Origin of the sequence: Nocardioides sp. Root122 (assembly GCF_001425025.1) — a bacterium.
In the GTDB taxonomy this organism is placed as follows: Bacteria; Actinomycetota; Actinomycetes; order Propionibacteriales; family Nocardioidaceae; genus Nocardioides.
Map to the genome: position 1 here is coordinate 566522 of NZ_LMDE01000001.1, position 107875 is coordinate 674396.

At 70.2% G+C, this 107875-nt stretch carries 98 protein-coding genes, 2 tRNA genes and 2 pseudogenes (1 of these 102 only partly in view); 48 read left to right on the forward strand and 54 right to left on the reverse strand.

Annotated features, from left to right (window positions below; genetic code table 11):
* Positions 1–325, forward strand: partial view of a hypothetical protein gene (locus ASC64_RS02645; RefSeq protein WP_056905941.1) — the final stretch only. 548 nt of this gene lie to the left of the window's left edge; the window shows 325 of its 873 coding nt (coding positions 549–873); its start codon lies off the left edge, out of view; it ends in the stop codon at positions 323–325.
* A gap of 47 nt (positions 326–372) precedes the next feature.
* Here ASC64_RS02645 and ASC64_RS02650 read toward each other — a convergent pair whose 3' ends face one another.
* Positions 373–1275, reverse strand: a complete 903-nt coding sequence (locus tag ASC64_RS02650) for a dihydropteroate synthase (RefSeq protein WP_056905942.1) — start codon at positions 1273–1275, stop codon at positions 373–375.
* Between the two features lie 17 nt (positions 1276–1292).
* On the opposite strand from ASC64_RS02650, the gene ASC64_RS02655 reads away from it, so the two are divergent.
* The gene (locus ASC64_RS02655; protein ID WP_056905943.1) at positions 1293–2000 is read left to right on the forward strand and encodes a dihydrofolate reductase family protein; all 708 of its coding nucleotides are present in this window, start codon (positions 1293–1295) and stop codon (positions 1998–2000) included.
* Here the strand turns inward: ASC64_RS02655 and ASC64_RS02660 are convergent.
* Positions 1985–3919 carry a hypothetical protein gene (locus ASC64_RS02660; protein ID WP_056905944.1) on the reverse strand — a complete coding sequence of 645 codons (1935 nt, stop codon included), beginning with the start codon at positions 3917–3919 and terminating at the stop codon, positions 1985–1987. The two genes, ASC64_RS02655 and ASC64_RS02660, sit on opposite strands and share 16 nt — an antisense overlap.
* A 229-nt stretch (positions 3920–4148) precedes the next feature.
* Entirely contained in the window at positions 4149–4679 is a 531-nt protein-coding gene (locus ASC64_RS02665; RefSeq protein ID WP_056905945.1) for a type 1 glutamine amidotransferase domain-containing protein, read from the reverse strand.
* Between the two features lie 94 nt (positions 4680–4773).
* Between ASC64_RS02665 and npdG the strand changes: the two genes are divergently transcribed.
* Positions 4774–5439, forward strand: coding sequence for an NADPH-dependent F420 reductase (npdG, locus tag ASC64_RS02670; RefSeq protein ID WP_056905946.1), 666 nt, complete (start codon positions 4774–4776; stop codon positions 5437–5439).
* A 2-nt stretch (positions 5440–5441) separates the two neighbouring features.
* Here npdG and ASC64_RS02675 read toward each other — a convergent pair whose 3' ends face one another.
* Positions 5442–6602: an acyl-CoA dehydrogenase family protein gene (locus ASC64_RS02675; protein ID WP_056905947.1), complete on the reverse strand. Its 1161-nt coding sequence runs from the start codon at positions 6600–6602 to the stop codon at positions 5442–5444.
* A gap of 111 nt (positions 6603–6713) precedes the next feature.
* Between ASC64_RS02675 and ASC64_RS02680 the strand changes: the two genes are divergently transcribed.
* Positions 6714–7352, forward strand: coding sequence for a hypothetical protein (locus tag ASC64_RS02680; RefSeq protein WP_156384975.1), 639 nt, complete (start codon positions 6714–6716; stop codon positions 7350–7352).
* A gap of 18 nt (positions 7353–7370) precedes the next feature.
* On the opposite strand, the gene ASC64_RS22275 is transcribed toward ASC64_RS02680, so the two are convergent.
* On the reverse strand, positions 7371–8453 hold the full coding sequence (locus tag ASC64_RS22275) for an ATP-binding protein (RefSeq protein WP_056905949.1): 1083 nt from the start codon (positions 8451–8453) through the stop codon (positions 7371–7373).
* Positions 8454–8477: 24 nt separating this feature from the next.
* Here ASC64_RS22275 and ASC64_RS22280 point away from each other — a divergent pair, with 24 nt between their 5' ends.
* Positions 8478–8900: a VanZ family protein gene (locus ASC64_RS22280; RefSeq protein ID WP_162245761.1), complete on the forward strand. Its 423-nt coding sequence runs from the start codon at positions 8478–8480 to the stop codon at positions 8898–8900.
* On the opposite strand, the gene ASC64_RS02695 is transcribed toward ASC64_RS22280, so the two are convergent.
* Positions 8875–9162, reverse strand: coding sequence for a PqqD family peptide modification chaperone (locus tag ASC64_RS02695; RefSeq protein ID WP_056905951.1), 288 nt, complete (start codon positions 9160–9162; stop codon positions 8875–8877). The genes ASC64_RS22280 and ASC64_RS02695 overlap by 26 nt on opposite strands.
* Positions 9159–10016 (reverse strand): nucleotidyltransferase family protein, encoded by an 858-nt coding sequence (locus ASC64_RS02700; RefSeq protein WP_056905952.1) that lies wholly within the window; start codon positions 10014–10016, stop codon positions 9159–9161. The genes ASC64_RS02695 and ASC64_RS02700 overlap by 4 nt, the downstream gene beginning before the upstream one ends.
* Before the next feature lie 81 nt (positions 10017–10097).
* On the opposite strand from ASC64_RS02700, the gene ASC64_RS02705 reads away from it, so the two are divergent.
* Positions 10098–11555, forward strand: a complete 1458-nt coding sequence (locus ASC64_RS02705) for a polysaccharide biosynthesis tyrosine autokinase (RefSeq protein WP_056905953.1) — start codon at positions 10098–10100, stop codon at positions 11553–11555.
* A 17-nt stretch (positions 11556–11572) separates the two neighbouring features.
* Here ASC64_RS02705 and ASC64_RS02710 read toward each other — a convergent pair whose 3' ends face one another.
* The 11 genes from ASC64_RS02710 to ASC64_RS02760 all read right to left on the reverse strand — a co-directional run bounded on the left by ASC64_RS02710 (position 11573) and on the right by ASC64_RS02760 (position 25142).
* Positions 11573–12988 (reverse strand): sugar transferase, encoded by a 1416-nt coding sequence (locus ASC64_RS02710; RefSeq protein ID WP_056905954.1) that lies wholly within the window; start codon positions 12986–12988, stop codon positions 11573–11575.
* 1 nt (position 12989) lies between these two features.
* A complete protein-coding gene (locus ASC64_RS02715; protein WP_056905955.1) occupies positions 12990–14099 on the reverse strand; it encodes a glycosyltransferase in 1110 nt (369 codons plus the stop codon).
* Positions 14096–15115, reverse strand: coding sequence for a glycosyltransferase family 4 protein (locus tag ASC64_RS02720; protein WP_056905956.1), 1020 nt, complete (start codon positions 15113–15115; stop codon positions 14096–14098). The genes ASC64_RS02715 and ASC64_RS02720 overlap by 4 nt, the downstream gene beginning before the upstream one ends.
* Positions 15108–16262 carry an O-antigen ligase family protein gene (locus ASC64_RS22285; protein WP_056905957.1) on the reverse strand — a complete coding sequence of 385 codons (1155 nt, stop codon included), beginning with the start codon at positions 16260–16262 and terminating at the stop codon, positions 15108–15110. The genes ASC64_RS02720 and ASC64_RS22285 overlap by 8 nt, the downstream gene beginning before the upstream one ends.
* Positions 16259–17431, reverse strand: coding sequence for a glycosyltransferase family 4 protein (locus ASC64_RS02730; protein ID WP_082550134.1), 1173 nt, complete (start codon positions 17429–17431; stop codon positions 16259–16261). Before ASC64_RS02730 ends, ASC64_RS22285 begins: the two co-directional genes overlap by 4 nt.
* Positions 17422–19695, reverse strand: coding sequence for an N-acetylneuraminate synthase family protein (locus ASC64_RS02735; RefSeq protein WP_056905959.1), 2274 nt, complete (start codon positions 19693–19695; stop codon positions 17422–17424). Before ASC64_RS02735 ends, ASC64_RS02730 begins: the two co-directional genes overlap by 10 nt.
* A gap of 72 nt (positions 19696–19767) precedes the next feature.
* The gene (locus tag ASC64_RS02740; RefSeq protein ID WP_235563486.1) at positions 19768–20427 is read right to left on the reverse strand and encodes an acylneuraminate cytidylyltransferase family protein; all 660 of its coding nucleotides are present in this window, start codon (positions 20425–20427) and stop codon (positions 19768–19770) included.
* Positions 20428–20435: 8 nt separating this feature from the next.
* Entirely contained in the window at positions 20436–21482 is a 1047-nt protein-coding gene (locus ASC64_RS22465; protein WP_056905961.1) for a hypothetical protein, read from the reverse strand.
* Positions 21467–22483, reverse strand: a complete 1017-nt coding sequence (locus ASC64_RS02750; RefSeq protein ID WP_056905962.1) for a CgeB family protein — start codon at positions 22481–22483, stop codon at positions 21467–21469. The genes ASC64_RS22465 and ASC64_RS02750 overlap by 16 nt, the downstream gene beginning before the upstream one ends.
* Positions 22480–23670 (reverse strand): glycosyltransferase, encoded by a 1191-nt coding sequence (locus ASC64_RS02755; RefSeq protein ID WP_056905963.1) that lies wholly within the window; start codon positions 23668–23670, stop codon positions 22480–22482. The genes ASC64_RS02750 and ASC64_RS02755 overlap by 4 nt, the downstream gene beginning before the upstream one ends.
* On the reverse strand, positions 23667–25142 hold the full coding sequence (locus ASC64_RS02760) for a lipopolysaccharide biosynthesis protein (RefSeq protein WP_056905964.1): 1476 nt from the start codon (positions 25140–25142) through the stop codon (positions 23667–23669). Before ASC64_RS02760 ends, ASC64_RS02755 begins: the two co-directional genes overlap by 4 nt.
* Before the next feature lie 89 nt (positions 25143–25231).
* Here ASC64_RS02760 and ASC64_RS22625 point away from each other — a divergent pair, with 89 nt between their 5' ends.
* Positions 25232–26095: a glycosyltransferase family A protein gene (locus ASC64_RS22625; RefSeq protein ID WP_082550195.1), complete on the forward strand. Its 864-nt coding sequence runs from the start codon at positions 25232–25234 to the stop codon at positions 26093–26095.
* Positions 26096–26129: 34 nt separating this feature from the next.
* Here the strand turns inward: ASC64_RS22625 and ASC64_RS21485 are convergent.
* Positions 26130–27086 (reverse strand): annotated as a pseudogene (locus ASC64_RS21485) (acyltransferase family protein); the annotation flags it as partial.
* Between the two features lie 354 nt (positions 27087–27440).
* Here ASC64_RS21485 and ASC64_RS02770 point away from each other — a divergent pair.
* Positions 27441–27707 carry a class I SAM-dependent methyltransferase gene (locus ASC64_RS02770; RefSeq protein WP_056905966.1) on the forward strand — a complete coding sequence of 89 codons (267 nt, stop codon included), beginning with the start codon at positions 27441–27443 and terminating at the stop codon, positions 27705–27707.
* Between the two features lie 197 nt (positions 27708–27904).
* Here the strand turns inward: ASC64_RS02770 and ASC64_RS02775 are convergent, their stop codons facing one another.
* From ASC64_RS02775 to ASC64_RS02785, 3 genes are all read right to left on the reverse strand, one after another.
* A complete protein-coding gene (locus ASC64_RS02775) occupies positions 27905–28864 on the reverse strand; it encodes a glycosyltransferase family protein (RefSeq protein ID WP_162245763.1) in 960 nt (319 codons plus the stop codon).
* A gap of 143 nt (positions 28865–29007) precedes the next feature.
* Positions 29008–30774 (reverse strand): polysaccharide deacetylase family protein, encoded by a 1767-nt coding sequence (locus ASC64_RS21490; RefSeq protein ID WP_082550140.1) that lies wholly within the window; start codon positions 30772–30774, stop codon positions 29008–29010.
* A gap of 57 nt (positions 30775–30831) precedes the next feature.
* Positions 30832–31821, reverse strand: coding sequence for a TlpA family protein disulfide reductase (locus ASC64_RS02785; RefSeq protein ID WP_056905968.1), 990 nt, complete (start codon positions 31819–31821; stop codon positions 30832–30834).
* 175 nt (positions 31822–31996) lie between these two features.
* Between ASC64_RS02785 and ASC64_RS02790 the strand changes: the two genes are divergently transcribed.
* Complete coding sequence (locus tag ASC64_RS02790) at positions 31997–32791, forward strand: hypothetical protein (protein ID WP_156384977.1); 795 nt, start codon at positions 31997–31999, stop codon at positions 32789–32791.
* Between the two features lie 189 nt (positions 32792–32980).
* Here the strand turns inward: ASC64_RS02790 and ASC64_RS02795 are convergent, their stop codons facing one another.
* On the reverse strand, positions 32981–33625 hold the full coding sequence (locus ASC64_RS02795; RefSeq protein WP_056905970.1) for a hypothetical protein: 645 nt from the start codon (positions 33623–33625) through the stop codon (positions 32981–32983).
* Between the two features lie 8 nt (positions 33626–33633).
* Positions 33634–35526, reverse strand: a complete 1893-nt coding sequence (gene typA, locus ASC64_RS02800) for a translational GTPase TypA (RefSeq protein WP_056905971.1) — start codon at positions 35524–35526, stop codon at positions 33634–33636.
* 321 nt (positions 35527–35847) lie between these two features.
* On the opposite strand from typA, the gene ASC64_RS02805 reads away from it, so the two are divergent.
* The 4 genes from ASC64_RS02805 to ASC64_RS02820 are packed head-to-tail and all read left to right on the forward strand — an operon-like array spanning position 35848 to position 39530.
* A complete protein-coding gene (locus ASC64_RS02805; RefSeq protein ID WP_056905972.1) occupies positions 35848–36615 on the forward strand; it encodes a hypothetical protein in 768 nt (255 codons plus the stop codon).
* Positions 36616–36661: 46 nt separating this feature from the next.
* Positions 36662–37975 (forward strand): protealysin inhibitor emfourin, encoded by a 1314-nt coding sequence (locus ASC64_RS02810; RefSeq protein WP_082550141.1) that lies wholly within the window; start codon positions 36662–36664, stop codon positions 37973–37975.
* Between the two features lie 10 nt (positions 37976–37985).
* Positions 37986–38483: an O-acetyl-ADP-ribose deacetylase gene (locus ASC64_RS02815; RefSeq protein ID WP_056905973.1), complete on the forward strand. Its 498-nt coding sequence runs from the start codon at positions 37986–37988 to the stop codon at positions 38481–38483.
* Positions 38484–38534: 51 nt separating this feature from the next.
* Positions 38535–39530 (forward strand): DNA topoisomerase IB, encoded by a 996-nt coding sequence (locus tag ASC64_RS02820; RefSeq protein ID WP_056905974.1) that lies wholly within the window; start codon positions 38535–38537, stop codon positions 39528–39530.
* A gap of 93 nt (positions 39531–39623) precedes the next feature.
* On the opposite strand, the gene serC is transcribed toward ASC64_RS02820, so the two are convergent.
* Positions 39624–40745 (reverse strand): phosphoserine transaminase, encoded by a 1122-nt coding sequence (gene serC / locus ASC64_RS02825; RefSeq protein WP_056905975.1) that lies wholly within the window; start codon positions 40743–40745, stop codon positions 39624–39626.
* Between the two features lie 105 nt (positions 40746–40850).
* Between serC and ASC64_RS02830 the strand changes: the two genes are divergently transcribed.
* The 4 genes from ASC64_RS02830 (at position 40851) to ASC64_RS02845 (ending at position 42930) form a co-directional block, all read left to right on the forward strand.
* Complete coding sequence (locus tag ASC64_RS02830; protein ID WP_056905976.1) at positions 40851–41285, forward strand: zinc ribbon domain-containing protein; 435 nt, start codon at positions 40851–40853, stop codon at positions 41283–41285.
* The gene (locus ASC64_RS02835) at positions 41278–41766 is read left to right on the forward strand and encodes a GNAT family N-acetyltransferase (RefSeq protein WP_235563487.1); all 489 of its coding nucleotides are present in this window, start codon (positions 41278–41280) and stop codon (positions 41764–41766) included. The genes ASC64_RS02830 and ASC64_RS02835 overlap by 8 nt, the downstream gene beginning before the upstream one ends.
* Before the next feature lie 78 nt (positions 41767–41844).
* The gene (locus tag ASC64_RS02840) at positions 41845–42210 is read left to right on the forward strand and encodes a thiol-disulfide oxidoreductase DCC family protein (RefSeq protein ID WP_156384979.1); all 366 of its coding nucleotides are present in this window, start codon (positions 41845–41847) and stop codon (positions 42208–42210) included.
* Positions 42211–42297: 87 nt separating this feature from the next.
* Complete coding sequence (locus ASC64_RS02845; RefSeq protein WP_056905978.1) at positions 42298–42930, forward strand: hypothetical protein; 633 nt, start codon at positions 42298–42300, stop codon at positions 42928–42930.
* A 12-nt stretch (positions 42931–42942) separates the two neighbouring features.
* On the opposite strand, the gene ASC64_RS02850 is transcribed toward ASC64_RS02845, so the two are convergent.
* On the reverse strand, positions 42943–44049 hold the full coding sequence (locus tag ASC64_RS02850) for a citrate synthase 2 (protein ID WP_056905979.1): 1107 nt from the start codon (positions 44047–44049) through the stop codon (positions 42943–42945).
* A gap of 89 nt (positions 44050–44138) precedes the next feature.
* Between ASC64_RS02850 and pdxH the strand changes: the two genes are divergently transcribed.
* Positions 44139–44786: a pyridoxamine 5'-phosphate oxidase gene (gene pdxH, locus ASC64_RS02855; RefSeq protein WP_056905980.1), complete on the forward strand. Its 648-nt coding sequence runs from the start codon at positions 44139–44141 to the stop codon at positions 44784–44786.
* Here the strand turns inward: pdxH and ASC64_RS02860 are convergent.
* Positions 44783–45193, reverse strand: a complete 411-nt coding sequence (locus ASC64_RS02860) for an ANTAR domain-containing protein (protein ID WP_056905981.1) — start codon at positions 45191–45193, stop codon at positions 44783–44785. The two genes, pdxH and ASC64_RS02860, sit on opposite strands and share 4 nt — an antisense overlap.
* A 106-nt stretch (positions 45194–45299) precedes the next feature.
* On the opposite strand from ASC64_RS02860, the gene ASC64_RS02865 reads away from it, so the two are divergent.
* From ASC64_RS02865 to ASC64_RS02885, 5 genes are all read left to right on the forward strand, one after another.
* The gene (locus ASC64_RS02865; RefSeq protein ID WP_056905982.1) at positions 45300–45884 is read left to right on the forward strand and encodes a TetR/AcrR family transcriptional regulator; all 585 of its coding nucleotides are present in this window, start codon (positions 45300–45302) and stop codon (positions 45882–45884) included.
* A complete protein-coding gene (locus ASC64_RS02870; protein ID WP_056905983.1) occupies positions 45885–47621 on the forward strand; it encodes an ABC transporter ATP-binding protein in 1737 nt (578 codons plus the stop codon).
* The gene (locus ASC64_RS02875; protein WP_056905984.1) at positions 47618–49606 is read left to right on the forward strand and encodes an ABC transporter ATP-binding protein; all 1989 of its coding nucleotides are present in this window, start codon (positions 47618–47620) and stop codon (positions 49604–49606) included. The genes ASC64_RS02870 and ASC64_RS02875 overlap by 4 nt, the downstream gene beginning before the upstream one ends.
* A 334-nt stretch (positions 49607–49940) precedes the next feature.
* Positions 49941–51536, forward strand: a complete 1596-nt coding sequence (locus tag ASC64_RS02880) for an MDR family MFS transporter (RefSeq protein WP_308195184.1) — start codon at positions 49941–49943, stop codon at positions 51534–51536.
* Positions 51533–52030, forward strand: a complete 498-nt coding sequence (locus ASC64_RS02885) for a MarR family winged helix-turn-helix transcriptional regulator (RefSeq protein ID WP_056905985.1) — start codon at positions 51533–51535, stop codon at positions 52028–52030. The genes ASC64_RS02880 and ASC64_RS02885 overlap by 4 nt, the downstream gene beginning before the upstream one ends.
* A 111-nt stretch (positions 52031–52141) precedes the next feature.
* On the opposite strand, the gene ASC64_RS02890 is transcribed toward ASC64_RS02885, so the two are convergent.
* Together ASC64_RS02890 and ASC64_RS02895 are read right to left on the reverse strand one after the other, a co-directional pair.
* A complete protein-coding gene (locus ASC64_RS02890; protein ID WP_056906270.1) occupies positions 52142–53731 on the reverse strand; it encodes a glycoside hydrolase family 13 protein in 1590 nt (529 codons plus the stop codon).
* Positions 53732–53765: 34 nt separating this feature from the next.
* Complete coding sequence (locus ASC64_RS02895; RefSeq protein WP_056905986.1) at positions 53766–54551, reverse strand: hypothetical protein; 786 nt, start codon at positions 54549–54551, stop codon at positions 53766–53768.
* A 63-nt stretch (positions 54552–54614) separates the two neighbouring features.
* Between ASC64_RS02895 and ASC64_RS02900 the strand changes: the two genes are divergently transcribed.
* A complete protein-coding gene (locus tag ASC64_RS02900; protein WP_056906271.1) occupies positions 54615–55295 on the forward strand; it encodes a metal-dependent transcriptional regulator in 681 nt (226 codons plus the stop codon).
* Positions 55296–55302: 7 nt separating this feature from the next.
* Here ASC64_RS02900 and ASC64_RS02905 read toward each other — a convergent pair whose 3' ends face one another.
* The 3 genes from ASC64_RS02905 to ASC64_RS02915 form a co-directional block, all read right to left on the reverse strand.
* The gene (locus ASC64_RS02905; protein WP_056905987.1) at positions 55303–56178 is read right to left on the reverse strand and encodes a Sir2 family NAD-dependent protein deacetylase; all 876 of its coding nucleotides are present in this window, start codon (positions 56176–56178) and stop codon (positions 55303–55305) included.
* The gene (locus ASC64_RS02910; RefSeq protein ID WP_056906272.1) at positions 56175–56444 is read right to left on the reverse strand and encodes a DUF2277 domain-containing protein; all 270 of its coding nucleotides are present in this window, start codon (positions 56442–56444) and stop codon (positions 56175–56177) included. The genes ASC64_RS02905 and ASC64_RS02910 overlap by 4 nt, the downstream gene beginning before the upstream one ends.
* Before the next feature lie 195 nt (positions 56445–56639).
* Positions 56640–58505: a beta-propeller domain-containing protein gene (locus ASC64_RS02915; RefSeq protein ID WP_056905988.1), complete on the reverse strand. Its 1866-nt coding sequence runs from the start codon at positions 58503–58505 to the stop codon at positions 56640–56642.
* A 104-nt stretch (positions 58506–58609) separates the two neighbouring features.
* Here ASC64_RS02915 and ASC64_RS02920 point away from each other — a divergent pair, with 104 nt between their 5' ends.
* The 3 genes from ASC64_RS02920 to ASC64_RS22295 all read left to right on the forward strand — a co-directional run bounded on the left by ASC64_RS02920 (position 58610) and on the right by ASC64_RS22295 (position 61644).
* Positions 58610–59791, forward strand: a complete 1182-nt coding sequence (locus ASC64_RS02920) for a saccharopine dehydrogenase family protein (protein WP_056905989.1) — start codon at positions 58610–58612, stop codon at positions 59789–59791.
* A gap of 309 nt (positions 59792–60100) precedes the next feature.
* The gene (locus tag ASC64_RS22290) at positions 60101–60913 is read left to right on the forward strand and encodes a helix-turn-helix domain-containing protein (RefSeq protein WP_162245750.1); all 813 of its coding nucleotides are present in this window, start codon (positions 60101–60103) and stop codon (positions 60911–60913) included.
* A 23-nt stretch (positions 60914–60936) separates the two neighbouring features.
* The gene (locus ASC64_RS22295) at positions 60937–61644 is read left to right on the forward strand and encodes a hypothetical protein (protein WP_056905991.1); all 708 of its coding nucleotides are present in this window, start codon (positions 60937–60939) and stop codon (positions 61642–61644) included.
* 20 nt (positions 61645–61664) lie between these two features.
* Here the strand turns inward: ASC64_RS22295 and ASC64_RS21495 are convergent.
* A pseudogene (locus ASC64_RS21495) lies at positions 61665–61823 on the reverse strand (helix-turn-helix domain-containing protein); the annotation flags it as partial.
* A 111-nt stretch (positions 61824–61934) separates the two neighbouring features.
* Positions 61935–62010 (reverse strand) — tRNA-Arg (locus tag ASC64_RS02935).
* Positions 62011–62178: 168 nt separating this feature from the next.
* Here ASC64_RS02935 and ASC64_RS02940 point away from each other — a divergent pair.
* Complete coding sequence (locus tag ASC64_RS02940) at positions 62179–63456, forward strand: LCP family protein (protein WP_056905992.1); 1278 nt, start codon at positions 62179–62181, stop codon at positions 63454–63456.
* A gap of 61 nt (positions 63457–63517) precedes the next feature.
* Positions 63518–63700, forward strand: coding sequence for a hypothetical protein (locus ASC64_RS02945; protein WP_056905993.1), 183 nt, complete (start codon positions 63518–63520; stop codon positions 63698–63700).
* Positions 63701–63769: 69 nt separating this feature from the next.
* Here ASC64_RS02945 and ASC64_RS02950 read toward each other — a convergent pair whose 3' ends face one another.
* From ASC64_RS02950 to ASC64_RS02960, 3 genes are all read right to left on the reverse strand, one after another.
* Positions 63770–64123: a large conductance mechanosensitive channel protein MscL gene (locus ASC64_RS02950; RefSeq protein ID WP_056905994.1), complete on the reverse strand. Its 354-nt coding sequence runs from the start codon at positions 64121–64123 to the stop codon at positions 63770–63772.
* Positions 64124–64176: 53 nt separating this feature from the next.
* Positions 64177–64809 carry an SAF domain-containing protein gene (locus ASC64_RS02955; RefSeq protein WP_082550143.1) on the reverse strand — a complete coding sequence of 211 codons (633 nt, stop codon included), beginning with the start codon at positions 64807–64809 and terminating at the stop codon, positions 64177–64179.
* A 115-nt stretch (positions 64810–64924) separates the two neighbouring features.
* The gene (locus ASC64_RS02960) at positions 64925–65224 is read right to left on the reverse strand and encodes an FmdB family zinc ribbon protein (RefSeq protein WP_056905996.1); all 300 of its coding nucleotides are present in this window, start codon (positions 65222–65224) and stop codon (positions 64925–64927) included.
* A 127-nt stretch (positions 65225–65351) separates the two neighbouring features.
* Between ASC64_RS02960 and ASC64_RS02965 the strand changes: the two genes are divergently transcribed.
* Positions 65352–68006, forward strand: a complete 2655-nt coding sequence (locus ASC64_RS02965; RefSeq protein WP_082550196.1) for a penicillin acylase family protein — start codon at positions 65352–65354, stop codon at positions 68004–68006.
* 82 nt (positions 68007–68088) lie between these two features.
* Here ASC64_RS02965 and ASC64_RS02970 read toward each other — a convergent pair whose 3' ends face one another.
* Complete coding sequence (locus ASC64_RS02970; RefSeq protein WP_235563488.1) at positions 68089–68709, reverse strand: 5-formyltetrahydrofolate cyclo-ligase; 621 nt, start codon at positions 68707–68709, stop codon at positions 68089–68091.
* A 22-nt stretch (positions 68710–68731) separates the two neighbouring features.
* Between ASC64_RS02970 and ASC64_RS02975 the strand changes: the two genes are divergently transcribed.
* From ASC64_RS02975 to ASC64_RS03005, 7 genes are all read left to right on the forward strand, one after another.
* Positions 68732–70135, forward strand: a complete 1404-nt coding sequence (locus ASC64_RS02975; RefSeq protein ID WP_056905997.1) for a UTP--glucose-1-phosphate uridylyltransferase — start codon at positions 68732–68734, stop codon at positions 70133–70135.
* Positions 70128–71369, forward strand: a complete 1242-nt coding sequence (gene glp, locus ASC64_RS02980) for a molybdotransferase-like divisome protein Glp (protein WP_306666122.1) — start codon at positions 70128–70130, stop codon at positions 71367–71369. The genes ASC64_RS02975 and glp overlap by 8 nt, the downstream gene beginning before the upstream one ends.
* Positions 71369–71839, forward strand: coding sequence for a cyclic pyranopterin monophosphate synthase MoaC (gene moaC, locus ASC64_RS02985; RefSeq protein WP_056905999.1), 471 nt, complete (start codon positions 71369–71371; stop codon positions 71837–71839). Before glp ends, moaC begins: the two co-directional genes overlap by 1 nt.
* 36 nt (positions 71840–71875) lie before the next feature.
* Entirely contained in the window at positions 71876–72352 is a 477-nt protein-coding gene (locus ASC64_RS02990; protein ID WP_056906275.1) for a MogA/MoaB family molybdenum cofactor biosynthesis protein, read from the forward strand.
* The gene (locus tag ASC64_RS02995) at positions 72294–72956 is read left to right on the forward strand and encodes a GNAT family N-acetyltransferase (protein WP_439956783.1); all 663 of its coding nucleotides are present in this window, start codon (positions 72294–72296) and stop codon (positions 72954–72956) included. Before ASC64_RS02990 ends, ASC64_RS02995 begins: the two co-directional genes overlap by 59 nt.
* Before the next feature lie 60 nt (positions 72957–73016).
* Complete coding sequence (gene sepX, locus ASC64_RS03000; protein ID WP_056906000.1) at positions 73017–73916, forward strand: divisome protein SepX/GlpR; 900 nt, start codon at positions 73017–73019, stop codon at positions 73914–73916.
* A gap of 60 nt (positions 73917–73976) precedes the next feature.
* Positions 73977–74052, forward strand: a tRNA-Ala gene (locus tag ASC64_RS03005).
* Between the two features lie 108 nt (positions 74053–74160).
* Here the strand turns inward: ASC64_RS03005 and ASC64_RS03010 are convergent.
* Together ASC64_RS03010 and ASC64_RS03020 are read right to left on the reverse strand one after the other, a co-directional pair.
* On the reverse strand, positions 74161–75258 hold the full coding sequence (locus ASC64_RS03010; RefSeq protein WP_056906001.1) for a tyrosine-type recombinase/integrase: 1098 nt from the start codon (positions 75256–75258) through the stop codon (positions 74161–74163).
* A gap of 998 nt (positions 75259–76256) precedes the next feature.
* Entirely contained in the window at positions 76257–76532 is a 276-nt protein-coding gene (locus ASC64_RS03020) for a helix-turn-helix transcriptional regulator (protein ID WP_235563492.1), read from the reverse strand.
* A 544-nt stretch (positions 76533–77076) separates the two neighbouring features.
* On the opposite strand from ASC64_RS03020, the gene ASC64_RS03025 reads away from it, so the two are divergent.
* Both ASC64_RS03025 and ASC64_RS23120 read left to right on the forward strand, forming a co-directional pair.
* Entirely contained in the window at positions 77077–77427 is a 351-nt protein-coding gene (locus ASC64_RS03025) for a hypothetical protein (protein WP_056906004.1), read from the forward strand.
* Positions 77428–77869: 442 nt separating this feature from the next.
* Positions 77870–78406: a zinc-binding dehydrogenase gene (locus ASC64_RS23120; protein WP_082550145.1), complete on the forward strand. Its 537-nt coding sequence runs from the start codon at positions 77870–77872 to the stop codon at positions 78404–78406.
* Here the strand turns inward: ASC64_RS23120 and ASC64_RS03030 are convergent.
* A complete protein-coding gene (locus ASC64_RS03030) occupies positions 78345–79130 on the reverse strand; it encodes an SDR family NAD(P)-dependent oxidoreductase (RefSeq protein WP_056906005.1) in 786 nt (261 codons plus the stop codon). The genes ASC64_RS23120 and ASC64_RS03030 overlap by 62 nt on opposite strands.
* Before the next feature lie 135 nt (positions 79131–79265).
* On the opposite strand from ASC64_RS03030, the gene ASC64_RS03035 reads away from it, so the two are divergent.
* The 3 genes from ASC64_RS03035 to ASC64_RS03045 all read left to right on the forward strand — a co-directional run bounded on the left by ASC64_RS03035 (position 79266) and on the right by ASC64_RS03045 (position 84301).
* Positions 79266–81368, forward strand: coding sequence for a hydantoinase/oxoprolinase family protein (locus ASC64_RS03035; protein ID WP_056906006.1), 2103 nt, complete (start codon positions 79266–79268; stop codon positions 81366–81368).
* Complete coding sequence (locus ASC64_RS03040) at positions 81368–83554, forward strand: hydantoinase B/oxoprolinase family protein (protein ID WP_056906007.1); 2187 nt, start codon at positions 81368–81370, stop codon at positions 83552–83554. The genes ASC64_RS03035 and ASC64_RS03040 overlap by 1 nt, the downstream gene beginning before the upstream one ends.
* A gap of 63 nt (positions 83555–83617) precedes the next feature.
* The gene (locus ASC64_RS03045) at positions 83618–84301 is read left to right on the forward strand and encodes a GntR family transcriptional regulator (RefSeq protein WP_082550147.1); all 684 of its coding nucleotides are present in this window, start codon (positions 83618–83620) and stop codon (positions 84299–84301) included.
* A 23-nt stretch (positions 84302–84324) separates the two neighbouring features.
* Here ASC64_RS03045 and lipA read toward each other — a convergent pair whose 3' ends face one another.
* The 7 genes from lipA to ASC64_RS03080 are packed head-to-tail and all read right to left on the reverse strand — an operon-like array spanning position 84325 to position 90578.
* Positions 84325–85269, reverse strand: coding sequence for a lipoyl synthase (lipA, locus tag ASC64_RS03050; protein ID WP_439956784.1), 945 nt, complete (start codon positions 85267–85269; stop codon positions 84325–84327).
* Positions 85270–85280: 11 nt separating this feature from the next.
* Positions 85281–86186 (reverse strand): HpcH/HpaI aldolase/citrate lyase family protein, encoded by a 906-nt coding sequence (locus tag ASC64_RS03055; RefSeq protein WP_056906010.1) that lies wholly within the window; start codon positions 86184–86186, stop codon positions 85281–85283.
* Positions 86183–86878, reverse strand: coding sequence for a 2-oxo acid dehydrogenase subunit E2 (locus ASC64_RS03060; RefSeq protein WP_056906011.1), 696 nt, complete (start codon positions 86876–86878; stop codon positions 86183–86185). Before ASC64_RS03060 ends, ASC64_RS03055 begins: the two co-directional genes overlap by 4 nt.
* Positions 86875–88326, reverse strand: coding sequence for an aldehyde dehydrogenase family protein (locus tag ASC64_RS03065; protein ID WP_056906012.1), 1452 nt, complete (start codon positions 88324–88326; stop codon positions 86875–86877). The genes ASC64_RS03060 and ASC64_RS03065 overlap by 4 nt, the downstream gene beginning before the upstream one ends.
* Positions 88313–89329 carry an alpha-ketoacid dehydrogenase subunit beta gene (locus tag ASC64_RS03070; protein ID WP_056906013.1) on the reverse strand — a complete coding sequence of 339 codons (1017 nt, stop codon included), beginning with the start codon at positions 89327–89329 and terminating at the stop codon, positions 88313–88315. Before ASC64_RS03070 ends, ASC64_RS03065 begins: the two co-directional genes overlap by 14 nt.
* Positions 89326–90276 carry a thiamine pyrophosphate-dependent dehydrogenase E1 component subunit alpha gene (locus ASC64_RS03075; protein ID WP_156384980.1) on the reverse strand — a complete coding sequence of 317 codons (951 nt, stop codon included), beginning with the start codon at positions 90274–90276 and terminating at the stop codon, positions 89326–89328. Before ASC64_RS03075 ends, ASC64_RS03070 begins: the two co-directional genes overlap by 4 nt.
* A gap of 56 nt (positions 90277–90332) precedes the next feature.
* Positions 90333–90578 (reverse strand): lipoyl domain-containing protein, encoded by a 246-nt coding sequence (locus ASC64_RS03080; protein WP_056906015.1) that lies wholly within the window; start codon positions 90576–90578, stop codon positions 90333–90335.
* A gap of 71 nt (positions 90579–90649) precedes the next feature.
* On the opposite strand from ASC64_RS03080, the gene ASC64_RS03085 reads away from it, so the two are divergent.
* The 6 genes from ASC64_RS03085 to istB all read left to right on the forward strand — a co-directional run bounded on the left by ASC64_RS03085 (position 90650) and on the right by istB (position 98710).
* Complete coding sequence (locus ASC64_RS03085; RefSeq protein ID WP_162245765.1) at positions 90650–91924, forward strand: CaiB/BaiF CoA transferase family protein; 1275 nt, start codon at positions 90650–90652, stop codon at positions 91922–91924.
* 8 nt (positions 91925–91932) lie between these two features.
* A complete protein-coding gene (locus tag ASC64_RS03090; RefSeq protein WP_156384981.1) occupies positions 91933–93111 on the forward strand; it encodes a sugar ABC transporter substrate-binding protein in 1179 nt (392 codons plus the stop codon).
* Positions 93108–94163 carry an ABC transporter permease gene (locus ASC64_RS03095; protein ID WP_056906018.1) on the forward strand — a complete coding sequence of 352 codons (1056 nt, stop codon included), beginning with the start codon at positions 93108–93110 and terminating at the stop codon, positions 94161–94163. The genes ASC64_RS03090 and ASC64_RS03095 overlap by 4 nt, the downstream gene beginning before the upstream one ends.
* Positions 94160–95662 carry a sugar ABC transporter ATP-binding protein gene (locus ASC64_RS03100; protein WP_056906019.1) on the forward strand — a complete coding sequence of 501 codons (1503 nt, stop codon included), beginning with the start codon at positions 94160–94162 and terminating at the stop codon, positions 95660–95662. Before ASC64_RS03095 ends, ASC64_RS03100 begins: the two co-directional genes overlap by 4 nt.
* A 964-nt stretch (positions 95663–96626) precedes the next feature.
* Positions 96627–97904, forward strand: a complete 1278-nt coding sequence (istA, locus tag ASC64_RS03105) for an IS21 family transposase (RefSeq protein ID WP_056906020.1) — start codon at positions 96627–96629, stop codon at positions 97902–97904.
* Complete coding sequence (gene istB / locus ASC64_RS03110) at positions 97904–98710, forward strand: IS21-like element helper ATPase IstB (protein WP_056906021.1); 807 nt, start codon at positions 97904–97906, stop codon at positions 98708–98710. Before istA ends, istB begins: the two co-directional genes overlap by 1 nt.
* A 361-nt stretch (positions 98711–99071) precedes the next feature.
* Here the strand turns inward: istB and ASC64_RS22470 are convergent, their stop codons facing one another.
* The 6 genes from ASC64_RS22470 to ASC64_RS21905 form a co-directional block, all read right to left on the reverse strand.
* Complete coding sequence (locus tag ASC64_RS22470; RefSeq protein WP_200937440.1) at positions 99072–99692, reverse strand: hypothetical protein; 621 nt, start codon at positions 99690–99692, stop codon at positions 99072–99074.
* Positions 99693–100027: 335 nt separating this feature from the next.
* Positions 100028–100738: an FAD-binding oxidoreductase gene (locus ASC64_RS03120; protein ID WP_235563495.1), complete on the reverse strand. Its 711-nt coding sequence runs from the start codon at positions 100736–100738 to the stop codon at positions 100028–100030.
* Positions 100728–101339, reverse strand: coding sequence for a sulfite oxidase-like oxidoreductase (locus ASC64_RS03125; RefSeq protein ID WP_056906023.1), 612 nt, complete (start codon positions 101337–101339; stop codon positions 100728–100730). The genes ASC64_RS03120 and ASC64_RS03125 overlap by 11 nt, the downstream gene beginning before the upstream one ends.
* A 66-nt stretch (positions 101340–101405) precedes the next feature.
* Positions 101406–101558, reverse strand: a complete 153-nt coding sequence (locus ASC64_RS21900; RefSeq protein ID WP_156384982.1) for a hypothetical protein — start codon at positions 101556–101558, stop codon at positions 101406–101408.
* Between the two features lie 93 nt (positions 101559–101651).
* Positions 101652–102308 carry a Type 1 glutamine amidotransferase-like domain-containing protein gene (locus tag ASC64_RS03130; RefSeq protein WP_056906024.1) on the reverse strand — a complete coding sequence of 219 codons (657 nt, stop codon included), beginning with the start codon at positions 102306–102308 and terminating at the stop codon, positions 101652–101654.
* A gap of 49 nt (positions 102309–102357) precedes the next feature.
* A complete protein-coding gene (locus tag ASC64_RS21905) occupies positions 102358–107859 on the reverse strand; it encodes a PKD domain-containing protein (RefSeq protein WP_056906025.1) in 5502 nt (1833 codons plus the stop codon).
* Between the last annotated feature and the right edge of the window lie 16 nt (positions 107860–107875).

Consider the following 107875-nt stretch of genomic DNA (forward strand, 5'->3'; position numbering starts at 1 on the left):
GTCCTGCCTGTACGCGATCGCGATCACCGTTCGCGGGCTGAGTGTCGTCCCTCAGGGAGAGGTGCCTGGGGTCGGGAGGGTCGACCTCCTCGATCGTGTCCTCGGCATCGTCATCGAGGCGGAGTCACTGGAGCACCACTGGAGCAAGGCAGGGCTGCAGCGCGACGTCGACCGCTACACCAAGGCGGCCAGGCTCGGGCTGGTCGTGCTGAGGTTCACCTGGGCGGACGTCATGTTCACCCCGGAGCTGGTGGCGGCGACGATCAAGGACGTCGTTCGCTGGCGCGCCAGGCAGGCAGTTGGCCGCCACGCACTCGTCGCCTGAGCGTGGGCCGACCCATGGAGCAGGCGAACTGCCTGCATGGTGTCGCTTCAGCGGACCTCGAGCTCGGTGAGCCCGCGCAGCACCGCGCGCAGGTGGGCGACCTCGTGGGTGCGCACGAGGTGGGTGCCGCCGAGGGCGGCGAAGACGGCGTAGAAGCCCTCGGCCTTGCGGAACTCGTCGCCGAAGAGGTCGTAGGAGTGCGGCACCGCGTTGCAGACAGGCACGCCGAGCGGGCGCAGCCGGAAGCCCTGCGCCAGCACGCGGGCCTGGTGGCGGGCGCGGGTGGGCGGGTCGACGAGGTTGCCGTAGTAGAAGCCCATCCCCGGGTCGACGACCACTTGGCGCACGCCGAGCGAGCGGGCGTGGGCGATCCGCGGCGCGAAGTGGTCGAGCAGCACCGGGACCGGGTCGGCATCGGGCGGCACGTCGGCGATCTCACGGACGTTGGCGGTCTCGCCGAAGCACATCACCACCGCGGCGTCGTACTCGGCGGCGAGGGCGAGCATCTGGTCCTCGTGCTCGCGGCCGGTCATGTTGAGTATCCGGGCGCCGGCCTCGAGGCAGGCCCGGACCACGGAGGGCTCGTAGGTCTCGACGGAGACGATCGCCTCCTGTGCCAGCCCGCGGACCGCCGGCACCAGGGTCAGCACCTGGTCCTCGGCGGAGACGCGTGCCGCCCCGGCGTTGCTCGACTCGGCCCCGAGGTCGATGACCGCTGCGCCCTGCGCGACCTGGATCCGCCCCATCCGGACGGCGTCCTCGGGGCTCGTCGCGACGCTCTCGCGGTAGGTCGAGTCGCGCGAGAGGTTCACGCAGCCCATCAGCGTGACCGGGCCGTCGCCGATCCGCACCTGTCCGCGGGGTCCGTCGAGGACGACCGGCGCGACCGGGCTGTCCCACGCGTCGCCGTGGTCGGTCTGCAGGGCGGCCAGGTCGGCGAGGGTGATCACGGTGCAACAGTAGGGGCGTGACCCCACCCGCCGACGGACAGCGCCTCGAGCTCCAGCACCTCGCCGACCTCTCCGACGACGAGCTCGCCGCGGCCTACACGCCCGAGCGCGAGCCCTGGTTGCGGGTGAACTTCGTGAGCACCGTCGACGGCGCCGCGACGGGCTCCGACGGCCTGAGCGGGACCATCAACAACGCCGCCGACAAGCGGGTCTTCGACGCCCTGCGGCGGCGCGCCCACTGCCTCGTCGTCGGCGCCGGCACGCTGCGCGCCGAGGAGTACGACGTCCCGCGGGTGCCGCTGGTCGTCGTGAGCCGTTCGGCCGACCTGCCGCCGACGCTGCGCGACGCCCCGCGTGGCCGCATCCTGATGGCGACCGTGGCGTCGTCGGACGGGCTCGCGGCCGCGCGCGAGGCACTCGGCGACGACAACGTGCTGGTGCTCGGTGAGGACGAGATCGACCTCGTCGCGTTGAAGGAGGAGCTGGCGCGCCGGGGCTGGACGGAGCAGCTGTGCGAGGGCGGGCCGTCGTTGTTCGCGGACCTGCTCGCCGCCGGCGTGGTCGACGAGCTGTGCTGGACCGTGGTGCCGCGGCTCACAGGTGGCGACGCGGTCCGCATCGCCACCGGTGCCGAGGTCGACGTCGCGCTGCGTCCCGCCCTGCTGCTGGAGCAGGACGGGACGCTGCTGGGGCGCTGGCTGGTGGAGGCTCAGGGAGCCGGGTAGTCCACCACGAAGCTCGGCTGGCCGGGCGCCGAGCTGTCCACCCGAGCGCCGGTGTCGTTGACGACGTGCTCGATGCTGCCCGCGTCGAGGTTGACCGTCATCACGTGGTGCAGCCGCACGCCGATGCGGTCCGGGACCTCGAAGCCGCTCTCGGTGGTGATGGTGGGGTCGTTGCGGTTGAAGACGTAGACCCCGCCGCCGTAGAGCTGGTGCCGGAGCACCCGGTCGCCGACCTTGTAGCCCGGCCAGCCGAGCGTCCCGTCGGGCTGCGTCCAGTCCGCCTGGCTCGGCGGGTCGTAGGGCAGCTCGTTCTGGTAGAGCACGACGTGGCCGTCCTCGCCGTTCCAGACGGTGTTGTAGGTCTGGAAGTGCTCGACGAACAGGCCGGTGGCCCGCACCCGGTCGCCGTTGACGACCACGCCGACGCGGCCGGTGTTGGTGCGCCAGCGGTCGGTGTCACCGCTCGCCCCGGCCGTGAAGCCCTCGACGCCGTGGTCGGCGCGCCACACCCAGATGTGGTCGATCAGCACGTCGTCGGCGTCGATGACGAGCGCGGTCTGCGTACGACCGATGTGCGGGCCGCCGACGCGGAAGTAGACGTCGTTCAGCGTCGTGGTCGGCGTGGAGGAACCGTGGCCGCGGTGGTGGCCGTGCCCGCGCTGGGCCTCGAGGTGCATCAGCGACCGGGACAGGCCGGTGCCGGCGTCGATGGTGACGCCGGCGATGACCACGCCGCTCGCCTTGCCGTCGACGACGATCGGCGTGGAGCCGCCGACCGCGGTGAGCGTCGCCTGGCCCATGCCGAGGACCACCGTGTCGCTGCGCCTGATCACCAGGCTGCGGTCGACGTCGTACACGCCGGGGGTGAGCAGCAGGTGCTTGCCGCGGGCGAGGGCTGCCGCCAGCACGCGCGCCGGCTCGTCGGGACGCGCGACGTGGAACGCCGAGAGCGGCAGGTCGCGGCCGGTGTCGGCGCCGACGGTCCAGTCCGGGCCGCGGGAGGCCGTGCGGGCGTCGGGGACGTGGACGCGCCACGCGCCGGAGCCGTCGATGAAGAGGAAGGGCTTCTCCCGGCTGACCTCGGTGGTGTCGAGGGTGGTGTAGGTCTCCGTCGGGAAGTTCGCCTCGGACGGGGCGCCGATGGTGCCGGCGAAGACCTGGTTCCAGACGCCGTTGGACCACGACGCGACCTCGCTGTTGCGGGTCAGCCACTGCTGCTGCGATCCGTTGATGATCGTGCCGGCGCGCGAGTTCGCGAGGAAGCCGCCGCTGGCGTACTGCGGACCGTCGGTGCAGTAGTCCATCAGCGACAGGTTGCCGTTGCGGATGTCGACGCGGCGCAGTGCGGACGCCTGCGACGCGGCCCAGAAGTTCGCCGAGCCGCGGCAGCCGTCCTGGCCGGTGCCGTTGACGTTGATCGTCAGGTTGGACATCGAGCGCCAGAAGTTGTTGAGCGCCACGCAGTAGGGCTGCGTCGGGCCGTCGGTCAGGCAGCGGTTGTAGACCTCGACCTTGCCGTTGATGACCACGTCGGACGGCGAGGCGCCGAGGCCGGCGACCTCCGTGTAGTAGCCGACCTTGATCTGCAGCGGGTCGGCGTCGGTGCCGTAGGTGCCCGGCTTGAACAGCAGGCTCCAGCGCTCCGACGACATCTCGGCGTCGACCTGCTGGGTCCAGATGGACTCGGCCCGCGCCTCGATGTCGGCCACCGGCATCGACGGGTCGAAGACGACGACGCGCGACCCGAGGTCGGGAGCGGGAGCGGGTGCGGGCGGGTGCTTCTTCGCGAAGGTTGTGGAGGTGGGGGCTTCGGCGACGGCTGCGCCGCCGAGCTGGAGAGGGACGAGGGCGACGACGACCAGGGCCAGGACGGAGACGACCGTACGAAGTGGCGTACGGCCGCGCGGGGGACGAGGCATGGGGGCAACCTTCCGAGTGTGAGAGCGCTTCCACTCGGAGTGTGCCGTACAAGTGTGACCTGCGCCACACCCACTTTCGGGGACCCGGGCGCGGGCTGGCGACACGCCCGGGATGCGCGTTGAGTCGCTGAGCGACTCAGGTGCCAGCGGCAGGGCAGTCCAGTGAGAAGTGGCTGTCTCGGGCCCTCCCGAGCAGCCAGTTCTCACTGGACTACCCCGAGCGGGACGGTCAGCTGTCGCCGAGGGCCTCGAGGAGGGCCTGGGAGAAGGCGGGGATGTCGTCCGGGTTGCGGCTGGTGATGAGGTTGCCGTCGACGACGACCTCCTCGTCGACCCACTCGCCGCCGCCGTTGCGGATGTCGGTCTGCAGGCTCGGCCAGCTGGTCATCCGCTTGCCCCGCACGGCGTCGGCCTCGACGAGGGTCCACGGCGCGTGGCAGATGGCGGCGACGGGCTTGCCGGACTCGGCGAAGGCGCGCACGAAGGCCACGGCAGTGTCGTCCATGCGGAGCGCGTCGGGGTTGGCGACACCGCCGGGCAGGACCAGCGCGTCGTAGTCGTCGGGGGAGGCGTCGGAGACGAGGCGGTCGACCTTCTGGGTGGACGACTTGTCGAGGTGCTGGAAGAGCTGCACCTCGCCCTCCTCGAGGGACAGCAGCTCGACGGTGTGGCCCGCGTCGGCGGCGGCCTGCCACGGCTTGGTCAGCTCCACCTCCTCGATGCCCTCGGTGGCGGTCAGGAATGCGATGCGCTTGGTCATGCCCTCCACGTTTGCTCGCAGGACAGGGGCGGACAACCCACCAACGGGTGGTCTGGCTCGGGACTCGGGTCGGCCCTTCGCTAGCGTCGGCGCCATGAGTGCGCCCGACGTGTCGTCCCTGACCATCGCCGTCCTGGGCGGCACCGGACCCCAGGGCCGCGGGCTGGCCCGCCGCTTCGCCGCAGCGGGGCTCGACGTCGTGCTCGGGTCGCGGGACGCGCAGCGCGCGCAGGACGCCGCGTCCGGGCTCGCGGACGCCGGCCGCGTCCGCGGCGCATCCAACGCAGACGCCGCGACCGCCGGCGACATCGTGCTGGTCGTCGTGCCGTGGGACGGGCACGCCGACCTCCTCGAGTCGCTCAAGGGTGAGCTCGCGGGCAAGGTCGTCGTCGACTGCGTGAACCCGCTCGGGTTCGACAAGCAGGGGCCGTACGCACTGCTGGTGGAGGAGGGCTCGGCGACCCAGCAGGCGGCGCGGATCCTCACGGAGTCACGCGTCGTGGGCGCCTTCCACAACGTCAGCGCCGTGCTGCTCGAGGACCCGACCGTCGAGCGGATCGAGACCGACGTGCTCGTGCTGGGCGACGACCGCGAGGCCACCGACCTCGTCCAGTCGCTCGCCGACGTGGTGCCGGGCATGCGGGGGATGTACGGCGGTCGCCTCCGCAACGCCCACCAGGTCGAGGCCCTGACCGCCAACCTCATCGCCATCAACCGGCGCTACAAGGCGCACGCCGGGGTGCGCGTCACCGACGTGTGAGATCAGCCGATCGCGCCGTTGTTGTCCTTGGCGAGCGAACGGGAGATCACCATCCGCTGGATCTGGTTGGTGCCCTCGAAGATCTGCATCACCTTGGCCTCGCGCATGTAGCGCTCGACCGGGAAGTCGCGGGTGTAGCCGTAGCCGCCGAGCACCTGGACGGCGTCCGTGGTGACCTTCATAGCGTTGTCGGTGGCCACGAGCTTGGCGACCGAGGCCTCGCGGGAGAAGGGCAGGCCGGCGTCGCGCAGCCGGGCGGCGTGCAGCACCGTCGCGCGTGCCGAGACGACGGCGGCCTCCATGTCGGCGAGCACGAAGGCGAGGCCCTGGTGGTCGATGATCGCCTTGCCGAAGGTCTCGCGCTCGCGGGCGTAGGCCACCGCGGAGTCCAGTGCGCCCTGGGCGAGACCGGTCGCGACGGCGGCGATGCCCAGGCGCCCGGAGTCGAGGCCGGCGAGGGCGATGCGCAGACCGTCGCCCTCGGCGCCGAGGCGGCGCTCGACGGGGACCCGGACGTTGTCGAAGCGCATCGTGGCAGTGGCCGAACCGGTCAGGCCCATCTTGCGCTCCGGCGGGTCGGCCGAGAGGCCCTCGGAGTCGGCCGGCACGAGGAAGCACGAGATGCCGTTGCGATCGTCGGAGGTGCGGGCCATCACCTTGTAGAAGTCCGCGTGGCCGCCGTGGGTGGTCCACGCCTTCGCCCCGTTGAGGACGTACGCGTCCCCGTCGAGGCGTGCCGTGGTCCTCATCGCAGCCGGGTCGGAGCCGGCGTGCGGCTCCGAGAGGCAGTAGGCCCCGAGCAGGTCGCCGCTGAGCATGCCCGGCAGCCACTCGGCCCGCTGCTCGTCGGTGCCGAAGTACGCCAGCCCGAAGCACGACAGCGCGTGCACCGAGACGCCGACGCCGACCGAGGACCACACGGCGCCGATCTCCTCGAGCACCTGGAGATAGACCTCGTAGGGCTGGTCGCCGCCGCCGTACTGCTCCGGATAGGGCAGGGACAGCAGGCCGGCCTGGCCGAGCATCGCGAAGACGTCGCGCGGGAAGGTCTCGGTGGCCTCCGCCTCCGCCGAGCGGGGGGCGAGCTCCTTGGTCGCGATCTCGCGGGTGAGCGCGAGCAGGTCGCGGGCCTCGTCGGTGGGCAGCTGGCGGCGAGCAGTCATGTGACGCACGCTACCGGCGTAGCCCGCACGGGGTGGGCGGGGTAGTCCGTTGGGGTCACGGCGGGCCATTCACGGTGGGGGAGCGTCGTGCGCCGCCTAACGTGCTGCCTCGTGGGTACAGCGTGGTTGCCGTGGTCCGCGGCGTCGTTGGCGAGCGGGGCCGTGCTCCTCGTGCTCGGCGCCCTCTCCCTGCCCCCGACCACCGAGGTCGGCCAGGTCATCGGCGTGGTCGACCACCAGGACGCCGCCTGGCTGATGGCGACGGCGTCCTTCTTCCTCGCCTCGGTCGGCCTCACCATGGGCCTTCCCGCGGTGCTCTGGCTCTTCCCCCGCCGGCACCAGCCGGTCGGCCTGGTCGGGCTCTGGGTGTGGGCGATCGGCACGATCGGGACGGCCGGGTTCGCCGCCCTGCTGGTCATGTTCCGAGCGGTGGTGCACACCGTCGACCTGACGCCCGACCAGGTCGAGGCGCTCGCCCGTGATCCGCTGCTCCGCCTCGGGCTGGGCGCGGTCGCTGCGACCTTCTACCTCGGTGAGCTCGTCGTCGCGCTCGTCCTGCTGCGCGGTCGGGCGGCTCCGCCATGGGTGCCCGTTGCGTTGCTCCTCCACGTGGCGATCGCCCCGTTCGACCACCTCCTGCCACCGCACCTGCAGGGGGCGCCGACCGTCGTGCTGGGTGCTGGTCTGGTGGGTCTCGCGGTGCGCGCCACCGAGACCTGGGCCGGTTCGCGGCCGCTCGCCCGCCTCTGAGCCCAAGGATGGTGGCGGTCAGGCGGGTCGGCGGACCACGCCCTGCTCGGCCAGGACCGCCAGGGCGTCGGCGACCAGCTCGGCGGCCTGCGGGTGCTGCCCCCACACCGCGGTGACCTCGGCAGCGAGCTGGGCCTCCGTGCGTGGCTCGTCCAGCTCGAGCCACAGCAGCACGCCCAGGCCGCCGAGCACCTGGACGCGGTCGTCGACCATGACCACCAGGTCGTCGTCGTACTCCACCGCGTCCTTCCACGGCGTGCGCGTCCACCGGCCGTCGGCCGGGCCCTCGTCAGGCCGTCCGTCGTGGGGGTGGTGCAGGCGGGCCGGCGGGGCCTGCGCCTCGCCGTCGAGCAGCCCGACGACCTCGTCGACCCGGTCGGCGAACTCGCGGTAGTGCAGGGCCCACGCGCCGCCGCACGCGTCGACGACGTCGGCGAGCCGGTGGATCGGGTGGTCGAGGTGGACCAGCGACGAGCTCTGCTCGACGATCTCGACGATGGCCCGCGCGGCCGGGACGGGCACGAGGCCGGTGTCGTCGGTGCCGCGGTGCAGCAGCACGATCCGGTGGAGGTACGACGTCTCCGGCGGGTGGCCGAGCCCGAGGTCGTCCGGTGACACCGAGCGCTTCGCGAGGGGGAGGTCGGCGTCGACGACCACCGACAGTGGCTTGGGGTGGGCATGGACGGTGAGGTCCGCGTCGAGGGAGACGGTCTCGTCCGACAGGTAGCCCAGCCGCGCCGCGAGCAGGGTGATCGCCGTGGTCTTGCCGGAGCCGGACGGGCCGACCAGGGCGAGGGCGCGACCCTCCTCGTCCGCGACGGCGCCGGCGTGGAGGTTGACCCGTCGGCCCGCGGTGGCCTCCAACGCGACGAGGGTGACCCGCGTGGTGACGGCGTAGTCGAACGCCGCCTGCCGGTCGAGGTCGTCGGGCACGCCAGGGTCGTCGGTCGAGACGTCGACGGTGCGCGTCGCCGGCCGGTCGGTGAGGGCTCGGCTCCACTGGTGCCGCAGCCGGGCCGCCGCCCCACCGGTGACCGGGATCCCGACCGGGACGCCGATGGCGTCGACCACCACCTCGGGTGTCGTCGCCTCGCTGCTCACGCCGTCAACTCTAGGGTGGACGACGTGCGCTGGTTGCCGGATCGTCGGGTCTGGGCCGCGCTGGGTGCCGCGTACGTGCTGGCCCTCGTCCTCGTCGTGACCGGTCCGTGGGGCTGGACGCTGAACCGGCTGACGGTCCGGCTCTACACGTTCTTCCGCTACGACGTGCCGATCGCACCCGACGCAGCGCTGCCGGAGCACTACGGCTACCTGCTCAACGTCGTCCTCTTCGTGCCCCTCGGCGCCCTGCTGGTCGTCCTGGCGCGGCGCTCGTGGTGGTGGGCCACGTGTGCCGGGACCGCCGTCTCGGCGACGGTCGAGGTGGTGCAGTGGCTGTGGCTCCCGCGCGACGGCGACTGGCTGGACGTCGTGGCGAACGGCCTCGGGGCGCTGCTGGGCGCCGTGGCTGCGACCGCTGCGCTCAGTCCTCGCGAACCACGCCGATGACCACCAGCTGGTCGACCAGCTCGGCCACGTCGTCGCGGACGTCCTCGACGGCCGCGTCCGACATCGCCGCGGCGGAGGCGGTGACCTCCTCGAGCGTGCCGCCGTCGGCCAGCGCCAGCCAGACCAGGCAGCCGGAGCCCTCCAGCATGATCGGCATGCCGCGCGGCACCCGCGTGAGGTACGCCGTGGGCTCCGCGTCGGCGTCGAGGTCCTCCTGGCTGACCCACGCCACGTCGTCGGCGATCCTGTAGGTGTGCGTCACGACCGCTTCACCCGCCTGGCCAGCTCGTCGACGGCCCGGCGGACGCGCAGCCGCTGCCGGTCGCGGATCTCGGCACGGGTCGGCGGGCGGCCGAGCTCCATGCGCAGGTGGTCGCGGTTGACCCGCAGCACGGCCGTCGCGAGACGGGCCTTGGCGCGCGGACCGGACGCGGCCGCGAGTCGCGCCCGCCACTCGTCGGTGCGGCTGCCGCCGTCGCTGAAGTACTTCCAGAGCCTGTACGTCGGGTGGCTGCGGTGCAGCTCGAGCTCGCCGATGCCGGCGGCGAGGGCGACCTCGGCGTCGAGCTCGACCGCCAGCCGGCGTACGGCGTCCTGCTCGGCGGGGTCGGCGGCGATCCAGGCGTGGTCGACGTCGCTGGTCCCCCCGGAGCGCGCCGAGTGCAGCACCAGGATCAGCCGCTGGGAGACCCGGTCCGGGACGCGGCAGTCGCGGTGCGCGATCGGCAGCATCACGCTGGTGCGGGAGAGGACGTCGAAGGCCTCCTCGGCGTCCGCCATCACGCCCGGCCAGTGGACGTGCACGTCCACCCACCCCCAGTCGTCGTGCCACCAGTTGGCCGCGTGGGCGAAGACCGAGCCGGTGGAGAAGTCGGTGCGCTTCTCCCAGCCCACCCACTCCAGCGCCTCGGCCAGGCGGGCGAGGTGGCTGGGACGGACGAGCACGTCGACGTCGCTGGAGTGCCGACCCTCGGCACGCAGCCCGGGCAGCACGGCGGGACCCTTGAGGTGGAGGAGATCGATGTCCCGGTCGTCGGCCAGCTTCTGGACGACGGCGTGCGCGAGATGGACCCGCGCGGCGATGGGGGCGGTCCGGCCGTCCGCCTCGTCGGTCATGGCGCCATGGTGCCAGTCGGGGCCGCTGGCATGTCGTCGTTCCACCCAGACGGAGGCGGCGTACGCCCTAGACTCGCGCGCATGACCTTCGGGGACTTCGTCCGGCTGACTCGCGCCTATGTGTGGGTGCTGATCGGCTGCACGGTCCTCGGCGCGCTGCTGATGATGGCGAAGACCACGCGCGACCCGGTGCTCTACTCCGCGACCTCCTCGGGGCTCGTCGTCGTCGGCAACGCCACGACCGCCGGCGAGGAGCAGGGCAACGCCGCGCTCGCCGAGGAGAAGGCCGGGCTCTACGCCTTCCTCGTCTCCTCGATGCCCGTCGCCGAGAAGGTCGTCGACGACCTCGGCCTCGACGTGCCGCCGAGCGAGATCGCCGGCCGGTTCTCGGCCACGGTCAACGCGGACGTCAACGCGCTCACCATCACCGCGATCGGCAGCACGCCCGAGCAGGCCCGCGACCTGGCCAACGGTGTCGTGGATGCCGTGGTGGAGTACGCCCAGGAGGTCGACACCGGCGAGAGCAACCCCAGGCGGGACCCGCTGACGCGCGTGGTTCCGGTGCAGCCGGCGGAGCTCCCCCAGGCACCGTTCACGCCCGACTACGCCAAGGCGGCGATGAAGGGAGCGGCCGGCGGCCTCGCCCTGGCCTACGCCTTCCTGATCGCCCGCCGCCTCATCGACCGCCGGATCCGCTCGGTCAAGCACGTCGAGGACGCGACCGGCGCCGCCGTGCTCGGCATCATCCCCAAGGAGGACGCCCTCGGTCGCACCCACCGCGGTGTCCGGGGCGACCTCGGCCGCGCGGCGGAGTCCTTCCGCCAGTTGCGCACCAACCTGCGCTTCGTCGACGTCGACAACGAGCCCCGCAAGATCGTGGTGACTTCCGCCCTCGCCGGCGAGGGCAAGTCGACCGTCTCCGCCAACATCGCCCGGCTGGTGGCCCAGGCCGGCACCCCGGTGCTGCTCATCGATGCCGACCTCCGGCGTCCCCAGATCGCCACCACGTTCGAGATCGACGGCACCGTGGGGCTCACCCAGGCGCTGGCGGGCGACGTGGACGTCCGTGACGTCATCGTCGGATCGGGGATGGCCAACCTGAGCGTGCTGCCGGCCGGTCGGATCCCGCCGAACCCCAGCGAGCTCCTCGGCTCCCTGCGGATGAAGCAGTTCATCGACGACCTCTCGCAGGACCACCTCGTGATCCTCGACGCGCCGCCGCTGCTCCCGGTCACCGACGCGGGTCTGCTCTCGGCCTTCTGCGACGGCGCCCTCCTCGTGCAGGCCGCCGGCAGGACCCAGATCGAGCAGAGCCAGCAGTGCCGCCGGATCCTCGACCAGGTGGGCAGCCGGCTGCTGGGCGTGGTGCTCAACAAGGCGCCGGTCAAGGGCGCCAGCGCCATCGCCTACGGCGGCGGCTACTCCGGCTACGGGGGCTACGGCGGCTACCGCGCCGAGGAGGCCACCCGCGAGGCGTACTCCACCGCGGGCAAGGGCCGGCGCCGCAAGCTGGTCAGGTCGTCCTCCGACAAGGCCTGACCCTGCCTGAGCCTTCCTCAGTAGGCGCCGCGGCTCGCCAGCACGGCGGTGACCGTGCGCGCGAGGATCAGCAGGTCCTGCACCATCGACCAGTTGTCGACGTAGTAGAGGTCGAGGCGGACGGTGTCCTCCCACGAGAGGTCGGAGCGGCCCGAGACCTGCCACAGGCCGGTCATGCCCGGCAGCACGTTGAGCCGGCGGAGCATGTCGTCCTCGTACTGCTCGACCTCGCCGGGCAGTGGCGGGCGTGGCCCGACGAGGCTCATCTCGCCGCGGACGACGTTCCACAGCTGCGGCAGCTCGTCGAGGGAGAAGCGGCGGATGATCCGGCCGGGCCTGGTCACCCGCGGGTCGTCGGTGCTCTTGAAGAGGACGTGGCCGTCGCGCGCCTCCAGCTCGGCCAGTCGTTCCTCGGCGTCGACGTGCATCGAGCGGAGCTTGAGGCAGGTGAACCCCTCCCCGCCGCGCCCTACCCGGACCTGTCGGAAGAGCGCGGGGCCGCCGTCGTACAACCGGACCCAGAGCATCAACCCGAGCAGGAACGGCGAGACCAGCAGCAGGATGAGGGAGGCGCCGACGAAGTCGAACGCGCGCTTGGCGTCGTTGGTCGCCAGCTGCGAGCGGGATCGGCCCAGGTGCATGAGGGGGAGGCCGGCCACCGGGCGGATCCGGACCCGCTCGCTCGAGACGTCGGTGACGTTGGGCGCGACGATGATCTGCACGTCGGCGTGGTCCTCGAGGTCCCAGGCGAGGCGCCGCAGCTGGGTGGAGGACTTCACCGCGCCCGCGGTGAAGAACACGATGTCGGGCGAGACCTCGTCGACGACCGCGCGGATGTCCTCGATCAGCCCGAGGACTGGGACGCCCGCGCCGATGGTCTCCGGCCCGGCGTGGATGCCCGGCACCAGGCAGCCCATCACCCGGTAGCCGAGCCAGGACTCACGGTCCAGCACCTTGTGGATCTCTTCGATGTAGATCGGGCTGCCGACGAGCAGCACCTTCTCGTTGAAGTGCCCGGCCGCGCGGAGCCGCTGGATCACCCGGCGGCTGAGCAGCCGGCCGACCAGGAGCAGCAGCACGCCGATGGTGAAGAAGAGGACGAAGAAGCCGCGGGAGAGCGGGTACTGCAGGAGGAACGCCATCGTCGCGATGAGGGCGCCGGTGAAGAAGGAGCCGTTGACGACGAGCTTGAACTCCTCGGTGCCGGCGCCGAGGACGTGGCGCTCGTAGGCGCCGTAGATCGCCAGCATCACCACCCAGGTCGCGACGAAGAAGATGCTGGCGACGGCGGTGTTCTGCAGGACGTCGCTCGCGGTGTCGAAGACCGACAGGGTCAGACGGAAGCGGATCGCGAGCACCGCGGCCGCGCTGACCATGACGAAGTCGACCGCGCCGACCAGCCACGGGAGCAGGCGGATGCCCTCGGGTCGCACCTCAGCCCACCATCCCCTCCGCGTCGACGATGGCGCGGATCCGCTCGATGAAGCGAGCCTCGCCGAACTCCTCGGCGCGGGCCCTCAGGACGTCAGGATTCCACGGGTGCAGGTCGGCGCGGTCGAGAACGGCGGTGATCGCGTCGGGCTCGGGGTGGTCGAAGAACAGCCCGGTCTCGTGCTCGACGATGGTGTCGAGATAGCCGCCGCCCCGCAGCGCGATCGTCGGCACGCCGAAGGCCGCCGCCTCGAGCGGGGTGAGCCCGAAGTCCTCGTGGCTCGGGGCGACCAGGACGCGGGCGTGTGCGTAGGCCCACCGCATCTGCGCATCGGTCAGACCGCTGAACATCCGGACGTTGGGCGGGATCAGTGCACGCAGCCGCGCCTCCTCGGGGCCGCGCCCGATGATGACGAGGCGGTGCCCGGAGTGACGTGCGGACTCGATGGCGGCGTCGACGTTCTTGTAGGGCAGCAGCCGCGACACCACCAGCGCGTAGCCACCCGCCCAGTCCTCGAGCTCGTCGATCGGCTCCTGGGGCGCGCTCGCGTCCATCGCGTGAGGAGCGGGTACCACCTCCGCGTCGATGCCGTACGTCGCCTTGATCCGGTCGCGGACGACACGCGAGTTGGCGAGGTAGGTGCCGCGTGCGGCGGCTGCCCGCTTGTCCCAGCGGATCAGCGGCGTCTGCACCGCGAGCAGACCCAACCCGAGGAGCGAGCGATGCGTCGGTCCACCGAGGTAGCGCTCGCTGTCGTAGAGCCAACGCGCGGGGGAGTGGCAGTAGACGACCGACCGTCCGGGGATGTCGAAGCCGTGCGCCCACCCACTGCTCGACACGATCGTGACGTCGGCATCGACCTTGATCCGCGACGCGGCCGGTGCGAGCAGCGGCAGTGCGCGCCGGTGGTCGCGACGCAGGAGCAGGATCCGGTTGAGCGGGGAGGTGACGATGTCCGCGTCCGCGAAGTCCGGGTAGGTCCCGTCGGGGTCGTAGAGCGTCGTGTAGACCTTCGCCTCCGGGAACGCCTTCATCATCGTGAGCACCACACGCTCTGCGCCACCGCGCTGCGTCAGGTAGTCGTGGGCGATGGCCACGGTTGGCCGAGTCATCGTGCGAGCTCCTCGAGAAGTCGTCGAACCCGCAGCCGGCCGGCTTGCGGGGAGTACTCGGCCTCCCAACGCCGACGCGCGCGGTCGGTCACGGCGCGTACGTCGTCCTCGTCGGCCGTCAGCGCCTCGCCGATCACACGGGCGAGGTCGTCGGCGTCGCCGGACCGCGCGACCCAGGGGTGGCCGGGCCCGGCGACCTCGGGCAGCGCGCCGGCGTCGGAGATGACGAACGGGACGCCGGACGCCATCGCCTCCGCGACGACCAGGCCGAAAGGCTCGGCCCAGACGCTCGGGAAGACGACGACGTCGACGCTGCAGAACAGGTCGGCGGGTGCGATGTGGCCGAGGCGTCGTACGCGTGAGCCGAGGCTGCCCAGCTGGGCATCGACTCGCGCCACGTCGGCTGCCGCGACGTAGCGGGAGTCGCCGGCGAGCACGAGATCGACGTCGTCCAACCCCGCCACGGCGCGGGCGAGGACGTCCACGCCCTTGTCGGTCGAGATGCGCCCGAGGTAGCCGAGGGTCGTGCGGTTGCCGGTCGGGACACGGTCGAGCACCGGGAGATCGGCGGTCCAGTTGGGGTGCGGCCGACTGCCCCGGACGCGCGCGGCCATGTCGGCGGACGGCACGAGCGTGGCACGGGCGCCGACGCGTGCGATCGCCGTCGCAACCGTCTGCGCCCGTCCACGGGGGTCCTGGTGGAGGTGGGCGATCCGGTCCCGGTGGCCGGTCGTGGCGAACGACGGCACCAGGCCGTGGCACCAGAGCACGCCATGGCGCTCGGTGCGGTCCCAGGCGCGGAGCCGGCGGACGTAGTCGCCGCGGCCGTCGGCGCGGATCGCCACCGTCGCGGCGCCGACGGCCGCGGCGGCGTCGAGGACCTCGCGGGGGCTGTCGGCGGACACCACGGTCACGTCGTGGCCGAGGGCGATCAATGCCTCGGCGTGCTGCAGCAGCATCCGCTCGCCGCCACCCAGATCAGGGTTGTTCGCCGCCAGGTAGATGCGCTCAGCCATCGGGTGCCCCCGGCGACTCGTCGCGCAGGGCGTGGCCGAGAGCCATTGCCACCGCCACTGCCATCGGGGTGTCGAGGAGCACCTCGCCCAAGGTGACGGCCATGACCGCGACGCCGATGAGCGCCGCCTGGGCGCCGGCGGCGGCGAGGTCGCCGCTGCGTGCACGGCGGCTGAGCCGGAGGAAGGAGTACGCGACGAGTGCGAGCACGAGGACGAGCGCAGGCCACCCGCCTTCCTGGCGGGTGGCGAGGTAGCTGTTGTGGAAGAAGAACTCGAGTTCGCCGATGCGGACCCGCGCGGTGCCGGGTCCGTGGCCGAACCACGGTGCGTCCGCGAGCTGGACGTGCTCCTGCGCGATGATCCGCTCGCGCAGCGCATCGCTGCCGGACCGGTTCGAGAAGGGGCCGTAGAGCACGAGGTCGTCCGGGATGTTGCCGGTCAGCCACACCAGTCCGGCCACCACCGCGGCGCCTCCGACCGCGCCGAGCCGGCGACCGAGCACGATCCACAGCACCGCGAAGGCAGCGGCGAGAAGGCCAGTGCGGGAGAAGGTGAGCATCAACCCGCCGAGGACCGGCACGGCGATCGCGAGCCGCACCTTCCACCGTTCGTGTGCGAAGAAGATGCCCAACGCACCCAGCACGGCGAGGAAGTACGCGCCGGCGTTGGGGTCGGCGAGGAAGCCGGTCAGCCGGCCTGTGTAGCCGGCGTCGCCACCCACTCCGACCAGCCCGAGCCCGACGACCGCGGTGAGACCGGCCGCGAGTCCCGCTCCGACGGAGCGGAGCGACAACCGGCCGGTGGCGCCTGCCCAGATGATCCCGCACATGATCGCGACGTGGCCGACCCGTCGGGTCCAGTCGATGTGGTTGGCCATCCCGGAGTAGACGAGCAGCGCCATCAGGGCGGCCGCGAGGAGGATGACGACCTCGGGCACCTTGGCCCCGCCACGGGCCGGGCGAAGGAGGCACAGCCCGACGAGGGCGGCCATCGCGAACTCGTTGACCGGGAAGCCGGCGACCTCCAGCGACCGGAACGGCAGTACGGCCATCAGCGCGAAGTCGGTGATCCGGATCTCGCGGTCGGCGGTGTCGGCCGTCTCGATCGTCCGGTCGGGGAGGTTCCACGGGGAGTCGACGCGCTTCATCGTGATCCTCCGAGACCGGCATACACCTTGGCGATGCGAGCGCACATGTCAGCGACGGTCGGCCAGTCCTCCAGGCCGGGACGGGCCGCCGGGTCGAGGCCCTGCGAAGCCAATGCGACTGCGACGGCGGTCGGGTCATCGGCGTCGACCAGGCACCGTCCCGGCAGGATCTCGGGGTTGCCCCCCACGTCGCTCGCCACGACGCCGAGACCGCGGGCGGCTGCGTCGAGCAGGGCGTAGGAACAGTTCTCCCACACCGACAGCATCGAGAGGACGTCGTGCTCGGCCATGGCCGCGTCGGGGTCGAGGAAGCCGGGCAGGGACACGAGCCCGTCGAGGTCGAGGCGGGCGAGATGGGACCTCAACGTCGCCTCCTCCTCGCCGGTGCCGCCGATGGTCAGACGCGCCTCGGGGTGCTCGCGGTGCAGCACGGCGAACCCGTCGAGGAGGGCGGTGAGGCGCTTCTCAGGAGCGAGGCGCGCCAGGGACAGGATCCGCAGCCCTCCCTCCCTCGGCGGTTGAGGTGCGAGCGACCGCCTACTCGGTGGTTGAGGTGCGAGCGACTCCCCACCCGGTGGTTGAGGTGCGAACGACTCCCCACCCGGTGGTTGAGGTGCGAGCGGAGCGAGCCTCGAAACCACAGGATCGACACCGTTGGGGATCACCGTCACCGGCTGCCGCAGGTGCCACTTGTCGGTCATCGCGTCGGCGGTCGCCCGGCTGACCGCGATGACCGCGTCGAAGCGCCGCAGGCGTGCGGCGTGCACGCCCGCCATCACCCGGGCCTTGGCGGTGGAGCGGTGGTAGACGAGGTCGTCGCGGGCGATGCCGTGCTCGGTGGTGACCAGTCGCGGGCCGCGGCCGACCGCGAGCGCGGTCACGACGTCGGCGTGCGAGAGGTGGCTGTGCACGACGGCGGGCCGGAGCGTGCGTACGGCATCGCGCAGGGACGCGACGGACGCGCGGGTCCCGTGGTCGGGGCCGAACGGCTCGGTGAGGACCGCAGCTCCAGCGTCGTGCAGCGCGTCGGGCAGGTCGCCGGGCGGTGTCAGGAAGACCAGCCGCCACCCCGGCACCCCGGCGCGCGCCACGTCGAGGACGTGGCGGGCCACCCCGGCCAGATCGCTGACCGGCACCACCCACAGGGCGGTGGGTGGGGTCAGAACCATTGCTCCAGCCGCTCGAGGGCGATCCAGAAGCCCTCCCCGTCGTTGACGTGGCCCTGCCAGATCTCGGGGATGAAGCTCACGCCCGGAGCCATCGCGTCGAGCTGCTGCGCCAGCACGGCCCAGTCGATCTCGCCGTCGCCGACCTGGACGCCCTCCCCGTCGACGCCCGTCGCGTCGACGAGGTGCAGGTGCTCGGTGTGCGGCGCCAGCAGGTCGGTCGCCTCGGCGAAGGACATGCCGAGGTAGTTGGCGGACAGCTTGGAGTGCGAGACGTCGAAGCAGAGGCGCCGGTCGTAGCGCGCCGCGAACTCGGCGGTGTCGCGCGGGTCGACGAACAGGTTGCAGTAGAGCTGGCCACCCATGTACCACGGGTAGGGCGGCAGCGTCTGGGCGCAGAGGCGCACGCCCGAGTCGTCGACGCGCGCCAGACCTGCGGCCACGCGGGCGTACATCCGCTCCCGCTCGGCGGGCGCCACGAACGCGTCGGTGGTGAAGCCGCCGAGGCTGGCCACGATCACCGGGCCTTCGCTCTCGGCCTTGGCGTCGGCGCCCCGGGTGAAGTGCTGCTGCATCTCGCGCGTGGTGTCGACGACTTGCTGCAGCTCACGGATCGACCGCTCCCAGTGCGCGTCGTCCTCGGAGGCGAGGTTGAGGAGGAAGTCGCCGGCGAACAGGTCGGGGGAGTGCGTGGTGAAGCCCATCGGCAGACCGCCGTCGTACTTCGCGAACACCTCCGCGACCGGCAGGTCGAGGTCCTTGTAGGAGAAGTGGAACTCGAGGAAGTCGGGCGTCGTGTCCTGCGTCATCGCGTCGATGTCGTGGTAGCGGACGGCCAGGCCCCAGGGCCGGCGGAAGTCGTAGGCACGGCCCTTCGGCGCCGCGTCGCCGAGGTCCGTGGCGTAGAAGAAGTCGCCGGCGTCGAGGGCGCGGGCCGTGGTGCGCCCGACGAGCTTGTCGTACGCGTTGGGCTGGAGGCCGCGGCCGGGGCTCTTGATGTCGATGTCGGCGTCGGTGAGCACCTCGCCGGCCTCGATGCGGCGGGCCGCGACGAGCGACTTGGCGAGATTGACCCGGTTCATCATCTCGCCGGTGGAGACCGCGCGCGGCGCTGCGGTGCCGAGCGCCTCCTCGACCTCGCGGACGCGCTGCACCATCTCCCTGAACTCGCCAGGAAGCAGGCTGACCTTGTGGTCGTTGCCCTCGAGGTCGCGGTCGATCGTGAAGTGCTTCTCGATGATGCGCGCGCCGAGAGCGACCGCAGCGACGGCGACGTGGAAGCCGCGCTCGTGCCCGGAGTAGCCCACCGGGGCCTGCGTGATCTCGGCCAGTCGCGTCAGGTAGGCGAGGTTCACGTCCTTGAAGGGCGCCGGATAGGTCGACTGGCAGTGCAGGAACGCGTGCGCGACGCCCGTGCCCCGGACCACCTCGACGGTCTCGCGGATCTCGCCCTCGGTCGACATGCCCGTGGAGATCACCATGGGAGTGCCACTGGCTGCCATGTGGCGCAGCAGGGCGTGGTTGGTCATGTCGGCGGAGGCGACCTTGAGCGACGGGACGCCGTAGTCGACGAGGCGGTCGACCGAGACCGGGTCCCAGGCCGTGCACATGACGTCGATCCCGACGTCGCGGCAGTGGTCGAAGACCTCGAAGAGCTGGTCGGCCTCGAGGTTGTACTTGGCGAGCAGGTCGAGGGTGTACTGCGGGCCGAGGTCCTCCCCGCCCGATCCGGACGAGCCCTGGCGGTAGAGCGACTCCATGTCGCGCAGCTGGAACTTCACGATGTCGGCACCCGACTCGACCGACAGGTCGACGAGCTGCTTGGCCAGCGACACGTCGCCCTGGTGGTTGATGCCGATCTCCGAGATCAGCAGCGTCGGGGCGTCGGCGGCGATGACGTGGCGGCCGATCCGCAGCTCGTCGGCGCGGTTGATCGCGATCGCGACGAGGTGGCCGCGCTCGTCGACGAGCGCGACGTGGTCGATGCCCGACCCGAAGGCATGCGAGATCTCGGCGGGGCTGCTGCCGATCGGAAGGCTGCGGGGCGAGGTGTTGGCCGCTTCGATGGCGGCGACGTCGACAGACAGGCGGCTCGACCTGCTGACCCAGCGACGGAAGTCGCCGTCGGACAGCACGCCGTCGAGGTGGCCGTGTGAGTCGACGAGGAAGATGACGCGAGCCTGGTTGGCGGTGATCTTCTCCAGGGCGCGGAGGACCGGGTCGCCCGAGTAGACGACGTACGGCGTGAGGTCACGCTCGATGATCAAGGCGGACGCCTTCCGTGGGTGTACGTACGGCAAAACAGTAACCAGCGGGAGCGCTGCGCGGGCCGAGACGGCTCAACGCGTGGCAAGCAGGCGCGCGGCGAGGGCGACGTCGAGCTCGGTGTCGATGTCGATGCCCTCGTCCTCGTGCATCACGAACAGGCCGATCCTGCCGCCGAGGCGGTTGTCGTGCTGCTCGTAGATCTCCGTGCGGGTGACGTAGAGCGAGCCCGTCTCGCGGTAGCGGCGGGTCTCGTCGGTCAGGTCCTGGCGCCGCGGTCGCGCCGCGACGTCGTACGTCGCTCTCGGTGGGTTGCCCGCCTGCCAGATGAACGGCGGCTGCTCGACGACGCCGACCATCGAGTCGACGTGGGTCGCGTCGAACTCGGCGAGGGCCCGGGTGAGCGTGTCGTCGTGACGCACCGGCGAGGTGGCCTGGAGGAGCATGACGGCGTCCGGTCGCCCGCGATCGATGGTCATCTGCTCGATCGCGTGCCGGACCACCGGCTCGGTGGGCGTGGCGTCCTGGGCGAGCTCGTCAGGGCGCAGCCACGGGACCCGCGCGCCGGCCGCCCGGGACACCTCGGCGATCTCCTCGTCGTCGGTGGAGACAAGCACGTCGAGGCCCGGCACGGCGAGAGCCTGCTCGATGGTCCAGACGATCAGCGGCTTGCCCCCGACGTCGAGCAGGTTCTTGCGGGGCACGCCCTTGGAGCCGCCGCGCGCGGGAATCACGCACAACGTCATGACGCGGCCTCGACGAGGATCTCGGCGATCCTCCGCGCAGGCTCGACATCTGGCCGTGCCGGGGCGGGCGTGGGGTCGGAGCCGAGTCGGTGCATGCCGTAACGCTCCCAGAACTCGCCGAGCCAGGCGGGCGGTCTCGGGAAGTCGACCCATGCGTCACGGCCCTGTGCCGCCGCCTCCAGGACGCCGGTCGAGAAGACGCTCACGATGGGGGCCTCGAGCTCGACCAGCGGCCGGCCGCTCCGGTCGACCCTGATCCCGGCTCGTTCGTACGCCGCGAGCACCGCGCGCGAGGTGATGTCCCGCTCGCTGGGGTGCGGCCGGTAGACGGCGCCGTGCGCGCGACAGGTGGTCAACGCTGCGTGGGCCAGTCGGGCGCGCGGGATCTCCGCAGCGTGACCCTGGCCGAGGTAGGTCAGCGGCCCGTCGATCGAGGAGGGCGCGCGGGCGCCCGTCACGAGACCCGCTCCCCACAGCAGCTGGCTGCCAACGACCTGCACGTCCACGTCCTCCCGCCCGGTGGCCCAGAAGGCCCCGTCGGACTCGCTCCACGCGAGCAGGCGCGCGCACCGCGGCAGGGGAGGGGCGTACGGCGTCAGCGCGCCGTGCTGCGAGACGAAAAACGGCAGGTCGCTGTCGTCGGCCAGGGCGAATGCCGCCGCGCCGATCTCGGTGAAGTGGCCTGCGGCGAGCACGGCGGCGGGATCGACCAGCGCGGGCAGCTCGGTGAGCGGGACCGTGGTCCGGCCGTGCCCGGCGTACCGCATGGGTGATTCCCAGCCAACTGGCGCGACGATCGCGGTTCGCTCGACGGACACGTGCTCGAGCGGCGCGATCACAGCATTCGCGAAGCTCGCGTGGGTTGCCTCGACGGCGACCAGGAGGTCGGCCCCTGCCCTCGGGCGAAGTACGTCCACGAGGGCGGCCGGCCCATCCCGGAGCAGTCCACGTGTCGAGCGATAGACGTGGCGGATCGCGTGACGCGACTCGTGCCAGCGCCGCCACGCGGCCAGGTCTTCCGGGTACTTCAGACCGTGTCCCATGCTGCCTCCAGGAGCGGCACGCGGTGATCGAAGGTGTGCTCGGCGAGTGTCCGCTCACGACCACGGTCGGCAATCGCGCGCGCCCAGCCGCGGTCGACCTGAGCACGCCGGCTCAGCTCGACCAGCTCGTCGTCGGACTCGAAGACGAGCACCTCCTTGCCGGGCTCGTACACCTGCGCGACATCGGGCCTGTCGATGAGCTGCAGGCCGCCGGTACCGGGAATCTCGTAGGTGCGCATGGTGAACCCGTCCTGGTCCGTGTGCGAGTTCAAGGCCGCCACTGCGCCGGCCGTGATGCCGTACGCGACTGCACGGGGGACGTCTCGACCGTTCGGCACATCGGGGCTGCGCACGCGCCACGTGCGGAGGCGGTCCACCGCATGTCCGGACCAGTCGCGCCCGTAGGCCTTGACCCGTATGCCGGACCGGTGCAGGGCGAGGAGCAGGCGTTGCCGCTCGGGGTAGCGCGCGCCGACGAAGACCACCTCGTCGCTCGGTCGGGGATCGAAGGGCAAGGAGTGGTCGAAGGCATCGAGGACGTGGCCCACCCGCAGGCCCCGCATCTTCAGCGAGTGCACGTCATGGGGGGAGTAGGAGACGATCGAGGGCCGCGAGGCGATGACTGCTTCGTCGAACTGCATGCGAGCCAGCTCGTCGTAGAGCCAGAGCAGCTGGCGGGCACCGGAGGCATCGACCGCCTCCCAGTAGTCCCCCCCGAGCGAGTCTCCCTTCACGGTGACGACGACGTCCGGTCGAGTGCCGACGACGGCATCGACGGCAGCCGCAGTCTGCGCCTGGGCCAGGAGCTTGGCCCCGAAGTCGCGCCCGGTCACGCGATCCGGGAGCTCGCGCACCAGCTTGTGGCGGACCTTGCTGGCGCGGCTGGCATTCAGGTCGTACTCGTGCAGGAGCGCGATGTGGCCGCGGCGTCTCAGTGCAGACGCGATCGACCCTCCATAACCGTGGAACGCGGGGGCGACGACAAGGATGCGCTTGGTCACGGGACCTCACCCCTCGAACGTCGTCGGGCGCATTCATCGAAGAGTGCGAGCCAATGATCGATGACCTGGCCCTCGCTGTACCTCTCCACCGAGTCTCGCGCCGCAGCCCCTCGTGCCTGCCGCTGCGCTGCGTCCACCATGAGCTCGCGCAGAGCGGTCACGTATCCCTCGAAGTCGTCTTGGGGAACGAGCGCGCCGGTTGCCGGCGACACAAGTTGCCGCATCCCGGCCGAGCAGTCGAACGCGACCGTCGGGACACCGTGCGCCGACGCTTCGAGCACTGCCATGGGGAAGCCTTCGTACTCCGACGACATGAGGTTGACAGCGGCTCCGTCGAGGACGTGGGAGACATCGTTCGTGCGGTGGTGCAGGTGGACGCGGTCGTCGAGGCCGAGGTCGTCGACCATGGTCTGGAGCTCTTCACGGAGGTCGCCGGACCCGTAGAGGTGCAGTGTCCACGCCCGCAGCGCCGGCAACTTCGTGGCCTCGTCGAAGGCGTTGATCATCACGTCCAGACGCTTCTCACGCGCATACCTGGTGAGGGTAACGGCGACTTCGCGGGAATGAGCGGCACGCGGCTCCGCCGGGATCTGGGCGATGTTAGCGATCGCCGAGCACGGTACCGGAAGAAGGTCCTGGAATCTCTGGGCATCTTCTTCGGTCAGGGTGACGAACGCATCGAGGTCGCCGAAGTACTCGGGCATGTCGTCCAGCTGTCCCGTCGCACGAGCGCCGTCGTAGGAGCTGTGGTGTTGCCCTATGACGATGGGCCCGTGCGCGGCAGGACGGTACCCGCTCTCACTCAACATTCGCTTGGGTCCGACGTTCGTGAAGATCACCACGGAGCTGCTGTCGAGCGGCTCCAGCAGGCGCCGTGCGCGACGGAGCCCGTAGACGGCGTCCACCCTCTTCCGTAGGAGCAGCTGCAGCCCGCGCAGCTTCTGCGCGAACCCGGTTGCCTCGCGGAAGACGGGACGGCGGTGCGCGTCAGTGAGCCTGAGGACCGATCGCGTATCCAGGTCCGTCGGGCTGACGCCGGGCACCATCGAGATGAAGTCCACAGCCACACCTCTGCGCGCGAATGCCCGTCCCAGCAGCTCTGTCGCCCTCCCGCACCCGCCGTCCTCGGGAAACTGCCAGAGGACGAAGGTGACGTGCTTGGGCTGTCTGGCGGTGCAGGTGCTCACGCCCTCCTCCGGGGCAGAAGCATCGAGCCCATCGAACGCAGGTGGTCGAAGTCGCGTCGATATCCGGGGGCGGCCATGGCGGCGACGAAGATCAACACAACCGTCGACGCCGCCACCGCGACCTGTAGCCATGGGGCGTGGTCGCCGACCGCTCCGACCGTACGGCGGCCTGCCGCACCCGCCACCAGAGCGACCGCTGCAGTCCGCAATCCGCTCCTGAGCAACCCTCCGACGGCGAAGTGACCCTGGCGGTGCGCGAAGTGCAGAGCGAGCGGCCAGCCAAGCGCGGCGGCAGCCGCAGCCGCCGCGGCGACGCCCTCCACGCCGTAGTTGCTACCGAGAACCAGGAGAAGCACGGTGATCACCGTGGCCGACAGGTTGTAGCCGGTGATCGCGCTGCCGAGTCCTCGGACGCTGAACAACCAGGTGGCTGGCGTGGACAGGCAAGAGGCGCCCGCGCCCACAGCGACCCAGACGACGAGCGCTGACGCGGAGCTCCATTGGGGTCCAAGTGCCAGCTCGACGAGCGGCACTGCGCCGGCGACGATGGTCGCGGCGGCCGCCATGATCGGGTAGGACAGCGCGACCTGCCCCTTCTGGGCTGCGTTGAGCAGTCGTCGGTCGTCGGCGCCGGCCGCGATGAGCACTGGTACGGCCACGGTGGCGAACGGCCCCTGGATTTGCGTGAGTGGTGTCCTTACGAGCTGGACGCTGCGGGTGTAGGCGCCGAGTGTCTGCGCTCCGAACTGATGTCCGACGATGACGTTGTCCACGTTGCGACTGACATAGGCCATCACGCTTCCGAACACGAAAGCTGAACCGAGACGAACGAACCCGGCTACCTCGGTCGACCGGTCGTACCGTCTCGGTCGCCACCGGCACACGACGACCAGCAGCACCAGCGTGATGATGCCGGAGGCGACTTGCTGGGTGACGAGCGCCCAGTAGCCCGCACCCGCGAACGCCAGGCTGATTCCGATCGTCAGTGCGAGCCCCGCGCTGAGCACGTCGAACCACGCGAGCGTGCCGAACTTGAGACGGCGCAGCAGGTCGACCCGGTACTGCGCACCGAGCCCGCTCAGCATGAATGTCGGAGCAAGAGCCAACGTGATCATGGTGAGCTCGGGCCTGTCGTACAAGTGCGACAGCAGCGGAGCGCACGCCATCGTCAAGACCGTGAATGCCGTGCCGAGACCGGCATTGAGCCAGAAGAGGTTGTCCCGCTCCCGTCGTGACAGCGTCTCCGCCCTGACCGCGGCGGCACCGAGCCCGAAGTCGCGAAGGAACTCAGCCAGGCCGATCACAGCAAGGACCATGGCCACCAAGCCGTAGTCGCGAGGAGTCAGCAGGCGCGCCAGCACGACAACGGACGAGACCTGCAGCACGAGACGAGCCAGCTGCGACACACCCGTCGCTGCAGCGCCTCGGACCGCCCGGCGGGCAAGGTTGCCCGCCTGGGTGGTCGGTTCCATGCCGGCAATCGTAGGTGAGGCGTGGGGGCCACTGGCACGCATTGCGCAGGATCGCCAGACGCGGGGAGCTTCAGACCTAGGCTGCCTCCATGCAGCGATCCCCCGGACTCGTGTCGATCGTGATCCCATGCTTCGACGCAGGTGCGACACTGGGCGAGACGTTGGAGAGTGCATTACGCGCCGGCGACTGCGAGGTTGTCGTGGTCGACGACGGATCACGCGACGAGCTCACCCTGGACGTGCTCGCTGACTTGCCCAGGGACGTGCGCTTGATTCGGCAGGACAACGGCGGCCTCCCGAGTGCGCGGAATGCGGGGATCGACGCGGCTCGGGGAGAGTTCATCCTGCCCCTGGATGCCGATGACCTCATTGACAGCCGGTACCCCGACGAGGCGCGCGACGTCCTGATGGACCGTCCGGATGTCGGCATCGTCTACTGCCGCGCCGACCTCTTCGGTGCCGCGTCCGGGCCCTATGAGCTCGCGGAGTTCAGCCTCGACGAGATTCTCGTCGAGAACTGCATCTTCTGCACCGCCCTGTTCAGGAAGGACGACTGGGGCACTGTCGGCGGCTACAACGAGCGGATGCGTCGGGGGCGAGAGGACCATGACTTCTGGCTCAGGCTGCTCGGGCTCGGGCGGGAGGTCGTGCGCCTGGACGGGACCTACTTCCACTACCGGATCCGGCCCGGCTCCATGAACACCGGCTATTCGCGGGACGAGTACGTCGAGATCTACAGCGAGATCTTCCGCGACAATGCCGACCTGTACCTCGAGAACATCGAGGCGATCATGCGCCATCGATTCGCGCTGATGGACCAGCTGAACGACTACCAGCACCGGTATGGACGTCTGGAGCGGCTGGTCTCTGCCCATCCTCGTGCGTACGACGCGCTCCGTGGGGCGCGGCGGGCACTGCGTGACCGGCGGCGAGCGAGCGACGAGCCCACCTGAGGGCCTTCTTCTCCACGAGGAACCAGCTGAGGGCTGCCAGGCCCAGGGTGATCGCAAAGATCGTCAACACCCACGCCGAGACCGCCCACACGCCCCGAGGCAGGCAGAGGTATGCCATCAGCTGCGTGACCGGGAAGGCGTAGAGGTAGGTGCCGTACGAGACGTCCTCGCGTGCGATGACCCGCGGGCACGGCAGCCTGAGGCCGATGGCGAGGAGCGCGTAGGCCAGCAGCGGCGCGCACAGCTGGAGCCCGTAGGCAGGCTGCACGAGCACCACGGTCGCCCCCAGGGCCAAGCACGTGATTCCGGTCCTGAGCCGTAGCTGGTCCAGCGGCCTGAACGCCTGCACAACCGCGCCCCCGAGGAAGAGCGGTAGCAGGCGGACGAAGCCCCGGACCAAGAACGGCGCGTCAGGGGCAAGCCGGAGGAGAGCGACGTGTGCGGCCGTGGCGACCAGCCACGCAAGGCCCCATCGAGCCCAGCTCGCGTGACGGAACGCGCGTGTCAGGACGAGGGCGCCGACGACCAGGTAGCACGCGAACTCGTGCGAGAGCGTCCACAGGGACGCGTTCCACTCACCGGGGTAGTGGCCGACGTTCGGCGTCCCATTCACGGAGGATTGCGTCACGAGGAGTCCGGCATTGGCCACCACGTAGACCAGACCGTCATCCACGAGGTCGAGGCGCGAGGTCGCCGCAGGAGCGATCACCACGCCGGTGACGACCAGGCACACCCAGTAGGCGGGCAGGAGCCGCATCGCCCGGTGTCGGAGGTAGGTGGCCGTGGGCAGCCGATCCGCTGACCGCGTCACGAGGTATCCGGAGATGCAGAAGAACCCGGCAACCGCCCAGTAGCCGAGGTCGGTGTGGGGAAGGGCTGGGACGCCAGCCACTAGCAGCGCGTGCGCCAAGAGGACGGCACTGGCCAGCACGAGGCGCATGAGGTTCAGGCCGTTCAAGCGCTCGAGTGCCTTCGGCGGGGAGCTGGTCACTTCGCGAATGGTAGGTGCGCGCGACGTTGCCGGTACCGGGTTCGCAAATCAGGGTGACTCGAAGCCAGCTTTGGTGAGACAGGCCGTGCGGTAGCGTCCCCGCGTGCCGCGCGCACACGGGTCGTCCTCGGACGGCTGCGCCTGGCCGCCGAGGATCGCTCCAGGTCCACGTACTACCGCTGGGGGTACGGGCGCAGCTTCCCCGGGAGGAGCTCGATCGAGGCGCGGGTCAGCTCGCTCGACGCTCGCTCGGGCAGGGGTGACATTCCCAAGTCGCCGGACGCCTGGAACGCGCAGTACGCCTCCGACGGGTAGGCGTTCCTCAGTGGCATCGAGGAGCTGGGCCACTACTCGGTGATTGTCGGGTACGCGTCGTGGTTCCGCCCTCGCGGGACTGTCCTCGACGTCGGATGCGGCGCAGGGGTGCTCCATGATCGTCTCCTCGCCGTGGGCTACGGCGGAGTGGACATCTCCGAGGTGGCGGTGCAAGCGCTCCAGGGCAGGGAGCTGCCCGGCGCCGAGTTCCACGCGGTCGACGCCGAGACCTTCACGCCACGGACTGACGTCGACATCCTCGTCTTCAACGAGAGCTTGGCGTACTTCAAGGACCCCGCGGGGTAGTTCGACCGGTACATGGGACACCTCTCGGGCGACGGCGTGGCGATCGTTTCGTGTCATCTCCAGTCACCCCGGGCAGCCGCTGTGCTCCGTGACCTGGAGGCCCGGTGGACGACACTCGACGCGACAGAGGTCCGTCACGGGGCCACGTCGTGGAGGGTTGCAGCATTCGCAGGGACCCGGCGAGCCTGACGACGAGGTCAGCGGGCTGCGAGGTGGGCGCGGATCGCATGTCCGATCTGGTCCCACATGAGGTCACTCGTGTGATGGGCCCGCACGTGCGCCTGCCCCCTCGACGCCAGGGCCAAGCGCCTCTCCGGATCATGCAGCAGGCCGACGAGGGCCTCACGGAGCTCATCGACCTCCCCGACCCCAGGCATGGAGGCCGTGTCGTCCGGTGAGAAGTACTCGGACATCGCGTCGGTGCGTGACACCACGACCGCGCATCCCGCGGCGGCCGCGTTCAGCGCGACGGTCTGGCCCGTGGGATAGGCGAAGTCGTGGGTGGGGACCACCACGACCTTCGTGCGCTGCAAGAGGTCGCGGTAGCGGTCGGGGCGGAGGACGCCGAGAGGTCGGACGTTCTGGGGCAGCGTGAGCGCTCGCAACCTCTCGGGCACGGTCAGCACGTCGATGAGCAGATCCGTGCCGGCGGCCGCAAGGAGTGTCTTGTAGTCGCGTCCCCGGTCCACCCCGACAGCCAGGACGTCGACGTCCCTCGACGCTCCGACGTCGCCGGTGAAGAAGGCGGTGGGTACCCCGAAGGTGACCTCAACGAGCTGCTCTGGTCGCGCACCGTGGGCGAGGAAGATCTCCTCCTGGTTGCCGCTCAGGTAGAAGATCAGGTCTGAGGCTTCGATGACCCGACGCACGCGCGTGACTGTGCGCTCGTCGCCTGACCTCAGGTCCTCCGCCGCCCAGCACACCATCGAGTAGAGCGGGTGACGTCGGTACGGTCCCGGGACGCGTCTCAACAGGGCTGGAAGCTCTGCCCAGTGCTCCCAGACGGCCAGGGTCGCGTCGGTGCGCCCAGCGGCGGGCCACGCCCGCAACGGCTGGAGCCGGATCCCGGACCGGTGCTCGACGACGTCGATGATCTTGTGACGCGGGAGGCGTGGTGCCTCCACCGGACGGATGCCGTGATTCTCGAGCCGCTCCATCCCGTACGGGAGCCGGGTCGGCCGCTCCTGGCGATGGAACTCACGGCTGTGCAGGTCCAGGCTGACGTCGCTGATGACGTTGAGGCTGATCGTCGCCCTCCCGGGCCGGACGACGACGTCCTCAACGGTCATGGTGCGCGATCCTAGATGGTCACGCCGCGCGCGCTCCGGTGGCAGGGCGCACGCACGGGAGACGCGGCGACGAGAGCCTGGGACAAGGACACCCCGGTCAGTCCGCGCGCTGTGGTGACGGTGAGGAACTCGTTCAGGAAAGCCGCCCTGTCGATTACGGGCTCGGGGCCGTCGTCGACGCCGTCGCACGGGCCCGCGAAGCCGTCGTGCGCGAGGACGATGGCTCCGGGGTGGGTGTCATCGAGCGCGAGGCGCAGCCTCTCCTCGGGGTCGAGGTCCCGCCAGTCGTTGAAGGTCGGTCCCCACAGGACGGATTCCAGACCCGCCTGATGGATGCCCGTCCATGCTCGGATGCCTTGGGCGCCGTAGGGCGGACGGAACCACCGCATGGGTCTTTCGGTGAGGTCCTCGAGAGTGTGCCGCGCTGCCCGAGTGCGGTCGCGGACCTGTCGCGCGGTGAACAACGTGAGCCGCCGGTGGTCCGGTCCGTGGACGGCGACCTCGTGCCCGCCGGCGACGACCTCGGCAAGCAGGCCGGGGTTGATGGCGGCGCGGTTCGAGAGCACGAAGAACGTGGCGGTGGCCCCGTGGTCGCGCAGCACCTCCAGGATCCTGTCCGTGGTGCCGGGGGTGGGCCCATCGTCGAACGTCAGCACGACCTCCGGGCGCGACGTCTCCACGCCGACGATGGAGGTCGCGACGCGGTCGAGTCCGGGGGCGGCCGGCAGCACGCGAGCCGCTACCCGGTCCAGCGGATGGGGTCGCACGGAAGGACGAGAACGGTCCCAGGTGCCGACGGCGGAACGCTGGCCGGCGGCACCCGCCGCCTCCACCGCGCCAGCCGCGAGCCGGCGGCCGACCTTCTCGGGCACCGCCGCAAGCAGCATGTCCACCACCTTGCCGGCGTTCCGCGCGCCGCGAGGCGACCGCAGCGCCTGCGAGGCCACCCCGGTCATCACGCTCCAGGCCGAGGTGCCCGTCGTGCGGTCGGGGTACGCGTCGGGGTGCCGGTTCTCGAAGTCGCGCAGCGTCGATCCGGAGAGGAAGGCGCGTTCGGTGCGGTCCGCCGCGCTGGTCGCCGGGCCCCTGTGCTCCACCTCGAGCCGTGGATCGATGACGATCTCGACGCCGGATGCCGCCAGCCTGTAGCCGAGGTCCGAGTCCTCCCGGTAGCCGAGGGACGCGTCGAAGCCGCCGGCGGCGTCGTACGTGTCCTTGGCGACCGAGTTGCACGCGGCCCAGTGCTGCCAACGGTCCCTGGCCGGACGGGCGTACGCGGCGGCGAGCAGCCGCGCGTTCGCCCTCGAGCCGTACGCCGATGCGTACGGCGACGACTCGAACACGTCACGCGTCATGCTGATGACGCCGAGCGGAGCCGCACCTGAGGGACGGCCGGTGTGGTGGGCGAGGTGTCCGGACAGCAGCCACCGAGGGAGCGTCAGGTCGTCGTCACAGCGGAGGACGAACACGCCTCTCGCCGCGGCGTAACCGGCCCGTAGCGCGCCCGAGACGCCGACGGAGTCCTCGAGGCGCAGGGTCCGGATCGGCAGGACGTCACGTGCCCGATCCAGGACGGCGACCGTCTGGTCCGTCACGCCGTCGAGCACCACCACCCACTCCCACGGACTCTCGATGTCCTGGCCGAGCAGCGACTCGATCAGGCGAGGGAGCCGGACCGAACCTGATCGGGTGGCGGTCACGACGGACAGCAGCGGCGCCGATCCTTCGGCGGCAGCGGCGGCCGGGACGTCACCGTCGCTGGGCATCCGCTGGGTCACGCAGGTGAACGTACCAAGACGGGTGGTGGTGAATCGTGGTCCTCGCCCCGGCTCGGCCTAGGCCCCGGTGAGGGACTCGTCTGCTCGACCGAGCTCCTCGACGATCTCCGCGACGAACTGTTCGACGCTGCGCTCGCCTGCGGCGGTACCACCAGCCATCAGGCCGTCCGCGCCGAGCAGGACCGCCCCAGGGGCGCCGACGGAGAAGATCCGACGGACGTTGTGCTCCGGCTCGACCGTCGTCAGGACCTTCTGCTGCGGCAGGTCCAACCCGGGCTGAGGGTGGACGGCGACGACCCCGACCGCCGGTGCCAGGTCTTCTGCCCAGGCGTCGAGCTTCTCGGCGGTGCGCACGCACGGCGCGCAGTGCGGGTTGAGCACCACCAGGAGCCGGGCCTGCGTCGACGCGAGCTCGGCGAGGGTCGTCGTCGTTCCGTCGGGCATCGTCAACACGCCGTACGGGATGGGGCGACGCTCGTACTCGGCCCCGGGCTCGCCGACCGTCGGGGATCCGGCGTCTGCGGGCCGCTCGAGGATCGTGACGACGACGACCACGGCGGCAAGTGCTGCGGTCAGGGTCCACCAGTCCTGGCCACGCAGATCCCGGACTGCTTCCGGAGCCGACCCATCATTCAGCCCGATCCAGACCGCGACCCCCGACAGCGTGAGGAGGAGGATGTTGCGGGCCAGCGTCATCCGACCGACGGTGTGGCCACCGAGCACGCCGAAGCAGGCGCAGTCCACGGGCTCGCTCAACATGAGGGCGCGGCCGATCAGCCAGGTGTAGACCGCCATGGTCGTGGCGACGAGACTGCCCACGACGACGAGCGGAGCGCTGGGGGACAGAAGCAACAGCGCGCCCAGGACGCCCTCGACCCAGGGCACGAGCCGGCTCGCTGCCTGCCTCGGGACGACCGACGGCACCCGGAGCGACACGAAGCCGTCCGCGAACGCCGACGGGTCGCGCAGCTTGGCCACGGCGCTGAGGGCGAGCACTGCCGCCAGGGTCAGCAGCACGAGCAACGAGGCCGCCGGCGCGCTGGACATGCCCCGCATCGTAGGAGCAACCGCGTTGCGAACTGGGGTGAGTCAGGCCACACAAGTCGACCAAAGTCGCACCGTGCTGAGTCCTGTTGTTACCCAATAGTGAATAGCCGCCTCCTACCGTTGCAGACAACTAGGCGGCCGTGGGGGTTCGCCGGAACTGTGGGGGCTCATCAAGATGCCGATCAACACGAACGCGCTCGAGACCGTACGACCTTCTCGCCGATCCGTGGTGCGCGGTGCCGCCTGGAGCGTGCCGGTCATCTCGGTCGCTGCCACTGCCCCCGCCTTCGCCGCGTCGCCTTGCGACAACCGCCCGGGGACCGTTCTCGCATGGAACGCCGCGAACGTGACGCACCAGCGTGAATCGCTCGTCCGCGCGATCACAAAGTACGACCCGGACGGAGCCGTGGGCACGATCCCGGAACTGACCTTGACGACGTCAGTTCTCTACTCCGGACAGATGGGATCGGGTTCAGAGTTCGGAGGCCAGACCAACGACACTTTGCAGGTTCAGAACAACGTCGGCGGCCTCAGCCAGGCAGGGCTAGTGATGTACCAGTCGACGAAAGCCACTGGCGCAGGCCAGTACGCGGACCGGGGCGCATACACGTTCACGTTCTCGCGTCCGGTGTCCAACCTCGAATTCACTGTCACTGATATCGACTCCAATGGGAACCAGTACCGCGACGCGCTCGAGCTCACGTCCGGCTTCTCGGTCGTGTCCAAGCCCGCGACGCTGACGGGTGCTGGCACGAGCTCCGACCCCTTCCGGCCAGTCAACGACGCGGCGCCTACCAACGACTTCACAGGAAGCGCCGGAAATTTGCGGGTCAAGTACGCAGGGCCCATCAGTTCCTTCACCATCACCTACTGGAACCAGTCCGCCAACCTGGGGAAGAAGGCTTCCACCTTCGACAACCAGCAGGCCGTGTTCCTCGGAAGTCTGACGTTCGACTACAAGCCCTGCTGATTGGGCTCGGGTCTCGGCCGCCCGTGCACGACGGAGAAGACTGCGTGTGCCATTCATGAGTCGCGGTGCTTGAGACACCTCGCGACGCTCAGCGGGTGCGCGGCTGCGGTCAACGGCGAGCGCAACGCTCCGGAGGACAACGCCATCCGGAAGGTCCGTGCCGTCTCGGTGAGCTGAGCCCAGGTCTGCCTAACGGCTCGACCGAGTCCGCTCCGCCAGCGCCACCGCGGCGCGCTGCACGACCGGCAGCTCCTCAGGATCGCGCGCGGCCTCGTGCGGCACCGCGCCACCGAGCAGTCCTGCAGGGGTGGTCAGCCAGATCCACGCCCGCCACGGGTCGACGCCCGCGGACAGGAGCGTCTCGAGGACCGCGAGCAGCTCGGCCCGCACCTCGCCGGCGCTGTCGAGCTGGAACGACGGGACGAGGGTCGCGCCGTCTTGCTGGACCAGCAGCAGCGTGCGCCGCGAGGCCGCCTTGTGCAGCGCGAAGCGGGCCGCGTCGACCGACAGGCCGCGCAGCGCCGCGACGCCGGCGTAGTCGAGCCAGCCGTCGGCCAGCAGCGCCGACCGCACCCGTGCCTCGCGGCGGAGCCGCACGAGGTCGACAGGGACGGCGACGGACGGGTCGTCGCCCTGCGCACGCAGCTGCCGGTCGAGGTCGGCCAGGCGCTCGGCGCTGAGCGGCTCGACCGTGGCCGGCTCGCGCCAGCGCACCACGCCATCGGCGCGGTCGTAGGTCGGCAGGCCGGCGGCAGCCAGCTGGTCGGCGAGACCGAGCTGCTCCAGCCAGGCGGCCAGTCGCTCGCCGGTGTCGCCGTCGGGGTGTCCGGACACGGCGACGCCTACTTGTTGGCCTTCCGGGCCCGCGAGGCCGTCTTGGCCCGCGCGTTGGCGTCGAGCACGACCTTGCGGATGCGGACCGTCTCGGGCGTGACCTCGACGCACTCGTCCTCGCGGCAGAACTCCAGGCACTGCTCGAGCGAGAGCCGCTTCGGCGGGATCAGCTTCTCGAAGTTGTCGGAGGTGGCGGACCGGATGTTGGTCTGCTGCTTCTCCTTGGTGATGTTGACGTCCATGTCGTCGGCGCGCGAGTTCTCGCCGACGATCATGCCCTCGTAGACCTCGGTCGTCGGCTCGACGAAGAGCACGCCACGCTCCTGCAACGACGTCATGGCGTACGCCGTCGCCGCACCGGCGCGGTCGGCGACCAGCGAGCCGTTGTTGCGCGAGCGGATCTCGCCGGCCCAGGGGTGGTAGCCCTCGGAGATGTGGTGGGCGATGCCCGTGCCGCGGGTCTCGGTGAGGAACTCGGTGCGGAACCCGATCAGGCCGCGCGAGGGGACGACGAAGTCCATGCGGACCCAGCCGGTGCCGTGGTTGGTCATGCCCTCCATGCGGCCCTTGCGGGTCGCGAGGAGCTCGGTGATCGTGCCGAGGTACTCCTCCGGGGCGTCGATGGTGAGCCGCTCGAAGGGCTCGTGGACCTTGCCGTCGACCTCGCGGGTGACCACCTGCGGCTTGCCGACGGTGAGCTCGAAGCCCTCACGGCGCATCTGCTCGACGAGGATCGCCAGCGCCAGCTCGCCGCGGCCCTGCACCTCCCACGCGTCGGGACGCTCGGTCGGCAGGACGCGCAGCGACACGTTGCCGACGAGCTCGGCGTCGAGGCGGTCCTTGACCAGGCGGGCAGTGACCTTGGCGCCCTTGACCTTGCCGACCAGCGGCGAGGTGTTGGTGCCGATCGTCATCGAGATCGCCGGCTCGTCGACGTGGATGAGCGGCAGCGCGACGGGGTTCTCGGCGTCGGCGAGGGTCTCACCGATCGTGATGTCCGGGATGCCGGCGATGGCGACGATGTCGCCGGGGCCGGCGGACTCGCCGGGCTTGCGCTCGAGGCCCTCGGTGACGAGGAGCTCGGTGATGCGGACGTTCTTGACCTCGCCGTCGCGACGCATCCAGGCGACGGTCTGGCCCTTCTTCAGGGTGCCCTGGTGCACGCGCAGCAGCGCCAGGCGACCGAGGAACGGCGAGGAGTCGAGGTTGGTGACGTGGGCCTGGAGCGGGGCGCCCTCGTCGTACTGCGGGGCGGGGATGGTCTCGAGGATCGTCTTGAAGAGCGGCTCGAGGTCGGTGCCCTCGGGCATCGTGCCGTTCTCCGGCTGCTCGAGCGAGGCGATGCCGGCCTTGCCGGAGGCGTACACGACGGGGAAGTCGAGCGCGTCCTGGCTGTGGGACTCGTCGAGGAGGTCCATGAAGAGCTCGTAGGACTCGTCGACGACCTCGGTGATGCGGGCGTCGCTGCGGTCGGTCTTGTTGACCACCAGGATCACGGGCATGTCGGCGTTGAGCGCCTTGCGGAGCACGAAGCGGGTCTGGGGGAGCGGGCCTTCGGAGGCGTCGACGAGCAGCACGATGCCGTCGACCATCGACAGGCCGCGCTCGACCTCGCCACCGAAGTCGGCGTGGCCGGGGGTGTCGATGATGTTGATGACCATCGGCTGGCCGCCGCCGGCCGGACCGGCGTAGTGGACCGCGGTGTTCTTCGCGAGGATGGTGATGCCCTTCTCGCGCTCGAGGTCACCGGAGTCCATGACGCGGTCGGCGACGCTCTCGGCCTGGTGGGCGGTGAAGGCGCCGGCCTGGCGGAGCATCGCGTCGACCAGCGTGGTCTTTCCGTGGTCGACGTGGGCGACGATCGCGACGTTGCGCAGGTCGGAGCGGGACTGGGTGGGCATGCAGGGGCCTTCCGGGCGAAAACGAGGCGACACGATCAGGGGCCGCGCCGGGCGCGGCCGTCACGGCCGCAGCGCACAGGATTCTAGTGCCCGACGCTCCAGATCCGAGAGTTCGCGGCCACGGGAGGGCAGCGCACCCCGGCGAGCTCTCCGCCAGGGACGGGTTCGAGAAGATCGAAAACGGTCACGCGCCAGTCGAAAGTGGGGTAGTCAGGTATCCGTAGTGGTGTCCGTGGGGGACGCCGCCGAGGGTGGGGGGATCCCGGAGTGACCAGTGCTGACGCCGACCTGAATCCTGTCGGGCGGACCTCTCGACGGTCCGTGACGCGCGCCGCGGCCTGGTCCGTGCCCGTGGTGGCGGTTGCCGCCACGGCGCCCGCGTACGCCGCGTCGCCGTGCGACGCTCGGCCCGGTGCCGTGGACTGGAGCAACGCCTCACGCTTCAAACGCGCCAACGCCGCGTCCGCGACGTACACGATCCAGGACCCCGATGGCACGGGGCCCGGGCAGGCGCTGGTGCTCACCATCACCAACACTTTCCTGGGGTCCAACACCCACCTGGGCGACCAGCTCTCCACGATCTTCTCCGGTTGGGGAGCCAACGACAACCTACGCACGACCACCGGTGTCGGCGGTTCGGGCAGCGGGGCGACCAGCTTGCAGCTGCACCAGTCGCCGTCGTCGAATGACGCCAAGGTCAGCACGTGGTCGACGACCTCCAACAAGTCGATCACCACGTTCACCTTCAGTCGGCCGGTGACCAACCTGTCGTTCACACTGCGCGACATCGACTCTGCGCAGCAGGATTTCTGGGACGGGATCGCACTCGCCGGAACCCCGTTCACAGCGGGCAAGGCCAACGCGAGCTATCTCGACGGCACGGGCGCGCTCGACAACCCGTTCCGTGCCAACGGCAACAACCGCGGCGTCGGGGACAGCAGCACGGACGGCAACGTGACGATCACCATGGCGAGTGTGACCTCGTTCGAGTTCCACTACTGGAACCTGTCCCACTCGTCGGCGCTCTTCGTGGACGGCGACCAGAAGGTCTATCTCTCCGGCTTCTCGTTCGACTACAAGCCCTGCTGACGCTCGCGGGCTACCGGCTGTCGGACCGGCGAGGTAGACCTGTCCCATGGCGAACACTCGGGCGACCCGCTGCACCTTCATCCCACCCTGGCTCGCGGAGCGGGTGGACGGACCCGACGCGGTCCTGCGGGACGAGGCGTTCCGCGCCCAGCGTGGCGTGACCGGCCTGCCGCACGCGACCGTGGCGCCGGCGGGGGCCGCGTGGACCGTGCACGACGGCGGGTCGACGACCGACCTGCCGGGCCGGTCCGCCCGTTCCGACGGCGAGCCCGCCACCGGTGACGCCGCCGTCGACGAGGCAGCGGACGGCATCGAGGCCACGCTCGCGATGTGGGCCGAGGACCTGGGGCGCAGCTCGTTCGACGGGGCCGGGGCGCAGGTCAGCCTCACCGTCCACTACGGCTCCCGCTACAACAACGCGTTCTGGGACGGCACCCAGCTGGTCTTCGGCGACGGCGACGGTGAGGTCTTCGAGCGCTTCACCAAGCCGGTCGACGTGCTCGCCCACGAGTTCGGCCACGGCGTCGTCGAGCACACCTGCAACCTCGTCTACCGCGGCCAGTCCGGCGCGCTCAACGAGTCGGTCGCCGACGCGTTCGCCGCCTGCCTCAAGCAGCGTGTCCTGGGCCAGCAGGCCGCCGACGGCGACTGGCTCATCGGCGAGGGGATCTTCCGCCCGTCCGTGCAGGCACGGGCGCTGCGCGACATGGCCGCTCCCGGCACGGCCTACGACGACCCCGACCTCGGCAAGGACCCGCAGGTCGGGCACATGGACGACTTCGTGGTCACCACCTCCGACAACGGCGGCGTCCACCTCAACTCCGGCATCCCCAACCGGGCCTTCCAGCTCGCCGCCGTCGCCATCGGAGGCACGGCGATCGCCGGCGCGGGCCAGGTCTGGTACGCCGCCCTCACCGGCGGCGACGTCCCGGAGGACTCCGACTTCGCCACCTTCGCGGCGGCCACGGTCGCGGCGGCCGGGCCGCACGCCGACGTCGTACGCCAGGCGTGGGCGCAGGTGGGGGTCGTCCCGGCGGACGCCGTCGGTGCTCCCGTCCCGCAGCCGCCAGGGCAGTCGGCGGCCGGGGTGCTGCGGGTGGAGCGGTCGGGTGGCTTCGCAGGCCGCACCGAGACGGCGGAGGTCGACCTCGACGACGACGACGAGCCGGACCTGCGTGACCTGGTCGCTGATGCCGGGCTGGCGTCCGACGACCTCCGCGAGGGCGACCCGACGACCAAGCCCGACATGTTCCTCTACTCCTTCACCCTCGGCGAGCGCACCGTGCGCGTGCCCGAGCACCGGCTCACCGCGAGCCAGGCCGAGCTCGCGCGCCGCGTCCTGCGCCGCAACCAGTTCTGAGGAGACCACGATGCGGATCACGGTCGTCGAGGGCGACATCACGACGCAGGACGTCGACGCGGTGGTCAACGCCGCCAACCGCGGCATGCGCGGCGGCCGTGGCGTCGACGGCGCGATCCACGCCGCAGGCGGGCCGGAGGTGCTGGAGGACTGCATCCGCCGCTTCCCTCACGGCCTGGCCACCGGCGCCGCGGGGTGGACCACAGCCGGCCGGCTCCCCGCCCGCTGGGTGATCCACGTCGTCGGGCCCAACTACGGCGCCGGCGAGCGCGACCGCTCGTTGCTCACCTCCTGCTACTCCGGTGCCCTCGCCGTCGCCGACGAGCTCGGTGCACGGTCGGTCGCCTTCCCGCTCGTGAGCGCCGGGGTCTACGCCTGGCCGCGCGACGACGCCATCCGGGCCGCGATCGACACGTTGCGCAGCACCCCGACCGAGGTCGACGAGGCGAGGCTCGTGGCCTTCGGCAGGTCGGCCCACGACCAGATCGCTGCCGCCCTGGCCGGCTGACCCTCCTTCGGGGTGTCGGCGCGGTCCGGTGCGCGGCAGTAGGTTCACCGCATGCCGCGACTGAGGCGCACCTTCCCCGACCAGCCCGGCTGGACCCGGCGCAAGTCCGGCAAGGGCTTCACCTACCTGGACGAGCACGGCGCCAAGCTCGACCCCGAGCAGGCGCAGCGCTGCAAGGACCTGGTGATCCCGCCGGCCTGGAAGGACGTGTGGATCACGCCCTACCCCAACGGCCACCTGCAGGCTGTCGGCACCGACGACGCCGGGCGCAAGCAGTACCTCTACCACCCGCAGTGGCGCGCCAGCCGCGACGCCGCGAAGTTCGACCGGATCCTCGTGTTCGGCAAGGCGCTCTCGAAGGCGCGCGAGCGGGTGCTGGCCGACATCGGGGCCGAGGGCATGTCGCTGGAGCGCGCGTGCGCGGTCGCCGTACGACTCCTCGACCTCGGCTACTTCCGGATCGGCAACGACGTCTACACCGACACCAACGGCTCCTTCGGGCTGACCACGATGCTCAAGGAGCACGTGTCGAAGACCAGGGAGGGCCTGCGGTTCACGTTCGTCGGCAAGTCCGGGATCGAGCACGACATCACCATCGACGACCCGGCAGCCATGCAGGCGCTCGACGGGATGCGACGGCGACGCGGCGGCGGCGACCGGTTGCTGGCCTGGAAGGACGGCAGCCACTGGAAGGACCTCGGCTCCGCGGACGTCAACGACTACATCCGCACGTGCTTCGGCATCGACGCCACGGCCAAGGACTTCCGCACCTGGCACGCCACGGTCATCGCCGCCGACGCGCTGGCGAAGACCGACGAGCCGGGCCAGACCAAGGCCTCCCGGAAGCGCGCGGTCTCCGCGGCGATGAAGGAGGTCTCGGAGTTCCTCGGCAACACCCCCACCCTGGCGCGCACGTCCTACGTCGACCCGCGCGTGGTGGAGGCCTACGAACGTGGCCGCACGGTCAAGGTCCGCGGGAAGTACGACACCGACGACGCCCGGCAGGCCGCGCTCGAGCGGGCGGTCCTCAAGCTGCTCACCGGCTGACCGGGCACTTCCTCGCGCTGGACGGTACTGACCGGGCACTTCCTCGGGGAGGAAGTGCCCGGTCAGCGTGCGTCTCGGGGAGGAAGTGACCGGTCAGCCGTTCTCCACCACGTAGTCGATGGCCGACGTCAGCTTCGCCACGTCAGCCGGGTCGATCGCGGGGTACATCGCGATGCGCAGCTGGTTGCGACCGAGCTTGCGGTAGGGCTCGGTGTCGACGATGCCGTTGGCGCGCAGGGTCGCGGCGATCGCGGCCGCGTCGATCGCGTCGTCGAAGTCGATGGTGCCGATGACGAGCGACCGGTCGGCGGGGTCGGTGACGTACGGCGTGGTGTACGCCGTCCGCTCGGCCCAGCCGTAGAGCGCGTCGGAGGAGGCGGTGGTCCGCTCGACCATTCCCTTGAGGCCACCCTGCGCGTTCATCCAGTCCAGCTGCTCGGCCATCAGGAACAGCGTCGCGACGGACGGGGTGTTGTAGGTCTGGTTCTTCGCGGAGTTGTCGATCGCCGTCGGCAGGTCGAAGAACGGTGGGATGTAGCGGCCGGACCCGGCGACCTCCTCGGCCCGAGCCAGCGCGCGCGGCGACATCAGGGCGATCCAGAGGCCGCCGTCGGAGGCGAAGCACTTCTGGGGCGCGAAGTAGTAGGCGTCCACCTCGGTCAGGTCGACCGGCAGGCCGCCGGCGCCGGAGGTGGCGTCGACGAGCACCAGGGCGTCGTCGGCCACGCCGGCCGGGCGGTGCACGGGCGCCATCACGGCCGTCGAGGTCTCGTTGTGCGCCCAGGCGTAGGCGTCGACGCCGTCCTCGGCCACGGCGTCCGGGCGGGAGCCGGGCTCGCTGGTGATCTCCGACGGCTCGGCCAGCCACGGGGCCTTCCTGGCCGAGGTGGCGAACTTGGAGGAGAACTCACCGAAGGACAGGTGCTGGCTCTTCTCACGGATCAGGCCGAAGCAGGCAATGTCCCAGAAGGCGGTGGCGCCGCCGTTGCCGAGCACGACCTCGTAGCCCTCGGGCAGGTCGAACAGGGCGGCCAGGCCCTCGCGCACGCGGCCGACCGTCCTCTTCACCGGCGCCTGCCGGTGGGAGGTGCCCATCAGCTCGGAGCCGGTCGCGGCGAGCGCGTCGAGGTGGCTGGTCTGGATCTTGGAGGGACCCGCGCCGAAACGGCCATCGGCGGGCAGGAGCTCGGCGGGGATCTGCAGGGCGTCGGTCATGGGGGAACCTCGGGTCGTGGCGGGTACGGCGGGTCCTGACGACGCTGTCAGCGAAGTGCCTATTGTGGCACCCGCAGACGCACGTCTCACGATGGGGGATCCAGCATGAACACCGAAGGCTCGCCGGGGCTGGGCAACCAGTCGACGGTCCGGACCGTGGCGCGCGTCGCAGCCGTGGCGCTGCTCCTCGTCGGCGCGGTGCTCGGCTTCATGGGGGTCTCGGCGTTCGTGGCCGACTTCCAGTCGATGGACGGTGGCCCCGGGCCGATCCTCACCGCCGCCGCCGGAGGGTTCTGCATCGTCTTCGGCCTCGCCGCGGCCAACGTCGGCTGGCTGCGCACCCAGGCGTCGTACGTCGCCGGCGAGACGATGCCGGTGGTCAAGGACTCCGCCACCTACCTCAGCGACGGTCGCGGCATCGCCGGCGTCGGCCGCACCGAGGAGGCAGCCGCTGCCACCGGCCCGTACTGCCGCCAGTGCGGCACCCGCAACGACGCTGACGCGCGCTTCTGCGACTCCTGCGGGCAGTCGCTTGCCTGAGCGGCCCGCCCGCCTGGTCGTCGAGCGCCTGCCCATCACCCATCCCGACGCCCAGCTGCTCGTCGAGGCGGTCCAGGAGGAGTACGTCGCCCGCTACGGCGGTCGCGACGAGTCGCCGGTCGACCCCCGCGACTTCGAGGACCCGCTCGGGCGGTTCTTCGTCGGCTACCTCGACGGCGTGCCCGTCGCGACCGGTGCGTGGCGTCGCAGCTCCGTGAAGGCGCTCGGGGCGGAGGTCACCGCCGAGGTCAAGCGGATGTACGTCGTCCCGGCCGCCCAGCGGCGTGGCCTGGCGCGGCAGATGCTGGCGCACCTCGAGTCGACCGCAGCGGCGGCCGGGATCGAGGCGCTGGTGCTCGAGACCGGCATCGCCCAGCCGGAGGCCATCGCCCTCTACGAGTCGGCGGGCTACGTGCCCGTCCCGGGGTTCGGCTACTACTGCGGGTCCGAGCTGAGCCGCTGCTTCGGCCGCCGGATCTGACTGGCTCTGTGCCGGCGGTGGTGACGCGTCCGCCGGAACCTGATCCCCGCTGTGCCAGGTCCCCGTAGCCTTGCCGACGTGACTCGCGGACTCATGCTGAACGACGCCGACTGCGGCTTCTGCATGCGCACGGCCCTGCTCGTGCACCGCCTCGGCGTCGACGTCGACAGCTCGACGATCCAGGCCGCCGACCTCGCCGGGCTCGGTGTCGACCCGGTGCGCGCAGTGGTCGAGATGCCGTACGTCCATCCTGACGGCCGGGTCAGCTACGGCCACCGCGCCTTCGCATCGATTCTCCGCACCGGCCCCGTCCCGTGGCGCTTGGTCGGGCGGCTCCTCGAGTCCCGCGCGGTGGACCCGGTGGGCCGCCGCGCCTACGCGTGGGTGGCCGCCAACCGACACCGCATGCCGGGTGGCACCGCCGCCTGCGAACTACAGCGTTGATGTTCTGACGATCCCCGGACGGTGCCTCGCGGTGCCGCATACGGTCCGTGTGCCACACGTGATCTTTGGGGAAGGTGGGACAGCGCGATGCGACGGTCGGTGCACGCGGCGATGCGGGTCGCGGGGACCTGCGCGCTGCTGGTGGGACTCGTCGCCGGCACCATGACGCCGGCCACGGCTGACGACGTCACCGGCCGACGCGGCACCGTCACGTCCTCCGCGCCCTACCTGATGCCGCTCGAGCCGTACGCCGGCTACCAGCCGCAGACCACCTGCAAGCGCCGCCCCAAGCCGGGCGTGCTGCTGCTCGCCGACTGGCTGGTCGCCCGGGGCGGTGGCTACGGGCCGATCAGCCGATCCTGCGGCGGATCGAGCACCAGCGAGCACAAGGAGTCGCGCGCTTTCGACTGGCTCCTCGACGCGAACAGCCCGACCGACCAGGCGCTCGCCGCGGCCCTGCTCGACGAGGTCTTCGCCCCCGACGACCTCGGCCAGCCGCACGCGCTCGCCCGCCGGATGGGGATCATGTACATCATCTGGGACGACACGATGTACGCCTCCTACGAAGGCTTCGCGCCCAGGCGCTACCTCAGCTCCGGCTGCCGGAGCCGGCGCTCCTGCTCACCGACGCTGCGCCACCGCGACCACATGCACATCTCCCTGACCCGTCAGGGAGCCAAGGGCCTGACGTCCTGGTACGTCGCCCAGCCCTCGGCCTGACAGACGAATTGGTCAGGCGCTCCAGTCGGCGTTCCAGCCCTCGACCTCGTCGGCCGCGCGCGACGCGGGGCCGGCGTAGACCGCGGACGGACGGATCAGCCGGCCCGTCGTCTTCTGCTCGAGGATGTGGGCCGACCAGCCGCCCGTGCGCGCGCAGGTGAACATCGAGGTGAACATGTGCGCCGGCACCTCGGCGAAGTCCAGGACGATGGCCGCCCAGAACTCGACGTTGGTCTCCAGGACGCGGTCGGGGCGGCGCGAGCGCAGCTCCTCGAGCGCGGCCTTCTCCAGCGCCTCGGCGACCTCGTAGCGCGGGGCGTCGAGCTCCTTGGCCGTGCGGCGCAGCACGCGGGCGCGGGGGTCCTCGGCGCGGTAGACGCGGTGCCCGAATCCCATCAGGCGCTCGCCGTTGTCGAGCAGCTCCTTGACGTAGGACGTCGCGTCGCCGTCGCGCTTCTCGACCTCCTCGATCATGCCCAGCACGCGCGAGGGTGCGCCGCCGTGCAGCGGTCCCGACATGGCGCCGATCGCGCCCGAGAAGGCGGCGGCCACGTCGGCACCGGTGGAGGTGATCACCCGGGCGGTGAAGGTGGAGGCGTTCATGCCGTGCTCGGCGGCCGAGGACCAGTAGGCGTCGATCGCGTGGGCGTGCTTGGGGTCGGCCTCGCCGCGCCAACGGATGAGGAACCGCTCGGCCAGCGTGCGGCCCTTGTCGACCTCGGCCTGGGTGACGACCGGCTTGCCGAGGCCGCGCGCCGACTGGGCGGCGTACGACAGCACCATCACGGCGACGCGGGACAGGTCGAGGCGCGCCTGCTCGTCGGAGATGTCGTAGGTCTGGCCCATCCCGAGCATCGGCGCGAGCATCGCGACGGCCGCCTGGACGTCGGCGCGCACGTCGCCCGTGTGGATGGAGATGTTGTAGGGCTCGGCCGGCGGGAGCCCGGGGGTGTAGGCGCCGTCGACCAGCAGGCCCCACACGTTCTCGAAGGGCACACGGCCCACGAGGTCCTCGATGTCGACGCCGCGGTAGCGCAGCGCAGAGCCCTCCTTGTCGGGCTCGGCGATCTGCGTCTCGAACGCGACGACACCTTCGAGGCCGTGGTGGATCTCGGTCATGGGGCCACTCCTTCGTGGACGGGGTGCCCCGGAGGACTGCACGGGGACGGCTCATTGTGCACCCTTGCGGCGGGTCTACCCTCGGCGGCATGGACCTCTCGACGCTCCGCGAGGAGTACGCCCGTGGCGGCCTCGACGTGCCCGACCTGGCCGCCGACCCGACCGCCATGTTCGAGCGGTGGCTCGGCGAGGCGATCGCCGCGGGGCTCCACGAACCCAACGCCATGGTGGTTGCGACGGCCACCCCGGACGGCACGCCCTCGAGCCGGATGGTCCTGCTGAAGGGCTTCGACGCCGACGGCTTCGTCTTCTTCACCAACCAGGCCTCGCGCAAGGGGGAGGAGCTCGCCGCCAACCCGCGGTGCGCGTTGCTCTTCCCGTGGCACCCCCTCGAGCGGCAGGTCCGGGTGGACGGCGTCGCCGAGGTCCTCGACCAGGAGCGGGTCGACGCCTACTTCGCCGTGCGTCCGCGTCGCGCCCGGCTGGGCGCGTGGGCCTCGCACCAGTCGCGCCCCGTCGCTTCGCGCGCCGAGCTCGCCGCGTCGTACGCCGAGATGGAGGAGCGTTTCGGCGCCGAGGACTCCGGCGAGGAGGTGCCGGTCCCGCCGGAGTGGGGCGGCTACCTCGTCGTCCCCGAGGCCGTGGAGTTCTGGCAGGGACGGCCCGGCCGGATGCACGACCGGCTGGTCTACCGGCGCGACGGCGACGGCTGGGCGATCGAGCGGCTCGCTCCCTAGTTCTCCGAGCGGCTGGTCACGATGACCTCCGCGAGCTCACGCATCGGGGTGTTGGCCCGGGAGCTGGCCTCGCGGAGCACCCGCAGCGCCTCCTCCTGGCCGATGTTGCGGCTGGCCATCAGGACCCCGACCGCGGCACCGATCGTGCGGGACGTGGTCAGCGCCTTCTCCAGCTGGTCGGTGTGCTCGCGCCGCACGACCCCTTCCGACTGCAGCTCGGCGATGAGCTCGCGGTTGAGGGTGACGCCCTCCTGGAGTGCGTCGATGTCGGCGCGGTTCACCGTGATCCGGGCGAGGGTCTCGTCCGCCTGGGTGACCAGCGCGTCGATGTCGGTGCGGTCCTTGGTCACCACTGCGACGAGGTCGTCGATCTGTCGCTGAAGGTCCGTCGCACGCGGCTGCTCCATGTACCGATTATGGAACGCGTCCACGTCCTTCGCCAGTTCCCGTCTGCAGCTTCGGGCGAACGCACACCAGTTGTGAGTGAGCACTCACTCACTTAGGCTGTGAGGCGTGCCACCCCGTGCCAAGCCGCTCTCGCCCGACGACCGTCGAGCGGCCCTCGTCGACGCCACCGTCCCGCTGCTGCTCGAGCACGGGCGTGCGGTGACGACCCGGCAGATCGCCGACGCCGCCGGCATCGCGGAAGGGACGATCTTCCGGGTCTTCGACTCCAAGGACGACCTGGTCATGGCCGCCCTCGAGCACGCCCTCGACCTCGACCCGTTCATCGCCCGGCTCGGGCAGGTCGAGCCCGACCAGGAGCTCGGTCCCCTGCTGCTCGAGGTGGTCGAGCTGTTCCAGCACCGCTTCGAGCGGGTGTTCCGGCTGATGACCCGGATGGGCATGGTCGGACCCCCGAAGGCCCACCGGCACATGGAGGCCGAGCGCGAGCGCGTCGCCGCGATCCTCGTGGGCCTGGTCGAGCCGCACCGCGACTCCCTGCGCGTGCCGCCGGGACAGCTGGTGCACATGGTCAGGCTGCTGACCTTCTCCGGAACCCATCCCCACATCTCCGACGGCCGCCCGCTGTCCGCCGAGGAGATCGTCGACACCGTCCTCAACGGCGTGCTCAAGCCCCAGCGGAAGGACTCCTGAATGCTGCTCCGACTCGTCCGCACCTACCTCAAGCCGTACGCCGCCCCGCTAGGCGCGGTGGTCGCGCTGCAGTTCGTCGGCACCATGGCCGCCCTCTACCTGCCGAGCCTCAACGCCGACATCATCGACCGCGGCGTGGTCACCGGCGACACCGCCTACATCCTGCGCCACGGCGGCCTGATGCTCGCCGTCTCGCTGGTGCAGATCCTGTGCTCGATCGCCGCCGTGTGGTTCTCGGCGCGCAACGCCATGGGCTTCGGCCGCGACCTGCGGGCCGCGATCTTCCACCGCGTCGGCTCCTTCTCCACGCGAGAGGTGCAGCACTTCGGTGCGCCGTCGCTGATCACCCGCGAGACCAACGACGTGCAGCAGGTGCAGATGCTCGTGCTGATGGGGGGCACGCTGATGGTGGCCGCCCCGATCATGATGGTCGGCGGCATCATCATGGCCGCCCGCGAGGACGTCGGGCTGTCGTGGCTCGTGCTCGCGGTGGTCCCGGTCCTCGGTGCCGCGATCGGCCTGATCGTGCGCCAGATGGTGCCGAGCTTCCGGGTCATGCAGGACCGCATCGACGAGGTCAACCGGCTGCTGCGCGAGCAGATCACCGGCGTACGCGTGGTGCGGGCATTCGTGCGTGAGGAGCACGAGACCGCGCGGTTCGGCGACGCCAACCAGCAGCTCACCGCTGTCGCGATCCGGGCCGGGCGCTGGCAGTCCGCGATGTTCCCGACGGTCATGATCGTGGCCAACGTCGCGACCGTCGGCGTGCTGTGGTTCGGCGGGCACCGGGTCGAGAACGGCCACATGGAGGTCGGTGCCCTGACCGCCTACATCTCCTACCTGATGCAGATCGTGATGTCGGTGATGATGGCGATGTTCATGCTGATGATGGTGCCGCGCGCCGCGGTCTGCGCCGACCGGATCACCGAGGTCCTCGACACCGAGTCGTCCGTCGTGCCGCCGAACGAGCCGGTCACCCTGCTGCCCGCGCGGCTCACCCTGGCGCTCGACGACGTCACGTTCTCCTACCCCGGCGCCGACGAGCCGGTCCTCCGCGCCGTCGGCCTCGTCGCCGCCCCCGGCGAGACGGTTGCCATCGTCGGCTCGACGGGCGCCGGCAAGTCGACCCTGGTGAACCTGGTGCCCCGCCTCTTCGACGTCACCGGGGGAGCGGTCCGGGTCGGCGACGTCGACGTGCGCGACCTCGACCCCGAGACCCTCTGGTCGCGGATCGGGCTCGTGCCGCAGAAGGCCTTCCTCTTCCGGGGAACCGTCGCCGACAACCTGCGCTACGGCAAGCCCGACGCGACCGAGGAGGAGATGTGGGCGGCCCTCGAGATCGCCCAGGCCAAGGACTTCGTCGAGGCGATGCCCGACGGGCTCCAGGCCGAGATCACCCAGGGCGGATCGAGCCTCAGCGGCGGCCAGCGGCAGCGCATGGCCATCGCCCGCGCGGTCGTGCGCCGACCGGACATCTACCTCTTCGACGACTCGTTCTCCGCGCTCGACCTGACCACCGACGCGCGGCTTCGGGCCGCGCTCAGACCGGTGACCCGTGAGTCCACGGTGGTGATCGTGGCGCAACGCGTCGCGACGATCCGCCATGCCGACCGGATCGTGGTGATGGAGGACGGTGCCGTGGTGGGCACGGGCACCCACGACGAGCTGCTCGACACCTGCGGGACCTACCGCGAGATCGTCGAGTCGCAGCTGACCGCCGAGGAGGTCGTCGCATGAGCACAGAGGCACCCGCCAAGGACGGACAGCTGAAGGAGACCGATCGGATCCAGTCGGGCCCCGGCCCGGGTCGCGGCCCGATGGGCGGCGGCATGATCGGGCAGAAGGCCGACACGTTCTGGCCCTCGCTCAAGCGGCTGCTCGCGCGGCTGCGTCCCGAGCGCTCCAAGGCGTACGCCGTTGTCGTGCTCACCGCGCTCAGCGTCGTCGCGATGGCCATCGGCCCCAAGATCCTCGGCCGGGCCACCGACCTGATCTTCGCCGGCCTGCTCGGTCGTGACGTGTTCAGCACCGGCGCGACCCAGGAGCAGGCCATCGAGGCGCTGCGGGCGCGCGGCGAGGACAACCGGGCCGACATGCTCGCGTCGATGGACCTCACCGACGGGGTCGACTTCTCGGCCGTCGCCGACGTGCTCCTGCTCGTGCTCGCGGTCTACGTCGCCGGCTCGCTGCTGGCGTGGCTCGCCGGCTACCTCCTCAACGACGTCGTCCAGGGGACCGTGCTGCGGATGCGGTCCGAGGTCGAGGACAAGGTGCACCGGCTGCCGCTGGGCTACTTCGACAAGCAGCCGCGCGGCGAGCTGCTGAGCCGGGTCACCAACGACATCGACAACGTCAGCCAGACCCTGCAGCAGACGATGAGCCAGCTGCTCAACTCGTTGCTCACCGTGGTCGCGGTGCTGGTGATGATGTTCTACATCTCGCCGCTGCTGGCCCTCGTCGCCCTCGTCTCGGTGCCGATCTCGATGGTCGTCACCGGTGCGGTGATGAAGCGCTCGCAGGGCATGTTCATCCAGCAGTGGCGGCGCACCGGCACCCTCAACGCCCACATCGAGGAGACCTTCTCCGGCCACGCGATCGTCAAGGTGTTCGGTCGTCAGGCCGAGGCCGAGCGGGTCTTCGCCGAGCAGAACGACGAGCTCTACCAGGCGTCGTACGGCGCCCAGTTCGTCAGCGGCCTGATCATGCCGATCATGATGTTCGTCGGGAACCTGAACTACGTCGTGATCGCGGTCCTCGGCGGCCTGCGGGTCGCCAGCGGGAGCATGTCGCTCGGTGACGTGCAGGCGTTCATCCAGTACACCCGCCAGTTCACGCAGCCGCTGACGCAGGTCGCCTCGATGATCAACCTGCTCCAGTCGGGCGTCGCCTCCGCCGAGCGCGTCTTCGAGCTGCTCGACGCCCCGGAGGAGACGCTCGACGAGCAGGGCCGCCCGGCCGCGGCCGTGGACGCCCACGGTGAGGTGCGCTTCGAGGACGTGTCCTTCTCCTACGACCCCGAGCGCCCGCTGATCCAGCACCTCGACCTGGTCGCCCGCCCCGGCAGCACCGTCGCGATCGTCGGGCCGACCGGCGCCGGCAAGACCACCATGGTCAACCTGGTGATGCGGTTCTACGACCCGCAGTCGGGCCGGATCCTCATCGACGGCGTCGACGTGGCGTCCATCCCGCGCGGAGTGCTGCGCAGCCGGATCGGGATGGTGCTCCAGGACACCTGGCTCTTCGCGGGCACGATCCGCGACAACATCGCCTACGGCCGGCCCGACGCGACCGAGGAGCAGATCCTCGAGGCGGCGCGGGCGACGTTCGTGGACCGCTTCGTGCACTCGCTGCCTGACGGCTACGACACGCACATCGACGAGGACGGCTCCAACCTGTCGGCCGGCGAGCGGCAGCTGGTGACGATCGCCCGCGCGTTCCTCTCCGACCCGGCGCTGCTGATCCTCGACGAGGCGACCTCGTCGGTCGACACCCGCACCGAGCTGCTGCTCCAGCAGGCGATGGCGGCGCTGCGCTCGGACCGTACGTCGTTCGTCATCGCGCACCGGCTCTCCACGATCCGCGACGCCGACCTGATCCTGGTCATGGAGGAGGGCTCGATCGTCGAGCAGGGGTCGCACGAGGAGCTGCTCGAGGCCGGCGGCGCCTATGCCCGGCTGTACCAGTCGCAGTTCGAGGCGCCGGTCGAGGAAGCGGTCCGTTAACCCGTTGAGCGGGGCCGAGGTGCGACGTAGGTTGGGCGCACACGGAAAGGAGGTGATCCGAAGAATGAGTTCTTTTCGGATGAGTGAGGTGGCTGCCCGCTAAGGCAGCCCGGTCCGCCGACAGCTGCCGGCGAATCCACTGCAGCCACCCGACCCGCAGGCTCCCGGCACCATCCACCGGGGCCCCTCTCCGAGGGGCAGCAGGCCTGCGGGTCGCTGCATGTCCGGGCGTGTGGCCCGGGTCTCGTGCCGCGGACTTGGCGTCCGACGCGCAGCGGCATATGGTTGTTCTACACAACTATTGCGGTGCGCAACCAAGATCTGAAGGAACGACGTGACCCAGGCTCCCCCCGTCTCCGCCGAGCAGGCCGGACAGATGACCCACCGTGAGGTGCTCGAGGCCCTCAGCGGGCTCCTGCTCGCGATGTTCGTCGCGATGCTCTCCAGCACCATCGTCAGCAACGCGCTGCCGACGATCGTCGACGACCTCGAGGGCAGCCAGACGGGCTACACCTGGGTCGTCGTGGCCACCATGCTGGCGATGACCGCGACCACCCCGATCTGGGGCAAGTTCGCCGACCTCTTCGACAAGAAGCTGCTCGTGCAGTCGGCCCTCGTCATCTTCTCCGTGGGCTCGCTCGTCGCCGGGTTCGCGCCCTCCATGGAGGTCCTGATCGGAGCCCGCGTGATCCAGGGCCTCGGCGTCGGTGGTCTGACCGCCCTCGTCCAGGTCGTGATCGCCACGATGGTCTCCCCGCGTGAGCGCGGCCGCTACAGCGGCTACATCGGTGCGGTGTTCGCCCTCGCCACGGTCAGCGGACCGCTCGTCGGTGGCGTGCTGGTGGACACCGTCGGCTGGCGCTGGTGCTTCTTCGCCGGCCTCCCGGTCGCCGCCCTCGCCTTCGTCGTCCTGCAGAAGACGCTGCGCCTGCCCGTCGTGAGGCGCGACGTCTCGATCGACTACCTCGGCGCCTTCCTCCTGGTCGGTGGCGTGTCGATCCTGCTCATCTGGGTCTCCCTCGGCGGCCAGAACTTCGAGTGGGTCTCGTGGACCAGCGCGCTGCTGGTCGTCGGCGCCATCGCCGTGATCGGCGCGGCGATCCACGTCGAGGCCAACGTCGCCACGGACCCCGTCATCCCGCTGCGGCTCTTCAAGGACCGCACCCTGACCCTCGCGACCATCGCCTCGGTGCTGATCGGCGTCGCGATGTTCGGCTCGACGGTCTACCTCAGCCTCTACTTCCAGCGCGCCAAGGACATGAGCCCGACCGAGGCCGGCCTGATGTCGATCTGCATGGTCGGTGGCCTCCTCGTCTCGAGCATCATCAGCGGCCGCATCATCACCACGACCGGCCTCTGGAAGCGCTGGCTCGTCGGCGGCATGGTCGCCGTCATCGCCGGCATCGCGCTGCTCTCCACGATCGACGCGAGCACCCCGCTGTGGCGCACCGGCCTCTTCATGGCGGTCCTCGGCCTCGGCCTCGGTGCCACGATGCAGAACCTCGTGCTCGCCGTGCAGAACACCATCGCCCTGTCCGACATGGGCGCCGGCTCGTCCGTGGTCGCGTTCTTCCGGTCGCTCGGTGGCTCGGTCGGCATCGCCGCGCTGGGTGCCGTCCTGGCCCACCAGGTCGCCGACGCCGTGAAGAGCGGCCTCACCGCGCTCGTCACCGCGCACCCCGAGCTCGCCGCCGAGGTCGGTCACCAGACCGGCGGCATCCCCGACGTCTCCACGATGCCGGCGCCGATCCGCGCGATCTTCGAGAGCGCCTTCGGCGACGCGACGGGTCACATCTTCCTGGTCGCGCTCCCGTTCGCGATCGGCGCCCTCATCGCGGTGCTCTTCATCAAGGAGGCCCCCCTGCGGACGTCGGTGAAGCGCGACGACGAGCTCATGGCTGAGATCTCCCCAGCGTCCCCGCAGGCATGAGCACCACCACGGACCCCGGCCCGGCCACGCAGGCCGGTGCGGACGCCGGCACGAGCGACAGGTACGACGACCTCCGCAGCATCGAGGCCGAGGTCGGCACGCTGATCCGCAGGGTGAAGCGGGTGATGGGCGAGCGGGCGCGGGAGATCCACCCGGACCTCCACCCGATCACCTACTTCATCCTCACCCACCTGGCCGTCCACGGCCCGCTCCGCGGCGCAGACCTGTCCGATGCGTTCGGCATGGACAAGGGCGGGGTCAGCCGGCAGGTGCAGACGCTCGTCGACCTCGGTCTCGTCGAGCGCCAGCCCGACGCCGAGGACCGGCGGGCGATCCTGCTCGACGCCACCGACGAGGGCCGGCAGCGGCTGCGCACCGTCTCCCGCAACCGCAGTGACCGCTTCGACCAGCGGCTCGCCCACTGGAGCGACGCCGAGCTGGCGACGTTCGCGCGCCAGCTGGCGTCGTACAACCGGGCTCTCTCCGACGACTGAGCTCGGCGCCCACAACGACCTCCGCCTCCGGCGGATCCGTCATCCCGGCCCGCACCCATGGGTGCCGGTTCGGATGACGGATCGCCGGAGGCGGGTTCGTCTGTCGGCAGGTCAGCGGAGCCAGGCGGCCGTGTCGGGGGGCAGGGTGCCGTCGACGGGGCCGCTGGTCATCAGCACCTCGCCCTCGGGCAGCTCGATCGGCGCCGTGCCGCAGTTGAGCGCGACGGTCAGCGGCCCGCGCCGGAAGGCGAGCACGTCGGTGCCGAGATCGAGCAGCTCGACCTTGTCGCCAGCGGTCCACGCGAAGTCGGCCCGCACGCGCAGCGCGTCGCGGTAGAACGCGAGCGTCGAGGTCGGGTCGGCGGCCTGCGCCTCGACGGTGAGCCCGGCCCAGTCCGCCGGCTGCGGGATCCACGGCTGCGCCGTTCCCGGCCCGAAGGCGTACGGCGCCTGCGTGCCGCCCCACGGGATCGGCACCCGGCAGCCGTCGCGGCCGACCTCGCCGGTGCGCAGGAAGGACGGGTCCTGCCGGTCCTCGGGGGCGACGTCGACCTGCTCGAGGCCGAGCTCCTCGCCCTGGTAGAGGTAGCTGGAGCCGGGCAGCGACAGCATGGTGAGGGTCGCGGCGCGGGCGCGGGCGAGGCCCTGGGTGCCGCCGCCGTAGCGAGTCGTGTGGCGTACGACGTCGTGGTTGCTGAGCACCCACGTCGGTGAGGCGCCGACCGGCTCGACCGCCGCGAGGGTGTCGGTGATGACCTTCGCGAACGCCTCGGCCGACCAGTCGGTGAGGAGCCAGGCGAAGTTGAACGCCTGGTCGAGCTCGTCGGGACGCACGAACGCCGCCATCGACTCCGGCGTCTGGGTCCAGGCCTCGGCGACCGCCATCTTGTCCGGACCGGCCTCGTCGAGGAGCTTGTGCCAGGAGCGGTAGACGTCGTGGACCTCGGGCTGGTCCCACATCGGCTCGTCCTTGAGGTCGAGCGAGACCATCGAGTGGTCGGTGTTGACCTGGCCGGAGCTCGGGCGCTCGTCGCCCTCGACCTCCTGGTCGCGCAGCGACTCGACCTTGAACAGGCCGTGGGCCACGTCGATGCGGAAGCCGTCGACGCCCCGGTCGAGCCAGAAGCGCAGCACGTCCTCGAACATCGCTGGGACCTCGGGGTTGCGCCAGTCGAGGTCGGGCTGGGTGGAGTCGAAGAGGTGGAGGTACCACTGGCCGTCGTCGACCTGCGTCCAGGCGGGGCCGCCGAAGACCGAGCCCCAGTTGTTGGGCAGCTCGCCCTCGGGGGCGTCGCGGAAGAGGTAGCGGGCGCGCTCGGGACTGCCCGGACCGGCGGCCAGCGCGGCCTGGAACCACGCGTGCTCGCTGGAGGTGTGGTTGGGCACGATGTCCACCACGACCCGCAGGCCGAGCTCGTGGGCCCGGGCGATCAGGTCGTCGGCGTCGGACAGCTTGCCGAAGAGCGGGTCGACGTCCATGTAGTCGGCGACGTCGTAGCCGTGGTCGTGCTGCGGCGAGGTGTAGAACGGCGTGATCCACAGCGCGTCGACGCCCAGCTCGGCCAGGTGCGGGAGCCTCGAGGTGATGCCCGGGAGGTCACCGATGCCGTCCCCGTCGCTGTCGGCGAAGCTGCGGACGTAGACCTGGTAGACGACGGCGTTGCGCCACCAGTACGTGGTTGGATCGTTCAAATCGGCCATGCGGCCCATCTTCTCAACACCACCGCCCGTCCGGTCAACCCGGGACCCGGCCTCCGAACGCGGCCGGGTCGACGGCGATCCACACGTGCTCGGCGGTCGCGACCACTCGCCCGTCGGCGTCGTACAGCGTCGAGGCGGTGAAGGTCTTGCGGCCGTCCTGGCCGCGGCCCTCGCCGACGACGACGTGCTGCTCGCCGATGACCGGGAGGTCGTCGACCCGTGCGGTCATCCGGCCGAGCACCATGAGCCGCTCGGTGAGGTCGCCGGCCCAGCCGCCGATGCAGTCGAGCGCCGCCCACGTGGAGGCGAGCGAGGCGCGGGTGTGCTCGTCGACGTAGGTGTGCCAGTCCTCGTGCAGGCTCGGGTGCGGGGTCCACGCGGCGGCCACCAGGTCGCCGTCGGGCCCGGCCCCGATGCGGCCGGGGAAGATCCGCAGGCCGTCGCCCTCCTCGCGGCCGGTGCCGCAGGCGAAGCAGGTGGGGAAGGGGTGGAAGTCGTGACCCGGGTACGACGACGCGGCGGCTGCAGCCGTCCCGGGGCCGACCGGGTCGACCTCGCGCAGCTCGTGGTCGGCCCGCCGGGCCGTCGCGACCACCGCACCGTCGACGCTCGCGGTCAGCAGCCCGTCCTCGTCGGACACGGTCATGACCGTGTCGAGCGGAGGCGGCCGTCGCAGCGACACCTCGATCGTCGGCCAGCTGTCGCAGCGGTTGTCGGGGGAGTCCGCGTCGTCCAGCGCGGCCAGCGCTCCGGCCGTCCAGCCGCCGTTGCCCGAGTCCGGTGGGCCGCAGAACCGCTGCGGCACGATGAGTTCGCTCACCCGCCTCACTGTGCCACGGGACGAGGGGCTGTCGCAGTTGGCGGATGGGACACAATGTCCACCGTGAGCGACCTGATCGACACCACCGAGATGTACCTCCGCACGATCTACGAGCTCGTGGAGGAGGGCATCGTCCCGCTGCGTGCGCGCATCGCGGAGCGCCTGCACCAGTCGGGCCCGACCGTCTCCCAGACGGTCGCGCGGATGGAGCGCGACGGTCTGCTGACCGTGCAGGGTGACCGGCACCTCGAGCTCACCGAGGAGGGCCAGGTCCTCGCGACCCGGGTCATGCGCAAGCACCGGCTCGCCGAGCGCCTGCTGACCGACGTCATCGGCCTGGACTGGGAGCTCGTCCACGCCGAGGCCTGCCGCTGGGAGCACGTGATGTCCGAGACCGTCGAGCGCCGGCTGCTCGAGCTGCTCGACCACCCGACCGAGTCCCCCTACGGCAACCCGATCCCCGGCCTCGACGAGCTCGGCGACCTGCGCTCGGAGGGCTTCATGGACAACGTCGAGCCGCTGTCGGCCGCCGCCACGTCCGAGGACGCGCGGGTCCACGTGAAGCGGATCTCCGAGGAGATGCAGAAGGACGAGGACCTGATGGGCCTGCTCCGCCGCGTCGGCGCGCTGCCCGGCAAGACCGTCACCATCGCCCGCACCGACGAGGGCATCCTCATCGGCTCCGGCGGCGAGACCGCCGAGCTGGTGGTCGAGGCGGCCGAGCACATCTTCGTGCGCCGCTGAGCCTCTCTCAGTGATCCCCGGCTGGCCGGGGATCGCTGAACATGTCGGCCCGCGCACGGCCTGACAAGTCCAGCGAACGCCTGACAAGCTCGGTGAGGAACTCGCTGCAGCCGACCTCGAGCTTGTACGACGCCAGCTCGTCGCCGCGGGTCGTGCCACGGTTGACGATGACGACCGGCGTGCCTCCCTGGGCCGCGCGCTTCACGAACCGGAGGCCGCTCATCACCGTCAGCGACGACCCGGCGACCAGCAGCGCTCCGCCCGTGCCGAGCGCCTCGACGGCCGCGTAGCAGCGGGCGACCCGGTCGGCGGGGACGTTCTCGCCGAAGAACACGACGTCGGGCTTGAGCGGCCCGCCGCACTCGCAGGTCGGCACGACGAAGTCGGACGTCTCGTCGAGGTCGACGTCACCGTCCGGGTTCGACGCGACCGCCCCGTGCCGCTCGATCCAGCCAGGGTTGAGCTCGTCGAGCACCCGCTCCAGCTCGGCCCGCGACGACGTGGCCCGGCAGGACAGGCAGACGACGTCGGCGACCCGGCCGTGCAGCGCGACCATCCGTCGCGAGCCGGCGGCCTCGTGCAGGCCGTCGACGTTCTGGGTGATCAGCAGGAGCGGGTCGAGCGTGGTCAGCGCCCGGTGCCCGTCGTTGGGGGAGGCGTGGCCCATCCGCTGCCAGCCGACGTGACTGCGTGCCCAGTAGTGGCGCTGCGCCTCGGGGGTCGCCACGAACTCCTGGTAGGTCATCGGCGCGCGTGCGGGAGCGCCCGGCCCGCGGTAGTCGGGGATGCCGGAGTCGGTCGAGAGCCCGGCGCCGGTCAGCACGACCAGCGGCCGGCCGGTGAGCAGGTCGAGGGCCGAGTCCTCGAGCGCCGCCAACGTCACGCGCCGTACCGCAGCTGCGCGCGCGCCCGGGCCTTGGCCGCCTCGACCTCGCGGTTCTTCGGGGGAGCGGTGGTCACCAGGTCCTGCAGCAGGTGCTCGGTGATGTGGGCGATCTCCTTGACGGCTGCGTAGAAGACCTCCTCGTTGGCCTGCGAGGGCTTGGTCGTCCCGGCCACCTTCCGGACGTACTGCAGCGCGGCGGCCGTGACCTCGTCACCCGTCGCGGGCGGCTCGAAGTTGTTCAGCGGGCGGATGTTGCGGCACATGGCCACGAGCGTACGCCGGAGGCGCGCGGCCCACCGCTGGTCGAGGAGCCCCTCCGTTGCTCGGTGGTTGAGGTGCGAGGAGCGCCAGCGACGAGCCTCGAAACCACGGGTGGGGCCGTGGTGTCGAGGCTCGCTGCGCTCGCACCTCGACCACCGGTGAGAGTGCGCTCGCACCTCAACCACCGAGTGCCGCGCTCAGAGGGGGAAGAACTGCACGTCCTCACCGGTGACCAGAGCGACCTTGCCGGACGCGAGGGGCACGAGCCGTACGTCGGCGACGTCGGTGCCGTGCTCGACCTCGACCATCCGGTTGCTCATCCGCCCGTCGTCGAGCGAGAGGACCGACACCCAGCCGGTGGTGCCGCTCCAGCCCTGGGAGACCACCGTGAGCACGACCCGCTGCTCGGGCAGCCAGGTGAGCTGGCGCGGGTCGGTGCTGGCGGCGGCGACGGTGTCCTTGTCGTAGCGGACGACGTCGAGCTGTCGCGGGTTCGTCAGGTCGGTCACGTCGAAGAGCGCCGCCTGGGCGCCGCGGGTCATCCCGTCGAGCGTCGCGTCCTGGCCCATGCCCAGCAGCCGGTGCTCGCCGAGCGGGTGGAGGTACTCCGAGAAGCCGGGGATCTTCAGCTCGCCGAGCAGCCGCGGGTCGGACGGGACGGTCAGGTCGACCGCGTAGAGCGGGTCGGTCTGCCGGAAGGTCACCACGATCGCGAGGTCATCGAACCACCGCACGGACTTGATCTGCTCGTCGACGCCGAGGTCATCGACCCGGCCGTCCTCGACCAGCGTCGAGCCGTCCTCGCGCAGCGTGACCACCGAGTTGACGTTGCCGGTCTCGCTGCTGGGCCCGACCGCGAGGCGCAGCGAGCCGCCGACGGCGTCCATCGACCAGCGGTCGGCGACCGTGCCCTCGACCTCGCCCGAGGCGACGTACGTCGCGTCCAGCCCGTCGAGCGCGAAGGCGAAGATCGGCGTCGTCCCGCCGGGGGCGCCCAGGACACCGCCCACGCGGCAGTCCCAGCAGTCGTTCCACCCCCACGCGGTCCCACCCCCGACCAGGTAGAACCGGTCGGTCGAGAAGTACGACGTCGCGGAGTCCGTGGCGACCGCGGTCGAGGTCCGCTCGGCGGGTGCGGCCGGGTCGAAGGCAAGCACCGTCGTGGTGCCGAGCGCGAGCTCCTCGTCGTCGGGGACGGCGACGTCCGCGCAGTCGACGACCGGCCGGCCGTCGACGGTGGGCAGCCAGTCGGCCAGCGTGGTGGCGCGGACCAGGGCACGGTTGCGCATCCGGGCGGTGAGCTCGCCGAGCTTGCTGCCGGGGACGGAGAAGTCCAGCTCGGGCAGGCCGTTCTGCACGACCACCCGCACCACGTCGCCGTGCAGCCGCATCGCCGAGGCGCGTCCGCGAAGGGTGGTGGTGTCGACGATGCTCGGCGCGGTGGGATCGGCCAGGTCGACCGTGGTGATGGTCGACCCGAGCCCGTCGTCGGAGGTGCCGATCACGACCGCGCGGCCGTCGACGAGGACCAGCTCGCCGCCCGGCTCGCCGGGCCATCCGTTGCCGCGGGCGTCGTCGATCGGGGTCGACGACAGCTCGGTCGGCCGGTCGCCGGACACGTCGTAGGCCACCAGCACGCCCTCGCGCAGGCGCAGCAGCAGGCTGCCCGCCACCTTCACCACGTCGGACTCGTCGACACCGACCTCCTGCACGTTGGTGCCGGACTCGTTGCTCACCGACCGCGACGTTTTCACGCTCGAGCGCATGCTGCCCGACGCGGTGGGCGCGCTGGCCTCCGAGCCGGCCTGCGCGTCGAACATGACGATCGGGCCGCCACCCCACCCGTAGGGGCCGACCTCCTCGAGCGCCCGGTCGACGTAGGAGTCGAGCAGGTCGTCGCAGCTGCCCGGGGTGGTCAGGTCGGCGTTGGCGAGCACGATCGGCGGGTCAGCCGGCGGGCCGTCCTCCGACCCGCTGCCGGTGCCGACGACGTACCCCACCCCGGCGGCCGCGGCCAGGCTGGTGGCGGCTGCGACGCTGGTGCCGATCCTGCGCAGACCCATGGCGACCTGCTCCCCTCGTGACGCGCCCGGAGGTCCCTCCGGTGCTGCTCTGTCCGGTGGGACGGGCCGGGTGGGGGAGCGGTTCCGTCTGACACGATGGCGCGATGAGCGACGACCGCCCCCGCAGCGACCGTGACTTCGACATCGTGCTGTTCGGCGCGACCGGGTTCACCGGCGGCCTCACGGCCTACCACCTGGCCGCGCACGCCCCCGCCGGGCTGCGCTGGGCGATCGCCGGCCGCAACGCCGACAAGCTCGAGTCCGTACGCCGTCGGCTCGAGGACGGCGGCACGTCCGACGTGGAGGTCCTGGTCGCCGACGCGGCCGACCCCGCCGCGCTCTCTGACGTCGCCCGTCGTGCCCGCGTGGTGATCTCGACCGTCGGCCCCTACCTGGTCCACGGTGCACCGCTGGTGGCCGCGTGCGCGGAGGCGGGCACCGACTACGTCGACCTCACCGGCGAGCCCGAGTTCGTCGACCGGATGTTCCTCGAGCACCACGAGACCGCGGTCCGCACCGGCGCCCGTCTGGTGCACGCCTGTGGCTTCGACTCGATCCCGCACGACGTCGGCGCCTACTTCACCGTGCAGCAGCTGCCGTCCGACCAGCCGATCACCCTGCGCGGCGTGGTCCGCTCGGGTGGCACGTTCTCCGGCGGCACCTTCCACTCCGCGCTCAACCAGTTCGCCCGCGCCAAGCAGATGCGCTCGACGTACGCCGCCCGCCGTCGCGCGGAGACCCGGCCCGAGGGCCGCTCGTCGCGCTCGGTCAGCGGCAAGCCCCACCGCGACCCGGTGCTCGGCTACTGGCTGCTCCCGCTGCCGACGATCGACCCGATCATCGTCGCGCGCAGCGGCGCCGCGCTGGCGGCGTACGGGCCGGAGTTCCGCTACTCCCACTGGGCCGGCACCAAGACCCTGCGCTACGCCGCCGGTGGCGCGGTCGGCGTCCGCGCCCTGTCGCTCGCCGCCCAGGTCAAGCCGCTGCGCGAGCTGCTGCTCAGCCGGGTGCCGCAGGGGTCGGGCCCCGACGAGGCGAAGCGCGCCAGGTCCTGGTTCACCGTCGACTTCGTCGGCGAGGCCGGAGGCCAGACCGTGCACACGCGCGTCTCCGGCGGCGACCCGGGCTACACCGAGACCGCCAAGATGCTCTCAGAGTCGGCCCTGTGCCTGGCCTTCGACGACAACCCGCCGACCGCCGGCCAGGTCACCCCGGCCCAGGCGATGGGCGAGGCGCTGCTCGCACGGCTGCAGGCCGCCGGCATCGAGTTCGCGGTCGTGGGGTGACAAGGTGCCGGTGGGGTAGTTGCACAACTCCACTGACCTGCGAAAACGCATGTCGCCCTAATCGTCTGTCCCAACGCGCCCCGGAGAGAATCCCAACGCGATCCTGTGCGCTGCAAGGGCCAATGTGAGGCGGGCCGTGACCTATACGGTCGAGAACGACGTCGACTACTACATGTACGAGCTGCGCCGTTGCGCGCAGGCGAGGGCGGGGTTGGAGGGGCCGCGCTCAGGCGGGACGCATTGCAGGAAACCTATAAGTTCTTATATGGTTTCTGGAAACCTGTAGGGACTTATAGGGAAGTTGCAACCATGGCCGGACCGTATGTCAGCGTGACCGAGGCCGCCGAGCGCTTGGGCGTACATCCTCAGCGGATACATCAGCGCATCCGGAACGGATCACTGGAGGCCGAGAAGATCGGCAATCAGTGGGCCGTCGACCTAGCCAGCGTTCAGCGCGTAGGAAAGCACGCCGGTCCTGGCCGGCCCCTGTCCGCGAAGTCGGCGTGGGACCTACTTGCGGTAGGCATGGCCGAGTGGGAGGCCCCGCGCGCCGCCGCGGAACTCAGTCCTTCAGCCCGCTCACGTGCACGTAGCAGGTTGCGGAACCTTCTCGCGCATTCCGCCCCGAACGCAGACCTCGACGAAGTGGCCGCGCTGCTGGCCCACCTACTGCGCAACCGCGCTGAACGCAGGCTCTATGTGGCCTCGCCGCGTGACCTCCCCGACGTCCGCGTCGACCGTCGCGTCCACCTGTCAGGGATCTCGCTGCCCCACTCGAACATGTCGGCGGGCGACGTCGTCGAGGGCTACATCGTCGCGTCCGATCTGCGAGCTCTGGAAGACGACTACTTGCTCTCGCCGGCTTCACGCGATCGGGCGAACGTCATCCTGCACGTCGTCGCGGCGAATCGGGACGATCCGGCTGCACTCGACCTCGCCAGTGTCGCGCGCTCCGCTCTCGCACTCGCCGCAGACCTGGTCGAGCATGACGGTGCGCGGGAAAAGCGAGAGGCGGTGCGCCTGCTCGACCACCTGGATGAGCTACTCGGCTACGACGCGGACGACGCAGCGGGTCACCAAGCCAGAGCCAGGGCCGGATCCAAAGTGAGAGCGCACCAGTGACAGCCCCGATCGTCCTTCCTGCGATGAGCGACGCGCAGGAGGCGGCTTGGGGCGCCCTGATCGAGCTCAGCGAGCGCGTCGAGACCGGCTGGACGCTCATCGGTGGCCAGCTCGTGCACCTGCATTGTGCCGAACGTGGCCTCGCGCCCGCTCGCCCCACTAACGACGTTGACGCGGTCGTCGACATTCGGGCTTCCCGGAACATGCTGGAGACCTTCACCGCTGCGCTCAAGGACATCGGCTTCACCCCGGACACCTCGGGCGACGGGGTCCAGCACCGCTGGAACCGAGACCTGGCGCAGTTCGACGTCCTGATCCCCGAAGGAGTGGGTGAACGGGCTGCTTCACGAGTCGGTGCAGGCGGGGCGCCGACCATCTCGGCGCCAGGTACCACGCAGGCGCTCGCCCGGACTGAGATCGTCGAGGTCACGGTCGGATCCAGAACCGGCACGGTGCCGCGGCCGACCTTGGTCGGAGCCTTGGTGGCGAAGGCGGCGGCGCGAACCGAGATCGTCGCGGACCGAGCCAAGAGCCGGCACTGCACAGACTTCGTCGTTCTGGCCAACCTCATCGCTGCTGGCGACTTTCGAGACGTCGAGCTGAACAACAAGGACCGCGTCCGGTTGCGCAGAATGGTCGGCAGGTGCCGCGCAGACGACTCAGCGATGGCGGTGGCGAACGCCGACGAGGCACTGGACAGACTGGAGCGCGCGGCCAAGCTTAACGGCTGAATCCAGGCGTTCAAGCACGGCAAACCTTCCAGGCCCTCAGCCTCGTAGCGGGCCAACCACCCATGCACCGTCTTGCGATGCACCCCGAACCGGGCCGCCACGCTCGAGACCGTCTCGCCCTCGCTGATCACTGCCAGCACGGCCTGATACCGCTGCTCGCTCACGCTCAACTCCCTCATCAAGGGAGTGTCACCAATCAACCGGAGTAGCCGTCACCCATCACCCGAAGATGGGTAACGCATCAACCGAAGCCCGAACGTCACCCATCAGGCGAAGCACTACAACCTGCGTGGTGCCCCAGGCAAGAGTCGAACTTGCGACCTTTCGCTTAGGAGGCGGCTGCTCTATCCACTGAGCTACTGGGGCGTGCCGCGCACGCGCGGCGGGCAGCATCCTGCCATGCGGACCTGCTCCGACCTGCACCGACGGCCGAGGTCCGGACCTGTCGAGCCGCGTCGCGGACGCGGAAAAGTTGCCGGAGTCCAGTAGGTTCGGACCCGGTCAGTTTCCTCTCTCGCGCACGAAGGTGAGCCCGTGTCCGACGACTCGAGCCCGGAGGCTCCTCCCGGCGCGCCCAAACGCAAGGGCACGGTCGCTCGGAAGCACACCGTCGGCCGCGTGATCCTGATCAGCGCGCTGGTCCTGGCCCTGGTGACCGGTCTCGGCATGGTCTACCTCGTGCGCCACCTCAACGGCAACATCGAGACTGGCGACCTCGGGGCCCTCGGCTCCGACCGGCCCGAGAAGGTCTACAAGGGCAACGGAGAGCCGCTCAACATCCTGGTGATGGGCGACGACACCCGCTCCGGAGCGGGCAACGACATCGACCAGGAGACCGGCGGCGGGTCCGACACCACCATCCTCGTGCACCTCTCCGCCGACCGGTCGCGGGCGTACGCCGTCTCCATCCCGCGCGACTCGATCGTCGACCGGCCGGCGTGCGGCGACTCACCTGCCGCCACCGACGTCATGTGGAACGCCGCCTTCTCCGTCGGCAAGGAGCTCTGCACCGCGGAGCAGTTCGAGCAGACGACGGGGATCCTGCTCCAGCACTATGTCGTGATCGACTTCAACGGCTTCGGCGACATGGTCGACGCCGTGGACGGCGTGCCGGTCTGCATCCCCGAGGACATCGTCGACAAGAAGCACGCGATCTTCGTGCCGAAGGGTGACCCGTCCCGGCTCAGCGGCGACCAGGCGCTCGACTACGTCCGGGCCCGCTACGTCGGCGAGCTGATCCAGCAGAACGACATCTCCCGCATCCGCCGGCAGCAGGAGTTCATCGGCGCGCTCGTCCGCGAGGTGCAGTCGGCCGGGACGCTCACGCGCTTCGACAGGGTCGTGAGCTTCCTCGACGCCGCGACCAAGTCGCTGCGCACCGACGAGGAGCTCGGCTCGGTGACGCGGCTCGGCAAGCTCGCCATGCAGCTGCGCAGCGTCGGCCTCGACAAGATCAAGTTCGTCACCCTCCCGACCGAGTACTACCCCTCGGACTCCGAGTTCCGCGGCAAGGTCTTCTGGAAGCCCGAGGCCCAGAAGATCTGGGACCTCATCAACGCCGACAAGGAGCTGCCCCCGAGCCTGATCAAGGGCACCTCGACCAACGCCGAACCGCCGGCCTCGTCCAGCGAGACGACCTCCCCGACCAGCACGCCGAGCAGCAGTGACAGCGAGTCGCCGAGCGCGCCGGGGTCCGAGACGCCGTCGGAGACCCCCAGCGAGACCGCGTCAGAGACGCCGAGCTCCAGCCCGAGCACTCCCGCGACGACCGAAGACGCGGAAGAGGACCGCATCTTCGGAGTCTGCGCATGAGCACCCCACGACATTCTTCTCCTCCGCTTCGCTCCTCCGAACAACGCCGCGGGGACCCCGCATGAGCACCCCTGAGCGTTCCGAGCAGGAGCAGGAGTCGGAGTGGGAGCGCCGCCGGCGCCTGGCCGCGGTGTTCGGTGAGGGCGTTCCCGAGCAGACCGCCGACGACAGCGACCCGCGCGAGGACTTCGCGGGCAAGGGCGACGACTGGTACCGCGACCAGGTCCCGCCGCACCACGGCTGAGCCCCGGGCATGACGAACGGCCCGTCCCTTCCGGGGCGGGCCGTTCGTGTCAGGTCGGGGTGGAGCGGCTCAGACCGCGCCGCCGCGCGCGCTGAGCAGGTCGCGGATCTCTTCGAGGAGGGCGATGTCGGCCGGCGTGCCCTCCGGCTTGCTCGGGAAGAAGCGCTCCTTGGCCTTCGTGTAGGGCATCACGATGAAGAAGTAGACGACGGCGGCCATGATCAGGAACGAGACCACGGCGTTGAGGAAGGCGCCGAAGCTGTTCGGCTCGTTGCTGAAGTACTCCGACGAGCTGTCGGGCAGGAGCCCGGTCAGCCAGGCGGTGAACGTGGTGACCACCGACGCGAACGCGAGCGCCATGATCAGACCGGTGGCGATCTCGATCAGGTTGCCCTTGAGGATGAAGTTCTTGAAGCCGGTCATGGTGCCTCCTTGTGGCGGACCAGAGGCCCGCGGATGAGCGGATGCACAGCACGCTAGCGGTTCCACGACACGCTCAGGAACTGTGCCAGCGCCGCCGAGGTGATCCCGACCGCCTCGGCGGCGGTCGTGCCGACGACGACCAGGGCTCCGCCCGACCCGCCGGCCGGTCCGTCCGGGACCTGGGTGGGCGTGGCCAGGACGGTGACCCCGCGGGCGACGACGCGGGTCGACCCCGTGCCAGGGTCGGTCGCCATCAGGTCGACCTCGTCGCCGGCCCGCAGCAGCGTGGCCATCCCCGCGTCCGGCAGCCGCACCGGCAGGACGGTCTGGCCGTCCTGCGCGTGGGCGAGCCCGGGGCCGACCACCCGCGCCTCGGTCAGCACCTCACCGCGCGCGAGCGGTGCCGCCAGCACCCGGCCGGCCACCCGGTGTGACGCGCCGGAGGGGGCGAGGTCGACGGGGAAGGCGCGGCCGACGAGGTCGCCACGCTCGAGCAGCGTGCCCGAGGGCAGGTCGCGCGCAGCGACCAGCACCTCGACGGTGTCCGGCTCCGGTGGGGCGATCGTGCGGAGGCCGCTCACGGTGGCGACGGCCACCAGGGTCGCGGCGAACCACCGTCGTCGGCGGCGCAGCTGGTGGCGTACGGCGCGGAGCCGGCGTCTCGCCGGAGGGAGTCCCGGGAACATGGTCCGACGCTAGGCCGGACCACCCGCCGCGCGCTGGCCCTCTCCACAGGGGACTCGTGACGGTCGCTGCGCGACCTCCTCGACCAGCGAGGCGGCCTGCGTCAGGAGATCGAGGTCAGTCCGAGGACGAGCTGGAGGACGAGCTGCTCGACGACGTCGACGCGGTCGAGGAGGACGAGGACGACGACGAGGACGAGTCGGACGAGCTGCTGGACGCCGGGGTCGTCGAGGACGACGACGCGCGGCTGTCGGTGCGGTAGAAGCCGGAGCCCTTGAAGACGACACCGACGGCGTTGAACAGCTTGCGCAGCTTGCCGTTGCACTCCGGGCACACGGTCAGCGCGTCCTCGCTGAAGCTCTGGAACTGCTCGAAGGCGTGCCCGCACTCGGTGCAGGCGTACTGGTAGGTGGGCATGTGTGGAGTCCTCGCGTGGTTCCGACGTGATTCCCAGATGGTGCTGACGGCGATCGAGCGCGGCCGGCGCGACGCGCTGGCACTCGAGCCCTTCGACTGCCAATGGTACGGCACAATGGCGAACGCGATGAGCGAGCAGCCAGGCACCACGTCCCCCGACCCGACCACCGACGCGACCGCGGCGACCGACAGCCGACCCGTGCTGTGGTGGCGAGCCTTCCGCCGTGCGCCGCGCGCCGCGCGCTGGGCGGCCTGGACGGCGCTCGGGCTCGTCCTGCTGCTCGTCGTGCTGGCCGCCACCGTGGTGGTCGTCGTACGCCGTCCGCTGCCGCAGACCGGCGGCGAGGTCGAGGTGCCGGGCCTGTCCGCGTCGGTGGAGGTCGTCCGCGACGCCAACGACATCCCGCAGGTCTACGCCGACACCGACGCCGACCTGATGTTCGCCCAGGGCTACGTCCACGCCCAGGAGCGGTTCTTCGAGATGGACTTCCGCCGGCACGTGACCGCCGGGCGGCTCTCGGAGATGTTCGGTCCCGACACGCTCGAGACCGACAAGTTCATCCGGACCATGGGCTGGCGCCGCGTCGCCGAGGAGGAGTGGGCCCTGCTCGAGCCGGCGACGCGGGACGCGCTCACCGCCTACGCCGCCGGTGTCAACGCCTACATCTCGGACCGCTCGCCGTCCCAGCTCGCCGCGGAGTACTCCGTCCTGGGGCTGTCCGGGCTCGACTACACGCCCGAGGAGTGGGAGCCGGTGGACTCGCTCGCCTGGCTCAAGGCGATGGCGTGGGACCTGCGCGGCAACATGGAGGCCGAGGTCGACCGGGTCCTGCTGTCGCTGGACCACACGGAGGACGAGATCGCCATGCTCTGGCCGGACTACCCGTTCGCCGAGCACCCGCCGATCGTGTCCGGCGGCGGTGTCGTCGACGGGGTGTTCGAGCAGAACGCCACCGGCAACGGCACCCGCAACCCCACGCGGCCGGCGTACCCGAAGGAGGTCGTCGACGCGCTCGAGCGCGTGCAGGACGCGGTGAAGGGGATGCCCGAGCTCGTCGGCTCCGGGCGCGGCATCGGCAGCAACTCGTGGGTGGTCGACGGCGAGCACAGCGCCACCGGCATGCCGCTGCTGGCCAACGACCCGCACCTGGGCATCAGCCAGCCCGGCATCTGGATGCAGATGGGCCTGCACTGCCGCCAGATCAGCGACGCGTGCACGCTGGACACCTCCGGCTTCACCTTCTCCGGCGTGCCCGGCGTGATCATCGGCCACAACGCCGACATCGCCTGGGGCTTCACCAACCTCGGCCCTGACGTCACCGACCTCTTCCTCGAGCAGACCGAGGGCGACGACCGCTACGTCCGCGACGGCGACACCCGGGCGATGGAGGTGCACACCGAGACGATCAAGGTGCTCGGCGAGGACGACGTCGAGCTGCGGGTGCGCGAGACCGTGCACGGGCCGCTGATCAGCGACGTGTCCTCGGAGTTCGCGACCGTGGGCGCCAACGCGCCGACCGACGAGCCGGGGGAGCGCGGCAGCGGGTACGCCGTCGCGCTGGCGTGGACGGCGCTCGAGCCCTCGCCCACCGCGGACGCGATCATGGAGCTCAACCGCGCGTCCGACTGGGACTCCTTCCGGGCCGCGGCCGCCGACTTCGCGGTGCCCGCCCAGAACCTCGTCTACGCCGACCGCGAGGGGCACATCGGCTACCAGTCGCCCGGTCGCGTCCCGATCCGCCGCGGCGGCAACGACGGCACGATGCCGGTCGAGGGGTGGGTCAGCGGCAACGACTGGACCGGCGACTACATCCCCTTCGACGGGCTGCCCAGCGTCCTCGACCCCGACGAGGGCTTCATCGTGACCGCCAACCAGGCCGTCATCGACGAGGCCTACCCCTACCTGCTGACCAAGGACTGGGACTACGGCTACCGCTCGACCCGGATCCGCGAGGCGCTCACCGAGGAGGGCGAGCTCTCGGTCGGGGAGATGTCGACCCTGCAGCTCGACAGCACCAACCCGATGGCCGCGACGCTCGTGCCCTACCTCCTCGACGTCGACCGGCTCCCGTCCCCCTACTACCGCAACGCCCAGAACCTGCTGCGCGACTGGGATCTCACCCAGCCCGCCGACAGCGCCGCGGCGGCGTACTACAACGTCGTGTGGCGCACCCTGCTGGAGCTGACCTTCCACGACGACCTGCGCCAGCGCACCTGGCCCGACGGTGGCGACCGGTGGTTCGCCGTGGTCAGCCAGCTGCTCACGGACCCGGCCAGCACGTGGTGGGACGACGCCGACACCACCGACGTGGTGGAGACCCGCGACGACATCCTGCGCGCGGCGCTGATCGAGGCGCGTGACGAGCTGACCCGGCGCCAGGCCCGCGACCCGCACCTGTGGGAGTGGGGTCGGCTGCACCGGATGAACCTCCACAACGCCACCCTCGGCGAGTCCGGCGTCGGCCTGGTCGAGCGGCTGTTCAACCGCGACGGCTGGCAGGTCGGCGGCGGCTCGTCCATCGTCGACGCGACCTCCTGGAACGCCGTCGACGGCTACGACGTCACCGCGGCGCCGTCGATGCGGATGGTCGTCTCGCTCGCCGACTGGGACGACTCCCGGTGGATCAACCTCACCGGCGTCTCCGGGCACCCGGCGTCGTCGCACTACTCCGACCAGACCGAGCTCTACGTCGACGGCGAGACGCTGCCCTGGGCCTACTCCCGCGACGCCGTCGAGGCCGCTGCCGACGACACCCTCGTTCTCCGGCCGCCGTCGGATTGAGGTGCCGGCCCTCGCTGGAATCCCCGGATATCCGGTGACTTTCGTACTTACAGGTATGGATCTCTACCTGTAAGCAGGTCGGTCACCGGATATCCGGGGACCGCCGGGGCCCCAGAGGCGTCACGCCGGCCGAGGTCAGCGCGAACCCGACACGTACGTCGTGCGGGTCGGAGGGGACGGGGAGGCCGAGCTCGTCGTCGTAGAGCACGACGGCGACCGGGGTGCCCGGGGTGATCCGGGTCAGCGCGCGGTCGTAGCACCCGCCGCCCTGCCCGAGCCGCTCCCCGGAGCGCGAGACCGCGAGTCCCGGCACCAGCACGACGTCGGCCTGGGCGATCGCCTCCGTGCCCAGCCGCGGCCCGGTGGGCTCGAGCAGCCCGCGGACCGCCGGCGCGAGGTGGTCGCGCCCCTCGTAGACGGCCCAGTCGAGGTCGAGCCCGGGCAGCACGACCGGCAGCAGGACCCGCTTGCCGGCGGCCACGAGGGCGTCGAGCAGCAGGCCGGTGCCGGGCTCGCTGCCCACGGAGACGTACGCCGTCACGGTGGCGGCCCGGCGCACGTCGTCCCACGCGAGTGCCACCCCCGCCACGGACGCGGCGAAGTCCGCCGCGGCCCCGAGCGGGCGTTGCTTGCGTGCCGCGCGCACCTGGTCGCGGAGGGCCGTCTTGGCGATCGTGTTGTCCGCCGAGTGTCGTGCGTCCACGTGAGCAGCCTACGATCGAAGCATGGCAAGCAAGGGCACTGCGCAAGGCCTCGACCTCGCACGCGAGAAGATGCGTCAGGCGGGGGTGGACGAGGTCGCGATCGACACGTTCGCTCACTACTACCGGCTCCTCGAGCACGGCGAGACCGGCATGATCGCCGAGGACACGATCGAGCCCCTCGACATGGAGGCGCTCACCGACGTCGAGGTCGACGACGAGGTCGCCGCGGAGGCGATCCGCAAGACCGCCGTCATCAAGCTCAACGGCGGCCTCGGCACGTCGATGGGCATGGAGCGCGCCAAGTCGCTGCTGTGCGTGCGACGTGGGCTGAGCTTCCTCGACATCATCGCCCGGCAGGTCCTGCACCTCCGCACCCAGTACGACGCGACGCTGCCGCTGCTGTTCATGAACTCGTTCCGCACCTCCGCCGACACCATGGAGGCGCTGGCCCGCTACGAGGACCTCCCCGTCGACGGCCTGCCGCTGGAGTTCCTGCAGAACAAGGAGCCCAAGCTGCTCGCGGCCGACCTGATGCCGGCCGCCTACCCGAAGGCGCCCGACCTCGAGTGGTGTCCGCCCGGCCACGGCGACATCTACACAGCGCTGCGCGGCACTGGGCTGCTCGCCCGGCTGATCGAGGCCGGCTACCGCTACGTCTTCGTGTCCAACTCCGACAACCTCGGCGCCGTGCCCGACGCCCGGGTCGCCGGCTGGTTCGCCGAGACCGGCGCACCGTTCGCGATCGAGGCCGTGCGGCGTACGCCGTCCGACCGCAAGGGCGGCCACTTCGCCCGGCGCAAGGCCGACGGCCGCATCGTGCTGCGCGAGTCGGCCCAGACCCTGGACGCCGACAAGGAGGCGCTGGCCGACCTCACCCGCCACAAGTACTGCTCGACCAACAACCTCTGGTTCGACCTCCAGGCGATGGTCGACGCGCTCGACGCCCGCGGCGGCATCCTCGGCCTGCCCCTGATCCGCAACGTCAAGCACCTCGACCCGAGCGACCCGGCCACGCCCGAGGTGATCCAGATCGAGACCGCGATGGGTGCGGCGATCGAGGTCTTCGAGGGTGCGCGCACCATCGAGGTCGGCCGCGACCGGTTCGTGCCGGTGAAGACCACCGACGACCTGCTGGTCCTGCGCTCCGACGTCTACGACCTCGGCAAGGACTTCGTGCTCGACCAGTCCGGTGACGAGGTGCCCTACGTCTCCCTGGACGGCGACTTCTACAAGCTCGTCGGCGACTTCGACAAGCGCTTCCCCGAGGGCGCGCCCTCGCTGCGCGAGGCCGACTCCTTCACCGTCGAGGGCGACTGGACCTTCGGCCGGGGCGTGCGCGTCGTCGGCGACGTCGCGCTCACCTCCCCAGCCGCGAAGCGCGTCGAGGGCGGTGCCGTCCTCGGCGAGCAGGATGCCGATGAGTGACCCGCAGCCCGGCCTGCTCCCCGTCGCCGACTACGTCGAGCGCATCCTGGCCACCGTCTCGCCCCTGCCTGCCTTCCCGCAGCCGCTGATGGAGGCGCTCGGCCTCGCGCTCGCCGAGGACGTCGTCGCCCCGATCTCGCTGCCCAGCTTCGACAACTCCGCCATGGACGGCTACGCCGTGGTCGCCGAGGACGTCGCCGGCGCGAGCGAGGACGCCCCGGTGACGCTCCCGGTCGTCGGCGAGATCGGCGCCGGCCAGTCCTCGATCCTCGCCCTCTCGCCGGGCACCGCGGTGAAGATCATGACCGGTGCACCGGTCCCCGCCGGAGCGACCACCGTGGTGCCCTACGAGTGGACCGACCGCGGTGTGGCCACCGTCCGCATCTCGCGGGCGGCCGCCCCGGGCCAGCACATCCGCCCGACCGGTGACGACATCTCCGAGGGCGACATGCTGCTCGAGGAGGGCACGGTCCTCGGCCCGCGCCACCTCGGCATGCTCGCCGCGGTCGGCCGCGCGACGGTCCGCACGCGCCCGCGGCCCCGCGTCGTGGTCATCTCCACCGGCTCCGAGCTCCGCGACCCCGGCACCGCGCTGGGGCACGACTCGATCTACGACGGCAACTCCTACCTCCTCGCCGCAGCCGCACGCGCGGCGGGAGCGATCGCCTACCGCGTCGGCATCGTCCCCGACGAGTCGCACGCCTTCACCGAGGCGCTGAGCGACCAGCTCGTCCGCGCCGACCTGGTGGTCACCAGCGGCGGCGTCAGCGAGGGTGACTTCGACGTGGTCAAGGAGTCGCTGTCGCACCACGGGTCGATGTGGTTCGGCGGGGTCGGCATGCAGCCGGGCAAGCCGCAGGGCTTCGGCACCGTCGGGGAGGACGACACCCCGGTCTTCACCCTGCCCGGCAACCCGGTCTCCTCCTACGTCTCGTTCGAGATGTTCGTGCTGCCCGCGATCCGCCGGATGATGGGCAAGCTCCCCTACGTCCGTCCCGCGGCGCGGGCGCGCCTCACCCACGGCATCTCCTCGCCGCCGGGCAAGGTGCAGCTGGTGCGCGGCCTGGTCGACAGCGACCGCGGCGGTGCCTTCGTCTCGCCGGTCGGCGGCCACGGCTCCCACCTGATCGGCGACCTCGCCGCCGCCAACTGCCTCATCGAGGTGCCCGCCGACGTCACGTCCGTCCAGGCCGGCGAGATGGTGCAGGTCCGCAAGCTCGACGAGGAGTTCTGATGGCCGACCGCCTGACCCACGTCGACGAGACCGGCGCCGCGCGCATGGTCGACGTCACCGCCAAGGACGTCACGGCCCGTACGGCGTCCGCCACCGGCCGCGTGCTCGTCAGTCGTGCCGTCATCGACCTGCTCCGCGGCGAGGGCGTGCCCAAGGGCGACGCGCTGGCCGTGGCGCGGATCGCCGGCATCATGGGCGCCAAGCAGACCCCGGCCCTCATCCCGCTGTGCCACCCGCTGGCGGTCTCCGGCGTCACGGTGGACCTCGCCGTGACCGACGAGTCGGTCGACATCACCGCGACCGTCCGCACGACCGACCGCACCGGTGTCGAGATGGAAGCCCTGACCGCTGTCTCGGTCGCCGCCCTCACCGTGGTCGACATGGTCAAGGCGGTCGACAAGGCGGCGGTGATCACCGACATCAGGGTCGAGTCGAAGACGGGCGGGAAGTCGGGCCCGTGGACACGATGAGGTGGACGCGATGAGGGACGCGATGAGGTGGACACGATGAGCCTGCGGGCAGCCGTGGTGGTCGCCTCGAACCGTGCCGCCGCGCGGGTCTACGCCGACGAGACCGGCCCGTTGATCGCCGACTGGCTGCGCGAGCAGGGCTTCGCGTGCGGCGACCCCGTCGTCGTGCCCGACGGCGACCCGGTGCGCGAGGCCGTCTCGGCCGCCGTCGCCGACGGCGCCCGGCTCGTGCTCACCACCGGCGGGACCGGCCTGACGCCCACCGACCGGACGCCGGAGGTGACCGCGCCGCTGCTCGACCGCGAGGTCCCCGGCATCGCCGAGGCGATCCGGGCAGCCGGCGTCGCGAAGGGCGTGCCGACCGCGATGCTCTCGCGCGGCCTGGCCGGCATCGTCGGTGACTGCCTGGTCGTCAACCTGCCCGGTTCCCGGGGCGGGGTGAAGGACGGCCTCGGTGTGCTGGAGCCCGTGGTCCGGCACGCGGTCGAGCAGGTCGTCGGGAGCGACCATTAGCCCGGCTCCGGGCTGGCCCGCCCGGCTCGAGTCGCAGGGTGTCGTCGTCCGGTCGCTGCGGCGGTCCGACGCCGAGGACTGGCAGGCCGTGCGCGCCCGCAACCAGGACTGGCTCGCGCCGTGGGACGCGACGGTGCCGCCCGGCGGCGCCCCCCGCCCGGCGTCGTACGGCCTGGTCACCCGCGCGCTCCTGCGCCAGGCCAAGCGCGGGCACACGCTCCCGTTCGTGATCGAGGTCGACGGGCGCTTCGCCGGCCAGGTGACGGTCAGCAACGTGGCCAGGGGCTCGGCGCAGTGGGGGTCGATCGGCTACTGGGTCGACGCCGCCGTCGCCGGTCGCGGGATCGCTCCGCGCGCGGTCGCGCTCGTCATCGACCACTGCCTCGGGCCGGTCGGGCTGCACCGGGTCGAGATCTGCGTCCGCCCGGAGAACACCAACTCGCTGCGGGTCGTGGAGAAGCTCGGCCTCGAGCAGGTCGGCTACGCCCCGCGATTCCTGCACATCAACGGTGACTGGCGCGACCACCGCATCTTCGCGGTCACCCGCGAGGAGGTGCCGTACGGCATCGAGCAGCGACTCTCGACACACCAGTCACATCAGTAGTTCTGCGACACACCACTTGACATCCGTCCCGCCTGCACTCCACGCTCCTACGCTTCGGACGTGGACCTGAGCGCGCTGATCTTCGTGGCCCTTGCCGTGGCGTGGGCCGTCTACCTCATCCCCAAGGCCCTCAAGCACCACGACGAGGTGGTGCGCAGCCGGTCGGTGGAGAAGTTCTCCCACACGATGCGCGTGCTCGCGCGCCGCGAGCCCGTCGACCGCCGCAACGCCCGTCTGGTCGTGGCCCCGATCCGGGCGGCCCTCCGGCCGCCGGTCGAGACCAAGGCGCACGTCGCCCCCGGACAGGTCGACCCGGTCGCCCCGGTCGTGCCAGCCGCTGCGGCGCGTGCCCCGCAGCCCCCGGCCCCCGACGTCCAGCGCGCCGCCGCCCGCCGCGCCGCCAGGCGCCGTCGCAACGTGCTCGCCGTAATCGTGCTGGCCAACGCCGTCGTCGTCGGCCTGGCCGCCGCCTCCGTCGTCGCCTGGCCACGGGTGGCGGCGCCCGTCGCGGTGCTCCTCGCCTGGCTGGTCGCCTGCCGCGTGTCCGTGCGTGCCGAGCACCGCCAGCGCGCAGCCTGGTCCGCGATCGAGATCGGCGACGTCCCCGAGGTCGAGCCCGACCTCGACGACGTCGACCTGACCGGCGAGGTGCCGGTCGTCGCCCCGGCGCCCCCCCTCCCGCGGACCGTCGAGGACGTGCCGGCCGCCGAGGCGCCCGCCGTCACCACCGGCGAGGTCCCCGTGGTCGTCGGCGGGTGGGAGATGGTGCCCACCACCCTGCCGACCTACGTCAGCAAGCCGGCCGCCCAGCGTCGTACGGTCTCCACGATCGACCTCGACTCCACCGGCGTGTGGTCGAGCGGCCACAACGACGAGGACTCCGCCCTCGCCCGGTCCGCCGAGCAGTCCGCCCGGACCGCGCGCGAGGCCGAGGAGGGCCGCCGCGCCAGCGGTGCCTGAGCCGATTCGGTGCGCTTCTGGAGGCTCGTGTATCTTTCCTTTCGCGCCTGATGGCGCGGCGGGGCTGTGGCGCAGTTGGTAGCGCGTCTCGTTCGCAATGAGAAGGTCAGGGGTTCGAATCCCCTCAGCTCCACCAGCACGACGAAGAACCCGCAGGTCGCCCTGACCTGCGGGTTCTCGCATTCTCCGCTGCCTTCACCCAGGGACTGACACCGGTGGCGTTCGCCGGGACAGCCGCGTCGGCTTACCCCCCGCGTACCCCCGGCCTCTCCGTCGCCCGCTCGGGTCCACGGCGGGGGCCGCGGCTCGGGTCGTTGAGACGCTCCAACCCCGCCTGGTCGGCCGAGGTGCCTAGGAAGTGCAGGTACCGGTTCGTGGTGGCGATCGACTCGTGTCCCATCCACGCCTGCACCGTGCCCGGGTCCACGCCCCGCGCCAGCCACAGGCAGGCCGCGGTGTGCCGCAGGTCGTGGATCCGCCGGCCCCCACCAGTCTGGTCCCACTTCACCGTGCGCAGCACCGCCGTGCGGTGCAGCCGGGCACCACCCGAAGTGGTCAGCAGCAGGTCGGTCGGCTCCTTAGAGACGATGAGTCGCCGGATGATCGGCAAGACCCGGTCAGCCACGGGCACCCGGCGACCCCGCCGGCCCTTGGTCGCCTTCACGGCCCCACCCTCGGTCTGCGAGCGTCGGACGAGCAGGCCGGCCGTCGGCACCTCGACCACGTCCTCGACCAGCACTGCCCGTGCCTCGCCCCACCGCATCCCGGTCCAGCCGAGCACCAGCAGCACGTCGGCCAGGTGCGAGTCGTGCTCGTGCCACCGCTCATAGGCGGCCTCGAGCTCCGCCTCGGTCCACGGCCGCATCTCGGTCGGCTCCTCCGAGGACCGGGGGACCCGCGTTCCGGCCACCGGGTTGCGCACGATGATCTTCTCCCGCACACACCAGGCGAAGAAGCTGGACAGGCTGGCGCGGTACCGGACCACCGATCGCTCACTGAGGCCGTGCTGGATCAGCGACTCGAACGAGCGCGCCACCTCACGCTCCGAGATGGCGGACACCTGCATCGCCTGCATGCTCGTCGGGACCAGCCGCTGCAGGGCACGGTCCGTGCGGTACGTCTTGGCAGCCACGGTGAACTCTCGAGTGGTCAGCCACTCCTCCAGCAACGCTCGCACGAGACGGCGTCCCGTGCGCGGATCCACGCCACCGGACAGGGCCGCCTTCTCGCGTGCGAGCCAGTCACTCGCTTCACGCTTGGTGTCGAAGGTGCGGCTGGCGACGAACTGCCTGCCGCTCTTCAGCCGCGCCCGGAACCGGCCGCTGGGTGTCTTCTCGATCACGTCGCTCTCCCCACTTGAGCTGGCGCTACGAAGCCCGTGTGAGCCACTGCTCGACGTCGTGGCGCCGATACCGCGGACAGGTAGGCGTCATCCAGAACACATGCGGGCCCATTCCACGCTGCCGCCATCGACACAGCGTCGACTCCGAGACCCGGATCCACCGGGCCACCTCCCTGCTGGTGAGGATCTCCTCCATCGTTTCCATCTGGTCACCTCCGACGACCCCGGAGCGGCGACGTGCCGCCCGCCATCTTGATGGTCACCTAAGAACGCGTAGCCGCGCCGAGCGATCAGTGTTCCCTGTGGAATTCCTGCGTTGCGCCCGCGCCTGAGGATGCAGGTCGCAGCACGGATGCTCCGGACTCTCACCGTCGTGGTGGTTCTTGAGCGCTGCTTATCGCCGCCAATGCACCTCCCAGTGAGAAACCCTCGATGTACAGGACGCCACCTGCGGTAGCCCGGACGGTCCGGTGCAACGCGGATGTCAGATACGCCGTGCACCGCCCGAGCCTCGGACGCCCTCGAGTCGTGAGCTCGACGCCGGACGGCTGCAGGTGTCCCCACCGGCGCGCTCACTCACCGCGTGTCGCCCAACGTTTGAAAACGAAGTGCCACACACCTGGTGCATTCTCGGTTGCGTTCCGTCCGGCGTAATCGTCACCGACGCCAGCGGGTCGGGAGGCTGGGCCGACGGAGCCGAGCCAGTTCGTCGGCAACACTGCTCCACTTCGCGTCGCCCAATGCTCCTCGCGCGTCGCGATCGGACAGTTCGCGCAGGATGCGGCGGCAGGCGCTGGGGGAGTCCAGAACGGCGCGGACCTGATCGTCGAGACGTGCCGCTTCCTTGATGAACGTGACGGCGGCGTGGCCGGCTTCTACGGCTCGTCGCTCCTCGGACGCCAGTCGGCGGCACGCGCTACTGCACCACCGTCGCGGCCGGCCCGCCTTGGGGTGGTCGGAGACCTGGAACGGCTTTCCGCACCGGGCGCAGGCCTTGGTCATTGATCGCGCTCCAGAGACAGTGTCCACTCGACCACGGTGTAGGGATGCCAGCGCAGGTGCTTGCCGACACGGAAGCCCTTCGGGCCGTTGCGGGTGTGTCGCCAGGCGTAGAGCGTCTGCTTGGGTACGCCGAGATAGGCGGCAACGCGAGCGGCGTCCCAGAGGTCCTGAATGTCGAGCTTTGGGCGCTGCACCGCTTGCGGTGCTGGCGGGGCCGTGGTCGACGGTTCCGCCGCACTTGCCGAACTTCGCTTGGCCGCCTTGCTGGCCACAGAGTGGCGCGGCTGGTCAGGCCCCGGGTTGTCCGTGGATGGAGTTTCCTCGTCCCAGAGACCCGGTTGCTCTCGCCCGTTTCTATCGCCGTTCATCCTCTTCGGTCTCCCTTGCGCTGAAGTCCAACGTTCGTCGTCAGTCACCAAAGGCGCAGTGGAGGGACGCAGCGATCAATCTGTCCGACTACAAACGTCGAACCGGCGAGGAGCGCACGGATGTCTGTGCAGGGGACGCGATTCCGCCGGACGAAATCGGACCGAGAATGCAAGAGGTGTGTGGCACTTGAAGGTTCGCGGTGTTCTTGGGGGGACGCTGAGGGCGTGGGTGACGGCTCAGGTGTCAGGCTCGGGTTCGGTGGCTGGACGAGGTTGCGCTAGATGGGCGGGGGGATTTTGGTTGAAGGTTGCTGCGGTTTCGTGATCGCCTGGAGTCCGGGAATGTCGTAGGTGACTGTCCAAGTCCATCTGGACGTGAGGTCGACCCAATTGAGGACCGAATGAGCCAGCAGACGATCAAGCAGCAAGCGCGGCGTACGGCGCGGAGATGGCCGCGAAGCGGCGCAAGGTGCGCGAGGAGCGTGAGCGCCGAGTGATCGACTTGGCCGAGCGAGTCATGGTCGCAATCGCTGAGCGCGACGCGGCGGTGACCGAGACCGAGAAGCGTGCGGGTGAGGCGCTGCGGGAGTTGACCCAGCGTGAGGGCTTGTCGTTGGGCCAGGCGGTGGAGTGGTGCGGTGACACGGTGACGGTCCGTGAGGCGACGCGGTTGCGGCGGCTCGCCAGTGAACCCAAGTCCGACGCGGACGCGATCATGGCGGCGAGCGAAACGGCTCGCAGGCGGGCGACCCGGCTGCGGGGGCTGGGGGGAGTGGGTACCGGTTCATCGGCTGGATGACGCCGGAGTCGCGGCAATCGCTGCTTGGGCAGACCGATCGCGCAACGAGAACCAACGCGAGCCAATCGTCTCGAACCCCGGTTGGGCGACGTCCCCCGACAGTGCATCGGGTGCGAGGTACTTGATGAGAGGTTCGTCGACGGGCGAAGCGCTCCGAAGTACGGGCGTTGCGGCAAGCGGCGGTTCGTTCGGAGGCGAGGTCGTGACCGAGGCGGAGAGTGTGCGTAACGGTGATCAGACACACGGGTCGTCCAGCTCCCGGGCCGTGCACAGGGGTCGCTAAACGGCGCATCGCGACCTCGAGGGGCCTCGAGCCCGTCGAGCCCGGCGACAGGCTGCTGGTGCTCGGATCGGGAGGCGTGTCGACCTTGGCCCTACAGATCGCGCGGGCGGGGGATGCGAGGTGCCTGCCACGTCGTCGTCTGACGGGAAGTTGAAACGGATGCGTGCGCGCGGTGTAGCCCACGGAATCAGCTGCCGTTCCACCCCGGAGTGGGGTTGCTTCGTCGCTAAGGCACTCGGCAGCGTCGACAAGGTGATCGTGGTCGTCGAAGCCGGAACGCTGGAACAGTCGATGCAGGCGCTGCGGGTCCATGGCGAGGTCGGACTCATTCGCGTGCGGTCGTCAGACGGTAGACCTGACCCACTCCCGCCAATGCTGACTGGCGGTTCACTGCGAGGCGTCTATGTCGGCTCAGCGGCGATGGCAAAACGCTTGAACGCCGCTGTGGACGCCACCGTTCTCAAGCCAGTGATCGGCGCCCGCTTCGAGTTCGACCAGGCTCACGAAGCCTTCGAGCACGCGTCCTGGTCCGACCGGGTCGGGAAGATAAGTCATCACACTCAGCGTCTAGGCCTCGATCGGGGCTGCTGCACGTGCCAGGGCGGCTGGCCTCCGGCCCCCGCCCGGTCATGCGTCAGGTCCGGTTGGCCCAGTTCTCTGAGCGGCCGAGCACGTCGTACTGCCGGACCGCGGTGAAGCCGCCGTCGACGGGGATGGCGACGCCGTTCACGTACTGGGAGTGATCGCCAGCGAGGAAGAGCACGACGTCGGTGATGTCCTGGGGTTCGCCGACGCGACCAGCAGGCACGACCCTTCGTACTGACTCGAGCATTCCCTCCTCGGTGGCGTAGTCGGCTGTAAGAGGTGTGACCGTCATCCCCGGGCAGACGGTGTTCACGCGTACTCCGGACGCGCCCCACTCCGCGGTCAGAGCCTTCATCAGGCCGATGACGCCGTGCTTCGTCGTGGTGTAGGCGACTCGTTCCGCAACACCGACCACGCCTGCGACCGACGAGATCATGACGATGCTTCCCCCGCCTTGGGCGACCATGGCAGCCCCGGCTGCCTGGGCGCACAGGAAGCTTCCGGTCAGGTTGACTGCTAGCACGCGGCCCCACTGTTCCGCGTCCAGGTCGAGGGCCGGGCTCACGTCGCGGATCCCCGCTGAGTTGACCAGCACGTCGATCCTCCCGTGGCGCTCGAGCACCCCGGCGAACGTAGTCGCCACCACGTCGGGATTGGTGACGTCGCAGACCGCGAAGTCGACCTCACGGCCGGCCCCGTCCGCCACGGCACCGGCGGCCTCTGTGCGCGCGTCGATCGCCACGACCGTCGCGCCTCGCGCTGCCAACTCACGGGCGATGTCCAGCCCGAGGCCGCTGCCGGCACCTGTCACGACGCATACCTTGCCTGTGAACACCGAATCTCCTTTTAGGTATTATTTGTAAGAGAATGCCCCTTGCTGTGCCCTAAGGTACCGCTCTACAGTGTGGATCTCAACGGCGCAGCGCCGAGAGGCACCGCGTGTGGGCGGTCGGACAAGAGGCAGGTAGACGTGGAACAACACCATGGTGGTAGCGGCGGGTTCATCGGCGTCGACGTCGGCGGCACGCACACCGACGTCGCCGTCCTGTACGGCGGGAAGGTCGAGCGCGGCAAGGCCCTGACGACCTACGACGACTTCAGCCGGGGGGTGCTGGAGGCAGTCACGGTGGCTGCCGGCCGCTTCGGACTCAGCCTCGGTGAGCTCTTGGCCCGCACTGACCTCTTCGTCAACGGCACGACAGTCGTGACGAACACGATCACCGAGCTGAGAGGCTGTTCGGTCGGACTTCTCGTGACGTCCGGCTTCCGCGACGTGCTCCGCTTCGCCGGTGGCCCGCGGCTCTCGGTGCTCGACGACCACCTTCAGGTCAACGTGCCCGACCTGCTGTCGCGATCGGCCATCGCCGAGGTCGAGGAGAGAGTCACCTGGGACGGCACCGTGCTGGTGCCGCTCGACGAGGACGAGGTGGCAGCTCGCCTGCGACACCTGGTCGAGGAGGAGCAGGTCGACTCCCTGGCCATCTGCCTCATGCACAGCTATGCCAACGAGACCCACGAGCGTCGCGTCCTCCAGATTGCCCGGGAGATGTACCCCGACCTGTTCATCTCGACCTCGCACGAGGTCTTCCCCGTGGCCGGCGAGACGCGGCGCTTCACGACGACGGTCCTCAACTCCTTCGTTCACCGGGACGCCCAGGTCTACCTGGACTCCCTAGGCTCCCAGCTGACGGCCAGTGGGTTGGCCGGCGGGCTCATGTTCTTCCAGGGACTGGGCGGCGGCATCAGCCTCGACCGTGCCCGTACCAACCCTCTTGCCCTCCTCGGGTCCGGACCGGCCGCCGGTGCGATCGGCGCCAACGAGCTGGCCAAGCGGATGGGGGAGAGCCGTGTCCTGCTCGGCGACATGGGCGGCACCAGCTTCGACACCGGCATCATCGTCAACAACGAGGTGAAGGTCGCCAAAAACCTCGACATCGACCTCTTCCAGACCGGGGTCAACATCGTCGACGTCATCTCGGTCGGCGCGGGTGGCGGGTCGATCGCCGCTATAGGTGAGCGCGGCGTGCCGACCGTCGGTCCGCGCAGTGCCAGCTCGACGCCCGGTCCGGCCGCCCTCGGACGGGGCGGCACCGAACCGACCGTGACTGACGCCATGGTGGTGCTGGGCTTCATCGATCCCGCGCGTTACCTCGATGGTCGCGTGCCGCTCTACCCGGAGAAGTCGGCGGCCGCGCTCGAGAACGTGTATCGCGAGCCGTTCGGCTGGAGCGCGAGCGAGGCGGCGTGCGCCGTGCACGACCTGGCGGTGGTCAACATGGCCACCGCGGTGCGCGAGGTCAGCGTCAACCGCGGCTACGACCCTCGCGACTTCCTCTTCCTGGCCTACGGCGGCACGCTCCCAATGTTCGCCGGCCAGATCGCGCGCAGGCTCGGCATCGGACGGGTGGTGATGCCCGCCAACAGCTCGGTCTTCTGTGCCCGCGGACTCCTCGCCGCCGACTTCGTCGTGCGGAGGGACCAGGCGGCACGCTGGGATCTCAGCCAGCCGGAGCTCGTCGAGTCGGTCAACCTGATCATCAAGCGTCTGCTCATGGAGTCCGCCACGGCGCTCAGCGAGGAGGGATTCGGTGAGGACCGGGTCCACCAGCGGGTCAGCGCCGATCTCCGCTTCCGGGGACAGTCCTTCGAATTGACCATCGATCTGCCCGACCGCCCGCTCACGGAGTCGGACGCCGAGGACATCGCGAAGCAGTTCCACGTCACCTACGAGGAGACCTACGGAAGCGGGACTGCCTGGAAGGACGTCCCGGTCACGATGGTCAGCGTCTCGGTCACGGCCACCGGCTCCTTCCCCCGGCCGGCCGAAGAGCCACCGGTCGCCGGCAACGGCGCTGCGGGTCTCGATGGGGCCAGGCTCGGGAGTCGCCTCGTCTGCCTGCCCGAGACCCGCGAGACCGTCGAGATCCCGATCTACCTGGCCAGCCGTCTCGATCCGGGGATGTCGGTCGAGGGACCGACCATCATCGACGCCGGCGACACAACGATCTACGTGCCCGTGGACTGCGAGCTCACCCTCGACCAGCACGGCAACTTCGTGATGGAGGTTTCCTGATGAGCAACACCGCCACCGGCTACGACGTCGTCGCCGCCGAGGTGCACCGCAAGGCGCTGGAGAACGTCACCAAGGAGATGGCGGTCAGCCTCGTCCGTACGTGTGGATCGGCGATCGTCACCGAGGCCAAGGACTTCTCCACCTGCCTGCTCGACACCAAGCCCGAGCACATCAGTTTCATGACCCACGTGATCTTCCACCTCGCCTCGTCGCTCATCGGCACGCGTGCGATCGCCGACCTCACCCGTGACCAGGTGATCCGCCCGGGCGACGGCTGGATCGTCAACGACCCGCACACCGCCGGCGCGATGCACCAGGGTGACGTCTCGATCATCATGCCGACCTTCTACCGGAACGAGCACGTCGGTTGGAGCTTCGCGGACATGCACGTCACCGACATCGGTGGCGTCGGCGTCTCCGCCTTCGCCCCCGGGGCCCGCGACGTCTACCAGGAGGGGCTGCGCTTCCCGCCGGTACGAATCATCCGCGACGGTGAGATGGACTCGCAGTGGGAGAGCTTCATCGCCGCCAACGTGCGCGCCAGCGACGAGGTGCTCAACGACATCCGCAGCATGATCGCGGCCAACAACACCGCCTCGCGCAAGCTCGTCGACGTGCTCGACGAGTTCGGGCTTGAGCGGCACCGCCAGTTCAGCGAGGTCAACAAGGATCTCTCGGAGCGGGTGCTGCGCCAGCGCATCGAACGGATCCCGGACGGCGTCTACCATGCGCTTGACTGGAACGAGTTCGACGGCCACGACGGACCGGACCAGCTCCTCGAGCTGAGTCTCAAGCTCCACGTCCGCGGCTCGAACCTGCACTTCGAGTACGCCGGCGTCCCACAGATCGACGCCTACATCAACTCCACCCAGGGTGCGATGTGGGGTCAGACCATGTCCGGGTTGCTGACCGTGCTGGGCTACGGCGACCTCCCGCTGAACGGTGGCGTGTGGCGCCCCCTCTCCTTCGACCTCGGCCCCCAGGGCACGATCGTCAACTCGGTCCCACCCGCGCCCGTCAGCAATGCGCACTCGGAGGTCGGGCTCCGTGTCTCCAAGATGGTCAAGGACGCTCTGTCGCAGGCGCTCGCGCTCAGCGGCGACGAGGAGCTGCGCTCACGCGTAGCAGGCCAGGGCCAGGACGGGTACCCGGCGAACGCGACCTTCGGGCCCAACCAGCACGGCGGCCACTCGGTCATGTTCTACACCGACAACGCCGTGGGGGAGGGCGGTGGAGCGCAGACTGTCGCGGACGGGCAGGACGCCTACGGGTGCACGTGCCTCACGGGGTGCTCGATGGCCGACGTGGAGACCCACGAAGCGTCCGACCCGGTGCTGTTCCTGTGGCGTCGCATCGTTCCCAACTCGGGTGGGCCCGGCACCACTCGAGGGGGGCAGGGCCTCGAGCAGGCCTACACGATCCTCGGGGAGCACGGCGCCTCCGGCCCCGCCTTCAACGCCTGCGCGGAAGTGCCTCCCAGGGGATTCGGCGGCGGCCACCCCGCCTCGACCGGGAGCTTCTCGATCTACCGCGACACCAACGTCAGCGAGATGCTCGACGCTCAACGCCTCCCCGGTCGCGGCTCGATCATGGGTGACAACCCCCGGATCGCCTCCAAGATCACTCACACGACGATCCGACCCCACGACGTCTGGCTCGCGACCTCGGGTGGCGGCGGTGGTCTGGGCGATCCGCTGCTGCGCGACCCGGCGCTGGTGGCCGCAGATGTGTCAGCGGACTATGTCTCGATCGCGCACGCGCGCGCGGCGTACGGCGTGGTGCTCGACCCTGATGCGCCCGACGGCGTCGACGGGGCAGCGACGGAGGCGGCGCGCGCCGACATCCGACGCGACCGGATCGGTGTCGAGCCGACCCTCCCGCAGGCGCTCCCGAGCAACGGTGTCGGTGTCGCGCTGGTGCGTGACGACGCCGGCACGTGGGGCTGCGGCTACTGCGGCACTGGCTTGGGACGGACTGGATGGCGGGAGCAGGCCGTCCTGCGCGAGCGCGGGGTCTCCGAGAGGTACGCCGAGCTCGACATGAACGTTCGGCTCAGGCTGGAGGAACCAGCCGTGCAGTTGCGGGAGTACTTTTGCCCGACCTGTGCCGGAGCGCTCACCGTCGATGTCGTGACCGCCGGCACGCCTACCGTTGCTGAGCCCTCTATGGTCTCATCTGAGGGATGAGGGGATCATGACCCACAAGTGGCAGACCCGGCCGCGGACGACCGGTGACGGTGGGAAAAGAGCATGAGATCCAACGGAATGACCAAGCGCGACCAGGTCGCGCAGCAGCTGCGTGACCTAATCGCCTCGGGCGAGATTCCCCGGGGCTCACGGGTCCGCCAGGACGAGCTGGCCGAGCGGTTCGACGTGAGCATCACGCCGATCCGAGAGGCGATCCGGCTGCTCCACGCCGAGGGGATCCTCGTCGGCGAACCCCGCAAGGGCGTACGCGTCGCTGCCGCCAGCCCCGACCGACTCCGGTCCACCTACGTCGTCCGGCGCCTGCTCGAGACCCATGCGATGCAGCGTGCGGCTCGTCGGATGTCGGCGATGGACTTCCGTCGTGCCGAGGATCTCGCGGGCCGGATGGAGAAGGCCTATGAGTCCGGGGACCACACGCTCGTCGGTGCGTTGAACCGCGACTTCCACTTCACCTTCTACGACAACTGCGGTCTGCCCGGCCTCGTCGAGGAGATCGAGGCCCTGTGGCAGAACTTCCCGTGGGACGTGATGAAGGTGCTGTCGGACAGGACGCCCGAGTCATTGCGCGAGCACCGGCGGTTGCTGGCGGCAGCGGCCGCGGCGGACAACGATGCGATAGAGCGACACGTCGGCGAACATCTCTGGGGCAGCTACCGCAGGCTGATCGAGCACCTCACCGGTCAAGAACCTCCCGCTGACCCGTTCGACGTCGACGTCCCCGACTGATCCTTGCAGCCGGGAGCCGGCAGTCACCCTTCGACGGCGGTTCGTCGCGCCTCCAGTGCATCCCGGTACAACCGTCCGGCGCGGTAGGACGAGCGGACCAGCGGACCCGAGAGCGCGCCGGCGAAGCCGATCTCGTCGGCCTCGGCCTTGAGCTCGACAAACTCCTCCGGCTTGACCCACCGCTCGACGGGGTGGTGCCGGGGGGAGGGGCGGAGGTACTGGGTGATGGTGATCAGCTCGCAGCCGGCCTCGTGGAGGTCGCGCAGCGCCTGGCTGACCTCCTCGCGGGTCTCGCCCATGCCGAGGATGAGGTTGGACTTGGTCACCAGACCGAAGTCGCGCGCCTGGGTGATCACGTCGAGCGAGCGGTCGTAGCGGAAGGCCGGGCGGATCCGCTTGAAGATCCGCGGGACCGTCTCCACGTTGTGCGCGAGCACCTCGGGACGCGACTCGAAGACCTCCTGGAGGAGGTCGGGCTTGCCGTTGAAGTCGGGGATCAGGTTCTCCACCCCGGTGGCGCCCTCGTCGTTGTCAGCGGTGAGCTCGTGGATCGCGCGGACCGTCTCGGCGTAGAGCCAGGCGCCGCCGTCGGGCAGGTCGTCGCGGGCGACGCCGGTGATCGTGGCGTAGCGCAGCTGCATCTTCTGCACCGACTCGGCCACGCGGCGCGGCTCGTCACGGTCGAGCGGCTGCGGCTTGCCGGTGTCGATCTGGCAGAAGTCGCAGCGTCGGGTGCACTGGTCGCCGCCGATGAGGAAGGTGGCTTCGCGGTCCTCCCAGCACTCGAAGATGTTGGGGCAGCCGGCCTCCTGGCACACCGTGTGCAGGCCCTCGGACTTCACCAGATTCTGCAGGGAGGTGTACTCAGGACCCGTCTTGGCGCGGGTCTTGATCCACTCCGGCTTGCGCTCGATCGGAGTCTCCGCGTTGCGGACTTCGAGTCGGAGGAGCTTGCGTCCTTCAGGCATGGGCGATGGCGTCATCGACGCCCCGCTGCGGCTCGCGCGAGAACGACGGCGGCCTGCTTGCGCGTCGCCTCGTCGACCATCTCGCCATCGAGCACGACTGCCCCACGTGGGGCAGTGGTCGAGGCAATCACCGCCTCGGCCACGGCGACCTCCTCGGCAGAAGGGGTAAACACCCGGTTCACCACCTCCAATTGGTCGGGATGGAGCACCCACTTCCCGTCGAACCCGAGTGCAGCGCTGCGCGTGGCGGACCTGGCAAGCCCCTCTGAGTCGAGGATCGCGACGTACGGGCCGTCGAGCGACGCCTTGCCGTGTGCCCGTGCTGCGACGGCTATGCGCATGAGTGCGAAGTCGAAGGCGCAGGCCACCACATCGGCGGTGTCCTCCCCGCCGATCCTGGTCCGCAGGCCGAGGCTCGCGGTGAAGTCGACGGGACCGAAGGCCAGTGTGGACACGCGCGAGTGGGACGCAAGCAGGTCGACGGCCATCAGGCCGGCGGCGTCCTCCACCTGCACCTGGACCCCGATCGTGCCGGCCTGCATCCCGGCAGCACGCTCATGGCGGGCCAGCACCTCGTCGACGGCGTCGAGGGTCTGCAGGTCGTGGACCTTGGGGACGACCACCTCGGACAGGAAAGGTGCACAGGCGGCGAGGGCGGCGAGGTCGGCCTCAGCCCATGGGCCGCCGTATGCATTGATGCGGACTGCCAGGCTGCGTGCGCGCCAGCAACCGCCGGCAACGGCGTCGACGGCGGCGACGGCGGCGGACCGCGCCGTCGCCTTGAGGTCGGCCGCCACCGAGTCCTCGAGGTCGAGGATCACCTGGTCGACCGGGAGGTCACGGGCGCGCTCGATGAAACGTGGGACGGACGCGGGGAGGCAGAGGGCCGAACGGACCGTCCGAGGCGGCGCGCTCATGACCGCGGGGCGAGCGTGGTGGCCTGCAGCTCGTCGTCGACGCTCGCGAGGAACCGTGCCGCGTCCGCGCCATACACGATCCGGTGGTCGGCGGTGATCGTCAGTGACATCACGTGCGCCACGCCGACGGTGCCGTCCTCGAAGGTGGCGACCCTGCGGACCCGCCCCACCGCCAGGATCGCAGCCTGGGGCACGTTGATCATCGCGGTGAAGCTGTCAACGCCCAGCATGCCCAGGTTGGAGATGGTGAACGTGGCGCCCGAGAGGTCCGCGGCTGCGACGGCTCCCGTGCGCACCGCCTCAGCGAGGCGAGCGGTCTCGCGGCCGATCTCTTCGAGCGGGAGTCGGTCCGCAGCCTTCACCACAGGCACGAGCAACCGGTCACCGGCGGCCACGGCCACGCCGACGTTCACCTCGTCGTTGAGGACGAAGCCGGCTGGGTCATAGCTCCCGTTGACTCGGGGGTGCTCGCGCAACGCGCGGGCGACGCACGCGACCAGGACGTCGTTGAGTGACGCCGGACGGTCTCCCGCGGCCTTGACCTGCGCGCGCTGTCGGACGAGTCGCGTCACGTCCACGTCACGCGTGGCGGTGAAGATGGGCACCGCTTGCGCCTCGGTCATCCGGCGAGCGATCACCTTCTGGGTCGGGGTCAGTTGGGACGGGTGTCGTTGCATCGCCATCTCGGTCATGCCAGCTCCTCCAGCACTACGCAGACGTTCTTCGTCTGCAGGTACGAGTTGAGGCCCTCGACGCCCTTCTCCCGGCCGAACCCGCTCTTGCCGTAGCCGCCGAACGGCAGCTCGACGCCGCCGGCCGCGCCGTACCCGTTGACGAAGACCTGTCCGGAGCGCAGGGCCGAGGCCACGCGGTGCGCCCGGGACACGTCACGGGTCCAGACGCCGCACACCAGCCCGTAATCGGTGCCGTTCGCCAGCCGGATCGCCTCCTCCTCGGTATCGAAGGGAAGGACGGTGAGCACGGGGCCGAAGATCTCCTCGCGTGCGACGCGCGAGTCCGGAGCCGCGTCGTCGATGAGAGTCGGTGCGTAGAAGCTGCCCCTACCCAGGGCGCCGTCGGTGAGGACCTCGCCACCACAGACGACGGAGGCCTCTGAGCGCACGCTCTCGACGAAGCCCGAGACCATCTCGAGCTGGCGGGACGTGATCAGCGGTCCCATGTCGGGATCGTCCACTCCGCGGCCGACGGTCACCTGTGCGAACTCCTTCATCAGCCACTCGACCGCCTGGCGGTGGAGGCTTCGGTGCACGATCAGCCGGGTCGCGGCGGAGCAGGTCTGACCGGCGTTCTGGAGGATCGCGTTCCGCACGACGGGCAGGGCGCGCGCCAGGTCGCAGTCGTCGAAGAGCAGGTTGGGACACTTGCCGCCCAACTCAAGGGTCACGGGAACGATGTTGCTCGCCGCGGCGGCCATCACTGCCGAGCCGGTCGCGACTGACCCTGTGAACGTAACCTGGTCGATGCGGGGGTGGCCGGCCAGCGCAGCACCGGCCTCGGCGCCCAGACCGGGTACGACGTTGAGAAGTCCCTCCGGGAGACCGGCGTCGCGGGCGATGACAGCGAGCTGGACGAGGGAGAGCGGCGCCTGCTCGGCCGGCTTGACGACGACGGCGTTGCCCGCGGCCAGCGCGGCAGCGGCGCCGCGGGAGCCGATCTGGAGAGGGTAGTTCCACGGCACGATCTGGCCGCTCACGCCCAGTGGCTCGCGCACGGTGTAGTCGAGGTAGCCGGGACCCATCGGCATGCTGGTCCCGAACAGCTTGTCGGCGAGGCTGGCGTAGAACGAGAAGTATCGCGAGGTCGTCGCGACGTCTCCCCGTGCCTGGGCGAGCGGCTTGCCTGTGTCGAGCGACTCGACCCGGGCCAGCTCCTCGTGGTGCTCGGCGACGGCGTCGCTGATCGACTGCAGCACCTCGCCGCGGTCCCGGGGGGTCATCCTGGCCCACGCCGGCTGCGCTCTGCGCGCACTGTCGACGGCGGCGTCGACGTCCGAAGCCCTGCCGCGCGCGACGTCGGCGAGGACCTCGCCGGTCGCGGGGTCGATGGTCTCGAAGGTCTGACCGTCGGCGGCGTCCACGGGCTCGTTGCCGACGAATGCACGTGCCTCAAACTGCGACATGCTGGGTGCGTCCCTTCTCCATTACGTTGCGGACCGCGGTCATGACGTCGTGGACCTGGGGCAGGACCTCCCGCTCGAGCGGCCCGGCGTACGGGATCGGCGTGTCGGCAGCGGTGACGCGGATGGGCGCGGTCCGCAGGCTGCCCCACGCCGCGTCGATGACACGCGCCACGACCTCGCTTGCGTATCCGCCCGCACGGGCGCCCTCGCTGACCACGACGAGCCGACCGGTCTTGGCGATCGAGGTGACGATCGTGTCGAGGTCGAGCGGCTTGAGCGTGCGCGGGTCGATGACCTCGACGTCGATGCCTTCGGGCTCGAGCTTGCGTGCCACCTGCAGCGCCAGCGGCACGCCACCGGAGATCGCCACAACGGTGACGTCGTCGCCCTCGCGCTTCACGTCGGCGACGCCGATCGGGACGACGTAGTCGCCGGTCGGAACCTCACCGGTCCGCGTGTAGAGGAGCCGCTTCTCGAGCATCAGGGTGGGGTTGTCGTCCCGGATCGCAGCCTTGAGGAGTCCCTTGGCGTCGTAGGGCGTCGACGGCATGATCACCACGAGGCCTGGGGTGTGGACGAACCACGACTCCAGGGACTGGGAGTGCTGGGCTGCAAGCCCCACGCCGTTGGCGATCGGGCCACGCACGACCAGCGGAACGGTGACGGCGCCGCCCGACATGTAGCGCCACTTCGCGGCGTGGTTGACCAGCTGGTCCATGGCCAGGGTGACGAAGTCGAAGTGCTGCAGCTCCACGACGGGCCGCGAGCCCACCAGCGCAGCGCCGACACCGGCCCCGGAGATGGCGGCTTCGGAGATTGGCGAGTCGATCACCCGGGCTGCGCCGAAGCGCGGCAGCAGACCCTTCGTCACACCGAACAGCCCGCCGTTGCGAGCGATGTCCTCCCCGATCGCGAAGACGCGATCGTCCCGCTCCATCTCCTCGTGCATCGCCTCGTTGAGGGCTTCGGACATGCTGATCGTCCGCATCATGTTCTCGCTCATGCGAGTCGCATCTCCTTGGTCCAGTGGGAGGACGCGTAGACGTCCTCGAAGGCGGTCTCGGGGTCGGGCTGTTCGTCGTTGACGGCGTGCTCGGTGGCGGCTTCGATGGCGGCGCGAGCGCGCACACGGGTCTCCGCGACCGCCTCATCAGTGAGCTCGCCGGTGGAGATGGACCTGCGGACGAGCGCCTCGATCGGGTCGCGCTCCGCCCATGCCGCGAGCTCTTCCGTTGTGCTGGTCTCACCGGTGGCGAACGCGGAGTGCGCGCTCATGCGGTGGGTCTTCGCCTCGATGAGGGTCGGACCGGCGCCCGACCGGGCACGCGCAACCGCCTCGTCGGCTGCCGCTCGTACGGCGTGGACGTCGTTGCCGTCGACGGTGACACCCGGGAACCCGTAGCCGGCCGCGCGGGTCGAGATGTCGTCGATCCGCATCGTGGAGCTGGCGCGGGTCGAGAGGGCCCAGCCATTGTTCTCGCAGACGAAGACCACCGGTGCATCCAGCACGCTCGCGAGGTTGCACGCCTCGTGGAAGCTGCCCTCGTTGGCGGCGCCGTCCCCGAAGAAGCAGGCGACCACCGTGTCCCGGCCTTGCAGTCGTGAGGCATAGGCAGCGCCGACAGCGATGGCGTGGGATCCGCCGACGATGCCGTCCGCTCCGAGCATGCCGTGCTCCATCGCCGTGATGTGCATGCTGCCGCCCTTGCCGCGGCAGTAGCCGCTCTTGCGACCGAGCACCTCGGCCAGCATCCGGGAGGGGTCGAGTCCGCGCGCCAGGCAGTGACCGTGCCCCCGATGGGTGGAGGTGATCAGGTCCTGGTCGCCCAGTGCCGAGATGATCCCCGTGGCGATCGCCTCCATCCCGATGTATGGATGAGCCGAGCCGCGCACCAGCTTCTGGTTGTAGAGCTCGACTACGCGCTCGTCGAAGTAGCGGATGAGTTGCATCGTGAAGAGAGCGTCGCCGGCATCGAGGGTCGTCCCGGGGGTCGCTCGACCGGAGGTCACTCCGAGACCTCGAACTCAGCGATGGCGTCGCCGATCTCGACCTCGTCGCCCACGACGGCAACGATCCTGCTGAGGATCCCGTCGTGTGCGGACTCGATCTCGGACGCGGACTTCTCGGCTTCGACCTCCAGCAGGACCTCGCCTGCAGCGACTGTGTCGCCCTCGTTCTTGAACCACGCCGTCACGACCGCCTGCGCGGCGTCACCGCCGGCGAGCGCTTCCAATGTCTGGGTCTTCTTCATGGTTGACACGGTATGAGGCCGGAAGTATCTTTCGCAAGAGGAATGCATTATTTTCTAGCAAGGGTACTTCATTGACTTCCAATGCTCTTGACTCGACGCCCCGCCAAGGCCCGCTCGCCGGCCGGTTGGTGGTCGCGATCGAGCACTCCGTCGCCGGCCCCCTGTGCACGAGGATCCTCCACGAGCTGGGCGCCGAGGTCATCAAGATCGAACGTCCGCCGTCCGGCGACTTCTCCCGCCGTTGGGACAGCAACGTGCGTGGCGAGGGCGCCCAGTTCTGGTGGCTCAACCGCGGGAAGAAGTCGGTCCTCCTCGACCTCAAGTCACCCGAGGGCCGTGACGCGCTGGGGCAGTTGCTGGCGCGCGCCGACGTGTTTGTGCAGAACCTGAGCCCTGCCTCGGCCCGGCGGCTGGGAGTCGACAAGGAGGGCCTGGAGCGCTATCCGGCGCTCGTGTCGTGCCACATCTCGGGCTACGGCGCCGACGGGCCGTATGCCGGTCGCAAGGCCTACGACATGCTGATCCAGGCGGAGGCCGGCGTCATGAGCCTTACCGGCACCCCCGAGCAGCCCATGCGCGTGGGAGTCTCGATCGCCGACGTCGCCACCGGCATCTACAGCGCCGTCACGGTCCTTGGAGCCCTGCTGGGGCGTGAGAAGACGGGCACCGGCGCAGCGTTGGACGTCGCGATGTTCGACGTTGCGGCCGAGTTCCTCGGTCCCATGCTGGTCAGCTTTCTCAACTCCGGGGTGGAGTACACGCGGGCTCCGGACCAGCACCACGCCATCGCGCCGTACGGCGTCTTCCCATGTGCCGACGAGCGGGTGCTTCTCGCGGTCGAGCACGACGACGAGTGGTTGCGGTTCTGCGCCGACGTCATCGAGCGCCCCGATCTGGGCGCCGACCCGGCGTATTCGACCAACCCGCAGCGTGTCGCTGCACGCGACGTCCTCACGCCCACCATCACCTCGATCCTGGGCACCCTCGACCGATCGGTCGTGATCGAGCGGCTCGAGCGTGCCGGCATCGCCTACGCCGCCCTCAACGACTCGGCGGGTGTGTCGGCGCACCCGGTCACGCAGTTCCGAGGACTCGTCTCCGACACGTCGAACGAGTCGGGTGAGGGCGTCCGCCACGTGGTGGGCATGGTCGAGCGACTCTTCGGCGGTGCCGAGGGTGCGCGGCGCCGTCCCCCCATGCTCGGCGAGGACACCCGGGAAGTTCTTGACTTCCTCGCGCAGGCAGCGGACTGCGCAGAACGCGTCGACACCACGCCGGCTCGGGTCGGGCAGGAACCGAACCACTCCAGCGGGGCCGCGCCGTCGCGGCTCCACCACGAAAGGTGATCAACGAGATGTCTGGAAACAACACGCCCGGGTGGCGCTCGCTGCCCAGCCAACCGTCCGTCAGCCGGGCGACGGTCCTGCGCGGACTCGTCGGGACGGCCGTGGGCGTCCCCGTGCTCGCCGCCTGCACCCGGGACGGGGGCACGCCAGCGGCAAGCGCCCCCGCCGCCTCCGGTGCGTCCGACGTGACGGCCGCGCTCGGCAGCTCCTACAAGGGCAAGACAATCGGCGTCGTCTTCCTGACGCTCCTCGACGAGAACGAGGTCAGCATCCAGAAGTGGCTGGAGCAGGCAGCGAAGGACGCGGGGCTGGACTGGAAGTTCATCGCCGTCGACGCCAAGGGAGACCAGGCCCAGGCGCAGACCGCCATGTCGTCGTTCATCACGCGAAAGGTCGACGCCATCGTGGTGGTGGTCGTCCCAGCCATCTTCATCAACGCCCAGCTCAAGCAGGCGCAGGCGGCCGGGATCCCGGTCGTGGGTAACCTTATGTTCGCGCAGTTCGACCCCACCATCGCCGTGGACTACGGGCCGCTCCTCGACCACGACGCCCTCCTCCTGACCCACTACCTGATGTCAGACCAGAAGAGCCGCCGCGGCAGCGACCCGGTCAAGGTCGGAATCCTCGACGCGCCGGTCTCCGAGGCCCTCGTGCCAGGACGAAAGGTCTTCGAGACGCTGATCGGGCTGGACGACCAGTTCGAGATCGTTGCGGCGGACTACTCCGTCAGTGGCACTGACACGGTCGGTGACTCCACCAAGCGGGCGCAGGGCATGATCCAGGCCAACCCGGACATCAATGCCATCTTTTGCAACTACCCGCCGATCGCCGTGCCTGCCGCCAGCGGCATCGAGCAGTCAGGCAAGAAGGACATCCAGGTCTACGGGCGGATCGCCCAGAGCGCCGGCGTCGAGGCAGTGCGAAGCGGCACCAGTCCGCTCGTCGCGACCAGCTGGGTCGACTGGCCCTACCAGAGCTACACGATCATCGAGCAGGTCCTCATCGTGCTCAAGGGGGACGAGCCCAACAGGCTCCTCGCTCTCACGCGGCCCGTCCCCGATGTCGTCTTCGATGCCTCGAACGTCGACGAGCAGGTCCCGGAGGGCACCAAGGCGGCTGACTGGATGTTCGCGGGCGGCGCCTACCGGAGCCAGTTCCTGGCGCGGTGGAACGAGGTCTTCGCATGACCTCACAGCTCACGGGCGCTGAGCCGGGGGCGACCGCTCCGGCCGCTTCGGGTCACACGCTGGAACAGGGACAGGACGAGGCGTCTGCCTGGCTGGAGCGCCAGCAACGACGCCGCCGGCTCCTCGGCCAGGTCGGAGTCCCGGTCGTCGCACTGTTGCTCGTCGTGGTGTTCTCGATCATCGCCGACAACTTCCTCAGCGTGGACAACTTCCAGACCATCGCCAGTGATGCTGCCCTGCCGGCGATCGTGGCGATCGGTCTCACGCTCTGCCTCGCTGCCGGCGAGTTCGACCTCTCGTTGTCGGGGGTGGCCGGCCTCGCTACGGTGAGCGCAGCTCAGCTGCTGTCACCCATGAATCTGACCACGATCAGCGCGATCGTCATCGTGCTCGGCGTCGGGATCCTCATCGGAATGGCCAACGGTTTCCTGGTCGGCTACCTGGGACTGCCGGCACTCATCGTGACTATCGCGGTCGGCGCCATCCTCAACGGCGCGCAGTACGTCGTCACGGACAGCCAGCAGATCTACGGCGGATTTCCCGAGGGTCTGGTCGCCTTCTGTCGCGGCTCGGTCGGTCCCGTTCCCAACCTGGCACTCATCGCGCTCGTCGTCGCAGTGCTGGCATGGCTCACCCTCGAGCACTCCACGTTGGGGCGCCACGTGCGTGCCGTGGGCGGCAACCCGGTCGCAGCGCGGATCGCCGGCATCAACAACGCGCGGGTCAAGCTCTACGTCTTCATCCTGTCAGCCGCTCTCACTACATTGGCTGGCTTCCTGTTCGCCGGAAAGCAGACGACCGCGTATCCGCTCTCCGGCCTCGACGTCCTACTCCCGTCGTTCGCGGCGTGCTTCATCGGTGCCGCGATGTTCAAGATCGGCGAGTTCAACGTGCCGGGGACGATCGTGGGCGTGATGATCGCGACGATCACCTCGAACGGACTCATCCTCATGTCGGTCCCGGCGTACGCGTCCTACTTCTTCCAGGGCGCGATCCTGCTCGCAGCGATCCTCTTCGCCAGGCTCGTCTCGACGGAGCGGAGCCTCACATGACCGGCACTTCCCTCGCGGAGGAGATGGCACTGGAGGTGCGGTCCGCGACCCAGTACTACCCCGGTGTACAAGCGTTGACGGAGGTCGACTTCACGCTCCGCGCCGGCGAGGTCGTCGGACTCGTGGGACACAACGGCGCGGGCAAGTCGACCCTCACCCGGATCATCGCGGGGGTGGAGCGACCAGTCTCTGGAGAGGTGCTCGTCGCCGGTAGGAAGATGACCTTCGCCAGTCCCAGGGACGCCCTCGACGCCGGCATCGCGGTCGTGCCCCAGCAGCTCAACCTGGTGCCTTCGATGTCGGTCTCGGACAACATCACCCTCGGGGTGAGCGGGCGTCGGCGTGACCTGGTCGAACGCGCTGCGCGCGTGGCAGGGACCCTCGGCATCTCCGACCTGCTGGGGAGGCGTGCCGGGGACTGTGCCGCCTCGGTCCAGCGCCTGGTGATGATCGCGCGGGCGCTGCTCCGCGCGCCCTCCATCGTGCTCCTCGACGAGCCGACCGCGGCACTGCACCCGGCGGAGGTCAAGCGAGTCTTCGCCGCGATCGAGCGCATGCGCAGCGAGGGTCTCGGGGTGGTCTTCATCTCGCACCGGCTCGAGGAGGTGCTCGGCTTCTGCTCGCGGGTGGTGGTCCTGCGTCACGGGGGCGTCGTGGCCGAGCGGGAGACGACCGGTATGCCCAAGGACGAGCTCGGCGAGCTCATTGCGGGGCGCAAGCTGGAGGCGCTCGCGGAGTCGGAGGTCGTCGAACCGGAAGGAGCGCCGGTGCTGACCGTCACGGGTCTCGCCGTGCCACCCGTGGTCGGGCGGTTCGACGTCGACCTCAGGCCTGGTGAGGTGGTCGGGCTCGCGGGGCTCGTGGGGGCAGGTATGTCGGAGGTGCTCGAATGCCTGGCCGGGCTGCACCGGGAGTACAAGGGAGAAGTGCGTGTCGGGGATGAGCGAGTGTCGTTGCGGTCACGGCAGGCCTCGATGAAGGCCGGCATCGCCTACATTCCCGACGACAGGTCGCACAACGGCATCATCGGCAACCTCACCGTGGCGACCACCGCGACCCTGGTGAACGACCGCGACTACCGGGTGATGTCGCGGATCCCGCTGGTCGTGGCGAAGCGGGAGCAGAGCGCGGTAGACGCCGTGCTGAGCAAGCTCGACATCCGACCAGCTTCGGTCGCGAGGAACCGGATCAGCACCCTCAGCGGTGGCAATCAGCAGAAGGTCCTGATCGCGCGCGCGCTCATGTCGGGAGCGCGTGTCTTCATCATCAACGAACCCACCGAGGGCGTGGACGTGGCGGCGAAGCGGGACATCCACGACAGGATCCGCGAGATGGCCGGCGCAGGTGGTGCCGTGCTGGTCGCGAGCTCCGAGCCCGACGAGCTGGCCGATCTCTGCGATCGCGTGCTCGTCATGTACGAGGGCCGGATCGTGTTGGAGCTGCCCGGCCACGAGGCGACCCCGGAGGCCATCACCAAGGCGTGCCTGGTTGGCGCATGACGACGGGCCGGCATGAGAGGTCAGCGCCTTCCGGCCCTCGCCAGCGCTGGTCTTGCAGCTGGCGTGCCCAACCGCAACTTCGCGCTCACGCGGTGTTGGCCCGCGATCCAATGTGACCGGGCTGACGACTTCAGCTCGGCGCTCTCGCAGGTCGAGAGGGGCGCGCAGCCGACACCTGTCGCGAATCGGAGGACGTCGATTCGTTCTCCGAATCGCTGCTAGTCGATGCGACGCCACTCACCTGCGCTGTGTAATCAATGAGGCGTTTCACCGGCGCGAGTGCGCTAGTGGAGCGTCGCGCCCCCGGGCTCCCCGCGTGCGATCAGCTTCATTGCCGCATCGCAGCTGGCGCATTTTCAGGCGGGCGGCTGCTCTAGGGGCGAGTATCAAGTCTTTCGCGGTGCGACCGTCGGCGTAGGAACTCGAAGCGGCGACTTCCCGCGACGTTCAAGCCTAGGCGTCGGCCAGCCAAGTCAAGTCATCAGCCCGTCAAGGAGTTGAGGCCTTATTGCTGACCACGGACAGGACGTGGAACCGTTGATTGTCAGCCGCACGGGCCTTGCAGTCACCGCTCACAGCGCCCTCTGCCCTCAATCTGCCCTCACCAGGGCCGAAGCGGACCCTAAAAGACGGCGAGTGTCGGGTGGGTTGGGAAAAGCGTTTGTGCAGGTCAGAAGCACCTTCGGTCCGTGGCGGCGAGTAACCGAAACCTCACGGTTCGTTCCGGGACAACGTATGAAACGGCCTGGCGACCTCGCACTCCTGACCGCGGCGTGCAAGCGATCGCCTCCGTCGACGCTGCGCACAACGGCATGCAAGCGGTCCTGAAGTCGACCGGCCAGCAAGTGGCGAGGTTTGTCGGAGCCCCTGTCGGCGACGCCTGAAAACTGACCCCCTATCGACGGTCGAAAACTGACCCCCTCCGAGACCCTGACCTCACCAGCGGTGAGGCAGGAGGACGGGAGTGTTGTCAGTGGAGGACTGGGCAGAGATCCGCAGGTTGCACCGGGCCGAGGGGTTGCCGATCAAGATGATCGCCAGGACGTTGGGCGTCTCGCGCAACACCGTCCGTGCAGCGCTGGCGGCCGACGGGCCACCGAAGTACGTGCGGAAGCCGGTGGGGTCGGCGGTCGATGCGTTCGAGCCGCGGATCCGTGAGCAACTCCAGGCCGTGCCGACGATGCCGGCCACGGTGATCGCTGAGCGGATCGGTTGGGACCGTGGGATGACGGTGTTCAAGCAGCGGGTGGCCGAGCTGCGCCCGGCCTATCTGCCGCCCGATCCCGCGTCGCGGACCACCTATGAGGCAGGTGAGCTGGCGCAGTTCGACTTCTGGTTCCCCGACATCGAGCTCCCGGTCGGTTATGGGCAGACCCGGACTGCGAAGCGGCTGCCGGTGATGACCTGCGTGAGCGGCTACTCGCGCTGGTCCGGGGGCATCTTGATCCCCTCACGCGAAGCTGAGGATCTGTACGCAGGCTGGTGGCACCTGCTGTCGACCCAGCTGCAGGGTGTCCCCAAGACGCTGGTGTGGGACGGCGAAGGAGCAGTTGGCCGGTGGCGCGCACGACGACCCGAGTTCACCGGCCACTGCCAGGCGTTCCGCGGTGTCCTGGGTGCGAGTGTGTACATCTGCAAGCCCGCCGACCCTGAAGCCAAGGGGATGCTCGAGCGGCTGCATGACTACCTCGAGAGGTCCTTCCTGCCCGGACGGCGGTTCGAGTCGCCGGCGGACTTCAACACCCAGCTGGCCGGGTTCTTCACCAAGGCCAACGCCCGGAAGATGCGGGTCCTGGGCTGCACGCCCGGTGACCGGGTCGACGCCGACCGGGCAGCGATGCTGCCCCTGCCACCGGTCCCGCCCGAGGTCGGCTGGCGCAAGAGCCTGCGGCTTCCCCGCGACCACTACGTCCGCGTCGACTCGAACGACTACTCCGTCCACCCCGCCGTGATCGGGCGCCGGATCGAGGTCCACGCCGACCTCGACCGGGTGTGGGTGAGCTGTGAGGGCGCGGTCGCGGCCGACCACGCCCGGTTGTGGGCACGGCACCAGACCATCACCGAGTTCGAGCACACCGTTGCCGCCAAACACCTGCGCCACGGCCGCGCAGACCTGCTGCGGCCGGTCGCCGACGCCGCGACCGGCGAGGAGGTCGAGATCCGCTCACTCGGGTGCTACGACCTAGCACTCGGCCTCGTCGACGAGCCGGTCGACGAACTGGTCGTGGAGGAGGTGTCGTGATGGCCACCCGGACGAAGACGGCACCGAGGACCGGCCGCGATGTCACCAGCGAGCTGGAGTTCCTGACCCGGGCGTTGAAGGCACCCACCCTGCGCGAATCGGTCGCCCGGCTGGCGGAACGTGCCCGCGAGGAGTCCTGGACCCACGAGGAGTTCCTGGCCGCCTGCCTGCAACGCGAGGTGTCAGCGCGGGAGTCCCACGGCGGCGAGGGCCGGATCCGGGCAGCCCGGTTCCCGGCCCGCAAGAGCCTGGAGGACTTCGACTACGACCACGCCCGTGGCCTGAAGCGAGAGACCATCGCGCACCTGGGCACCCTGGACTTCGTCGCCGGCAAGGAGAACGTCGTGCTCCTCGGCCCACCCGGCACCGGGAAGACCCACCTGGCCACCGGGCTGGCGATCCGGGCCTGCCAGGCCGGCCACCGGGTCCAGTTCGCCACCGCGTCCCAGTGGGTCGATCGGCTCGCTGACGCCCACCACGCCGGCCGCTTGCAGGACGAGCTGCGACGGCTGGTCCGCTATCCGGTGCTGGTCATCGACGAGGTCGGCTACATCCCATTCGAGCCCGAGGCCGCCAACCTGTTCTTCCAGCTCGTCTCATCGCGCTACGAACGCGCCAGCCTGATCGTCACGTCCAACAAGAACTTCGCCCGCTGGGGCGAGGTCTTCGGCGACGACACCGTCGCCGCCGCGATGATCGACCGGCTCGTCCACCACGCCGAGGTCATCGCACTGAAGGGCGACTCCTACCGGCTGAAGAACCGAGAACTCGGCCGCGTCCCCGTGGCCGTCAACGAAGAGAACTAGAGACCGAGGGGGTCAACTTTCAACCGTCGGAAAGGGGTCAGTTTTCGACCGTCGTTGACAGCCCCGACACGGGACAAAGGGGCGCGTTTCGCCATGTCGCGTGGCGTCGCGATTGCGGCCTGCCGCGGCGCGTACCCCCGGCGTACCCCCGCCGCGCAATCAGCGCCGTTTCCACGCTTGCAACTGTTGTGTCTCAGGCGGCCACATGCCCTCGAGAGCACGATTGATGTCGTTCGCAATGAGAAGGTCAGGGGTTCGAATCCCCTCAGCTCCACCACCAGCAAGGGCCCGGATCGATGATCCGGGCCCTTGGGCTTTCCTGTGACCGCCGGCGTGCTCAGCGGTCGCGGCTACCGCCGCGTCACACGCCCAGGTTCAGCGCACCCAGGATCTGGTTGAGGAGGGTCTGCAGCTGACCGAGCAGGCCGGCGAGGGGACCGCCGTCGAGCAGACCGGCCACCGCGCAGAGCAGGTTGCCCAGCAGGTTGCCGGCGCCGGCCACCGCGACGATGTCGAGCACCACGCGCTGCAGGTGGATCTCCAGGCCCAGCAGGTTGAGGTCCAGCGGCCCGAGCACCAGGTTGAGGATGTCGCACGCGCCGGCGTTGGCGGCGACCCGGCCGTTGGCGAGGGGGCTGCCGTTGATCTTCTTGATCGGGATCGACTGCAGGCCGGAGAACTTCGTGTTGGGGCCGGCGTCCTGGATCACACCGCGCAGGAAGCCCTTCATGTAGAGCACGCCGTCGCGCTCCACGGTCTTGATGGGCGTGAAGGAACCGGTGACCTTGTCACCGTTCGAGGTCTTGCCCACGACGGTGCTGCTGATCTTGCCGAGGTCGGACTTCCCGACGACCGAACGTGCCGAGGCGTCCGAGGCGGCCGCAGCGCCACCGACCCCCATCGAGGACAGCCCGACGGCCATGGCCAGGGCGAGCACTGCTGATACGAGGATCTTGCGCGATGCGTGTGCGAGTGGGGACATGTTTCCTCCGTGTGGAATTCCGCCCCCCGGCAGTGCAGCTGGTGCTGCTCCCTCGACCACGACGCTAGGAACAGGGGGGCGGGATCGTCATACCCCTGGGGAGGGCACTCACTGTGCAACTCGGAGTTGCACGATCGTCGGCGTCCCGACGTGGCCTCGGTCCTGTGGGCGTGGGAGGGCCATCGGGAGGGCCATCGGGAGGGCACGGGACGGCATGGGAGGACCCCGGCCGCCACGGGGGAGAAGCGACCGGGGTCTGCATCCAGCCTAGCGACCGATCCGTCGTTGCGGTGCGGATGTGAAGAGGCTCATGCCCGTGTCGAGAGGGCCGGGGCCTAGCTGGTCGGCCCGAAGCGCTCGACGCGGATGGCCGCGGGATCGAGCCCGCACGCGACGAGCAGCTCCTCGGCGTACGACGCGAAGCGGGCCGACCCGCACACGTAGCCCAGCTCCACGCCCGCGAGCAACGGCCCGACCTCCTCGACCGTGAGCGCGCCCGGCGACCGGTTGCCGGAGGCAGCTCGGGTGAACGCCAGCGTCGCGCCGTGCCGCTCGAGCTCGGCGGCGTAGGGGAGGTCGTCGTGCTCCCGGGCGACTGCGGCGATGCGCAGCAGGTCCGCGCGGCCGAGCCGCTGTGCCGTGCGGGCCATGGCCACGGCGGGTACGACGCCGGTGCCCCCGACCAGGCACAGGGCGGGCGTCGTGGTGTCCCAGACGAACCAGCGACCGATCGGGCCGCGGAGCTCGAGCACGTCGCCCACCTCGGCGACGTCGGCGAGGAACTCCGAGACCTCACCGTCGGGCTGCCGCTCGATGAGCAGCTCGAGGAGCGGGTCGTCGGTGTCGGAGGCCAGTGAGTACGACCGCTGCGCGGTGTAGTCGTCGGGTGCGCGCAGCCGCACGAGGTAGTGCTGTCCGGGGAGGTGGCGAGGCCGGTCGTCCACGTGCAGCCGCAGCCGCACGGTCCTCGGGGTTGGGAAGTCCTTCTCGATGATGCGGCCGTCGCTCCAGGTGGCCATGGGAGCCGGGGCCACGTCAGTCGTCACCTTGGTAGCGCTGCTCGCGCCACGGGTCGCCGCGGTCGTGGTAGCCGTTCTGCTCCCAGAACCCGGGCCGGTCCTCGGCCATCAGCTCGAGGCGCGAGATCCACTTCGCGGACTTCCAGAAGTAGAGGTGCGGGACCAGCAGCCGCAGCGGACCGCCGTGCTGCCGGGGGAGTGGCTTGCCGTCCACGCTCCACACCACCCACGCGCGACCACCGGTGAGGTCGGCCAGGGGCAGGTTCGTCGTGTAGCCGGTGACCGAGTGGGCGAGGACGAAGCCGGCCGAGTCGTCGGGGCGGGCGACGTCCAGCAGGTCGTCGACGCTGACCCCGCTGAAGGTCATGTCGAGCTTGGACCAGGTGGTGACGCAGTGGATGTCGCCGAAGAACGTCGAGCCCGGGAAGGCGTGGAGCTCCGACCACGACCACGTGCGCGGTGACGCGACGAGCCCGTCGACGCTCAGCGTCCACGACTCCTCGGACTGCTGCGGCGTGGCCTCCGCGGTCAGCACCGGCCACGACGAGCCGGTGTCGTACTGCCCGGGCGGGATCCGACCGCGGTCGGGCTCGGGAAGACGGCGGTGGAAACCTCGGGTGACTGGCATTCGACGTGCTCCTGGGCTCGCGGCTGGACCGACAGGGCCCAGTCTGCCGCGACCGGAGCGCGCGCGTCAGGGTCGCGGGGGAACCTTGGCTGCTCGGTGGGCGGGTGCGGAGCGGGTCTGGGCGCCGGGTTCGAGCATGGTCATCAGGACCAGGAGGGCTCCGATGCCGGCGAGGACGCCGAACACCACCAACAGGCCGACGCTGAGGTCGTTCGTCATGGGGATCACCTTTCGGGGGGATGCAGACGTCGCTCCGTACCCGCCGCGACCGCCGACATGTTTCTCCTCACCCCTGGGAAGGGCCGGCCCCGGTCAGGCGAAGTGCCTCCACTCGCCCTCGGACACCACCTCGACGCGGTCGCCGTCGACGACGACGGCGGACTGCTCGTCGAGGGCGTAGGCCGCGTTGCCGAGCCCGGCAGCCCATTCCTCCGCGTCCTCCATCGTGTTGGACGGGAACAGGCCGATGTGGGGGTAGATCGAGAAGTCGACCAGGCCGAGCGCGCCGTCGCCCTCCTCCGGCCGCCAGTGCGTGAATCGGTCGCCGATCCGCGGACCCAGCGCCATGCTGCCTGCGCTGACGCCGACCCACACCGTGTCGTGGAGGCTCGGCAGCAGCCGGCCGAGGCCGGACTCCTCGATCCAGTGCGCGAGGTACGTCGCCTCACCCCCGTCGACGAGCAGCACGTCCACGTCCCGGACCCAGGGCTCCCAGCGCTCCGCGTCGATCGTCGGCAGCGCGGTCAGCTCGACCAGCCCGACGGACTGCCACCCGAGGCCTGTCATCGTGGGCGGTGTGCGGTCGGTGGCGAACCCGCGCGCGGTCGACGGGGTGCACATCGGGTGGCCCCACTGCGCGGAGGGGATCGCCAGCGCGCTGGCCTCCTCGATCGGCTTGCCGAGCAGCTCGATGAGGGCCGTGCGGATGCTGTCGTTGGTGACCCCGCCTGAGGTGAGCAGCAGCTTCATGCGTCGCATCGTCGCAGACTCGGATCGACGCGACGGCTGGGTGCCTGCATCAAGACGTGGGCGGGATGTGTCCGTAGCGAGCCCGCGGACGTGCAGGACCAACGGGATCCTCGAGCAGTTGGTACATCATCCCGGCGGGGAAGTCCTGACTCGTCCAATGCCCTTGCTGGGCGCCCACCACCGGGCTGCGGCGGCGTGATGAGGACGATTTCTTGATCACCGCCACGCCGGCACCCTTGGTGATTGCCGCGCCGCGAACGTCACTCAGTCGTCCCATGAACCGCTCGACCTTCTCGCCGGGTCTGTTGGGCTTGATGCGTACTCTCACGGCCTTGCGAATCTGGCCCTTCCTGAACGTGATCGTCCTGTTGACGCGCGTGTAGTCGGACGGTGCCTTGGCAGTGCCGTTCCCTGTGCGGAAGCGCACCGTGACGCCGTGAGTTGCTGCACGGGACAGCACGACCATGAACGTGGCGAACACCTTGCGCGCGCGCGACGGCCGCACCGACCCCGCGTTGCGAAGCCGCATGGACAGAGCGCCCGTGGATGTGGGCACAGACGCGGTGTCTCCAGCGGGCACCCCTGGGGTCGGCGTGGGCGTAGGAGTCGGGGTAGGCGTGGGCGTGGGCGTGGGCGTGGGTGTGGGGGTAGGCGTGGGTGTGGGGGTCGGCGTGGGCGTGGGGGTCGGGGTAGGMGTSGGCGTGGGCGTGGGCGTGGGGGTCGGGGTAGGAGTCGGCGTGGGTGTCGGGGTGGGCGTGGGTGTCGGAGTCGGCGTAGGGGTGGGCGTAGGGGTGGGCGTAGGGGTGGGCGTAGGAGTCGGCGTGGGCGTGGGAGGGTTCGGGCCTTCGTCGCTGGCGATGGTGAGCGTCAGCTCACCCGAGTAGGCGCTGCCATGATCGTTGGTCGCACGGATCACGAACGTGGACACTCCGGGCGCGGTGGGGATGCCGGTCAGCAGCCCATCACGTGACAAGACCAAGCCTGCGGGCAAGGAGCCGGTCGAGACGGAGAAGGTCGGTGCAGGCACGCCGGTCGCGGTGAAGACGTACTCATAGGACGCTCCGACCTTGCCCGTAACGGGTGGCGCGGCGGAGACCAGTGAGGGCCGTTCCGCCTCGTCCGGTACGGCGATGTCGGCGTAGGCCGAACGGGTGCCGTCGGAGACTTCTACGACGGCAGACCGGTCCACGGCGCGAGTGAAGATGTGCTCGACGGTGGCGCCACTCGCCCGCGTGCCGTCGGAGAATGTCCACGTGAAGGCCGCTTCGCCCGTTGCTTCCGGGGCTGTGGCGGTGAACGCGAAGTTGCCCCCCGCACCTCGGGTGGTGGACGCCGAGACCTCGAGCGGCTTCGGGCTGGCCGCGTCCACGAAGGTGCGCAGGTCTGTAGGTTCGCCACCTTCCGGGACGTCGTCACCGAAGAGTGCTACCCGCCAAGTCCCGGGCATGGGGTCGGTGACCTCTACCCACTGGGAGGTCCCGGTCCCTCCGCTCGTGACGTTGGCGGCGTCGAGGTCGACCAGACCTCCGTCCGGGTCGCGGAGCCGCATGGTGACCGTGCTGCCCGACCAGGAGCTCTCGAACCTCACCCTGCTGGTTCTCGCTGGCACTCCCACCTCACCTGCGTCCACCTCTGCGCGAGGCCGGACATTGACCGAGACACCGAGCTGCCCGCGGAGCACACGGGCAAAGAGCTCGGCGTAGGCGGCTTGGCCATCTGCATTCGGGTGCAACGAGTAGGCCGAGGGGCCGGCGTTCGCCGGGTTCACGATGTCGTTGAGCAAGGGGTCGACGATCGAGTTGAAGTGCGTCGTCGGATTCAGCGTGCCGCCCCGGCACAGCTCGTGCCCGTGGAAGGGTGAATCAACCGCCGTGGGATCGACGTACTCGATCCGCGAGACACCGGCCTCGTTGAGGTCCGTGATGGTGCCTTGGATCTGACGATTGAGGTCGGTGACGACGCGACGAACGGCGTTCCTCTCCGCTCGAGTCAGGTCGAAGAGGCCCGCACCCTCGGCCAGATCTGGGAAGAGCTCGCACGCGCCCGCGTCCCCCTCCGTCACCAGTTGCGGATACCCCGCGACGAGAACCCTTGCGTTCGGCGCGGACCGCAGGATCGCCTCGTACGACGACGCGAGACGGTCAGCGAGAACGCCGTTGTAAGCGTTGCGTGGCGTGGTCCGCCGCTGCGGGTACATCGAGTACTCGACGAATCGCTCCGCTCGCTCGTCGAGGTCCCGTGCCCAAGCGCACTTCACCTTGCCTGCGAGGTCCTTCGGGTCAACGCAGTCGACGACGCCGTCGATGAGGTCCTTCGCCAGCCTGACACCTTCGAAGTAGTCAGCCCCCGCATTCAGCCAAGCGTGCGAGCCGAGCACTTCCTGTCCGCTCAGCCCCCAATCGCACCTCCACAACAGGCAGGACTTGGCGATGTCTGCGAAGCCGATGTCGTTGCCTCCCATCGTGAGGGTGACTACGTCGGTGAAGGCGTTCAGGTGGTCGAGCTGGGGGGCCTCGCCCGCGTTGTCGTCGTTGGGCTCGCTGAGCCACGCCGCGATTGACCCCGAGCAAGCGTGGAAGCGGGCAGGCAGCAGTTGCGCGGCACGGCCGCGCTGGTTCGACAGCACGCGGGAGTAGGCGCCCTGCTTGGAGCGGTGGCACTGATTGCCCTGCTCGGCGGTGCTGCCCGGAAGGTCGCTCGCCGTGCCTTGCTCGAAGACGGGGACACCCTCGCCGGACGAGTAGGAGTCGCCCAGCGCGACGTAGCGCGGCGGTCCCTCCCCCAAGGAGTGCACGAAGTGGAGGGAACCGTCCGACAGCTTCGTGGCGACGGCGAAGTACCTTCCCACCGATCGCCGTGCGGCAGTGAGGTGGAAGGTCTGGACGACCGCCGCGGTGGCGTCCTGGTCGGAGACTAGGAACCAGTCGTTGCTCTCGAGGGACTGCGTTGCCCACAGCTGATACCCGGTGACCTCGACCGGAACGGCCGACTGCTCGACCGTCGTTTGCGGCCAGCGCACGACTGCGACGGTGTCGAAGACCTCGGTCTCGACCGTGCCGGAGGAGAGCCTCGTCGACGACTCGGCGCGGAAGTCGAGCTCTGGAGAGAGGTCCACGTCACCGCCGGTCTTCTGGACGAATGACTGTTGGAGCACGGTCCTCAGCTCCGAGACCTCGTCGTTGCCGAGGCCCGGGAAGAGCGTGTAGGAAGCCCTGAATGTCGAGTCAGGCTCGATCTCACCGGTCTGCTGCTTGCGCGGCGGCAAGGGGGCGAACAGGTAGGGGGCCTGCCAGTCGGGCGCGTCCGTGGGCCGCGGCAGCAGCTCGAACGAGAAGTTGTAGACCGGCACAGGGGAGATGTTCTTCACCTCGACGTCGATGTTGAACGGACCCCAGCGGGTAGCTTCTCGATCCACCTTGATCACAGTGTTCAGCGCTGACCCGCCCCAGACCTTCAGTGGCGTCGCCGCTTGGCCCTGCAAGTGGATCGTCGTCCCGAGCGGCGCAATCGAGGCGAGGTAGTCGACCGACAGCGGGTACTCGCCTTCGACGTCGCCGCGAACGACCCACGTTGCCTGACGGCTCTGCCCACCGGGGATGTCGTCCAGCTCGATCGTGTAGGTCTGAGGCGTTGCCGTAGGTGCCAGGCTCAGGCCGTCGGGCAGTGTGAGGGAGCCCGCCCCGCCGTGGAACGTGAAGTCTGACGAGGTCAGGTTCTGCACCACCATCGAGACGTCGAAGAATTCCTTGAGGAAGGTGGCTCGCAGGGGCACCACGAGCCATTGGATGACGGGCTTGTCGTCGACGTACTGCACGCTCGGGCGCCACGAGGCTCCCCCGCTGATGATGGTGCCGCATTCGGACTCGCAGCGATCTCCCGTCCAGTCGTGCGGCTCGCAGTTGTCGACGCATGTGACTGAGGTTCCGGTGATCACCACCCGCGGCGGATCCGCGGCGGGAGGCGGTGTCGTCCCGCCCGTCTTGGGCTCGAAGTAGAGGTTGAGCGTCGCCTCGTACACGTGTTGGTTCTCGGGCGCGTCCGGATCGATTCCGGCGTCGATGATTTCTTCGTAGGTCAGCGCTCGGTGCTCGACCGCGATCGCGCCCGCGCTGCCCGCCTCCAGCACCACAGCGGCCTCGGCGCGACCCTCGACCAAGGTGGCGGTCACAGCCGTGGGTCGGTAGCCGGGTGCTTCGACATAAGCAGTCACTGAACCGGATCTCCCGAGTCCGGTCACCAGCACTTTGCCGTCAGCGTCGCTGACTGCTGACAACCGGGTGCCGTCCGGCTGGATGACCACTGCCTGTGCGGCCGGCACGGCTGCGCCACCCGAGGTGACGATGATCTCGAAACCGGACGCCGGGGGTGGCGTGAACGTCTCGACCACCACGTCATCCATGGCGGTCTGGTCGCCGCTCCGGACCGTCAGCCGGACCATGCGCTTGCCGTCCTGGGCGAAGGAGCGGGTGAGCGTCGGGCCGGTGCCGACCAGGGCGCCGTCCAATCGCCACTCATAAGAGGTGATCAGGCCGAGCGGCGTCGAGGAGGTCGCGTCCAGGACGACCTGCTCACCGGTCGGCACTCGAAGGTCATCCCCCGCTCGAGCGACGAGCGGTTCGGGAATGAGCACCCGGAGCCGCTCGGTGCGGCTGACGGTGTTGTGCCCGTCGCTGATCTGCGCGCGTACGACGTACCAGCCGGGGACTGCGTAGCGGTGGGGCATCTCGACCGGATCCGTGTAGGTGCCGGTCGCTGGCGCTGTCCCGTCACCGAAGTCGACGCGGTAGGTCATCGGGGCGTTCTCTGGGTCGGTCGCGTTGAAGGACAGAACGGCGTCCTTGCCGGTCAGCACGGTCTCGACGTCGAGCTCGGTGTGCACGGTCGGTGGCTCGTTGAGGGCGCCGGCGACCGCGATGGATGCGGACTCGGAGGCGAAGGTTCCACCGGCGTCACCGACGGTCACCACGACCTGGTGCTCACCAGGCTTCTCGTACATGTGGCTGTAGGTCGGCGGATCGTAGGGGGCGGCAAGCGTGCGGCGCTCGAGCGCAGAACCGTCGCCCCAGTTGATGGTGACGCTGAGCTGCTCACTGTTCGGGTGCGACGTCGTGACGCTCAACCCCGCCTCCACCGGTGCTGTGCCGGCTTCCGGAGTCAACGCCAGCTCGAGCGGGATGGACGTCGGGTCGACGCCGACGGTCCACTCTCCGCTCGTGTAGGACGTGCTGATCCCGGAAGGATCGGTCCAGTATGCCGTCGCGGTCAGCGCGGCTGGCCCTGCCGGCAGCGTCCCCACAGGGAAGGTGGTGCGCCACACACCATCTGGTGAGGAGTTGTAGATGGGGATGGACTGGTCACCGACGCGGATCGACACGTAGCTGACCGCGACGTCGGGATCCGACGTCGGCGTGTACTCGAAGAGGGTCGTGCCGACGAGCGTCCCGCCGTTGGACGGAGTAGTCAGCTTGCCGGGGGTGGTGCCGTCCAGGGTGATGGTGGCGGTGGCGTCGTCGGTGGTGTTGTCCGCCTTGTCGGTGAAGACGGTGTGCACGGTGTAGGTGCCGGCG

Bases quoted from the DNA above. Each gene is read 5' to 3' on its own strand.
- ASC64_RS02785 (WP_056905968.1), bottom strand. From the start codon at position 31,821: ATGTCCAGCGCGCCGGCGGCCTCGTTGCTCGTGCTGCTGACCCTGGCG.
- ASC64_RS02810 (WP_082550141.1), top strand. From the start codon at position 36,662: ATGGCGAACACTCGGGCGACCCGCTGCACCTTCATCCCACCCTGGCTC.
- ASC64_RS02775 (WP_162245763.1), bottom strand. From the start codon at position 28,864: ATGGAGCGGCTCGAGAATCACGGCATCCGTCCGGTGGAGGCACCACGC.
- ASC64_RS02715 (WP_056905955.1), bottom strand. From the start codon at position 14,099: ATGACTCGGCCAACCGTGGCCATCGCCCACGACTACCTGACGCAGCGC.
- ASC64_RS02920 (WP_056905989.1), top strand. From the start codon at position 58,610: ATGAGCGACGACCGCCCCCGCAGCGACCGTGACTTCGACATCGTGCTG.
- serC (WP_056905975.1), bottom strand. From the start codon at position 40,745: ATGACCGACGCCCTGCAGATCCCCGCCGAGCTCCTGCCCGCCGATGGC.
- ASC64_RS02675 (WP_056905947.1), bottom strand. From the start codon at position 6,602: ATGACTGCTCGCCGCCAGCTGCCCACCGACGAGGCCCGCGACCTGCTC.
- ASC64_RS03055 (WP_056906010.1), bottom strand. From the start codon at position 86,186: ATGAGCGCGCCGCCTCGGACGGTCCGTTCGGCCCTCTGCCTCCCCGCG.
- ASC64_RS03090 (WP_156384981.1), top strand. From the start codon at position 91,933: ATGTCTGGAAACAACACGCCCGGGTGGCGCTCGCTGCCCAGCCAACCG.
- ASC64_RS03075 (WP_156384980.1), bottom strand. From the start codon at position 90,276: ATGCAACTCATCCGCTACTTCGACGAGCGCGTAGTCGAGCTCTACAAC.
- ASC64_RS03080 (WP_056906015.1), bottom strand. From the start codon at position 90,578: ATGAAGAAGACCCAGACATTGGAAGCGCTCGCCGGCGGTGACGCCGCG.
- ASC64_RS22465 (WP_056905961.1), bottom strand. From the start codon at position 21,482: ATGGGACACGGTCTGAAGTACCCGGAAGACCTGGCCGCGTGGCGGCGC.
- ASC64_RS02820 (WP_056905974.1), top strand. From the start codon at position 38,535: ATGCCGCGACTGAGGCGCACCTTCCCCGACCAGCCCGGCTGGACCCGG.
- ASC64_RS02790 (WP_156384977.1), top strand. From the start codon at position 31,997: ATGCCGATCAACACGAACGCGCTCGAGACCGTACGACCTTCTCGCCGA.
- ASC64_RS02850 (WP_056905979.1), bottom strand. From the start codon at position 44,049: ATGACCGAGATCCACCACGGCCTCGAAGGTGTCGTCGCGTTCGAGACG.
- ASC64_RS02875 (WP_056905984.1), top strand. From the start codon at position 47,618: ATGAGCACAGAGGCACCCGCCAAGGACGGACAGCTGAAGGAGACCGAT.
- ASC64_RS02885 (WP_056905985.1), top strand. From the start codon at position 51,533: ATGAGCACCACCACGGACCCCGGCCCGGCCACGCAGGCCGGTGCGGAC.
- ASC64_RS02730 (WP_082550134.1), bottom strand. From the start codon at position 17,431: ATGGTTCTGACCCCACCCACCGCCCTGTGGGTGGTGCCGGTCAGCGAT.
- ASC64_RS02910 (WP_056906272.1), bottom strand. From the start codon at position 56,444: ATGTGCCGCAACATCCGCCCGCTGAACAACTTCGAGCCGCCCGCGACG.
- ASC64_RS02660 (WP_056905944.1), bottom strand. From the start codon at position 3,919: ATGCCTCGTCCCCCGCGCGGCCGTACGCCACTTCGTACGGTCGTCTCC.
- ASC64_RS02815 (WP_056905973.1), top strand. From the start codon at position 37,986: ATGCGGATCACGGTCGTCGAGGGCGACATCACGACGCAGGACGTCGAC.
- ASC64_RS02960 (WP_056905996.1), bottom strand. From the start codon at position 65,224: ATGCCCACCTACCAGTACGCCTGCACCGAGTGCGGGCACGCCTTCGAG.
- ASC64_RS02860 (WP_056905981.1), bottom strand. From the start codon at position 45,193: ATGGAGCAGCCGCGTGCGACGGACCTTCAGCGACAGATCGACGACCTC.
- ASC64_RS03040 (WP_056906007.1), top strand. From the start codon at position 81,368: ATGAGCAACACCGCCACCGGCTACGACGTCGTCGCCGCCGAGGTGCAC.
- ASC64_RS22470 (WP_200937440.1), bottom strand. From the start codon at position 99,692: ATGTCCCCACTCGCACACGCATCGCGCAAGATCCTCGTATCAGCAGTG.
- ASC64_RS22625 (WP_082550195.1), top strand. From the start codon at position 25,232: ATGCAGCGATCCCCCGGACTCGTGTCGATCGTGATCCCATGCTTCGAC.
- npdG (WP_056905946.1), top strand. From the start codon at position 4,774: ATGAGTGCGCCCGACGTGTCGTCCCTGACCATCGCCGTCCTGGGCGGC.
- ASC64_RS22290 (WP_162245750.1), top strand. From the start codon at position 60,101: ATGGCCGGACCGTATGTCAGCGTGACCGAGGCCGCCGAGCGCTTGGGC.
- ASC64_RS02890 (WP_056906270.1), bottom strand. From the start codon at position 53,731: ATGGCCGATTTGAACGATCCAACCACGTACTGGTGGCGCAACGCCGTC.
- moaC (WP_056905999.1), top strand. From the start codon at position 71,369: ATGGCCGACCGCCTGACCCACGTCGACGAGACCGGCGCCGCGCGCATG.
- ASC64_RS02705 (WP_056905953.1), top strand. From the start codon at position 10,098: ATGACCTTCGGGGACTTCGTCCGGCTGACTCGCGCCTATGTGTGGGTG.
- ASC64_RS03025 (WP_056906004.1), top strand. From the start codon at position 77,077: ATGGCCGCGAAGCGGCGCAAGGTGCGCGAGGAGCGTGAGCGCCGAGTG.
- ASC64_RS02665 (WP_056905945.1), bottom strand. From the start codon at position 4,679: ATGACCAAGCGCATCGCATTCCTGACCGCCACCGAGGGCATCGAGGAG.
- ASC64_RS02845 (WP_056905978.1), top strand. From the start codon at position 42,298: ATGCGACGGTCGGTGCACGCGGCGATGCGGGTCGCGGGGACCTGCGCG.
- typA (WP_056905971.1), bottom strand. From the start codon at position 35,526: ATGCCCACCCAGTCCCGCTCCGACCTGCGCAACGTCGCGATCGTCGCC.
- glp (WP_306666122.1), top strand. From the start codon at position 70,128: ATGAGTGACCCGCAGCCCGGCCTGCTCCCCGTCGCCGACTACGTCGAG.
- ASC64_RS02760 (WP_056905964.1), bottom strand. From the start codon at position 25,142: ATGGAACCGACCACCCAGGCGGGCAACCTTGCCCGCCGGGCGGTCCGA.
- ASC64_RS02830 (WP_056905976.1), top strand. From the start codon at position 40,851: ATGAACACCGAAGGCTCGCCGGGGCTGGGCAACCAGTCGACGGTCCGG.
- ASC64_RS02915 (WP_056905988.1), bottom strand. From the start codon at position 58,505: ATGGGTCTGCGCAGGATCGGCACCAGCGTCGCAGCCGCCACCAGCCTG.
- ASC64_RS03060 (WP_056906011.1), bottom strand. From the start codon at position 86,878: ATGACCGAGATGGCGATGCAACGACACCCGTCCCAACTGACCCCGACC.
- ASC64_RS02700 (WP_056905952.1), bottom strand. From the start codon at position 10,016: ATGACCGACGAGGCGGACGGCCGGACCGCCCCCATCGCCGCGCGGGTC.
- ASC64_RS03100 (WP_056906019.1), top strand. From the start codon at position 94,160: ATGACCGGCACTTCCCTCGCGGAGGAGATGGCACTGGAGGTGCGGTCC.
- ASC64_RS21900 (WP_156384982.1), bottom strand. From the start codon at position 101,558: ATGACGAACGACCTCAGCGTCGGCCTGTTGGTGGTGTTCGGCGTCCTC.
- ASC64_RS22295 (WP_056905991.1), top strand. From the start codon at position 60,937: ATGAGCGACGCGCAGGAGGCGGCTTGGGGCGCCCTGATCGAGCTCAGC.
- ASC64_RS03065 (WP_056906012.1), bottom strand. From the start codon at position 88,326: ATGTCGCAGTTTGAGGCACGTGCATTCGTCGGCAACGAGCCCGTGGAC.
- ASC64_RS02945 (WP_056905993.1), top strand. From the start codon at position 63,518: ATGAGCACCCCTGAGCGTTCCGAGCAGGAGCAGGAGTCGGAGTGGGAG.
- ASC64_RS02720 (WP_056905956.1), bottom strand. From the start codon at position 15,115: ATGGCTGAGCGCATCTACCTGGCGGCGAACAACCCTGATCTGGGTGGC.
- ASC64_RS22285 (WP_056905957.1), bottom strand. From the start codon at position 16,262: ATGAAGCGCGTCGACTCCCCGTGGAACCTCCCCGACCGGACGATCGAG.
- ASC64_RS02950 (WP_056905994.1), bottom strand. From the start codon at position 64,123: ATGACCGGCTTCAAGAACTTCATCCTCAAGGGCAACCTGATCGAGATC.
- ASC64_RS23120 (WP_082550145.1), top strand. From the start codon at position 77,870: ATGCGTGCGCGCGGTGTAGCCCACGGAATCAGCTGCCGTTCCACCCCG.
- ASC64_RS02955 (WP_082550143.1), bottom strand. From the start codon at position 64,809: ATGTTCCCGGGACTCCCTCCGGCGAGACGCCGGCTCCGCGCCGTACGC.
- istB (WP_056906021.1), top strand. From the start codon at position 97,904: ATGGCCACCCGGACGAAGACGGCACCGAGGACCGGCCGCGATGTCACC.
- ASC64_RS02975 (WP_056905997.1), top strand. From the start codon at position 68,732: ATGGCAAGCAAGGGCACTGCGCAAGGCCTCGACCTCGCACGCGAGAAG.
- ASC64_RS03125 (WP_056906023.1), bottom strand. From the start codon at position 101,339: ATGCCAGTCACCCGAGGTTTCCACCGCCGTCTTCCCGAGCCCGACCGC.
- ASC64_RS03070 (WP_056906013.1), bottom strand. From the start codon at position 89,329: ATGAGCGAGAACATGATGCGGACGATCAGCATGTCCGAAGCCCTCAAC.
- ASC64_RS02965 (WP_082550196.1), top strand. From the start codon at position 65,352: ATGAGCGAGCAGCCAGGCACCACGTCCCCCGACCCGACCACCGACGCG.
- ASC64_RS03130 (WP_056906024.1), bottom strand. From the start codon at position 102,308: ATGAAGCTGCTGCTCACCTCAGGCGGGGTCACCAACGACAGCATCCGC.
- ASC64_RS03045 (WP_082550147.1), top strand. From the start codon at position 83,618: ATGAGATCCAACGGAATGACCAAGCGCGACCAGGTCGCGCAGCAGCTG.
- ASC64_RS03095 (WP_056906018.1), top strand. From the start codon at position 93,108: ATGACCTCACAGCTCACGGGCGCTGAGCCGGGGGCGACCGCTCCGGCC.
- lipA (WP_439956784.1), bottom strand. From the start codon at position 85,269: ATGCCTGAAGGACGCAAGCTCCTCCGACTCGAAGTCCGCAACGCGGAG.
- pdxH (WP_056905980.1), top strand. From the start codon at position 44,139: ATGGACCTCTCGACGCTCCGCGAGGAGTACGCCCGTGGCGGCCTCGAC.
- ASC64_RS02990 (WP_056906275.1), top strand. From the start codon at position 71,876: ATGAGCCTGCGGGCAGCCGTGGTGGTCGCCTCGAACCGTGCCGCCGCG.
- ASC64_RS02870 (WP_056905983.1), top strand. From the start codon at position 45,885: ATGCTGCTCCGACTCGTCCGCACCTACCTCAAGCCGTACGCCGCCCCG.